We start from the raw sequence: 113,863 nt of genomic DNA, 5'->3' as shown, positions 1-113,863 counted from the left end.
AGGTCGTTGCGGCCGAGATAGGAGATCGCGAGCTCGCGGAAGACGTAGTCGAGGATCGAGGTCGCGTTCTTGATCGACTGGTTGCCGGCAACGAAGCCCGAGGGCTCGAAGCGGGTGAAGGTGAAGGCCTCGACATACTCCTCCAGCGGCACGCCATATTGCAGGCCGAGCGAGACCGCGATGGCGAAGTTGTTCATCATCGCCCGGAAGGCGGCGCCTTCCTTGTGCATGTCGATGAAGATCTCGCCCAGGCGCCCGTCCGAATACTCGCCGGTGTGGACATAGACCTTGTGGCCGCCGACCACCGCCTTCTGGATGTAGCCGGTACGGCGATCGGGCAGCTTCTCGCGCTCGCGCTTGCGCTCGATACGCTCGACGATGCGTTCGACGATCTTCTCCGAGATCTGCGTGGCACGTGCCGCCATCGGCGCCGCGACCAGCGTCTCGACGGCGTCATCGGCCTCGTCGTCCTCATCCGAGATCAGCGCGGAGTTCAGCGGCTGCGAGAGCTTGGAGCCGTCGCGGTAGAGGGCGTTCGCCTTCAGCGCCAGCTTCCAGGAGAGCATATAGGCGCTCTTGCAGTCCTCGACCGTCGCGTCGTTGGGCATGTTGATGGTCTTGGAGATCGCCCCCGAGATGAAGGGCTGCGCCGCCGCCATCATGCGGATATGGCTCTCGACCGAGAGATAGCGCTTGCCGATGCGGCCGCAGGGATTGGCGCAATCGAAGACGTTGTAGTGCTCGGTCTTGAGATGCGGGGCGCCTTCCAGCGTCATCGCGCCGCAGACATGGACGTTGGCGGCCTCGATCTCGGCCTTGGTGAAGCCGAGGAAGGGCAGGAGCTCGAACGACATGTCGTTCAGCTTCTCGGCCGGGACCTTGAGCGTGCCGGTGAGGAAATCCTCGCCCAGCGTCCACTTGTTGAAGACGAACTTGATGTCGAAGGCGCTCTTCAGCCCCTTCTCGACCGCCTCGATCTTCTCGTCGGTGAAGCCCTTGGCGCGCAGCGTCGAGGGGTTGATGCCCGGCGCCTGCTTCATCGAGCCGTGGCCGACGGCATAGGCCTCGATCTCGGCGATATCCGCCTCGCGGTAACCCAGCGCCCGCAGCGCGTCCGGTACGGCGCGGTTGATGATCTTGAAGTAGCCGCCGCCGGCGAGCTTCTTGAACTTCACCAGCGCGAAGTCGGGCTCGATGCCGGTGGTGTCGCAATCCATGACGAGACCGATCGTGCCGGTCGGCGCGATCACGGTCGCCTGGGCGTTGCGGTAGCCGTAGCGCTTGCCCTGCTCCAGGGCTTCGTCCCAGACGATGCGCGAGCGCTCCGCCATGGTCACGGCCGAGCCGCCGAGGCGGGCCAGCGTCGCATGGTCGAGCGGGACCGGGGTGACGCTCAGGCCCTCATAGCCGTCGGCGAGGCCATGGGCCGCCGTGCGGTGGTTGCGGATGACGCGCAGCATGTGGCTGGCGTTCTTCTTGTAGCCGGGGAAGGGGCCGAGCTCGCCCGCCATCTCCGCCGAGGTCGCATAGGCGACGCCTGTCATGATCGCGGTGAGGGCACCAGCTAAAGCGCGGCCCTCGTCCGAGTCGTAGCCGAGGCCCATGGTCATCAGCAGGCCGCCGATATTGGCGTAGCCGAGGCCGAGCGTGCGGTACTCGTAGGAAAGCTCGGCGATCTCGCGGCTCGGGAACTGCGCCATCGTCACCGAGATCTCGAGCACGACGGTCCAGAGCCGGCAGAGATGCTCATAGGCCGCGACGTCGAAGGACTTGGTCTGCGTATCGTAGAACTGCAGGAGGTTGGCCGAGGCCAGGTTGCAGGCGGTGTCGTCGAGGAACATGTACTCGGAGCACGGGTTGGACGCCCGGATCCGGCCGGAAGCCGGGCAGGTGTGCCAGTCGTTCATCGTCGAGTTGAAATGCAGGCCGGGATCGGCCGAGGCCCAGGCGGCGTAGCCGATCTTCTCCCAGAGGTCGCGGGCCTTCAGCGTCTTGAGGACCTTGCCGGTGGTGCGGCCGGTCAGGTTCCAGTCATTGTCGTTCTCGACAGCGCGCAAAAAGTCGTCGGTCAACGAGACCGAGTTGTTCGAGTTCTGGCCGGAGACGGTGAGATAGGCGTCGGAATCCCAGTCGGTGTCATAGGTGTCGAAGGAGATGTCCTTGTAGCCCTGCTTGGCGAACTGGATGACGCGCTTGATGTAGTTGTCCGGCACAAGGGACTTGCGGGCGAGCTTGATCTCGCGCTTCAGCGCCGGGTTCTGCTCGGGATCGAAGCAAGAGTCGCCGTCGCCTTCGCAGTTCACGCAGGCCTTGAGCACGGCCTTCATATGCTTCTTGACGATCTTGGAGCCGGTGACGAGAGCCGCGACCTTCTGCTCCTCCTTCACCTTCCAGTCGATATAGGCCTCGATATCCGGATGGTCGGCATCGACGACCACCATCTTGGCGGCGCGGCGGGTGGTGCCGCCCGACTTGATGGCGCCGGCGGCGCGGTCGCCGATCTTGAGGAAGGACATCAGGCCCGAGGACTTGCCGCCGCCGGCGAGTTTTTCGCCTTCGCCGCGCAGCATCGAGAAGTTCGAGCCGGTGCCGGAGCCATACTTGAACAGGCGGGCTTCGCGGACCCAGAGGTCCATGATGCCGCCCTCGTTGACGAGGTCGTCCTGGACGCCCTGGATGAAGCAGGCATGTGGCTGCGGATGCTCGTAGCTCGACTTCGACTTCACCAGTTTGCCGGTCTTGAAGTCGACGTAGAAATGGCCCTGGCTCGGGCCATCGATGCCATAGGCCCAGTGCAGGCCGGTGTTGAACCATTGCGGCGAGTTCGGCGCGACGCGCTGGGTCGCGAGCATGAAGCGCAGCTCGTCATGGAAGGCCGCGGCATCCTCCTCGGAGGAGAAATAGCCGCCCTTCCAGCCCCAATAGGTCCAGCAGCCGGCGAGGCGGTCGAAGACCTGCTTCGACGAGATCTCGGAGCCGTAGCGCTCGCCTTCCGGCAGCTCGGCGAGAGCGGCCTCGTCGGCAACGGAACGCCAGAGGAAGGAGGGGACGCCGTTTTCCTCGACCTTCTTCATGCGCGCGGGCACGCCGGCCTTGCGGAAATACTTCTGAGCGAGCACGTCGCTCGCGACCTGGGACCAATCCTCGGGAACCTCGATGCCTTCGAGCCGGAAGACGACGGAGCCGTCCGGGTTCTTGATCTCGCTGACGGCCGATCGGAACGGGATCGCGGCGTAGGGCGATTGTCCGGCGGAGGTATAGCGGCGCTCGATGCGCATGATCTTCGTCCTTGCATGCCGCGGGTGGATACCCCGCGCGGCCGGTTGATCGCCGGCTCCTGATGTCAGTCCAAACTCGGTTCGATGCCTCGTGGGTCCTTGGCGGTGTCGCCCCGCTTGCAGGCCCGGACGCGCCCAAAATGCCCGTGCAAATCCGTTCGCTTCCGCTGATGTCGGCGGATGCGGCGGCAGGCCCGTAAGCACTCTGGAAAACTAGGGTTCGCAGTCATCCAGAGGGGGTGCCGCCGGCCGTCATGCGATGGTCAAAATCTAGCGCCGTTCGCGACGCTCCGTCAAGGAATAGTGGAGCGCCATCCTTGTGGATACGACATGTGGTAGGGATGTGTGGGTTGTGGGGATAAGTTTCAAGGCCCTGGCTAAGCCTTGGAAATGGCGAAGAGAATCGCTGCCCCGCGGCAACATTGCCACAGCGCTGTGCGAAGCGCAGTTCCTAAAATCCCCACTATTCACGGTAAATGAAGTGTGACCCTCGGGTGACGAGCGCGGGTTTGCAGATAGCGGTTGCGGGGAGCGCTCCAAGTGCTTGAAGTCGGTGCGCTTCGGCGCTGAATCATGGCGGCGAGCGAGCCTAATCGCGGCGAAATTCCGGCGGAGCGTGGGCGGGAATCAGCAGCCGATCGCAGGAGGAATCAGGCCGCGCGCTGCGCGGTCTGGGCGACGACCGGCTGGACCATCGTTTTGCACGCTCTTGTGGATATTGTTGGAGACCATCCAGCGCCGCTGGCGCGGCGAAGCGACCCGGCGGCAGCGTTCCGGACTGGACAGAGCAGGGCCCTGCCGCCATAAGTCGGGCCAAGACGCGCCGGCCTCTCCGCACGGCGCTGCAAGCGCATGGACTGAAGGCAATGAAGGACTGGCTGCTGCAGATCTTCACCTGGTGGAACGGCCAAACCATCGGCACGCGCTTCCACACCTGGCGCTTCGGCGAGAAGGTGGGCGAGGACGAGTTCGGCAATGTCTATTACCGCACCGCAGGCGGGGTGAAGGACAAGGCGCTCGGCTTCCAGCGCCGCTGGGTGATCTACAAGGGCGAGGCCGAGGCCTCCAAGGTTCCGCCCGGCTGGAATGGTTGGCTGCACCACACCGTCGACGTCGCCCCCTCGGAGGAGAGCTACCAGCCGCGCGAGTGGCAGGAGCCGCACCAGCAGAACTGGACCGGCACGGCGCTGGCCTATCGCCCGCAGGGCTCGACGCTGGCGGAGGGCGAGCGCCCGGCCGCGACCGGCGACTACCAGGCCTGGACACCGGGCCGCTGAGGCAACGCCGCAAGGCAGGTTGCGAGATATCGGGGCCGCTCCTTTCGGGGCGGCCTTTTTGCTGGGTGGCAAGGCAGCGGCGGCCGCTGCTGAAATGGCCGTTTCGGGCGCGACGCCCTTTTTCCGCTGCCTTTGCCGTGTTACTGCGCCCCGTCGCGGTCTTTCCGCGCTGTGGAAGAGATTCGCGCCAGCATGCCGTCCTTGTTCCGCCTTTCGACCCTGGCAGGCCTCGCCACGAGCGGGGCCGCGTTGCTTGCTGCGATGGGGCCGGCGCAGGCCGACCGCATCCGCAATCCGACGGCGGTCTTTGCGGGGCTCGACAAGATCACCGGCCGCATCATCTCGTTTGAAGTGGCGGTGGACGAGACGGTGCAGTTCGGCGCGCTGCAACTGACGCCGCGCGTCTGCTGGAGCAGGCCACCGACGGAAGCACCGCAGACGGATGCCTTCGTCGAAGTCGACGAGGTGACGTTCAAGAACGAGTACCGGCGCATCTTCACCGGCTGGATGTATGCGGCGAGCCCCGGCCTGCACGGCGTCGAGCACGCGATCTACGATGTCTGGCTGACCGAGTGCAAGGGCGGCACCGAGCTCGTCGTCGATCCCAAGGAGCCCGAGCCACCGCCGGCGCCGGAGGATCCGCGCCGCCCGCGCACGCCGCCGCGCGATCCGAACCTGCTGCCGCCCTTGCAGCAGCCTGTGCCGCCGCCCGGCGGGCGCATCGATGTCGAGCCGCCGCGCGGCGTGCCGGTGCAGCCGCAGCGGCCGAGCCAGCGCTTCTTCCCGACCAATCCGGGACAGGGCCGCGACCCGACCGGCGGCGGCTGACCCGTGCCGCCCGACGGCGCTGACAAGGGAGCCGGGCGCGAAACGACGCGCATCAGGCGCCTGCGCCGTCACCTCGCCGATCTGCGCAAGCGGAGTCCCGCCGGGCGGCGCTTCCGCGACGGCCTCGAACATGCGCTGATGTCGAGCGCGGCGGCGTTCGCTGCCTATTTGCCGACGCAGGCGCTGGGGCTGCGCGAGGGCTTCTGGGCTGCCATCACCGCGATTGCCGTGGTTCAGGCCGAGTTCGGCGCGACGCGGACGACGGCGCGCGACCAGTTCGTCGGGGCTGCCATCGGCGGCGCGATCGGCGTCGCGGTCGTGCTCATCGCCGGCCAGACCATCGTGAGCTATCTGCTGGCGGCGGCGCTCTCCGTTCTGGCAGCCTGGATGCTGAACGTCGCCAGCGCCGCGCGCCTCGCCGGCATCACTGCGACGATCATCCTGCTGGTCCCCCATCCCGGAACGAGCGCGCAGCAGATGATGCTCTCGCGCGTCTTCGAGGTAGGCTGGGGCGTCAGCGTCGCGATCGCCGTCGTCTGGCTGGCCGAGCGCCTCGATCCACGCAGGCCGACCTCAGACTAGAGTTCGGCGAGCGCCTGCCTGCCGCTCACGGCTGGCTCCCTTGGCCAAGCTTCCCAATTGCCCTGGTGGCGCAGCGCATCGTCGAGCCTGAGCCGATAGGCATCGCGCGGGATCTCGACGGTGCCGAACTGTGCGAGATGGCCGGTCTGGAACTGGGTGTCGAGCAGGCGATACCCGCCGCGCCGCAACCGCGCGACGAGATGGACGAGCGCGACCTTGGAGGCGTCGGTCTCGCGGTGGAACATGCTTTCACCGAAGAATGCGCCGCCGAGCGACAATCCATAGAGCCCGCCGACGAGGCGGCCCTCGCGCCAACATTCCACGGTATGGACGTGGCCGAGCGCGAAAAGCTCGCCGAAGATCGCGCGGATGCGGGTGTTGATCCAGGTTTCCGGCCGGTCGGGCCGGGCCTCGCCGCAGGCTTCGATCACCGCTTCGAAATCGCTGTCGACACGGATCTCAAAGTGGTCCGAGCGGACCGTGCGCGCGAGGCGCGAGGAGAGATGGAAGCCGTCGAGCGGGATGATGCCGCGCAGCTCCGGCTCGACCCAGAACAGGCCGGGATCATCGGCGCTTTCCGCCATCGGAAAGATGCCGGCGGCATAGGCGCGCAGCATGATCTCCGGCGTGATCGCGGGCGAGCGGACGGGCACGGAACGAGCCTTCATGGACGCATGGGATCGCGGGGGGCGTTGCGAGTCAAACGAAGCCGCGCGTCATGCCCGGGCTCGACCCGAGCATGACGTGACGGAGAGGCGCTGCTTCCTGCCAGAGATTCTCGGGCCTACGCTTCGCGCCGCCGGGGAATGACGGGCATCGTCAGCGCCAAGCAGGCAGCGAGGCCAGAGCTCAGAGGTAAGCTGAGAAACTGGCCGTAAAAAGCTGATCAATCAGCCTTCCGCCTGCTCCTCGCCCGGAGCCTCGTCGCCGGCCTCCTCGCCATTCTCGCCGTCATCGTTGATGCACTCGACCGAGACGACCTTCTCGTCCTTGGCGGTGTTGAACACCGTCACGCCCTGGGTCGAGCGGCCGGCGATGCGGATACGGTTGTCCGGGCCGGCATCGACAGGAACGCGGATGACCTGGCCGCCATCGGTGACGAGCATCAGCTGGTCGGTATCGACAGCCGGGAAGGAGGCGACGAGTTTGCCGTTCCTGTCGTTGACCACCATGGCGACGATGCCCTTGCCGCCGCGCCCGGTGACCCGGTACTCGAAGGACGAGGTGCGCTTGCCGTAGCCCTTCTCCGAGATCGTCAGGATGAACTGCTCGGCCGCGCCCATGGCGGTGTACTTATCGAGCCCAAGCTCGATGTCGCCGGCGCTCTCCTCGGCATCGGCCTCGACTGCGGGAGCAGAGTCCGCACCCTCGTCGGCCTCGCCGGTCAGGGCGCGGCGCGCCGCGGCCGCCCGCTTGAGATAGGCGGCGCGCTCGTCCGGCGTGGCGTCGAGATGGTGCAGGATCGCGAGCGAGATGACCTCGTCGCCCTTCGCCAGGTTGATGCCGCGCACGCCGGTGGAGTCGCGGCCCTTGAAGACGCGCACCTCGGGCACCGCGAAGCGAATGCACTGGCCGTCAGCCGTGGTCAGCAGCACGTCGTCATTCTCGGTGCAGATCTGCACGTCGACGATGTGGTCGCCCTCGTCGAGCTTCATCGCGATCTTGCCGGCGCGGTTGACGTTGACGAAGTCGGAAAGCTTGTTGCGCCGCACCCCGCCCGAGGCGGTGGCGAACATCACGTCGAGCGTCTCCCAGCTCGCCTCGTCCTCAGGCAGCGGCATGATCGTGGTGATGCGCTCGCCCTGTTCGATCGGCAGCATGTTGACCAGCGCCTTGCCGCGCGCGTTCGGCGCCGCCAGCGGCAGGCGCCAGACCTTCTCCTTGTAGACCTGGCCTTCGGAGGAGAAGAACAGCACCGGGGTATGCGTGTTGGCCACGAACAGCCGCGCGACGAAATCCTCGTCCTTGGTCGCCATGCCGGAGCGGCCCTTGCCGCCGCGGCGCTGCGCCCGATAGGTCGAGAGCGGCACGCGCTTGATGTAGCCGCCATGGGACACGGTCACGACCATGTCCTCGCGGGCGATCAAATCCTCGTCGTCGAGGTCGGAACCCCAGTCCTGGATCTCGGTCCGGCGCGGCGTGGCGAAGGCGGCCTTCACCTCGGCGAGCTCGGTCTTGACGATCGACTGGATGCGGGCGCGCGAGCGCAGGATGTCGAGATAATCAGCGATTTCGGTGGCGAGCTTCTGCAACTCGTCGCCGATCTCGTCACGGCCGAGAGCCGTGAGGCGGGCGAGGCGCAGCTCGAGGATCGCCTTGGCCTGCGCATCCGACAGGCGGTAGGTGCCATCGGCGTTCATCGGATGGCGGGGATCGTCGACCAGCGCGATCAGCGGAGCGATGTCTTCGGCAGGCCAGTCGCGGGCCATCAGCGCTTCATGCGCCGCGGCCGGGGTCGGCGCAGTGCGGATCAGGCGGATGACCTCGTCGATATTCGCGACCGCCGTGGCGAGGCCGCAGAGCACATGGGCGCGCTCGCGGGCCTTGTTGAGCAGGTAGCGCGTGCGCCGGGAGACGACTTCCTCGCGGAACTCGACGAAGGCCGAGATGAAGTCCTTGAGGTTCAAGACCTCCGGGCGGCCGCCGGTCAGCGCCACCATGTTGGCGCCGAAGGAGGTCTGCAGCGGCGTGAAGCGGTAGAGCTGGTTCAGCACGACATCGGCGACGGCATCGCGCTTGACCTCGATGACGACGCGCACGCCCTCGCGGCTCGACTCGTCGCGCAGGTCCGAGATGCCCTCGATGCGCTTCTCGCGCACGAGATCGGCGATCTTCTCGACCATCGTCGCCTTGTTCACCTGATAGGGAACCTCGGTGACGATGATCGCCTCGCGCTCCTTGCGCAGCTCCTCGATATGCGTCTTCGAGCGCATCACGATCGAGCCGCGGCCGGTGTGATAGGCCGAATGGATGCCGCTGCGGCCCATGATCGAGGCACCGGTCGGGAAATCCGGGCCGGGCACGATCTCGATCAGCTCGTCGATCGTGATCTCGGGATTGTCGATATAGGCGACGCAGGCGTCGATGACCTCGCCGAGATTGTGCGGCGGGATATTGGTCGCCATGCCGACCGCGATGCCGCCGGCGCCGTTGACGAGCAGGTTCGGATAGCGCGCCGGCAGGACCGTCGGCTCGTGCTCCTTGCCGTCGTAGTTCGGCTGGAAGTCGACGGTGTCGAGGTCGAGGTCCTCGAGCAGCGGCATCGCCGCCTTGTCGAGGCGCGCCTCGGTGTAACGATCGGCGGCGGCGGAATCGCCGTCCATCGAGCCGAAATTGCCCTGGCCGTCGATCAGCGGCAGGCGCAGGGAGAAATCCTGCGCCATGCGCACCAACGCGTCATAGACCGCGAGATTGCCGTGCGGATGGTATTTACCCATCGTGTCGCCGACGATGCGGGCGCATTTGGTGTAGGGCCGCTCGGGCAGGTTCTTGTTCTCGTGCATCGAGAACAGGATGCGGCGGTGCACAGGCTTCAGGCCGTCGCGGACATCGGGCAGAGCGCGACTCACGATCACGCTCATGGCGTAATCGAGATAGCTCTTCTTCATCTCGTCGGTGATCGCGATCGGCTTGATGTCGCCGCCGAAATCCGGGGCGTCGTCACGCCTGTCGTCGGTATCGTCGCTCAAGGAGAAATGTCCCGATTCCTAGTATTTTTCAGGCTTCTGGCTACCCGATTCCGGCCTTTCGCGCCAGCAAAAGCGGGCGCTGTCCAAGCAAAAAATACCGAAGCGATATCAATATGTTGTCGACGATTTTTGCGGGCGTCCACAGCTGCTGCCACAATCCCGCCTTTCTTCGCGGGTGACGGCGACCGCAAGGCGTGGTGAAGTCGCCTCCGCATGTTCATCGAATTCGTCACATCCGCCCTCGTCACGATGCTGGTGACGCTCGACCCGCCGGGTCTGGCGCCGATCTTCCTGTCGCTGACGCGCGGAATGTCGGAAAGCGAGCGGAAACAGGTCGCGATCCGCGCCTCGATCATCGCCTTCTGCATCATGGCTTTCTTCGCCGTGGCGGGCGATGTCGTGCTGAAGGCGCTCGGCGTCTCGCTGCCGGCCTTCCGCATCGCCGGCGGGCTCCTGCTGTTCTGGATCGCCTTCGAGATGGTCTTCGAGCGCCGGACCGAGCGCAAGCAGCAGACGGCCGAGACCGCGATCACGCTGGATCATATCCGCAATGTCGCGGCCTTTCCGCTGGCGATCCCGCTGATGGCGGGGCCGGGGGCGCTGACCGCGATGATCCTGCTCGCTGGCCGCGCCGGCGGCGATCCGCTGCTGCTGGTCGCGCTGGCTGTGATCTGCGGGCTGGTGATCCTGAGCTGCCTTGCCGTGTTCCTGGCCGCGACGCCGATCGCGAAGCTCCTCGGCGTCACCGGCAATGTCGTTCTGACGCGGCTGCTCGGCGTGATCCTGGCGGCGCTCGCCGTGCAGTTCGTGATCGACGGGTTGAAGGCTGCTCTGGCGGGATAGGGCGGTCAAAGAGAAGCGTGTTTGCTGTTTGCCGTGGGCGTTCGACCCAAGGGGGACGTGGCAATGGAAATCGCGACGATCATCGCCGAGCGCAGCATTCTGGCCTTCGCCATCTGCCTCTTCCTGGCTCATCTCGTCTTCTATGAGCTGGGCTACCGCACCGGCCGGCGGCTGCACGACAGGACGGGCAATGCACCCGAGGCGGTCGGTGTCGTCGTCGGCGGCATGCTCGCGCTCCTGGCCTTCGTCCTGGCGCTGACGCTGAGCTTCGCGAGCGCTCGCTTTGCCGAGCGGCGCATGGGCGGCCTGTCCGAAGCCAACGCCATCGGGACGGCGTGGCTGCGGGCCAAGGCGATCGGGACGCCGCGCGGCGACGAGATCGCCACGCTCCTCGAACAATACACCGCCATCCGGGCCGATTTCGTCAGGGCGGGCCGCGATCCCGAAGCGGTCGAGAATCTCAACGGCCGGACGAGTGCGTTGCAGTCGCGGATCTGGGGCCATCTTTCGGCCATCGTCCGCGAGCGTCCGGACGCTATCTCCGGCGCGTTGATGGCTTCGCTCAACGAAGCCTTCGATGCCAGCACCAACGAACGCTTCGCCTTCGAGACGCGGCTGCCGATGCAGCTCTTCTGGCTGCTCGTCGGCATCACGCTCATCACGCTGGCATGCCTCGGCTACCAGTTCGGTCTCAGGGCCAAGCCTTTACGTATCCTCATCGCCTTGCTGACGCTGATGTGGACGTCGGTCATCGTCGACATCCTCGATCTCGCCTCCGGGCGCCTCGGCAAGTTTCGGACGGGAACGGCGGCCTATGAATGGGCCCTGAAAGGCTACGAGGGTGGGATAACCATACCGCCGCTGCCGGCGCCGCAGTGATCCGCCCGGGCAGGCGCTGTAACCGTTACAGCTTCGACGGAACTTGACAGGATCTGCCCTATGGGCAGCGGCGGGGCACCAGTTGCGATGCCCCGCCGGCCCATGCGGGTCAACGTGGCGCGAGACGCTCCAGCTCATTGAGGCGTTTCAGGGCCGCCTGCTGCTGCAGCAGCCCGTAGTTGATGCCGGCGGCGTTCAGCGAATTGCCCGTTTGGTAGGGGAACTGCTCGAAGTCGGAGAAGAACTCCTTCACCTTCCCCTGGATCGGGACAAGCAGCCATATCTGCCTGGCGTAGAAGTCCATCGCGTTTCCGCCTTCCTTGGCCCCGCGCTCATAAGGGTCCATTCGCAGGTTGGTGATGCCGGCCCATGACGTCACCTCGCGCGTGGCCGTCGCGATGTTGCCTTCGCTGGCAATGGCGAAGCTGACCTTCCAGTCGTTCCAGCGTATGGCGTTGAGATTGCCGCCCTGGTCGAAGTAGTAGATCGCGTCGCGCGGAGGGCTTTTGTCGTCGCCCTTCAGATAGGGCATGAAGTTGTAGCCATCGAGATGCACCTTGAAGGTCTTGGTGCCGCTCTGGAAGCCGGTTTTCATCTTCTCCTTGATATCGCCAAGGCCGGCCGCGGCGCAGAAGGTCGGGAACCAGTCGATCAGGGCGATCATGTCGTTCACCTGGGTTCCGGGCTTCACCACTCCCGGCCAGCGCACCATCATCGGGATGCGGAAGCCGCCTTCCCAGGTGGTGCCCTTCTCGCCGCGGAACGGCGTCATCGCGCCGTCCGGCCAGAGCGCGAGTTCGGCGCCGTTATCGGTGGTGTAGAGCACGATGGTGTTCTCGGTGATGCCGAGATCGTCGAGCTGTTTCAGTAGCTGTCCGATATGGCCGTCATGCTCGACCATGCCGTCGGCATGGATGCCCTTGCCGGTCTTGCCAAGCGATTCCGGCTTGAGATGCGTGAAGACGTGCATGCGGGTCGAGTTGAACCAGCAGAAGAACGGCTTCTGCGCCTTGACCTGCCGATCGATGAAGTCTTTGGCACCAGCCAGGAACTCCTCGTCGACGGTCGGCATGCGCTTGGTGTTGAGCGGTCCGGTATCCTCGATCTTGCCGTCCGCGCTGGACTTGATGACGCCGCGCGGGCCGAACTGGCGCCGGAAATTCGGATCCTTCGGATAGAAATAGCCCTCGGGCTCCTCCTCGGCATTGAGGTGGTAGAGATTGCCGAAGAACTCGTCGAAGCCGTGCCGCGTCGGCAGATGCTCGTCGCGGTCGCCGAGATGGTTCTTGCCGAACTGACCGGTGGCGTAGCCCGCCGTCTTCAGCGCGTCGGCGATCGTCGGCATCCAATCCTGGATGCCATGGGGGTCGCCGGGCATGCCGATCGTCAGCAGGCCGGTCCGGAACGGCTCCTGTCCGAGGATGAAGGAGGCGCGGCCGGCGGTGCAGCTCTGCTGGCCATAGGCGTCGGTGAAGATCGCGCCCTCGCTGGCGATGCGGTCGATATTGGGCGTGCGGTAGCCCATCATTCCCATCGTGTAGGCGCTGACCTGGGGGATGCCGATGTCGTCGCCGAAGATGACGAGGATATTGGGCTTCCTGCCGCCGGCCGGCGCGGGCGCGGGCTGCTGGGCCTGCGCGGTCTGGACGGGCGCACTCGCGAGATAGCTCCCCGTCGCCGCGAGAACGGTTCCGCCGAGAAGCATTGAGCGTCGATTGAGGGCAGCCTTCTGCGAAGAAACTTCATGCTTGGGTTCCACGACACGTCCTCCAGCATATCCTTCAGGGGCGGCGTCTATGCCTGCGCCTTGCGCCCGAGGAGCGTAGGATGCCGTCGTCTGCCGCGCAGCCTTGTTACGGTTACGGAAGCCGCACCGGGAGCCGGAGCTCAGTTCCGCAGCAGGATTGCCTCTCGCTCCGCGCGGGACGCGGCCATGCGGCGGCGGGCCTCGGTCACGATGGCCTGCCTCGCTTCCTCCGGCGTGCCGGATCGGAACGGCGGCGAGGGGGCGTATTCCAGCGAGAGCTGGATCGTCTCGGCTTCGGCCTGGCTGGTCAGCGCCGCCACGACCGTGAGGCCGAAATCGATGCCGGAGGTGACGCCCCCGGCCGTGATGAGGTTGCCGTCCTGCACGACGCGCTCTTTGACCGGGATTGCGCCGAGATGGCCGAGGAAGTCATGCGCGTTCCAATGCGTGGTGGCGCGCTTGCCGGATAGCAGGCCGGCGGCGCCGAGCACCAAAGAGCCAGTGCAGACCGAGGTGAGGTAGCGCACGAGCGGCGCCTGGCGGCGCAGGAAGTCGAGCACCGCTTCGTCTGTGAGGAGCGCGTTGACGCCGCCTCCGCCGGGAACGCAGAGCACATCGAGGGGCGGGCACTCCGCCAGCGTGATCGTCGGCGTGAAGGGAAGCCCGGTTGCAGACCGGACGGGCGCGAGCGTCTTCCAGATGAGATCGACACGGGCTCCCGGCAGCGAGGCGAAGACCTCATACGGCCCGGTGAGATCAAGCTGCTGAACGCCGGGGAAAACGAGAAGGCCGAAATGAAACGACATGGAGCGGCTCCTGATTGACAGGCCCACGATAGCGGACCAGCCTTTGGCTGTTCTGTCAAACACCCCTCGTTTCATGCCAAAGATGCCGCGTCGTATCGAGATCCTCACCTTTCCGAAGGGGCAGGTCCTGGACGTAACAGGACCGTTGCAGGTCTTCGCCACGGCCAACGATCTCGCCGCCATGGCGAGAACTGACGTGCCCTATGAGGTGCGGGTGGTGGCGGCCGAGCCGAATGTGATGACCTCGGCGGGACTTGCGCTGCTAACGGAGCCGCTTTCCGGGCCGGACCAACCCGTCGATACGCTGGTCGTCGCCGGCGGCTACGGCATCCAGGCCGCATGCGACAGCCCGGCCCTTGTCGCATGGCTACGCGAACGGGCCGGTGCGGCACGGCGCGTGGCCTCCGTCTGCAGTGGCGCATTCCTGCTGGCGACCGCCGGATTTCTGGACGGCAGGCGTGCCGTCACCCATTGGGGGCGTTGTGCCGAGTTCGCCGCGCGCTTTCCCGAGGTCCGGCTTGATCCGGACCCGATCTTCATCCGCGACGGCAAGGTCTGGACCTCGGCCGGGGTGACGGCGGGGATCGACCTCGCCCTCGCATTGGTCGAAGCCGATCTCGGCCGCGAGACGGCATTGGCGGTGGCGCGCCAGCTCGTCGTCTTCCTGAAACGGCCGGGCGGGCAGTCGCAGTTCAGCACCACGCTCGCGTTGCAGGGGCGGGATGAACGCTTCGACGGCCTGCACGCCTGGATCGTCGAGAACCTCCGCAGCGACTTGTCGCTCGAGCGGTTGGCGGCGCGGGCCAATATGAGCCTGCGCAGTTTTGCCCGCCATTACCAGAGGGCGACGGGCCGCACCCCGGCCCGCGCCGTTGAGGAGATCAGGATCGAGACGGCGCGCCACCTGCTGGATCAGGGGCATCCCGTCTCCCGCGTCGCCGGCCGCTGCGGCTTCGGTTCGGAGGAAACGCTGCGGCGCGCGTTCCTCAGGCGGCTCGGCACGACCCCGCAAGCCTATCGAGAGCGGTTCGCGGGATAAGCCGGAGCCGCGTACAGCCTGGACGAAACAGGTTCTATTTCGCCAGGAACGCCCGGATCGCGCCTTCCGCCTGCTTCATCGACATCACGCCGTCGAGATGGCCGCGGGCGCCGTCGATGGTGACATGGGTGATGTCGCGCCCGGCGTCCTTCGCCGCTTTCACCGTGCGCTCCACCGCATCAGGGGTGAAGACCAGATCCTTTGGCTGAGTCACCAGCAACATCGGCGCCCTGGTCTTCGCCATGCCCTCGGCCAGCGAGTTGCCGCCGGCCGCGAAGAGCTGGTTGGCCTTGACGAGATAGAGGAAGTGATTGGCGTCGGAGACTTTGGCGCGGGCTGCGCCGGCGTTGTCGAGCACGCTCTGGACCTGGAACTTGTTGGCGAGCGCCTTGGCCGGATCTTCGCCTTCCTTGGCGGGGCGGCGGCCGAAGGTGGCGTTCGCCCAATCCTGATGGTTTGCCTGCAGCGTCACCGCGGTCAGCGCCTTGGCGAGGCCGGCAAGCGGCGGCGTCCTGCCGTAATAGTCACCGTTGTTCCAGTTGGGGTCCACCAGGATCGGCGCGGCCCAGACGTCGAGCCAGCCGATCAGCATCGCGTCGGCCTCGGCCGCCCCGATCACCGGCATCGCCTTGGCCACCATCTCGGGATGGCTCGCAGCCCATTCGAAAGTCTGGAGCGAACCCATGGAGGGGCCGGCGACCAGTGCGAGCTTCTTGATTCCAAGGCTTTCGACGAGAGCCTTCTGCACCTCGACGAAGTCGCGGACGGTGACGATCGGGAAGTCCAGCGCATAGGGCTTGCCGGTATCGGGATTGATCGAGGCCGGGCCGGTGGTGGTGGTCTTCGGGTCGCCGGTGTTGAGGTTCACCAGCGTGTCCGACGAGATGACGAAATACTTGTCGGTGTCGATCGCCTTGCCCGGCCCGATGATCGCGTCCCAGTAGCCGGGCTGTGCGTCCTTGGCGTCATATTTGCCGGCGGCGTGCGAGTTACCCGAGAAGAAATGGCAGATCAGCACGGCATTGGATTTGTCGGCGTTGAGCGTGCCGTAGCTCTCCCAGCCGGTACGGACCTGCTTGAGCGTGCGTCCCGATTGGGTCGTGAAGCTCGGCAGCTCGAAGACCTTCTTTTCGGTCATCAGATCCTGTGCGTCCGCCATTCCCGCTGCAACCCATCCTGCAAGGGCGAGAACGCCCGTGATCCATTGCCTCATCACCACTTCCTCCCTCCAGCCGTCACGCGGCCTTCGCCGCATCAGAGCGGATTTCCACGCGCGGCGGAAGCGCCTTCGCTCAGCGCAGCGGACCGAAGAGGGGAATTCGCTTTTCGGACAGATCCGATGCCTTTGGCCAAGGGAGGATCGCCACCACCCGTCCGTCAGGACGCATGGCGATCAGCGCGTCAGGAGAGACGGGAAGGGCGTGCCGCCGGCCGGGCTCAGGAAGGCCTCGGTCTCGAGCTCGAAGAGCGGGGCGTCCACCGGCCCCTTGAGGCTGAAGGGCAGCCTCAGCGCGCTGGTCGTGGACGCCAGCGAGGCCGCCATATCGAGGATGCGGGTGCGCAGCGAGGCGTTGCCGCTCAGGTTGAAGCGAAAGGCCTGTCCGCTCATCTGGGCGTCGGTCAGCACCAGCAGCCCGCCGGCGATGCCGGCATTGGCCGTCAGGTTCTCGAACGGCGTCTTGCCCTGGTGCCAGTCTCGCCAGGCCTGGGAGGGATTCCGCTCCGCGCGGCGCAGCATGTCGACGAAGGCGACGCCGGCGAGCTCGCCCTGTTTGACGGAGAGATTGGCCCGTCCGGCCAGCGAGCCGAGGAGCTCGTCAAAGGTCCGGCCGACACCGTCGAGCGCAAGCTGGAAAGTGCCATTGCCCGAGAGGCGCGACAGCTGCGGCAGGTCGCTCGACGCTTGCCCGAAATTCACGCGCTCGAGGCCGGCCTGGAGCTTCACATCGACCCCCGCGGGAGCGCTGACCGCCAGGAGCCGCGTCTTGACGCTGCCGCCATAGGCGCTGGCCCGGACCAGCCCGGTCTCGAATCGTCCCTTCTTGATCAGCAGGTAGCTGGCGACGTCGTTGAGCCGGGCGCCGTTCAGCTTGGCGGCGTCGACCGAGATTCTGAGATCGACCTCGCGCCCTGTCCAGCCGTCGAGATCGAACGGGCCGGGATCGCCGGCATCGATGGCCGGGATCGGCAAGCGGTTGACGAGGCGGCCGATATCGAGCGTCGCCCCTGCCAGCGTCCCCGAGAGCGCGAAGCGTCCGGCCCCGGTTTCGGACAGCGTGAGGACGCCGTCGAGGCGCTCGCCGTCGAGGCTGGCGATCGCGTTATTGAAGGAGGCTTCATGCGGCTTGAGCTGCAGATCGGCCGACAGCGTCAGCGCGCCGAGGGCCGCCGCCAGGCGCGAATCCTCGCCGAACCAGCGCAAGAGCTGTGGCACGGACGGGGTGGACAGGGCGAGAAGGCCATTGAGGACCGGCTCGTCCGGTCCGGACCGCGTGCCGTCGAACCGGAGCTTCAAAAGCGGCGAATTGGCCGAGAGCGCGGCCTTGGCGTTGCGGCCATCCATTGGCCAGAGCAGGCTCACTTCGGTCGGGACGCCGCGCCAGGTCAGGGAGCCCGACAGTTCCAGCGGCTCGTTTTGGCTGCGTTCGTCGATGACCAGATGGACGTCGCGGACCACGCTCTGGATCGCGCCGTTCGCGCGCAGGAAGAGCGAACCGCCCTGGATGACGATCTTGCTCTGGTTGCGCAGCCGCTCGAGCTCGGCCATTGGCGTCGCAAGCCACTCCGCCACACCGTCGCTGCCGGGCGCGACCGCCACGTCGATCTGCGGCGCGACGAGATCGATCCTGTCGAAGCTGAGCGTGCCGATCAGCAAGGGCAGGAGGCGTAGATGCGCCCGCACGCGGACAGCTTGGCCCGAAAGCGCGCCATCGCGCTGGCTGAAGCTAACCTGGGACAGGCTGATGCGCGGCAGCGGCAGGAGCGCGATCTCGGCGCGCTCGACCGTCTCGACGACGAAGCCCGTCTTCTTGGCGATTGCGGCGACGACGCTCCGCTGCACCCGCCCGAGCGCAAGGTCCCACGGCTGCAATCCGAGCAGGCCGATCAGGACGACAAGGCTGAAAGCGAGGATCGCTGCGCGTCTGGTCATGGACTTCCGAATCGGCGCCGGCCGAAATCAGCCAGCCCCCTGGCGGCGGATGGTGTATGCCGATGTTGATGGCTTGTCGAGGCGGGGAAACCCGCTATCCCGCACGATTTGTGCCGGTTTTAGCCAGAAGCATGGCAGGATAGAGGCCGGCGAGGATGATCAGCAGGGCAGCGAGTGCCCCGTCCTCGAAGACGCCGCGCGAGGCGTGGCCATAGACCACGGTCGCCAGTGTTTCGAGATTGAGAGGGCGCAGCAGCAGCGTCGCGGGCAGCTCCTTCAGGCAGTCGACGAAGACGAGCAGCGCGGCGGCTGCCACCGCCGGGCGCATCAGCGGCCAGTGGATTCGGCGCAGGATCTCGGGCTGGCCGGCGCCGAGCGCACGCGCGGCATCGTCGATCCGCGGCGAAACACGGCTCAAGCCGCTCTCCACGCCGGCGATGCCGATGGTCAGGAAGCGCACGACATAGGCGATCACGAGCGCCGCGCCGGAGCCGATCAGCAGCAGGCCGGGCTTGATGCCGGACAGTGACGTGATCGCGTTGGCCAGCACATTGTCGAGCGCGGCGATCGGGATCAGCAGCCCAAGCGCGAGCACGGTGCCGGGCACGGCGTAGCCGAGCGAAGCGAGGCGGGCGAGGGTCTTCAGCCAGCTTTCGCGGCCGGCACGGCTCGCCGTGGCGATGCCTAGCCCCAGCAGCAGCACGATTGCGGCGGCAATGCCGGCGAGCAGGAGAGCATTGGCGAGCAGCCGCAACAGCGCAGCGTCGAGTTGCATGAGCAATCCGCGTCGCAGGATCTCTGCGGCGAGATAGCCGACCGGCAGGATGGCGCCGAACAGGACGGGGAGAGCGCAGGCGATCGCGGCCAGGAGGGCCGCGCGTGGCCGCAGGGCCCTGCGGCCGAGGGGGCGAGGCTGGCGCACCGGGAGGGCGAAGCGGCGCTGGCCGCGCAGGCGAGCCTCCGTCCAGATCAAGAGGAAGACGACGACCAGCATCACGCAGGCAATCTGCGCTGCCCCGGGCAGCGAGCCCCGGTTGATCCAGGTGGTGTAGATCGAGAGGGTGAGCGAACGGACGCCGAGATATTCGGTCGCGCCGATGTCGTTGAGCGTCTCGAGCAGGACGAGCGTCAACCCGGCCGCGAGCGCCGGCCGGGCGAGCGGCAGGCCGATACGCCAGAACAGCCGGCCCGGCGTCGCGCCGAGATTGCGGGCCGCCTCGACGATGGTCGCGCCCTGGATGCTGAAGAGGGCACGCGTGCTGAGATAGACGTAAGGGTAGAGCACGATCGCCATGATCGCGATCGCGCCGGGCAGGCTGCGCGGATCGGGAAACCAGTAATCGCGCAAGGAGCGCCACCCGGTCAGCGCTCTCAGTGCACTCTGCAATGGCCCCTGGAAGCCGAGAAACTCGACGTAGATATAGGCCATCAGATAGGTCGGCAGCGCCAGCGGCAGCACCAGAAGCCAGTCGAAATGGCGCCGGCCGGGAAATTCGAACTGCGTCACGAGCCAGGCCGTCCCCACACCGAGAACGGCACTGAGGAGGCCGACACCGGCCAGCAGGAGCCCGGTCTGGACCAGCGCGGTCGGCAGCACATTGGCGGCGAGATGCGGCCAGATCTCCGCGGCCTGCGAGGACGAAAGCGCCGTCGTGAGGAGCGCGAGCAACGGCGTCAGCACGAGCGCCGCTCCGATCAGCGAGGCCAGCGCAAAACGCGTCGACGGCCGCCACGTGAATGGCGGCCGTCGCGAGGCGGTGAGCGGAGCGCTCAGGCTCAATTGTCGAAACCGACCTTGTCGACGAGATCGGCGGCGGGCTTGCGCTGTTTGGCGACCTCGGAGAGCGGCAGCTTGTCCGGCGTGACCGCGCCGAGCAGCTTCACTGCGGCCGAGTCGGTGACGGCGGTGTTGACCGGGAACTCGAAATTGCCGTTGGCGTAGAGCGCCTGCGCCTTCTCGCCGAGCATGTATTCGATCAGCTTGACCGCGTTGTCCTTGTTCGGGGCGTTCTTGGCCAGCGCCGCGGCCGAGACGTTCACATGGGTGCCGCCATCGGCGAAGGTGGTCTTGAGCGGCTTGATCGCATCGTACCAGCCCTTCTGCTCGTTCTTCGCCTGGCTCATCAGGCCGATATAATAGGTGTTGATCACGGCGACGTCGCAGAGGCCGGACTGGATGTCGCGCGCAACGTCGCGATCGCCGCCGCCGGGCTTGCGGGCGGCGTTCGCGCGCAGGGCCTTCAGGAAGGTCTCGGTCTTATCCGGGCCGTTATGGGCGATATAGGCGGCGAAGAGCGCGTTGTTGTAAGGGTGCTGGCCGGCGCGGATGCAGAACTTGCCCTTCCACTTCGGATCAGCGAGCTCCTCATAGGTGATCGCATCCTGCGCAACGCGCTCCTTCGAGGCGACGACGATGCGGGCGCGCTTGGTCAGCGTGACCCAGCTGTTGTCGGGGCGCAGCTGCGCCGGGACGATCTTGTCCACGGTCGGCGAATGGATCGGCTGCGTGACGCCGGCAGCGACCGCGGCATTGATCTCCCCGACATCGACCACGAGCATGACGTCGGCCGGGCTGTTGGCCCCCTCGGCGCGGATGCGCTCCTGCAGGCCGTCCTTCAGGAAGACCGCATTGACCTTGATGCCGGTGTCCTTGCTGAAGGCTTCAAGCGCCGGGTTGAGCAATGTGGGCTCGCGCGTCGTGTAGAGATTGACCTCCTGGGCGAGGGCCGGCGCGGCGAGCAGGCAGGACGACAGCGTCAGGGCCTGGAGGTGCTTCTTCTTGATCATTGCTTCGCTCCGTCGGTTCAGGGCGCCAAAGCGCGACGGGCGACGGTTAAAGGGCGGCGGACACTGCTGTCAACGGAATCATCCTTTAGAATCAGCGTCTTGGACGATTTCCAGACTGGTTCTTATTTTGATGAATTCTAATATCTGAGCCATGATGTTGGAATGGCGGGACGATTCCGCACCATGCAAGTCGTACGACTTCAGTCTAGGTCATTCCGCGGCGTCAGCGTGACGCGGCCGTGATCGGGATCAGGCGCACGGCAACGCGCGTCTCGGGATCGATCGAGCCACGCAGCACGGCGTCGCTGGCCACGGTCTCATCTTGCAGATGCGCCTCCCGCACCAGCATCTGCCGCCGCAGGCTGCGCGCCTCCGCCTCCATGCGTGAAACGCCGACCCGTTCGTCGATCTGCTGGCGCTGGCCCGTGCTCAGCTCCGGCGCCGTGCGAAAATCACGGAAGTCGCGCCGGCTATAAGGCCAGCTCGATCCGCCGGTGAAGGTCGAAACCTTGCCGTCGAGGACGACGCTGTCGCCGGGGCGGAGCGTGATGTCCCGCAGGAGCGAGATGCGCCGCTCGCCGACCTGGACGATGGCCGGCCGGCAGGCCGGGTCGGCTGCCTTTTCGTGGCTATAGGCCATCGGCAGCGCCGCATAGCGCTGGCCGTCGGCTGCGACGGCGGCGTCGATGCTGGTCGAGCCGGCGGCAGCACGAAAGACCTTGACCGGAATGCCGGGGTTCATCGCCTTGCAGAGAGCCTCATGGGCGCTGAGATCGCTGGCCGACCGCAGATGGCCGATCGGGGCATGGAAGCCGTCGCAGAGCCGCACGCAGAAAGTCTGCGCATTATTGGCGGAGACCAAGGCGGCGCTGCCTTCGACCGGCCTGTGCGGGCGGGCCGCGACCTTTTTCGGGCTTCGCTTGAAGGGGTTGAGCTCGACCGCCGGGTGAGCGATGCGTCCGTTCGGCCGTATCTGCATCAGGGGCAGGCGCCAGCCATTCGTCGCCGGTGCATAGGCGGTCGGGCGCGTCGATGTATAGGCAGCGCTCTGCGCCGGAGCGCGTGCAGCCCTGCGCGCCGCCTCCTCGAGGAAGAACGAGCGGATGCCTGCATCGTCGTCGGCCTGGACCAGCGAAGCCGTCAGCACCATGCCGCCGCAGCCGACGGCAATGCCGAGGATGGTCGCCGCAGCCCAGCGACCGGCACGCGAGCGGGCCGGGGCCTTGCTGACAGAGCCGGCGTAACCGCTCTCGCCGCCGCGGGGCAATGCCCGCACGGGGATCTCACGGACACGCAACATCGCGTCACTCCAACCTGCGCTTGTTCACCGTCCGCCGCAGGTTGGGTGTAGTTTACGTTTCGTTAAGATTCAACGTTTTCGCTGCGGCATGCTCCGCAAACGTCTGAAATGCTTAACGACGGGTGAGGAGATGGCGGGCGAGGGGCTCAGACGACGGCGAGCAGGACGCCGATCCACATGCCGACCAGGGCGAGGGCGCCGATGCCGTAGACCGCTCCGCGCACGGGCAGCTTGTTGGGGCCGATATGGATGAGCGTGTGGATGACGCGGGTCGCGACGTAGAGCCACGCCAGCACCGCCATCGCATAGCTGGTGGCGCCCACTTCCATCGCGAGCATGATGAGCGCGAAATAGATGACCGGCGTCTCGAACTGGTTCGAGAAGTTCGCCGAGGCGAGCCGGGCGGAGACGGGGTAACGCTCGGCCGAAACCTGGACGTCTTCGTGCCGCACGGCGCCGGAGGTGAAGGCGTCCTTCCGGCGCAGCATCAGGATGACGCCGACGATGAAGATCCAGAGGATCAGGGCCAGCGTGGGATAGACGAGCTTCAGGGTCATGGTCGCGGTCGCCTCGTGTCAGCGCTGGCCAGGATGGTCCCGGCCAGTGCTGCACGAAGCCTGCGCCGACTCAAGACCGGGTCGGATAGTTCGGGCTCTCGCGCACGATCGTCACGTCATGGACATGGCTCTCGCGCAGGCCGGCGCTGGTGATCCGGATGAAGCGGGCCTTGTTGCGATAATCCTCGAGGTTGCGGCCGCCGACATAGCCCATGGCGGCGCGCAGGCCGCCGGCGAGCTGGTGGAGCACGGTGGAAACCGGGCCCTTATAGGCGACCTGACCCTCGATGCCCTCCGGCACGAGCTTCAGCGCGTCCTTGATGTCCTGCTGGAAGTAGCGGTCGGCCGAGCCGCGGGCCATGGCGCCGACCGAACCCATGCCGCGATAGGCCTTGTAGGAGCGGCCCTGGTAAAGGAAGGTTTCGCCCGGCGTCTCGTCGGTGCCGGCCAGCAGCGAGCCGACCATGGCGCAGGAGGCACCGGCGGCAAGTGCCTTGGCGAGGTCGCCCGAATACTTGATGCCGCCGTCGGCGATGACCGGCACGCCGGCCTTCGACGCCGCCGAGGCCGCGTCCATGATCGCGGTGAGCTGGGGCACGCCGACGCCCGCGACGATGCGGGTCGTGCAGATCGAGCCCGGGCCGATGCCGATCTTGACCGCGTCGGCGCCGGCATCGATCAGGGCCTGCGCCCCGCCGGCGGTGGCGACGTTGCCGGCGATGACCTGGACCGCGTTGGAGAGCTTCTTCACCCGGCTGACCGCGTCGAGCACCTTGGACGAGTGGCCATGCGCCGTATCGACGACGATGAGGTCGACGCCGGCGTCGATCAGCATCTCCGAACGCTCGAAGCCCTGGTCGCCGGTCGTGGTTGCTGCAGCGACGAGCAGGCGCCCTTGCGCGTCTTTCGCCGCGTTGGGGTGAGCTACCTGCTTTTCCATGTCCTTGACGGTGATCAGGCCGATGCAGCGATAGTGGTCATCGACGACGAGCAGCTTCTCGATGCGGAACTGGTGCAGCAGGCGCCGCGCCTCCTCCTGGCTAACGCCCTCGCGCACCGTGATCAGCCGCTCCTTGGTCATCAGCTCCGAGACGGGCTGGGCCGGGTTGGCGGCGAAGCGCACGTCGCGGTTGGTCACGATGCCGACCAGTTTGCCCTTGTGGCCTTGCGGTCCGCGCTCGACGACGGGAATGCCGGAGATGCCGTTGTTCTTCATCAGCGCCAGCGCATCGGCCAGCGTCTCGTCGGGATGGATCGTGATCGGGTTGGCGATCATCCCCGATTCGAACTTCTTGACGAGGCGCACCTGCGCCGCCTGCTGGTCGATATCCAGGTTGCGGTGGATGACGCCGAGGCCTCCGGCCTGCGCCATGGCGATCGCCATGCGCGCCTCCGTCACCGTGTCCATCGCCGAGGCGATGATCGGCAGGTTGAGCGAGATCGACTTGGTGAGCCTGGTGCGGATGTCGACATCCGCGGGCATGACCTCGGACGGGCCGGGCTCAAGCAGCACGTCGTCGAAGGTGAAACCGTCGCGAATCAGACCGTCGAGGGAAAGCGTCATCGTCAACTCCGACGCCGGGCGGAACCGGCTTTCCAGGGGAGGCAGGGCAAGAGGCCCGATGCCGAGTTGACGAGGCCCGTTAGCATGCGCCCGGCGGCTTCGCTAGTCCGGCGGGCGGGATTCTTTTGCAGTGCGACAACGGTCCCCGGCGCATGGCTGCTCCGGGGACGTCCGCAAAAAGCCGGTTCGCGTCAGTAGCGCGACCGCGCAGGGGCGGCCGAGGCATCCGGCATCACGCCGAAACAGCCCATGGCCATCGTCATATGCCCCATCTGGTTTGCCAGGCGCTCGCAGTCCCGCTGCCGCACGCAGTTGTTGTAGCGAATGCTTTCGCCATAACCCTGAGGCGCGGCCTTGTCCTGGCAGGCCATCTGCCAGTCGGTCATGGCGGCGGAAGCAGGCGTGGCGGCTGCGCCGTAGCTCAGCCCGGCCACCAGTGCCAGGCCTGCCAGCCGCAGGCCTACGGGAACACGGCGCGCAAGCGCCGAAATTGTTGAAACAGGGGTCATGTCAGCTCTCCGGAGGTTACGACGCGCGCCCCTCGCGCCGATCCGGACCCAGGCCGGATAGAAGAGAGATGGTGACTTCCCAATGCGTGTAGGAGTGCGGCGGGCGCATGGCGGATTTGTGTTTGATGATGGGGCAGAAGGTGCGTGCATGGCAGGAGCGCGTGGCGATCGCGTGAAATGGCCGGAAAAAGCAACTTCGCCTCTCGTCACGTCGTGGTGCTCGCATTAATAACCTAGCTTATGAATTCAACACGCGCTCACACAACAGCGTGAGCGCGGAAGGTTACCGCCTTGCAACGAGCCAGACTGCTTCCTCTCATCGTCGCTTGTGCTCTCTTCATGGAGAACACCGACTCGACCGTGATCGCGACCTCGTTGCCGGTCATCGCCAGGTCGCTGGGGGAGGACCCGATCGCGCTGAAGCTCGCTCTGACCTCCTATCTCGTCAGCCTCGCCGTCTTTATCCCGATCTCGGGCTGGATGGCCGACCGGTTCGGCGCCCGCACGATCTTCCGCTCTGCGCTGTGCGTCTTTATGCTCGGCTCGATCCTCTGTGCCGTATCGAACTCTCTGGGCGCCTTCGTCGGCGCGCGCTTCGTTCAGGGCATGGGCGGAGCGATGATGGTCCCGGTCGGGCGCCTCGTCATTCTGCGCAGCGTCAGCAAATCCGAGATCGTCGGCGCGCTGGCCTATCTGACGGTCCCGGCGCTGGTCGGACCCGTGGTCGGGCCGCCGCTCGGCGGCTTCATCACCACCTATTTCGACTGGCGCTGGATCTTCTTCATCAACATCCCCATCGGCTTCGTCGGCGTCGTGCTGTCGAGCCTGTTCTTCGAGGATATCCGCGAGGAGGATGTCGCACCTCTGGATGTGAAGGGCTTTCTGCTGTCCTCCTTCGGCTTCGCCAGCCTGATGCTCGGCCTGGCGACGGGCGGCCGGCACCTCGTCCCTGTCTACGTTTCCTATGGCTGCGTGCTGGCCGGGGCGGCGGCGCTTGCGGCCTATTGGTTCCACGCCCGGCGCGTGCCCTATCCGGTACTCAACCTGTCGCTGTTCCGGATACCGACCTTCCGGATCGGCGTCGTCGGCGGCTCGATCTTCCGCACCGGCATCGGCGCGATCCCCTTCCTGCTGCCGTTGATGCTCCAGCTCGGATTCGGGCTCGACGCCTTGCAGTCGGGCCTGATCACCTTCGTTTCGGCAGCCGGCGCGCTGATCATGAAGACGTTGGCGAGGACCATCCTGGCGCGCTTCGGCTTTCGCAGCGTGCTGGCGATCAATGCCGTGATCGGCGCCGCCTTTCTCGCCGCGTCGGGCCTGTTCACCCCGACCACGCCGCATGCGATCATGCTCTCCGTGCTGCTGATCGGCGGTTGCTTCCGCTCGCTGCAGTTCACCGGCATCAACGCGCTGAGCTATGCCGACGTCTCCAACCGCGACATGTCGAGCGCTACAAGCCTGTCGAGCGTCGCCCAGCAGCTCTCGCTCAGCATGGGCGTGACCATCGGCGCCTTCGCGCTGGAGGCCGCCAATACCTTCAACGGCGGCAAGGCTCTGGCAGCCGGCGATTTCTGGCCGGCCTTCGCGATCGTCGGGCTGATCTCGGCATCCTCGGCGCTCTGGATGGTGCAGCTGGCTCCCGATGCCGGCACGGAAGTCTCAGGCCACGTTCCGGTGAGCGCGCGCAAGGTCACAGCCGAGGCGCTCGCCGACCAGAAGCCGCTGGAGTGAGCGCTCCGGCGCCCTGATATCGCCGGCGTGCGCGCCCTTCAGGCGTCGGCGCTTTCGTCGGCCGTCTTCCGGCGATAGCCGGTCGCCAGCACATAGAGCTCGGAGGAATCGGCGCGGCTCGCTGCCGGCTTGACGTTCCGCACGGTGGTGAAGTCGCGCTTCAGCGCGGTGAGGAGCTCGGCGCTGTCGCCGCCCTGGAACAACTTGGCGAGGAAGAAGCCGCCCGGCGCCAGCACGCTGTGCGCGAACTCGACCGCGGCTTCGGCCAGCGCGATGATCTTGAGATGGTCGGTCTTCTTGTGGCCGGTGGTGTTGGCGGCCATGTCGGACATGACGCCGTCGGCTTGGCCGCCGAGGCGCTCGGTCAGCAGGGCCGGGGCCTCCTCGGCCATGAAGTCGAGTTGGATCAGTTCGACGCCGGGGATCGGATCGACCGGCAGCAGATCGATGCCGATGACGCATCCTTTGCCGCGCTCAAGCCCGATCCGCTTGGCTGCGACCTGGCACCAGCCGCCGGGGGCGCAGCCGAGGTCGACGAGGCGCTGACCGGGCTTCAGGAACTTGTAGCGGTCGTCCATCTCCTCGAGCTTGAAGGCGGCGCGGGAGCGATAACCCAGTTCCTTCGCCCGCTTCACATAGGGGTCGTTGAGCTGGCGCTCGAGCCAGAGCTGCGACGAATGCTTGAGCTTGCCGGCCTTCTTCACCTTGACGCGCATGTCGCGCGCGCCGGCGGACCCTTTGCCGCTGCCGGCCTTGCCGCCCGATTTTTCGGTGCTCATCGCCTCAACCTATTTCCGTCGCCACCAGGCACGGTCCTCGTGCATCATGCGCAGCAAGATGCCCTCGCGCAGCCCGCGATCGGCGATGCGGACGCGCTCGCTCGGGAAGGCGCGATGGATCGCCTCGAAGATCGCGCAGCCGGCCAACACCAGATCCGCGCGCTCGCGGCCGATGCAGGCATTGGCCGCCCGGGCGGCATAGTCCATATCGATCAAGCGGTCGATGACGGCGGCGACATCGTGCTGGTGCATCCACAGCCCGTCGACCTCGCGGCGGTCATAGCGAGGCAGGTCGAGATGGATGCCGGCGACGGTCGTGACCGTGCCGGACGTGCCGAGCAGGTGGAAGCCCTTGGAGCCGCAGGCGGCCGCAGCCTTTTTTGCAAAAGGTTCAAGCGCTTGCGTGCAATCATCAACCATTTGCTCGAAGAGCTCGCGGCCGACCTCGATGCCGCCATAGCGTTCAGCCACGGTAACGACGCCGATCGGCAGAGAGGCCCATTCGCGGATACGGGCAGCGGGGTCGCGCGCCTCGCTGCGCCCGCCGAGCCAGATGATCTCGGTCGAGCCGCCGCCGATGTCGAAGACGATGACGCTCTCGGCCGCCGGGTCCGTCAGCGCTGCACAGCCGGAGACGGCGAGCGCCGCCTCGGTGCGCTGGTCGATGATTTCGAGCGCGAGCTCGGCCTCTGCGGCGACTCGGCGGATGAAGTCCAGTCCGTTGGTCGCCGCACGGCAGGCTTCGGTGGTGACGAGGCGGGCGCGGGTGACGCCGCGATTCGCCATCTTGCCGCGGCAGATCTTCAGCGCCTCGACCGCCCGGTCCATCGCCGCATCGGCCAGGCGGCTGCTGGCAGCGAGCCCTTCGCCGAGGCGGACGATGCGGGAAAACGCATCGACCACCCGAAAGCCATGCTGCGCCGGGCGCGCGATCAGGAGGCGGCAGTTGTTGGTGCCGAGATCCAGCGCCGCATAGGTCGCGGTGGGCTGCTGATGGATCAATGCCGGGTTGCAGCTCTTGAAGGCATCGGAAACCAACGCGCCACCGGCCCGTTGCGGATCGGTGGTATGCCTATGCGGCGGCGCCACATGCGTGACGTCCCGTTGCTGCCGGTCCTCGACCGCCACCGTTTTCCAATCCCTCGACCTGTCAGCACAAGGCCGGACAGGGGCCGCAGCGTCGCGCGGCCGGTTGCTTCGTCGTCAAGGTAACTGCACGGCAAGCCCCGTGCCAAGCGGAACCTTGCAGGGATACCGGCCGGCCTTGCATCCGCGGCGGCTGATCGGCCAGTGTCCGCCGGCCGGCCTGCCGGCCAGGACGCATGAAGGGCAAGGGATTCGCCATGGCTGCCAGACACATCCTCGCCATCGACCAGGGCACGACATCCTCGCGGGCGATCTTGTTCGATGTCTCGCTCGCGGTCGTCGCGTCCGCCCAGCAGGAGTTTCCGCAGCATTTCCCCGCATCCGGCTGGGTCGAGCATGAGCCTGAGGATATCTGGGAAAGCGTGCTGGCGACGGCCCGTGAAGCGGTTGCCAAGGCCGGGCTGAATGCGGGCGACGTCGCGGGGATCGGAATCACCAACCAGCGCGAGACGACGCTGATCTGGGACCGGCGGACAGGCAAGGCGATTCACCGCGCCATCGTGTGGCAGGACCGGCGCACGGCGCAGGCCTGCGCCGATCTCGCGGCCGCCGGCCACGAAAACCTGGTGGCCCAGCGTACCGGGCTGCGTATCGACCCCTATTTCTCCGCGACCAAGATCGCCTGGCTGCTGGACAATGTGCCCGGCGCGCGGCGGCGGGCCGAAGCGGGCGAACTCGCCTTCGGCACCGTCGATTCCTTCCTGCTGTGGCGGCTGACGGGCGGGGCGGTACATGCCACCGATGCCACCAATGCGGCGCGCACCATGCTGTTCGACATCGGCCGTGGCATCTGGGACCCCGAACTGCTCGGCCTCTTCGACATTCCGGCGGCGATCCTCCCGGAGGTGCGCGACTGTGCCGCGCATTTCGGCGACACGGTGCCGGAGCTCTTCGGAAAGTCGATCCCGGTGCGCGGTATCGCGGGGGACCAGCAAGCGGCCACCATCGGCCAGGCCTGCTTCACGCCGGGCATGGTGAAGTCGACCTACGGCACCGGCTGCTTCGCGCTGCTCAACACCGGGGACACGCCGGTCCGCTCGAAGCATCGCCTGCTCAGCACGGTCGCCTACCAGCTCGGCGGCAAGCGGACCTACGCGCTCGAAGGCTCGATCTTCATCGCGGGTGCTGCGGTGCAATGGCTGCGCGACGGCCTCGGCATCATCGAGAAGGCCAGCGACACCGGCCCGCTGGCGGAGGCGGCCGATCCCGAGCAGGACGTCTATCTGGTGCCGGCCTTCGTCGGCCTCGGGGCACCGCACTGGGACGCCCACGCCCGTGGCGCGATGTTCGGGCTGACCCGCAACTCCGGCCCGCGCGAATTCGCCCGCGCCACCCTCGAAAGCGTCTGCTACCAGACGCTCGACCTGATCGAGGCGATGCATGCCGACTGGCCGGAAGCCGGGCAGGGCGGTCGCTCGGTGCTCAGGGTCGATGGCGGCATGGTGGCGTCGGACTGGACGATGCAGCGCCTCGCCGACATCCTCGATCTGCCGGTCGACCGGCCGACAGTGCTCGAGACGACGGCGCTGGGCGCAGCCTATCTCGCCGGGCTCGACGCCGGGCTCCTCCCGGAGCCCAGGCGGTTTGCCGACCAATGGCGGCTGGAGCGCCGCTTCTCGCCGGCCATGGCGGCCAGCCAGCGCGAGCGCAAGGTCAGGGGCTGGCAGGACGCGGTGCGGCGAACACTGAGCGGGGGATAGGCGCGTCTTGCGGCGCCTGTCGCCATCCGCAGGCGCAGCCGCTTGAATGGCGCTGTTGGTGGAGGGGCAACTGGCTATCGCCGCTCTTTCGCAGAATGTCTTCGGCGCGCATGTCCGAGTTTGTAACTCCATTGGCCGTGATGCTCCAAAATTTGATGGACACCTCAATTTTGTGAGGAATTCACCAGTCTGCTTGGCAAGAAAGCCTAATTAAATCAATGTATTGCGTGATGGCACGACGCTTGCCATTGGCAGCTCCGCGAAACGGGAGCTTCCGCGCAGATGCAATGGCAGGCCATCGTCGATTTCGACGGGACGATTTCAGAGAAGGACACGACGGACTGTGTCCTGGCCCGCTTCGCCGAGCCCGGTTGGGAAGCGATCGAGGATGACTGGGTCGCCGGACGCATCGGTTCGCGGGAGTGCATGGAGCGGCAGGTCGCGCTGCTGCGCGCCTCGCCCGATGCTTTCGACGGCTTCGTCGAAAGCTTTGCGATCGACTGGGGCTTTGCCTTCTTCGTCCGGGTCTGCCAGCGCCACGGCGTGCCCGTTACCGTGGTTTCGGATGGGCTCGACCGCACCATTCATACCGTGCTTCGTCGGGCCGGGCTCGCCGGGCTGCCGGTCATCGCCAATCACCTCGAACCGGTCGGAGTGGATCGCTGGCGCCTGACTTCGCCGCATGCGTCCCGCGATGGAAGCTGCAACAGCGGCACCTGCAAATGCAGCGTGGCTACCAGCCTGGGGCGGCCTGCCACCATCCTCGTCGGCGACGGCCGGTCCGATTTCTGCCTGGCCGAGCGCGCTGACATCGTCTTCGCCAAGAACGGCCTGATCGCCCATTGCGATCAGGCTGGGGTGGAACACCGCCCATTCTCCCGGCTCGCGGAAGCGGCGCGTGCCCTCGACGACATGCTGACTGGCGTCGTCCCGGCCGCAGCGAGCCATCACATCAAGGACTTGATCAATGGATGACGGATTTCCCCAGCACGGCCGTACTGCAGCCGCTCCTGCTGCGGTGAACTTGGCCTCGGTCACCGCCGAGGAGGCCCGCCTGCTCGCACTCGAGGCGGAGTTCTGCTCGCATGGCGATACCGTGCACTACACACAGTTCCCGAAGATCTTCTCGGGCTGCGAGGGCTCCTTCATGCTCGATGCGGCGGGCAACCGCTTCCTCGACCTGCAGATGTGGTACTCGGCCGTCAATTTCGGCTACGCCAATCCGCGCCTCAACAACGCGCTGAAACGCCAGATCGACAAGCTGCCGCAGGTCGCGAGCCAATATCTCCACCGCGAGAAGATCGAGCTCGCGGCGATGATCGCCAAGGATGCCCAGCGCAAGTTCGGCACCAAGGGGCGCGTCCATTTCAATGTCGGCGGCGCGCAGGCGGTCGAGGATTCGCTCAAGCTCGTGCGCAACGCCTCGAACGGCAAGAGCCTGATGTTCGCCTTCGAGGGTGGCTATCACGGCCGCACGCTCGGCGCCTCCGCCATCACCTCGTCCTATCGTTATCGCCGCCGCTTCGGCCATTTCGGCGAGCGCGCCCACTTCATCCCGTTCCCCTACCATTTCCGCGGGCCCAAGGGCATGAGCAAGGAAGAGTATGGCGAGCACTGCGTGCAGCAGTTCGCCCGGCTCTTCGAGAGCGAATATAACGGCGTCTGGGATCCCAAGGCCGGCCAGGCCGAATATGCGGCCTTCTATGTCGAGCCGCTGCAAGGCACGGGCGGCTACGTCATTCCGCCGCCCAACTTCTTCACCGGCTTGAAGAAGGTGCTCGACGACCACGGCATCCTGCTCGTCGTCGACGAGATCCAGATGGGCTTCTACCGGACGGGCAAGCTCTGGTCGATCGAGCATTTCGGCGTCCAGCCCGACGTTATCGTCTTCGGCAAGGCCGTCACCAATGGGCTGAACCCGCTCTCGGGCGTCTGGGCCAAGGAAGCGCTGATCAACCCGACCGTCTTCCCGCCGGGCTCCACGCATTCGACCTTCAACGCCAACCCGCTCGGCACGGCCGTCGCGCTCGAGGCGATGAAGATGATGCAGGAGGAGGATTACGAGACCATGGTCATGGCCAAGGGCGCGTATTTCCTCGATGGGCTGAAGGACCTTCAGAAGCGCCACAAGATCGTCGGCGAGGTCGACGGCCTCGGCATGGCCCTGCGCATCGAGATCTGCGAGCCGCATGACAGCTATACGCCGTCGAAGCGGTTGGCCGACCTGATGTGCGACGAGGGCATGAAGGCCGATCTGGAGCTCGAAGGCCGGCGCTACGGCCTCGTGCTCGATATCGGCGGCTACTACAAGAACGTCATCACGCTCGCGCCGGCCCTGACCATGAGCTACGAGGAGATCGATCTGGCGATCGCCCTCCTGGACCAGCTCTTCGCCCGCGTGGCTGGCGCCTGATCTGACCGGAGACGGCTGTTGCGCCTGCAGGTGATCGATCTCGATGGCAGCGTCGCGCGCCAGGAGCCGCTGCGCCGCCGCATCGACGCGGGAGAAGCTTCCCGCATCGATGCGGCGCATCTGGCCGCGCGCCTGCGCATCGTGGCGAGCCGCGGGGCGCGCGCGCGGCTGCTCGAGCAACTGGCGGCCGAGGACAGGGGCGGGAGCGGACCACCCGTCTACTTCTACGGTTCCGGGGATTTCCATCACCTCGCGGCGCTGCTGATCGCAGGAGTCTCCGAGCCGGTGACGGTTGTCCATTTCGACAACCATCCCGACTGGGTGCAGTTTCCGGCGACGGTCAATTGCGGCGCCTGGGTCAACCGGGCGCTGGAGCTGCCCCAGGTCCGCAAGGTCATCACCATCGGGCCCTGCAGTAGCGATCTCGTGCGTCCGGAATGGCAGTTCGCCAATCTCAGGGCGGTCGCAGAGGAGCGGATCGCGCTCTATCCCTGGCGGCACGCGCCTTCGCGCGTCTGGGGTCGATACGGAACGGTTGCGAGTTTCCGGCAGGAGGGAAACCACCTGCATTGGCGCAATCTGGCCGATGAGGACTGGGCTCATTTCCTCGACGACCTCGTCGCCACGATCCCGACCGGGGATATCTGGCTCAGCATCGACAAGGACGTCCTCGGGCGGGACGAGGCGCTGACCAACTGGGATCAGGGTGATCTGCCGCTGACTCATCTGCTGGGCGCGATCGAGCGCCTGGCGGGCGCGCGTCGCGTCGTCGGGGTGGATGTCTGCGGCGACTGGTCCGAACCGCGCTTCTCCGACCCGTTCCGCGCGGCGCTCGCCTATTTCGATCATCCGCGGCCGATGCGGCCTTCTTCGGAAGAGCTCGGCGTCAACGCCCGGGTGAATGCCGAACTCATCGACTGCTTTGCGCGGGTGCTGCCGTGACCGTGAACATCGTCCTCTGGTTCATCCTGTCGATCGTCTGCGACGTCGTCGGCCAGCTCTGCCTCAAGCTCGGTGCCGACAGGTTGCCGCAGGGTGCGGGGCTGCGCGAACTCACGGTCGCGCTCGGCCGCTCCGGCTGGGCGATGGCCGGCGTGCTGACCTATGTGGCGGAATTCTTCATCTGGCTGCGGATCCTCGCTGAGGTGCCGCTATCGATCGCCTTTCCTATTGCCAGCCTCAATTTCCTCGCCATCACCTTCGCCAGCGCGGTTCTGCTCGGCGAGCGTGTCGGTTCCCGGCAATGGTTCGGTGCTGTCCTCATCACCTGCGGCGTGGTCATCGTCGCTCGAACAGTCTGACGGAACGAGACGTGACGACGCGCGATTTCAGCCTTCGCTATGCCGGTGGCCGGACCGGCTTCCTTCTGATCCACGGTTTGGGCGGAACCCCGACCGAGATGCGCCTCGTAGCGCGCGCTCTCAACCAGGCCGGCCATACGGTGCACTGCCCGCAACTCGCCGGCCACTGCGCCGGAGAAAGCGAGCTTCTGGCGACGGGCTGGCGCGATTGGGCCCAGAGCGTCATCGACGAACTCGACCGGATGCACCAGATCTGCGATCGCGTCATCGTCGGCGGTCTTTCGATGGGTGCCGTCCTGGCGATGCATGTCGCTGCCGCGCGGCCCGAAGCCGTCGACGGGCTTGCGCTCTACGCGCCGACGCTCTGGTACGATGGCTGGTCGATCCCGCGCTATGCCTTCCTGTTGAAGTGGCTGATCAACACGCCCTTCGGCCGCCGCTACAGCTTCGTCGAGCGCGAGCCTTATGGCGTCAAGGATCTGCGCACGCGCGCGCTGATCACCGCCGCGATCACGCGCGGCGACAGTTCCGAGGCAGGTTTGCTCGGCACGCCGTCCGGCGCACTCCAGCAAATGTGGGCGCTGATCGACCAGACGCGGCGCGAGATGCCGACGATCACCTGTCCGGCGCTGCTCGTGCATGCCCGCGAGGACGATGTCGCCAGCCTGTCGAACGCGTTCTACATCCAGCGCCGGCTGGGCGGCCTCGTCGATGCCGTGATCCTCGACGACAGCTATCACCTCGTCACGATCGACCAGCAGCGGGGCATCGTCGTCGAGCGTTCGTTGGCGCTCGCGGCGCGGTTGGCGAAGCGGGAGGTTCGGGAGAAGGCGGCGGGACTGCGCGTCGTCGCAGCCGAATGAGCCGGCTTGCCGCCCGGATCGTCGCAAGCGTGGCCGCAATCGAGCCCGCGGCCTGGGATGCGTGCTTGCCCGGCGAGGCGGAGTGCCACGCCTACTACAACGCCTGCGAGGCGGCGGCGGCCGCTTCCGGGGTCGGGCTGCGCATGGCGGCGATCGTCTTCGAGGCGCAAGGCGAGGTGATCGGGGTCGCGCCGTTCTTCCGGCTGAAGTACCGACTCGATACACCGCTTCAGGGCCCGCTGCGTGGGCTTGGCGAGGCGCTGTTCCGCCATGTGCCCGGCCTTGTCACCCTCAAGGCCCTCTGTGTCGGCTCTCCCTATGGCGAGCGCTGCCATCTCGGCTTTTCGCCGCAGCTGGATTCGGCTGGCCGGGCCGCTGCCTTTCGGCAAATGGCTGAAACCCTCCAGCGGCAGGCCGTGGCCGAAGGCGCGCATCTGGTCGTCTGGAAGGATCTGGCGCCCGAGCAGGAACGGGAGGCCGGAGCCTTCCTGGGCGGGGCAGGCTTTGCACGCCTGGCCAGCTTGCCGGTCGCCGTGCTCGACCTGCCTTTCCCGGACGAGGCCGCCTATCTGGCGTCGCTGTCGGCGGCGACGCGCAAGGACGTCAGGCGCAAGCTCGCGAAGGCAGGCGATGTCCGGATCGAGTTCCGCACCGACATCTCCGGGTTCGAGCAGGAGATCGACGCCCTCTACGAATCCACGCGCGCGCAAAGCGGCCTGGACTATGGCGAGCTCGAGCTGCTGCCGCCCGGCTATTTCGCCGGAATTTCGCGGGCCTTGGGCGAGCAGGCCGTTTTCGTGCTGTACTGGATCGGAGGCGAGCTTGCGGCGTTCAACCTGCTGCTGGTCGAGGCCGATCGCGTCATCGATAAGTTCCTGGGCATGCGCTACCCGCTCGCGCGTGAGCACAATCTCTACGTGGTGAGCTGGATGGCGAATGTGCGCTTCTGTCTCGAACGCGGCATCCGCCTGTTCCAGAGCGGCCAGACCGCCTACGCGTCCAAGCTTCGCTTTGGCAGCCGGCTCGTTGCCTCCACCATCCATGTCCGCCATCGCCGTGCGCCCCTGCAATGGGCGCTGCGTCGCTTGAGCCCATGGCTCGGCTTCGACCGCTTCGATCCCGATCTCGCCGAACATGCCGGAAAGAAAGCTGCATGACTGCCTTCACACCCGCCGAAGCGCCGTCGCGCTGGCGCCAGCTTGCGATCTGGCTGGCTTTCATCGGGCTCGACACCGGCACGCAGCTCGCCTTCAAATGGGGCGCGGATGGGCTTGGCGACATGGATTTCGGCCTCGCGATGCTGACGCGATCCATGGAGCTTCCCGGCGTCTGGCTCGCTATCGTCGGCTATCTCGGAACTTTCGTGGTGTGGATGGCGATCTTGCGCGACATGCCGCTTAGCCGTGCCTTCCCGATGACGGGATTGGTCTATATCACCGTGCCCTTGTTCGCCTGGGCGGCTTTCGGCGAGCGGATCGATCTCCTGCGCGCCGTCGGCATCGCCCTGATCATCGCCGGAGTGATCCTGCTAGGTGGGGAGCATGAAAATGAGCACCCGTAGTTTGCGGATTGCGCTCGCCGTTGCCGCGCTCCTGGGGGCCCTGCCGGCCGGCGCCGGCCCTGCAACGGATGTCGTCGGGCGCTGGCGCGATTCCGACGGGGAGTCGGAAATCGCGATCGCCCGCTGCGGGGCAGCGCTGTGTGGCCGCATCGTCTGGCTGAAGGAGCCGCGTTTCGACCAGTTCAATCCCGATGCCAGACTGCGCGCGCGCTCGCTTCTCGGCATCCAGGTTCTGAGCGGGTTCACTCCGGGCGGGGACGGAAAGCTCGTGGGCGACGGCTACAATCCCGCCGATGGCAAGAGCTACCGCACGACGATGGAGCTCGCGGCGCCCGGCACATTGGTGGTGCGCGGCTGCGTCCTAGGGGGCCTGATCTGCGACGACGACACCTGGACGAAGCAGCCGTGAACGACGCGAGATCGCGTACCGCAGAACGGGGAGGCGGCCCGCCGCCGTTGCGGGGCTCGTCGTGACCACCCGCATGACCACGCTCAGGCTCAGGCTGGTGATCGGATTCCTGCTGGTGATCGTGCCGGCGATGCTGGCCTCGGCCTTTGTCGCTGCGAAGCTGATTTCCAATGCGTTCGAGGACAATGTCGGTCATTGGCTGGGCGAGACGTCGCGCTTCTTCGGGCTGGAGGTCTCGGAAGCCGCACAGGAGGCGCAGCGCGTCGCCGGGGTCATCGGCAGTCGGCTGGAGCGGAGCCCGAGCGACGTCAAGATGCAGCATACGGTCGAGCGCGAATTCGGCGTGCTGAGCTCGGTCGGCTACGATCTCATCGCGGTCTATCGCCCCGGCGGCGAAATCATCTTCTCCTCGCGCCGTTTCTCCGCCGTCGGGTCTCTGCCCGAGAAGACGGGGCAGGGATTGTTCAGGATCGTTGCGGACGGCCAGCGCTGGATCATGGCGGGAGCCGTCCAGTCCATCCAGATCAACGGGCAGTCCGCCAATCTTCTCGTGGGCTCATGGCTCGACGACAACTACCTGGGCGGGATCAAGGTCGTCACGTCGCTGGAAGTGCGGTTGTTCTCCGACTTCGACGGCGAGCTCGAACCGATCGTGCAGACGCATAGCGATCGGAAGGTCGTCGTGCCGAAGGCGATCCTGGCACGGCTTGATGCCGGCGAGGAGGAAATCTTCGATGCGGACGCCGAAGGGGGCGCCTACCGCGCCGTCTATACCGGCTTTCGCGGCATCGACGGCAAGCTGGTGACGATCAGCTTTATCGGCCTGCGCAGCGAAGCGGGGTTCTTCGAGCAGCTCGGCCGCGAGCGGCTGTTCCTCGGCATATTCCTCTTCGGAAGCTGCATCGCGATTATCGTCGGCATAATGATGTCGGAGGTGCTCGTGCGGCCGTTGCGCGCCCTGACCCGCGGCGTCCGGGCGATTGCAGCGGGTGATTTCGGTCAACGCGTCACCGCCGGCGGCGGGCGCGAGATCGCGCAGCTCGCCGCGGGATTCAATGGAATGGCCGAGCAGCTGGGCAAGCTGCACGATCTCGAAATGGAACTGCGCCGCCGCGACAGGCTTTCCGCGCTGGGGCAGGCGGCGATGGTGATTGCGCACGAGGTTCGCAATCCGCTCGGCATCATCAAGACGTCGACGGAGGTGGTGCGCAATCGCTCCAAGCTCGGCGCAACCGAGAGCAAGATGCTCGGCTATGTCATCGACGAAGTCCGCCGGATCGAGACCCTGATGCGCGACTTTCTCGACTTCGCCCAGCCGAGGCCGCTCGTGCACAGCCGATTCCCGTTGCGCAATGTCATCGAGCGGGTCGCAGCCATCGCGGCTCCCGAGCTTGCCCGGCGCGGCATCACCCTTCAGATCGACGACCGAAGCAAGGGCGCCCTGATCAGCGGGGACCCCGACCAGCTCCACCAAGCCTGCCTCAATCTGGTTCTCAATGCCATGGATGCCATGCCTTCGGGCGGCGCCATTCACGCCAGCCTGGCGGTGAATTCAGACACAGTGTCGCTGACGATCCGCGACGAAGGGCCTGGCGTTCCCGAAGCGATCCGAGGCGAGGTCTTCAATCCGTTCTTTACCACCAAGGCGAAAGGTACGGGGCTGGGGCTCGCTAAGGTGCAAAGCGTGGCGGCGGCGCATGGCGGAACGGTCGCTTGCGAATGCATGGCGGGCCAGGGCGCGGCCTTTACGCTCGCATTGCCGCGGGTCAAGACGGGAGAGGACGTGTGAGCCACACCATCCTGGTGGTCGATGACGAGGAGCGTCTGGCGGACGTGCTGGCCGCCGCGCTGGAGGATCTCGGTTATCGCACGACCGCGGTGACGAGCGTGCAGGCGGCCCTCGTGGCATTGGACCAGTCGCGCTTCGACCTCGTGCTCACCGATCTGCGGCTGCCGGTGATGGATGGGCGCGACCTGCTGCGCGAGGTGCGCAGCCGCTGGCCGGATATTCCCGTCATCATCCTGACGGCCTTCGCCGCCGTGCGCGATGCGGTCGAGCTCATCAAGGAAGGAGCGTTCGACTACATCGCCAAGCCCTTCGAGATGGAGGATGTCGCGGCGACGATCAGGCGCGCGCTGCGCCTGGCCGATGTTGTGCGGGACAATGAGCGCCTGCGCAGCGAGCTGGAAGGGCGCCACAGCTTCGATACGCTCATCGGCAACAGCGCGTCGTTCCGCCGCGTGATCGAGCAGGTCACCGAGGTCTGCGAGACCCGGGCGACCGTCATGCTGAACGGGGAGAGCGGCACAGGCAAGGAACTGGTCGCCCGCGCGATCCATTTCAACAGCCCGCGCCGGGGGCGGCCCTTCATCGCCGTCAATTGCGCCGCCATTCCGGAAACTCTGCTGGAGAGCGAGCTCTTTGGCCACGTCAAGGGCGCCTTCACCGGCGCGCTGGCCAATCGGGTCGGCCGTTTCGCCGCAGCCGAGGGCGGCACGCTCTTCCTCGACGAGATCGGTGACATGCCGCTTGCGATCCAGGCCAAGCTGTTGCGTGTCGTCCAGGAGCGCAGCTTCGAGCCGGTCGGCGCGAATCGCAGCCAGAGCGTCGATGTCCGTCTGATCGCGGCGACGCACAAGGACATGCGCGAAGCGGTCGCTGCGGGCAGCTTCCGGGAAGACCTGTTCTATCGCCTCAATGTCTTTCCGATCCAGCTGCCTGCATTGCGCGAGCGCCCTGAAGACATTCCGCTTCTGGCGACGCATTTTCTGGCGACGCTCTCGGAAACGATCGGCAAGCGGGTTGCCGGCTTCTCGCCCGCCGCGCTCGCGGCCATGGCGGGACATGACTGGCCGGGCAATATCCGCGAGCTGCACAATTGCGTCGAGCGGGCGCTCATCGTTGCCAAGACTTCACAGATCGATGTCCAGGATCTCCCGCGCGATCTGTTCGAGGGGCCGCGCCGGGCCGGCCGCGACGCGCTGCCGCGCGATCTCGACGCCGAACTGGAACGGATCGAACGGGATTTCATCGTCGAGGCGCTGCGCCGGAGCGAGGGCGTGCAGGTGAAAGCGGCAAGGATGCTGGGCATTGCCGAACGCAGCCTCTGGCATAGAATCAAGAAGCTCGATATTCGGGTTGGTCGGACGGTAATCGAATGATTGGCGGGCATGTAGCGGCGCTGTCGCGAAAGCGCGCCAGAATGATGTTTGGCGCGTTTGCCGCGCATGGAGGAACCGTGTCGCGTATCGGTTTTGGACAGATTGGCTGCCTCGTTCTGCTGTCGGCGACGTCCGCGGCGGCTGCCGAGCCGAGCCCGGCTTTGACGGACGCAACGCCAGCCAAGGGCTGGATCGTGACGCTCGGCGGCTCGTTCCAGATGGGTCCCAAATACGAGGGGGCGAATGCCGTGGGCCCGTCCTTCATGCCCTCGCTCAGCTGGCGCCGTGTCGGCGAGCCGGAAGGCTTCAGCGCGCCCGACGACAGTCTCGATTTCGCGCTCTATGAAACCAACCGCTTCAGCTTCGGCGTGGCGGGGAGCTGGAAAAGCGGGCGCTATTCGTCGTCGAGCCCGAAGCTTTTCGGCATGCGAGACGTTCCGTGGGCGATTGAGGCCGGCGTTTTCGCCGAGTTCTGGCCGATACTCGATCGCCTGCGCACGCGCATCGAGGTTCGCCAGGGCTTCAACGGGCACCACGGCATCGTTGCCGACCTCTCTGCCGACTGGGTCGAGCGCCTGGGGCGCTTCACGCTGTCGGCGGGCCCGCGGCTCTCGCTGGGCAATGCGTCCTACATGCGCACCAATTTCGGCGTGACGGTGCCGGAAGCGCTGATCAACGGCTATCTGACCCCATATCGGCCCTCGGGCGGCGCCAAGAGCCTGGGCGTCGCGACGGCACTCGAATACACCTGGTCCGAGCAATGGTCGACGACGCTGTTCGCGCGCTATGACCGGATGATCGACCAGGCCGAGGGCTCTCCACTTGTCCGGACGATCGGCCAGCGTGACCAGTTCACGGTCGGGCTCGGCGCCAGCTACTCGTTCAGAATGGACCTTTGATCCGACGACTCGATTCCGAGGTCGCCTGACGGCAGCCTCGGATTCCGGGCGTTATCAGGCATCGGACGTCGCTGGATCAAATCCTGTCTATCGGCGTGACCTGTTCGGATCCAGGATTGCCTGTTTGCGCGCTCGGCGCCAACGCTTGCCACTTAGAAAAGTGGCTGGGGGACTAGGATTCGAACCTAGACAACCAGAGTCAGAGTCTGGGGTCCTACCGTTAGACGATCCCCCAACGATGGGGCGCTTCGGGGCGCCGCGTTGGTGAGCCGGGGTCTAATCAATGCGGTCCGGCTTGGCAAGAGCTGAATTCACGCTGCATGCGAAACAGTTCACAGGAAGATGTCGTGCGCTCTGGCAGCGCGGGGATCGCCCGCGATCGCGGCGGGGCCGCCTTGCCTGCGCATAGCTATGCTGTTGGTCCGCAGCATGCCAAACATGCGCTGCCTCCCTCCGAAGGGCAGGCTGCCTGCTCCTCGATATCCTCCGCCTCGACCTGGTCCCGACAACATCATGGCTCGCACCCTTTCCGTCCTTGCCGACGATCTCGCCTCCGGCCGGACCACCTCGCTTGCCCTCGTGCGCGAGGCGCTCGCCCGGATCGACGCGCCGGAGGGAGAGGGAACGCTCGCCTTCATCAAGGTCCATCGCGAGGCGGCGCTCGCCGCGGCCGAGGCGATGGATAAACTGCGGACGGCCGGGCTCGCGCCGTCGCCCTTCGCAGGCATCCCGATCTCGGTGAAGGATCTGTTCGACCTCGCCGGCGAGCCGACCACGGCCGGCTCGACCGTACTGGCCGATGCGGTCCCGGCCGAGCGCGACGCGCCGGTGATCGCGCGGCTGCGGCGCGCCGGCTTCATCGTGATGGGGCGGACCAACATGACCGAGTTCGCCTTCTCGGGGCTCGGCCTCAACCCGCATTACGGCACGCCGGCCTCGCCCTATGACCGCACGACGCGCCGCATTCCCGGCGGCTCCTCCTCGGGGGCCGCCGTGTCGGTCGCGGACGGCATGGCCTATGCCGGAATCGGCTCGGACACCGGCGGCTCCTGCCGCATCCCCGCGGCGTTCTGCGGCATCGTCGGCTACAAGCCGACGGCCGCGAGCGTGCCGCGCGAGGGCGCCTTCCCGCTGTCGCAGACGCTCGATTCGATCGGCCCGCTCGCCAACAGCGTCGAATGCTGCCGTATCCTGCACGAGGTCATGAGCGGAGCGGAGCTGCCGAAGGACGTCCCGGCCGGCCTCGAGGGCCTGCGCATCGGCGTGCCGCAGACGATCGCGCTCGACGGGCTCGACGCGCATGTCGCGGCAAGCTTCGACCGGGCGCTGGAGCTGCTTGCGAAGGCCGGCGCCGCCGTGATCGATGCTCCCCTCGAACGCTTCGCCGAGGTTGCGCGGCTCAACGCCAAGGGTGGCTTTGCCGCCTCGGAGGCCTACGCCCATCACCGCGACCTGATCGAGGCGAAGGGCGATGGCTACGACCCGCGCGTGCGGACGCGGGTGCTGCGCGGCCGCAATCAGGATTGCGCCGACTATATCGAGCTCACCCACGCGCGGGCCGCCTTCGTCGCGGCGATGCGCGAGGATATTTCGGGCTTCGACGTGCTGGCGATGCCGACCGTGCCGACCGTCGCGCCGACCATCGCCGAACTCGTGGAGGACGACGAGGCCTTCACCCGCATCAACCTGCTGATGCTGCGCAACCCGACGCTGATCAACATGATGGATGGCTGCGCGATCTCGCTGCCGATGCATCGTGGGGGCGAGGCGCCGGCCGGGCTGATGCTGGCGCGGGCCGGCGGCGGCGATGCGGCGCTGTTTGCAATCGCAGCGGCGGCTGAAGCCGCCCTGGCGGGACGCTGAGCCGCGCCGGGTGCCAGCAGGAGATGGCCTTCCGGGCCACCGCATCTTTGGAGAGAATGACCCCATGAATCAGAACGATGCCGCCGCCGCGCTCTCCGTCTGGGTCGCGCTCGAGAGCCCAACGAGCCATCCCGCCGGGCTGAACGGCATGATGGACCTCGTCCAGAAGGATGTGGCAGGGCTGCCGATCGCGGTCGAGCGCATCCCGGGTCGTGACGGGCTCGGCGACATGGTCATGCTGCGCGCCGGCCTCGACAACGGCCAGCCGGCCGTCGCGGTGATGTCGCATCTCGACACGGTGCATCCGGTCGGCACGAGCGCCAAGGAGCTGCCGGTCAGGATCGAGGGCGACCGGCTCTATGGTCCCGGCGTCTACGACATGAAGGGCGGCGCCTGGCTTGCCTTGCAGGCCTTCAAGCAGGTCGCGTCCGCCGGCAGCGCCAAACGGCCGCTGGTCTTCCTGTTCACGCCTGACGAGGAGATCGGCTCGCCGACCAGCCGCGGGCTGATCGAGGAGATCGGCCGGAAATCGGCAGCGGTGCTCGTCACCGAGCCGGCGCGGCAAGGCGGCAGGATCGTCACGGCGCGCAAGGGCGTCGGCCGCTTCGATGTCAGGCTCGAAGGCCGGCCGGCCCATTCCGGCTCGCGCCATGCCGATGGGCGCAGCGCCATCCGCGAGGCGGCGCACCAGATCCTCGCCGTCGAGGGCATGACCGACTATGCCCGCGGCATTACGACGAGCGTCGCGTTGGTCGGCGGCGGCACGGCCGCGAACGTCATCCCGCAGCACGCCTGGTTCAGCGTTGATTGCCGCGTGACCACGCTCGCCGATGGCGTGATGATGGAGAACCGCATCCTCAGCCTCAAGCCGCACGATCCCGATGTGAAGCTGCGCATCACCGGCGGCATGAACAGGCCGCCCTATGAGAAATCGGCGATGGTGGCGGAGCTGTTCGGACAGGCGCAGAAGGTCGCGGCCGGCATCGGATTCGACCTGCAGGACTGCCCGATGACGGGCGGCGGCTCGGACGGCAACTTCACCGCAGCGCTCGGCGTGCCGACCCTCGACGGTCTCGGCATTGACGGCGACGGCGCGCATACGCTGCAGGAATACGCGCTGATCTCCTCGATCGCTCCGCGGCAGGCGCTGATGAAGGGCCTGCTGGAGACGATCTGAGCGCCGTTTGAGAATCGAGCCCTCATCTGAGGAGTTGCGGAACGCGGCGTCTCGAAGGATGATGTCTCGGGAGCCTCCCGGCACATCCTTCGAGACGCGCCTGTGGCGCTCCGCAGGATGAGGGCTCGGGGGACTTCCCGGGCTCAGGCCTTTGGTCCGCCCGGGAATGGCGTTGCGGTTCCGCTGAGGTGAGCGCGATCGTCAAGACAAAAAGCCCCTCGCTATGCGAGGGGCTTCGTCGTTTCAGGCCTACCCGCCGCTCAGCCTTCCGGTTCGCCCATGCCGCCGGCGGCGAGGAATTTCTCGAGCCAGTGAATGTTGTAGTCGCCGTTGAGGATGTCCGGGTTGCGGACCAGCGTGCGGAACAGCGGCAGCGTGGTGTCGACGCCGTCGACGACGAACTCGTCGAGCGAACGGCGCAGGCGCATCAGGCACTCGTCGCGGTTGCGGCCGTGCACGATCAGCTTGCCGACCAGCGAGTCGTAGTGCGGCGGGATGGCATAGCCCTGGTAGGCGGCGGAATCGACGCGCACACCGAGGCCGCCCGGCGTGTGGAACGAGGCGATCTTGCCGGGCGAGGGCCGGAAGGTCGCCGGATGCTCGGCATTGACCCGGCACTCGATGGCGTGGCCCTCAATGACGATGTCCGACTGCTTGAGCGAGAGCGGCGCGCCGGCGGCGATGCGGATCTGCTCGTTGACGAGGTCGATGCCGGTGATCATCTCGGTGACGGGATGCTCGACCTGGATGCGGGTGTTCATCTCGATGAAGTAGAACTTCCCGTCCTCGTAGAGGAACTCGATCGTCCCGGCGCCGAGATAGCCGAGCTCGGACATCGCCTTGGCGCAGACATCGCCGATCCGGTCGCGCTCGCCGGCATTGAGGGCAGGCGAGGGGCCTTCCTCCCAGACCTTCTGGTGGCGGCGCTGCAGCGAGCAGTCACGCTCGCCGAGATGGATGGCGTTGCCCCGGCCGTCGCCGAGCACCTGGATCTCGATATGGCGCGGCTTTTCCAGGTATTTCTCGATATAGACCGCGTCGTCGCCGAAGGCGGCCTTGGCCTCGGTGCGGGCGGTCTGGAGCGCGACGAGGATTTCCTCCTCGCTGCGCGCGACCTTCATGCCGCGCCCGCCGCCGCCGGCCGCGGCCTTGATGATGACCGGGAAGCCGATCTCCTTGGCGATGCGCAGGGCGTCGCCATCATCGCTGACGCCGCCTTCCGAGCCGGGAACGCAGGGGATCCCGAGGCGCTTCGCGGTGCGCTTGGCCTCGATCTTGTCGCCCATCACGCGGATATGCTCGGCCTTGGGGCCGATGAAGGTGATGTTGTGCTGGTCCAGGATCTCGGCGAAGCGGGCGTTCTCGGACAGGAAGCCGTAGCCGGGATGGACCGCGTCGGCGCCGGTGATCTCGCAGGCGGCGATCAGGGCGGGGACGTTGAGGTAGCTCTCGCGCGCGGGCGGCGGGCCGATACAGACACTCTCGTCGGCCAGGCGCACATGCATGGCGTTGGCGTCGGCCGTGGAGTGAACCGCGACGGTGGCGATTCCGAGCTCCTTGGCGGCGCGCAGGACGCGCAGCGCGATCTCTCCACGGTTGGCGATCAGAATCTTGTCGAACATCTTGAAACCCAAATCCGACCGGGCGGCGAGCGGCGCCACGCTCACTCGATCACCAGCAGCGGCTCGCCGTATTCCACGGGCTGGCCGTCCTCGACGAAGATGGCCGTGACCTTGCCGGCGCGCGGCGCGACGATGTCGTTGAAGGTCTTCATCGCCTCGACCAGCAGGATGCGCTCGCCCTGCTTCACGATGCTGCCGATCTCGACGAACGGCTTCGCCTCGGGCGAGGGGCGGCGATAGGCGGTTCCGACCATCGGCGAGTTGACCGCACCCGGATGGGCGGTGGTCGGCTTGCTTTCGACGGCGGCAGCCGCGACGGGGGCGGCTGCGACGGCCAGTGGCGCCGCGGCCGGGACCTGCACGGTCGTGGTGATGCTGCGGGCGACGCGAACGCGCAGATCGCCCTTCTCGACCTCGATCTCGGTGAGATCGGTCTGGTTCAGGAGCTCGGCGAGCTCGCGGACAAGTTCGGGATCGATCGGGCTCTTGGTCGCCATGGCGGGTGTCACCGTCTTCTTTAGATTCTCGGATGGGCCGCGGCCTGCGCCGCGAGCCCGTTCATTCGGATTCAGATGGCCTTCGCCGCCCACCCGTCCGGCAGCAGAGCTAAGGCGTCGAACACGGGTTCAGCGTGCCCGCCGCCGCAGCTAGCCGTCCCGCGTGGTGCAGGCGGATTGGGGTGGGGTCCGTTCAGGACGCGGACGGAGACCATGGAAGGGCGTTGATTCCGGCGCCGCGCGCAGGCGGCAGGAGCCGCCCTCATAAACGTTGCGGGCCGGCAGGGGAAGCCTGAACGGCGCCTGCCAGCCCGGCATGTCTCGTTGCAGGGAGACGGTGACCGGCCTCAGCCGGCGCATTCGGTCTTGCCGCAGCGGCGCACGGAGTCGATCTTCTGCTTGAGAGCGGCCTGGCCGACGGCGCCGAAGACGATCTCGTCGCCGACGATGAAGGCCGGCGTTCCGGTCAGGCCGAGCCTATCGCCGAGCGCGACGGTGTCTTCGATCGCGGCCTTGGTGGCGGGCGCCTCCATATCCTTCTTCAGTTGCGCGACATCGGCGCCGATCTCCTTGGCAATGTCGAGCGCCTTGGCACCGTTGACCTTGCCCTTCACGGCCATCAGCTTGTTGTGGAAATCGAAGTACTTCTGGCCCTGGAGCTGGTTCTTGGCGGCGACGGCGACGCGGCTCGCCTCGACCGAATCCGGTCCGAGGATCGGGAAGTCCTTCAGCACGACGCGCAGCTTCGGATCGCTCTTGGCGAGAGCCGTCACATCCTCCATCGCCCTTTTGCAGAAGCCGCAGTTGTAGTCCATGAACTCGACGAGGGTGATGTCGCCCTCGGGGTTGCCGATGATGACGGAGGTCGCCGGATCGCTGATCCGCGCCTTCTCGGCGGCGACGGCACCGCGCTGCGCCTCGGCCTGGGCAACGGTGTTGCGGCGCTCGAGCTCGATCAGAGCATCCTGGATGATCTCGGGATTCTTCAGCAGCGTCTCGCGGATCAGGTCCGTCACCGCCTTGCGCTGCTCGGGCGAGAGAGGCTGGCCCTGCGCCATGGCGGGCGCGGCGGAGGCCGCGAGCCAGAGGCCAAGCGCGAGGCCGGCAGGCCGCAGGCAGGCGCGCGCCAGGCTGGTGAGGGTCCGGAAAGCCATCTGGTTGTCCTTTCAAAGCCGCTGGGCGCAGAACGATCCAGCGGAACAAAGCACTCGTATGCGCGAGCTTGTGTGTGTTCGCCGCCCGAAGGTCAAATCACAGCTCTGCCAGCAGGGTGGCGGTTGCGGGCCGGCGCTGCCTCGGCTACGCGGGCTCGGCCCCTCGATGAACCGGACAAGTCGATGCAGAAGCCCCCGTTTTCGCCCGCTGCGCTGCCTGCTCTCGCCGAGCGCGCCGAGCGCGTGGCCCCCTTCATCGTCATGGACGTGATGAACCAGGCGGCCGCGATCGAGCGTCGCGGCGGCTCGGTGGTGCATATGGAGGTCGGCCAGCCCTCGGCGCCGACTCCGGCCTCGATCCGCGCCGCCGCGGCGCGGGCGCTCGAGGATGGGCGGATCGGATACACGCAGGCGCTCGGCACGGATTCGCTGAGGGATCGCATCGCACGCCATTATCGCGAAGCTTATGGCGTCGACGTGGCGGCCGAACGTGTCGTGGTGACGACGGGCTCCTCCGGCGGCTTCATTCTCGCCTTCCTCGCCTGCTTCCAGCCGGGCTCGCGGATCGCGATCACGGCGCCAGGCTACCCGGCCTATCGCAATATCCTGATCGCGCTCGGGCTTGAGCCGGTCGCGATCGAGGTTGGGCCCGAGACGCGCTTTGCGCTGACGCCCGAGCTGATCGAGCGAGCCCATCGCGAGAAGCCGCTCGCCGGCGTGCTGACGATGAGCCCGGCCAACCCAACCGGCGTGGTGATGGCGCCGGATGCGATCGCCGAGGTCGCGGCCTGCTGCCGCAAGCTCGGGCTCTGGTACATCTCGGATGAGATCTATCACGGGCTGACTTATGACGCGCCCGCCACGACGGCGCTCGCGGCCGATCAGGACGCGATCATCGTCAACTCGTTCTCGAAATACTATTGCATGACCGGCTGGCGCGTCGGCTGGCTCATCGTGCCCGAGCGGCTTGTGCGCACCATCGAGCGGCTCCAGCAGAATTTGTCGATCTCGGTGCCCTATCTCAGCCAGGTGGCGGGAGAGGCGGCCTTCGATGCGACGCAGGAATGCGAGGCGATCAAGGCGGGCTATGCACAAAACCGCGCCTTCCTGCTCAAGGCCCTGCCCGAGATCGGGCTCGGCGACTTCCTGCCGGTCGACGGCGCCTTCTACATCTATCTCGATATCGGCCGATATTCGAACGATTCCATGGCCTTCTGCCGCAGTGTCCTCGAAGAGGCCGGCGTCGCGATCACGCCGGGGCTCGACTTCGACGAAGGGCGCGGCGCCCGCACGGTGCGGCTCTCCTTCGCGGGCTCATTGGCGGAATGCGAAGAGGCGGTCTCCCGCATCGGTGGCTGGCTCAAGAAACGCTGAGGCATAGTGCCTCGTCCCCCTTGCCAGAATCCGCAGAAGCTCCGCATTCTCCGCTTCGGAGAAGGGGGAGATTGGCCATGGACGTCGCTGCAGCCGGCAGGGCTTCTGCGAGGCGCCTTTCAGCGCTCTCCTCAGCGATCCTGATCTGTGCGCTCGTTTCGCTCGCTCTTCTGCTCGGCTTCGGCTTGGCGGGGATGGCGCGCGCCGAGACCGAGGCCCCGGTCGTCCTCAATCTTCGCGGCGACGAGACGCCCGAAACGATCCGCAGGATGGTCGATGCGCTGTCGGGCCGGCCCGTGGAGATCCGGGTCGGCGGCGTGCCGGCCGCGGCGCCGCCGCCCGCGCCCGCGCCGACCGCTAAAACCAAGCCAGCTGCGGCAGCTCCCGCACCGGCCATCTCGATGGCGGATGAGGAGGGCTTCCAGGCCGAGGCCAGTGCGCTCGTCGACCGTTTCGTCGACGGCGTCGAATATAGTGGCGCCTCCATTCCCTCGGTCACCGAGCTGCCTGCCGACTGGGAACGCTCCTGGCAGCGCAATCTCAACGGCCGCGACGGGCCCACCGCCGGTTGGCGGATCGTCGGGATCGTCTGCCTCGCGCTCGCCATCGCCTTCGCGTTCCGGATCGCGACCGCCCGTTGGTTCGCGCGCAAGCGTCGGCCTTTGGGGCCGGAGTTCACTCCGCGCCTCATCGCCTCCTCATGGGGGCTACTCCAGGATGTCGCGACGATCCTGCTGGCACTCGCCGTGGCGAGAACGGCCCGCAACGCCTGGCTGCCAGCGGACGACCTCGCCATGCAGGCCCTGACGACGGCCGCAAACGGCGCCGCGATCGGCGCGCTCTATATTGCCGTCGGCCGGTTCCTGATTTCGCCCGATGCTCCCGAACGCCGTATCATGCCACTGCCGCGTGCCGAGCGGCATTTCCGCCGGCTGGTTGTCTATTCCGTTCTGACGCCGTTGATCGTGACGGGCATTCTGCTGGCCAACCAGGTCAGCTCCGGGCCGCGGCCCGTGACGGGGCTCATCGCGCTGACAGGGCTCGCCATCACGCTCTTCAAGATCTGGTGGTTCTATGACGGCCGGCATGATCTCGCGGTGCTGGTCCTGTCCGGCTCCTCCGAGCCCGGCCCGATCCGGCGGCTGATCGCGGCCGGGACAGCGTGGTTCTATATCGCGACGACGGTCCTGTTGTGGATGGTCAGCAGCGCCGCGGCGATGATGTCGAATGGCGGGCGCTGGGCGGAGGCCTCGGCGCTGACCCAGGTGGCGATCGTGATAATCCCCATCGTTGCCGTCGGGCTTGCCAGCTGGCTTCGGTGCCGTGCGGCCCGGCGCGAGGCAAAGCACGGTGTCACACCGATCCTGAGCGCCGGCAGTGCCGCTGTCCGGGCCGCCGCTCTGGGGGTGATCTGGGCGGCCGGCTTCTACATTATCGCACGGCTTTGGGCAGGACTTCTTCTTGGCGTCAGCTCTGCGCAGTTCGCTGCCGTCATGCGGCAAACGGTCGGCGTCGCCGTGTTCGCCTTCGCCGGCTGGGTTGCGCTCGTCTTCCTGCACGCCTTCTTCGATGCCTACACGCCGCAGCGCCGTGTCGTCGGCCCCGCCGACGAGGACGTAGCCCATGATGAGGGGGTGCCGAGCCGGCTTGCGACGGTGCTGCCGGTGCTGCGCGGCGTGGTCCTGGGCGCAGTGCTCGGCCTCACCATCCTGGTGGTGCTGTCGCGTCTCGGCGTCGATATCGGCCCACTGCTGGCGGGTTTCGGAATTCTCGGCCTTGCGATTTCCTTCGGCTCGCAGGCCCTGGTGCGCGACATCGTATCCGGCGTGTTCTTCATGCTCGAGGATGCTTTCCGCGTCGGCGAGTATGTCGATACCGGCCGGCTCAAGGGAACTGTCGAGAAGATTTCGCTGCGCTCAATGCAACTGCGTCATCAGAGCGGCCAGATCCACACCGTGCCCTTCGGCCAGGTGCAGTCGCTGACCAATGCCAGCCGCGACTGGGCAACGGTGAAGTTCAACGTCCGCCTCGATCACTCCGCCGATATCGAGCAGGCCCGCAAGGCCATCAAGAAGGTCGGCCTCGCGCTACTGGAAGACCCGGAATACGGGCCGCACTTCATCGCGCCGCTCAAGATGCAAGGCGTGGCTGATATCACCGACCAGGCGATCGTGGTCCGGCTGAAGTTCACCGGGAAGCCCAATCAGGCGTCGATGCTGCAGCGCGAGGCCTTGAAGCGCGTCTACCGTTCGCTGAACGAGGCCCACATTCCCTTCGCTTCCAACGCGGTCACGGTGCGGGGCGGCGAGGGCGGGGCGCAGTCCAGCGCGGCAGCGGCGATCGCGACGGTGCCGCCACCGACTCCGCTCGCACCAGCGGCGAGCTGAGCGGGTCTCGCTTCTAAAGCAGGAAGAACAGGCCGAAACCGATAACCGTCAACCCGCCGCCGAACAGGCTGGCGAGGCGCGCGGCATGGGCGAGGGCGCCACGTTCGGCACTGCGATGCGCGCGCTCGGCGTGGTGCAAGCCCGCCTCGGAGCGATACTGTCCGGCATGGAGATCGGGCGTCATTTGCGGGCCGATCGGCCGATTGCCTTCGAGCTCGATCCTGACGGCGAGGAAGGCGACGAAGAGCCCGACGAGCCCGACTCCGAACCAGCCTACCGCGCGCCAGGCGAGATAGGCCAGACCGATCAGCCCCACCGCGCACAGGAGGAGCAGAACGTCACGTTCCCTGTTTCGAGGCGGCGGCATCTGCTTCCTCCCGTCCCGGCGATCAGCCATCGACCACAATGCCGGGTCGGGACGCGGCCGCCAAGCGCCCCCGAAAAACAAAGCCCGCCGCTGGTGGCGGCGGGCTTTGCATCGATCGTTTCGGAAGCGAGCGCTCAGGAGCGGCCGGCGAGCCTGTTCCACCAGCCGCCGCGCTTCGGGCGGTTCGGGTCCGGCTCCGTCAGCACGACCGCAACGGGCTCTTCCGCGGGGGCCCGAGCGGGAGCCGGCTCAGGCGCCGGAGTGGGCTCGGCCGGGGCTGCAACGGGCTCGGGCACTGCGGCCGGGGCCTCAGGCTGCGCCTCGGCAGCGGCCGGAGCGGTCTCGGCAGCGGCTTCCCCGCCTTCGGTGATCGGCACGACCTTCTTGCGCGAGCGGCTGCGCTTGGGCTTCTCCGCCGGCGCGGCTTCGGCCGTGGCCGTCTCCGTCTTGGCTTCAACCTCCTTGGCCTCGGCCTTCGGCTTGCGGGCGCGGCTGCGCTTCGGCTTTGCCGGCTCCGCAGGCGCCGCCTCTTCGGCTGCCGGTTCCGGCGCGGCCTCAGTGGCAGGAGCCTCGATCACGGCCTCGGCAACGACCTCGACATCCGTGCCTTCGGCCGCGTCGTCTCCGTCCTCGCCCTCATCGCCCTCGGCGTCCTCGCCGTGACCCGCTTCGAGCTGCTGGCCCTGGTCGTCGCGCTCTCCGCCACGCCGCCGACGACGGCGGCGGCGGCGGCGGCGATTCTCGCGGTCGCCTTCGCCGCGTTCGTCCTGGGCTTCGCTGGCAGTCGTCTCGTTGTCGCCGGTCTCGGCATCGAGCGCGGCAGCCTCGGCCGCAGCGTCCAGCGCCTCGTCATCGACATCGGAGGCGATGGCTTCGGCCTTGAAGCTGGTCGGGATCACCCGGCCTTCATTGCCGACGAACTCGCCGCGCTCGACCTCGAAGTAGCGGGTGCCGAGCAGGTTCGGATCGGTCGAGACCGTGATCGCGATAGCGAACCGGTTCTCGAGATCGGCCAGATGCGCGCGCTTCTGGTTGAGGACGTAGAGCGCGACCTCCGGCCGGGTGCGGACGGTGAGGTTGTGCGAGGCGCTCTTGATCAGCGTCTCCTCCAGCGCACGCAGGATCTGCAGCGAAACGGACGACGTCGAACGGATCATGCCGGCGCCGGCGCAATGCGGGCACGGGACGGAGGAGCTTTCGAGCACGCCGGTGCGGATGCGCTGGCGCGACATCTCCAGCAGGCCGAAGGCCGAGATGCGGCCGACCTGGATGCGGGCGCGGTCGTCCTTGAGGCACTCCTTCAGCTTCTTCTCGACCGCCCGATTGTTCCGGTTCTCCTCCATGTCGATGAAATCGATCACGATGAGACCGGCGAGGTCGCGCAGGCGGAGTTGGCGAGAGATTTCCTCTGCAGCTTCGAGATTGGTCTTGAGGGCGGTGTCCTCGATATTGTGCTCGCGGGTCGAGCGACCCGAGTTGATGTCGATCGCGACCAGCGCTTCCGTCTGGTTGATCACGAGATAGCCGCCGGACCTGAGCGTGACGGTGTTCGAGAACATCGCGTCGAGCTGGCTCTCGACGCCGAAGCTGGCGAAGAGCGGGGTCTGCTCGCGATAGGGCTTCACGCTCTTGGCATGGCTCGGCATGAGCATGCGCATGAAATCCTTGGCCTCGCGATAAGCCTCCTCGCCGGCGACGTGAACCTCGTCGATATCCTTGTTGTAGAGGTCGCGGATCGAGCGCTTGACGAGGTTGCCCTCCTCATAGACCAGCGCCGGGGCGACAGAGGCCAGCGTCAGCTCGCGCACGCTCTCCCACATCCGCATCAGATACTCGTAGTCGCGCCGGATCTCGACCTTGGTGCGCGAGGCGCCGGCCGTGCGCAGGATGAGGCCCATCCCCTCGGGAACCTCGAGCTCCTGGGCGATCTCCTTGAGGCGCTTGCGGTCCTCGGCGTTGGTGATCTTGCGCGAGATGCCGCCGCCCTTGCCGGTGTTCGGCATCAGCACCGAGTAGCGGCCAGCGAGCGAGAGATAGGTGGTGAGCGCCGCGCCCTTGTTGCCGCGCTCTTCCTTCACGACCTGGACCAGGATGATCTGGCGGCGCTTGATCACCTCCTGGATCTTGTACTGGCGGCGCGACTGCCGGTGCGGGCGCTCCGGCATGTCGTCGAGGGCGTCGCCGCCGCCGAGCTGCTCGGGAGCCTCTTCGGCCTCCTCGCCGTTCTCCTCGTCGTCGCCATCCTCGGAGCCTTCGTCCTCGGAAGGCTTGCGGGCCTCGACTTCCGAAGCCTCGGCGTCTTCCGCGGAAGCCGAGCCCTCATTGGCCGAGGCGGTCGCCTCGACCGTCTCGAAAGTCAGCGGCGCGGCATTCTCGGCGGCGTCCTCGGTCGTCGATTCGGCAACCGCCGGGGCGAAGTACTCGCCGAAGGCCGGCGCGCCCTCGTTGACCATGGCGGCTTCCTTGCCGTCGGTCTCGACGCGGTCCTCGCCATTCGCCTCGACCTCGGCCGAGACGGTCTCGTCGGCCGCGGCCTTCTTGGCGCGGTGGTCACGGTCGCCACGGCGCCCGCGATCGCGGCGGCCGCGCTTCTCGCGGCGCTCCTCGTCGCGCTCCTCGTCGCGTTCGGCACGCGCCTCGTCCTCGATCAGCGCCTGCCGGTCGGCGACGGGGATCTGATAGTAGTCCGGGTGGATTTCGGAGAAGGCGAGGAATCCGTGCCGGTTGCCGCCATATTCGACGAAGGCAGCCTGAAGTGACGGCTCAACGCGCGTCACCTTGGCGAGATAGATATTCCCCCGCAGCGGCTTGCGGCTGGCTGATTCGAAATCAAACTCTTCGACGCGGGATCCGCGGACCACCACGACCCGGGTCTCTTCCGGGTGGGTGGCATCGATAAGCATCTTGTTGGCCATATGAAACTTCCATTGGCGCGGTCGCCTGTGCAGGCGCGGCTACGGATGAGAATCCGCCGCCGCGGCCAGGGGCGCCGCGCTGAGGCCGGAACGAGCCGGCATGTTGCAGGAGGTGGGAAAGACTAGCCTGGACAGGAATACGGCTCGGGAGCGCTGCTCGGGCTTGAAGCCCGGCGCGGTCCCGCAGGTTCGGACGGTTCACCTCAGGTGCTAGCGTCGTCTTTTGCCCCGTCATCTGTCCTGACCTGCGATGCGTCTGCCTGGCGGCCGGCCCATCGCGTTTGCACGCTCGCGAGACAAGGTGGGGCGCAGAACACTCGCAATCCCCATACCAATCGTCTGCGGACGATCCGTTGTGGCTACCTGCCGCCGCTCCCGAGGGAGAAGGTGGCACAGCCTGACCGGACGCCGACGGATCGCTCGATCCGGGTGTGTCCCATGGGCAGGCTGACGGGCAGCCAATTCCATTACAGACAGGTGATGGTGATTTGCAAGTCACATGACAGCCGCATTTCGCCGACCCGGTCCCCGAGCGGTTCACGCCCTCCTTGAGAGGTGGTAACCGCCTCTTAAGATTTCACCCCCGTTATGGTTAAGCCTTGGTAATATCGAACGGGATTTTCCAGCTGTTTCCGCGCATGCGCCACGCTGTTCAGGGTCCGGAAGGTCGATCGTCCCGCAATATCCTGCGGGGTGCCGCCTTCATCGCCTTGGCCTGCGGGCTCATATTCGCCTCCGTGCCGGCGCGCAGCGAGAGCAAGCCGCAGAACGAGTATCCGGTCGCGACCGATGCGCGCCTCGAGCAGAGCGGCGACAGCGTGCGCCTGACCATGACGATGTCTTCGATGGTCGAGATCGAGGCTTGGGTGCAAGCCTCGCCGGACCGCGTCATCGTCGAGATGCCGTCGACCAACTTCCAGATCCAGGGCAGCGCGAAAAAGGCTGCCGGCTTCGTCAGTGCCTATCGCTACGGCCTCTTCACCGCCGACAGGGCCCGAATCATCATCGATCTTTCGCAGCCGGCCACGATCGCCAGGACCGAGGTGAAGCCCGTGCGCGGCGGCTTCGGCGAGCTCACGATCGAGCTGAAGAAGGCTGCGCGTGCCGATTTCCTGGCCGAGGCGGCCAAGGCAAAGAAAGTGCAGGAAGCCCCTGTGCCGGCGCTTCCCGCCGCCAAGCCCCGCGGCGAGACGCGCCGCGTGGTCGTCATCGATCCCGGCCATGGCGGTATCGACCCCGGCACCATGGTTGCTTCCATCTCCGAGAAATCGGTCGTGCTCGCCTTCGGCAAGGCGCTCAAGGAGCAACTGGAAGCCTCCGGCCGCTATCGCGTCGTGATGACCCGCGACGATGACCGATTCGTCTCGCTTTCGGACCGGGTGCAGACGGGCCGCGACGAGCAGGCTGACCTGTTCATCTCGATCCATGCCGATTCGCTGATGCAGGCGCAGGATGTGCGCGGCGCCACCGTCTATACCCGCTCGGAGCGGGCGACCGACGCCGAGGCGGCCAAGCTCGCCGCCAAGGAAAACGAGGCGGATGCGGCAGCAGGGCTGGAGACGCGCGAGGAAGTTCAGGATGTTGCGGGCATCCTGATGGATCTGGCACGCCGCGAGACGCGGACCTTCACCGGCGTGTTCGCCCGCAACCTCGTCGACAAGCTCGGTGGCTCGATCAAGATGCACAAGATTCCGCTGCGCTCGGCTCGCTTCTGGGTGCTGAGCGCGCCGGACGTTCCCTCGGTGCTGATCGAGCTCGGCTACATGTCGAGCCCAAAGGACGCCGAACTGCTGAATTCGCCCGAATGGCGCGGCAAGGCGGTGACGGCGGTCTCGGCTGCGGTGGAAGACTATTTCGCCAGGGAGCGCGCCTCCGTCGGGAAGGCAGCGGAGAATCGCAACTAGAGCATCTTCGAGTGAGGCGAATACTGGTCACGCGAAGAAAATGCGACCAAACAGGGAGATGGAGCGTCGCGGCGATTCGGAGAAGCCGCGCTGGATGCTCCGGTATCGCGGTGGTGCCGCTGCGTTCCGACCCAGTGTCGGATCATGCCGAATGTGGTCGCAAGGCCACGGTTCCGCCATCTACGTCATGTTATAGCTCTGATTTGCGACGCGCCCCGATTTGGCGCCCGTCGGGTGGCAGAGATGGGGTCCAAGGCCTGAGATGCGGTTCATTCTGCGAATCTTCGGATGGTTGTTCGCCGCCGGCGCGATCGCCTTCGTGATCGTTGCTGCCTTGGCCGGCGGCCTGATCTGGCATTATTCGCAGGACCTGCCCGACTACGCCCAACTTCGGAATTACGAGCCGCCGGTGATGACGCGCGTCCATGCGGGTGACGGCAGCCTGATCGCCGAATATGCCCGCGAGCGGCGTCTGTACCTGCCGATCCAGGCTGTGCCGAAGCTCGTCGTTGACGCCTATATCTCGGCCGAGGACAAGAATTTCTACAAGCATATGGGCGTCGACCCCGAAGGTCTCGTCCGCGCCGCGATCTCCAACTATCGCAACCGCAGCGCCAATCGCCGGCCGCAGGGCGCCTCGACCATCACCCAGCAGGTCGCGAAAAACTTCTTCCTGAGCCCCGAGCAGTCGATTGAGCGCAAGATCCGCGAGGCGCTCGTCGCGCTGAAGCTCGAATCGACCTATTCGAAGGACAAGATTCTCGAGCTCTATCTGAACGAGATCTATCTCGGCGCGCCGGCCCCGGGGCAGGGCAGCTATGGCATAGCCGCCGCCGCGCTGAACTATTTCGGCAAATCGGTCCACGAGCTCAACCTTCAGGAAGCGGCCTATCTCGCCGCCCTGCCGAAGGCGCCCTCCGATCTGCATCCCTTCCGCAACCGCGACCGTGCGATCGAGCGCCGCAACTACGTCATCGACCGCATGGTCGAGAACGGCTACGTCAAGCGTGAGGTCGGCGAGGAGGCGAAGAAGCAGCCGCTCGGCGTCAATCCGCGCGCGGTTTCGCCGAACCAGATCGCGGCCGGCTATTTCGCCGAGGAGATCCGGCGCGAGCTTCAGGACCGCTACGGCGAGAAGAAGCTGCTTGAGGGCGGCCTGTCTGTCCGCGCCACCGTCGATCCCAAGACCCAGCTGATGGCGCGCAAGGCGCTTGTCGATGGCCTCGTGCGCTTCGACGAGGCGCGCGGCTGGCGCGGCGCGATCCAGAAGCTCGACACCGGCAAGGACTGGGGCGGCGCCATCGGCGAACTGCCTGTCCTCGGCGACGTCGCGCCCTGGCGGCTTGCGGTCGTGCTCGAGTCCAATGGCGACAGCGCCAAGCTCGGCCTGCATCCTCTGCGCGACAATGCTGGCCACCTCAACAAGGAGCGCCAGACCGTCACGCTTGCCGCCGATGGCATCAAGTGGACGCGCCGTGCGCGCGTCTCGCAGGCGGTTTCCGTCGGCGATGTCGTCTATGTCGAGCCGATGGAAAGCCGGCCCGGCTTTGCGCGCCTGCGCCAGCTGCCCGAGGTCAATGGCGCCATCGTTGTGATGGACCCGTTCTCGGGCCGCGTGCTCGCCATGGTCGGCGGCTTCTCGCACGACCAGTCGGAGTTCAATCGCGCGACCCAGGCGCTGCGCCAGCCGGGCTCCTCCTTCAAGCCATTCGTCTATGCGACGGCGCTCGACAACGGCTACACCCCGTCGAGCATCGTGCTCGACGCCCCGATCGAGATCGATCAGGGCCCGGGTCTCGGCATGTGGCGCCCGGAGAACTACGACGGCAAGTTCACCGGCCCGCGCACGCTGCGCTACGGCATTCAGTTCTCGAAGAACCTGATGACGGTGCGCCTCGCCAAGGATGTCGGCATGCCGCTGATCGCGGAATATGCCCGCCGCTTCGGCGTCTATGACGATCTGCAGCCCGTGCTGTCGATGGCCCTCGGCGCTGGCGAGACCACGGTCATGCGCATGACGGCGGGATATTCGATGCTCGTCAATGGCGGCCGCCGCATCCGCCCGACGCTGATCGACCGCATCCAGGACCGCACGGGCACGACCATCTATCGCCATGACCAGCGCGTCTGCGAAGGCTGCAACGCCGACAAATGGGCAAACCAGTCGGAGCCGCGCCTGATCGACAACCGCGAGCAGGTGCTCGATCCGCTGACCGCCTACCAGATGGTCTCGATCCTCGAAGGCGTGGTCAACGCCGGCACGGCGACGGTGGTCAAGTCGGTCGGCAAGCCGCTCGCCGGCAAGACCGGCACGACCAACGACGCCAAGGACGTCTGGTTCGTCGGCTTCTCGCCGGACCTTGCGGTGGGCGTCTATATGGGCTTCGACAAGCCCAAGTCGCTCGGCACCTCCGCCACCGCCGGCCAGTATGCCGCGCCGATCTTCCGCGACTTCATGACGGTCGCGCTGAAGGACAAGCCGGCTACGCCGTTCCGCGTGCCGGCCGGCATCAAGCTGATCCGCGTCGATCCGAAGACCGGCATGCGGGCTGGCGGCGAGGGCGGCATTCTCGAAGCCTTCAAGCCCGGTACCGCGCCGCCGGACAGCTATTCCGTGATCGGTGCGGCGGGGGACGGCAGCGCGCCGCTCTCCGTCGGCCCCGGCGCCGGCGGCCGCGCCATCGGTTCGGGAACCGGCGGCCTCTACTGAGCGAACGACCGTTTTGCGGTGCCCGGAGCTCTGCTCCGGGCATTTTGCTATTCGAGATTGCGTTGGCCCTCGCAGGTTCAGGCCAAGGCGGGCGTTTACAGCCGCGGCTTTCACCCCTATCTCAACGCTCGAACACAGAGCTCACAAGGACGTTTCGACGGAATCATGCGCCCCGAAATCCAGACGCAACTCGATAACGCCAAGCAGTCGATCGGACTGCTGAGGAGGCATCTTTGACTGGGATCAAGCCCAGCGCCGCCTAGCGGAACTCAACGCCCTCTCGGAGGGACCCGATTTCTGGAACGATGCCGAAGCCGCGCAGAAGCTGATGCGCGAGCGAACCTCGCTGGAAACCCAGATCGAGGGCATCACCAAGCTCGAACGCGAGCTCGACGACGCGCTCACGCTGATCGAGCTTGGCGAGATGGAGGAGGACGAGGCCACCGTCACCGAGGGCGAGCAGGCGATCAAGGCCATTCAGGACGAAGCGGCGCGCCTTCAGGTCGAGACGCTGCTCTCCGGCGAAGCGGATATGCTCGACACTTATATCGAGATCCATCCCGGCGCGGGCGGTACCGAGAGCCAGGACTGGGCCGAGATGCTGCTGCGCATGTATCGGCGCTGGGGCGAGCGGCGGAAGTTCAAGGTCGAGACGCTCGAATATCAGGACGGCGACACCGCCGGCATCAAGTCGGCGACGCTCCAGTTCAAGGGGCATAACGCCTATGGCTGGCTGAAGACCGAATCCGGCGTGCATCGGCTGGTGCGCATCTCGCCCTTTGATTCGAACGCGCGGCGTCAGACTTCCTTTGCCTCGGTCTGGGTCTATCCGGTTGTCGACGACCGTATCGTCATCGACGTGAAGGAGTCTGACTGCCGGATCGACACCTATCGCGCGCAGGGTGCGGGCGGGCAGCACATCAACACGACCGATTCGGCTGTGCGTATCACGCATCTTCCGACGGGGATCGCGGTCTCCTGCCAGCAGGAGCGCTCGCAGCACAAGAACCGGGCCAAGGCCTGGGACATGCTGCGCGCACGGCTTTACGAGGTCGAGCTGAAGAAGCGCGAAGAGAAGGCCAATGCCGAGCAGGCCTCGAAGACCGATATCGGCTGGGGCCATCAGATTCGATCCTATGTGCTGCAGCCCTATCAGCTCGTGAAGGATCTGCGCACCGGAGTGGCCTCGACAGACCCTTCCGCGGTGCTCGACGGCGATCTCGACCCGTTCATGGAGGCATCGCTGGCCCAGCGCGTCTACGGGACCGAGGTCGAGGTCGAGGACATCGACTGAGCGATCCACCGCTTCCAAACAGAAAAGCCGCGCGACCTGCGCGGCTTTTTCTGTTTTGGCCGAGGCTCAGAGCGCGTTGGCGAGGAGCTTGCCGCCGGCGCGCAGGAAGCGCGTGGGATCGACCGGCTCGTCGTTGATGCGGGTCTCGTAGTGCAGATGCGGGCCGGTCGAGCGGCCGGTCGAACCGACGCGGCCGAGGACCGAGCCGGTCTTCACGATTTGCCCGACAGAGACCGAGATCGCCGACATATGGGCGTAGCGCGTGCTCAGACCATTGGCGTGCTCGACTTCGACCATGTTGCCATAGCCGCCATTGTACTCGGCGGCGACAACCTTGCCGGGCGCGGTGGCGAGGATCGAGGCTCCCGTCTCGGCCCGGAAATCGACTCCGGTATGCAGGGCGAGCCCGCGGGTGAAGGGGTCGGTCCGGTATCCGAAGTTCGACGTGAAATCGTGGTCGCCGGCCATCGGCCGGGCGAGGGGGAGCTGATCGATCACGCCGCGCAGGCGCATAACCGAGGCCATGCGCGGCTGCAATGCGGTCAGCGTCGCCTCGAACGGGCCGGCGGCAGGGTCGAGCTTGACCGGGACGAAGGGGCCGCCGACACCACCTGCATTGCCCGGGGGCGAAAGGCGCTCGGCGTCGAGGCCGGTCTCCGCCAACGCGGTGCGGAGCCGCTTCTGGGTCGCGGCCAGTGTTTCGTCCATGTCCTTCAGCGCGGCGATCTGGGCTTCGGTCGTGCTCGCCATGGCCTTGTCGAGCCGGGTCAGCGTGGCTTCGACGCGCTTGGCGGGCGGCTCGGCCGGCGCCTCGCCCGATTGCCAGCCCTCGGCGGCATTGGCCTCGGCGCCGCGCAGCGGCGGCGCTTCCGGGGCCGGCATCGGCTTGGTCGGCATGATCGGCGCGAAACTCGTGACGCCGGAAGCGCGGATCGGCTCGGCCGGCTTGATGACGTTCGCGCGCAGCGGCAGCTTCGCGGCCGGCGCGAGGCCGTTCGATTGCAGCGAATCGGCGAGGGCGGTGACGAGAGACTGGCGCGATTCGAGTTCGGCCTGCCGGGTCGCGAGCTCGTCGACTCGTGATTCGACGCCGTCCTGGTCGAGCAGGGCACGGCTGGCATAACGGTCGATATCGGCGCGCAATGCCGCGATCCGGTCTTCATAGGCGTATTGGCGGGTGGTTTCGCGGGCTATCAGCCGGGCGGCGAGGTCGTCCCGGCTGAGGATGTACCAGGCGGCGCCGCCAGAGCAGGCCGTGGTGAGGGCGAGCCAGGCGAGCCCGGCGAGCATCGTCGAGCGGCGGATCGTGTAGGTCTTGTGGGTGACCAGGCCGACGGCCGAGAGAGCGGGGCCCGTTTGTGACTGATGATGCATACGCGGAACCGGAAAGAACGCTGCCGATGCCGCAATTAGAGATCGTTAGGGTTAATCTTTCGCAAATTCTGACGCAGCCGGCTTACAAGTCCCGCGCTGCAGCCAGCACGTCCTCGGCATGGCCGGCGACCTTGACCTTGCGCCAGATCCGGGCAAGGCGGCCCTCGGCGTCGATCAGGAAGGTCGACCGTTCGATCCCCATGAATTTGAGGCCATATAGGCTCTTCTCGACCCAGATGCCGTAGGCGGAAGCGAGCTTCTGCTCCTCGTCGGCCAGCAGAGCGAAGTCCAGCTCATATTTGCGCTTGAAATTGCCGTGACGCTTCACGGAATCCGGCGACACGCCGATAATCTCTGTCCCGCAATCCGCGAAGGCCTGCCGCAGGCGGTTGAAGGCGATCGCCTCCTGCGTGCAGGCCGGGGTGTTGTCTTTCGGATAGGCGTAGAGCACGACCTTCCGGCCGCGCAGCTCCGACAGGCTGATCTCGCCGCCACCGTCCCGCGGCAGCCTGAAATCGGGGGCCGGATTACCTTCCTGCAATGTCATGGCCGTCGCCTTCCTTTTGTCGCCTTCTCGCTGCATGGACCGCCGAACACGATAAGGCAGGCCGGCGATACTATCGGCCAGCGAAGCAAGTGGCATGTCCTTTCCGGATTGCCGAATCGCTTCGTCTGGCCTCATCGACATGCATGCCGTCTGGCGGGATTGCGGCAAGAGGCGAACAGACGCACTCTGCGGCAGGCCGATGCCCGGCGCCGAAAAGGACCACGCGCATCTTGGCGGATGAGGAAGTAGGGGCCACGGCTTCGCGGCGTGCTGAAACGCAGGCCGAACGCGAAGCCTGTGAGGTCGAGATCGTGAAGCGCGGCGCGAAAGCCGGGCTGGCGACGATCTGCGTCGCGATCACGGTGGCCATTCTGGTTCTGGCGGGCGCAGCGGTCACGCTTCTGGCGACCGGGATCATCCCGCTGTCGGGGCTGGAGGGGCGCATCTCCGCGGCGATCGAGGAGCGGCTGGGGCCGGGCTGGACGGTCGAGGCTGCATCGGCGGAGCTCAGCCGGACGGATGGCCATTCCCAGCTCAAGGTTCGCCAGGTCCTGTTCCGGCATGCCAGTGGCGCGATCATCCGCGCGCCTGAAGCCGTTCTCGGCTATGAGCCCCTCGCGCTGCTCAAGGGCGATATCCGGCTGGTTTCCGTCGATCTGCGCGGCGTCAATGTCCGCCTCGGCGTCAACAAGGAAGGCGTTCTCGTCGTCAACGCCGACGCGGCGCCCGCCGAGACGCCGCCGACGCCGGCGCTGCCGGATGCCGCGCAATGGAACGCCTTCACCGGTATCATGGGGGCGATCTCGATGCTGGCGCGCGGCGACGGGCTGCTGGGCTCGCTGGAGACCGCCGGCATGAATGGTGCCCGGCTGGCGCTCGTCGATCCCGACGGTCGTCAGAAGGCGGGCCTCGAGGATGTCGAGATCAGGCTCACCCGCACCGGCGAGCGCGGAACCCGCCTGACCATGAAGGGACGCACCGGCCAGCGCTGGAAGGACATCGCCGTCGATCTGTCGACCGAGGCCGACGGCACGCAGCGAGCCGACATCGACATCCTGCGCTTCGAGCCGGCCGAGATCGTGGCGCTGGCCCTGGGCACCGGGGTGAGCCTGGAAGGCCTGCCGCTCCAGGGCAAGGCGACGCTCCGCCAGACGCCGGATGGCCGCAAGTCGATTACCGCGCAGATCGATATCAGCGCCGGCCAGGTGCGTTTCCCGGATGGCCCGATGCCGCCGATGGCGGTCGATTCCGTCCATCTCGAACTGGCGAGCGGCGCCGACCTCACGCAGCTCGACATCCGCAAGGCCGAGTTCAGGGCCGGTGCGACGCAGTTGATCGGGACCGGCTCGCTCCGCGCCGACAACGGGGCCTGGGTCGCTGCTATCGATGCCGGGGGCCAGCTCGCTGGCCTCGATGCCACGGACCCTGCCGTTCGCATCGACAGCCTGAAGGCAGCGCTGAAAATCGACCCGGCGAACGCCACGGTGACGATCGAGCAGGCGGCGATCCGCGGACCTGCCGCGACCGTCGACATGACCGCCTTTGTCCAGAAGCAGGGCGAATCCCCGCAGCAGCGCTTCACGATCAAGGCGCGTGATTCCGACGTGCGGGCGCTCCTCGCGATCTGGCCTGAATTCACCTCGACCCATGTGCATCAGACCTTGCACCATCAGCTCGCAGCCGGCCGGATGAAGTCGCTGTCGGTCGATCTCGACCTGCCGGCGGCCGATCATGCCCGCCTGATCCGCGGCCATGGTCTGCCGGACGGCGCCCTTTCGGTCCTGATCGATGCCGACCAGGTGCGCTATCTGCCCGATCCCGGCTTGCCGCCGCTGGCGGACGCGACCGTCACCGGAAAGGTGACGGGCCGGACCGTGCAGCTGGCGATCGGCAATGCCACCGCCGAGCTTGGCAACGGACGGCAGCTGCTGCTCAGCGAAGGCAGCTTCGCCATGCCCGACTACGCGATGCACCGGGCCCCGGCCCGGATCGGCTTCCGGTCGCAGGGCTCGATGGATGCGCTGGCCGCGCTGTTCGCCTTTCCGTCGCTGAAGGATTTCAATCTGGGCCAGATCGACCCTGGCGCCATCAAGGGCACCAGCGACCTCAAGGTCACCATCGGCCTGCCGCTCGCAAATGATCTGAAGCCGGACGAGGTTACGGTGGCCGCGACAGGGACGCTGACGAATGTCAGCTCGGATACGCTCCTGGGCAGCGAGAGGCTCGAAGGCGGCAATCTTTCCGTCAATGTCGATCGCAACGGTCTGGCCCTGAAGGGCGATGCGCGCATCGGCGGCGACAAGGCCACCATCGAGCTGAAGCAGAGCGGCAAGGGGCAGGGCGAAGCCACCCTCCAGCTCAACCTCGACGCAGCAGCCCGGCAGAGGCGTGGCTTCGGCGCGGATTCCGGCATTTCGGGAACGCTCCCCGTGAAGGTCACGAAGGTTCTCGGCAAGGGCGGCGATGGACCGCCGCGCGTCGAGATCGATCTGACCAAGGTGGCGCTCGATGGCGTCGTTCCCGGCCTGAGCAAGCCGGCCGGCCGCGCGGGCAAGCTGAGCTTCCTCTATGTCAACGACGCTGACGGGCCGGATCTGGAGGATTTTACGCTCGATGCGGCGCCCGCCCTGATCAAGGGGCGCGTCGAGCTGAACAGACAGAACGGCCTCGACGCCGCCAGCCTGTCGCAGTTCCGTCTCTCTCCCGGCGACAATCTGAAGCTCGACCTGAGGCGGGACGGCAACGTCACCAAACTCTCGGTGCGCGGCGCCGTCGCGGATCTGCGCCCCTTCATCAAGGATATCCAGGGCGCGGTCCCATCGCCCAAAGGCGGGGACAAGGCGGGAGCCAGGGATGGCGACTACGATGTCGACCTCGACGTGCCGATCCTGACCGGCTTCAACAACGAGGCCATCACCAACGGCACGCTCAAGCTTTCCAGGCGGGGCGGCGAGATCCGGACGGCAAACTTCCAGGGCCGGATCGGCAAGGCCGATGTGACGGCGCGCCAGGGCCGGCAGGGTGAGCGCCTTGTCGTGCAATCCGAGAATGGCGGCTCGCTGCTGCGCTTCCTCGATCTCTACAACAGGGCCCATGGCGGTGATCTCGTCCTGACCATGGGGGCGGGACCAAGCCAGAGCGGCGATCTGATGTTCCGGAACTTCATCGTGCGCGACGAGCCGGCCCTGCGCCGCGTGGTCGGTGCCCAATCCGCAAGCGCTTTCTCGGGGGACCGCGCCGAGGAGCAGCGTATCGACACCTCCGAGGTCGCCTTCACCAAGCTCAAGGCCGAATTCACCCGCTCGACCAGCCGGCTCGACGTTTCCGAGATGGTGATCTGGGGCCAGCAGGTCGGCTTCACCTTGCAGGGCCATGTCGACTACGGGCGTGACCGCGTCGATATCGGCGGCACCTTCGTGCCGGGTTATGCCTTCAACAACGCCTTCGCCCAGGTGCCGGTGGTCGGCGCCTTGCTCGGCGGCGGCAGCCAGTATGGCGGCCTCTTCGCGGTGAACTTCCGGATTTCGGGCCCGGCCAGCGCGCCGACCATGACGATCAATCCGCTCTCGGCGATCGCACCGGGCATCCTGCGTCGCTTCGTCGATCCGCTCGGCGGCGCGCCGGCTCAGCGCCCGGTCCAGCCGGGCCAGGCGCCGCCGCGCTGAGCGGAGTGCTGCCGAGGCTTATTCGGGCCGCAGCAGGATGTGCTTCTTCTTGCCGAAGGAGAGCTTGATCGCGCCATCCGTGGACAGATCGCCGAGGCCGAGCGTCGCACGCTCGTCGGACACCACCGCATCATTGACGCGCAGGCCGCCGGCCTTCACCTGGCGGCGGGCCTCGCCGGTCGAAGGCACGAGCCCAGCCTTGACGAAGGCCGTCAGCACGCCCAGTCCCGGCTCGATCTCGCCGCGCGGGATCGCCACGCTCGGCAAGTCGGCGGCCGTTTCGCCTTCCTCGAAGGTCCTGCGCGCCGTCTCGGCAGCGGCTTCAGCGGCCTCGCGACCGTGAACGATGGCGGTGATCTCGGTGGCGAGGATCTTCTTCGCTTCGTTGAGCTCGGCGCCGCCGAGCGCGGCCAGCTTGGCGATCTCGTCCATCGGCAGACGAGTGAACACCTTGAGGAAGCGGCCGACATCGGCGTCCTCGGTGTTGCGGAAATACTGCCAGAAATCATAGGGGCTGAAGACATCGGCATTGAGCCAGACCGCGCCATTCGCGGTCTTGCCCATCTTGGCGCCGGAAGAGGTCGTCAGCAGCGGCGTCGTCAGGCAATAGAGCTGCGGGCCGCCCATCCGGTGCGAGAGATCGACGCCGTTGATGATGTTGCCCCACTGGTCGGAGCCGCCCATCTGCAGGCGGCAGCCATAGCGGCGGTTGAGCTCGACGAAGTCGTAGCCCTGCATGATCATGTAGTTGAATTCGAGGAAGGACAGCGACTGCTCGCGGTCGAGCCTGAGCTTCACCGAGTCGAATGAGAGCATGCGGTTGACCGAGAAATGCCGGCCGACATCGCGCAGGAACTCGACATAGTTCAGCTTCAGCAGCCAGTCGGCATTGTTGGCCATCATCGCGTCGGTCGGCCCGTCGCCATAACGCAGGATGCGGCCGAAGACGCGCTTGATGCTGTCGATATTGGTCGCGATCTCCTCGACCGTCAGCAGCTTGCGCTGGTCGTCGCGGAAAGAGGGGTCGCCGACCATCGAGGTGCCGCCGCCCATCAGCGTGATCGGGCGGTGGCCGGTCTCCTGGAACCAGTAGAGCATCGTCAGCGAGATCAGGTTGCCGATATGAATGCTGGTCGCGGTCGCGTCATAGCCGACATAGGCCGTCTGCGTTCCCTGCCGGCACAGAGCATCGAGGCCCTCCGCATTGGAGACCTGATGGATGAGGCCGCGCTCGTCGAGCACGCGCAGGAAATCGGACTTGTAGGTGGTCATGGCGGCTTGCGATCTGATGGAGGTCGTTCCGCCGTCGTCTAGAGCATCGGGCCGAAAAGTGGAAATCGCTTTTGCTGGGAATGCGCTCCCGACCTTATCCCGGAATGCGATTGAGCCACGGATCGATGGCGTCTCGTGGATGGGGCGGGTCCACGACATCACGCGGAAGGCCGAGTTCGCGGAGCGCGCGATCGTCAAGTGCGGCCAGGCGGTGCTGCGCGCGGATGCCGGCCGCGTGGCGCTGCCAGAGCGTGAACAGGCCGTGCAGAAGGGACGAGCCGCCGGATGTCTCCAGCGGCGCCGCAGGGGAGGCGCAGGTCATGATGTGATCCTCTCGGAGGCGAGCGCTGCCACCCGCTTTGTGCGGATGAAACTGGGCCAGACAGAACGCGGCGACAAAGCGGAAGATTGTCACCTGCCATAAAGAGGGCTTATGCTTCGATATGCCCGTGCAACCGCCACCGCCGAAGCTTCCGCCCCTTGCAGCAGTCCGCGTCTTCGAGGCTGCGGCGCGTCATCAGAACTTCACCCGCGCGGCCGAGGAACTCGGGATGACGCAGGCTGCGGTGAGCTATCAGATCCGTTTGCTGGAGGACCGCGTCGGGGCGCCGCTCTTCGTGCGTCAGCCGCGCCAGGTCGTGCTGACCGCGATCGGCCAGCGGCTCGCCGGGCCAGTAGGCAAGGCGCTCGCCGATATCGGAACGGTGTTCCGCGACATCTGCGAGCAGAACCAGACCGTCCTGACGATTTCCTCGCTGCAGACCATGGCGATCACCTGGCTGTCGCCGCGCCTGGCCCAGTTCCAGGTCGAGAATCCGCAATTTGAGGTGCGGGTGGGAACGACAGAGCACCTCGTGAATTTTGCGACGGAATCGGTTGATGTCGCGCTGCGCTACGGGCTGGGGGATTGGCCCGGCCTCGTGGCGGAAAGGCTGTTTGCCTGTCATTACGCGCCGCTATGCACGCCGGAGCTGCGCGAGCAGCTGCAGCTGCGCGAGCCTCGGGACCTGCTGCGGGCGCCGATGCTGAGTCCGATGGATATCTGCTGGAAGAGCTGGTTCGCCGACGTCGGCGTCGATGTGCCCAAGCTCGGTGGGCGCGCGACGATGGCGCTGCAGATGCAGGCGATGAGCATTCAGGCGGCGCTGCGCGGGCATGGTGTCGCGATGGCGATACCGGAACTCTTCGCCTACGATATCGCAGCCGGGCGGCTGGTCTTCGCCATCGACCATGCCGTTCGCGACGAGCGTTCCTATTGGGTCGTCTACCCGCAGGAGCGCCAGCGCGAGCGCAAGATCAGGCTGTTCCGCGACTGGGTTCTCGGGGAAGCCCGGGCAGCCTGCATGAAGCTGCCCGTTCTCGCCGGAAGCCGGGGCGTTGCCGTCCCGGCGGTCTGAGCGTCCGGGTCAGGCCTGTTCCTGCTCGGATTTGAGGATCTCGGGGCCGACCTTGCGGTCGAGATAGACGCCGACCTGCTCCATCAGCTGCTCGACGCGGCCGTCGAAGAAGTGGTTGGCGCCGTCGACCACGGCATGCTCGATCTGGATGCCCTTCTGGGTCTTCACCTTCTCGATCACCGCCATGACTTCCTTGACCGGGGCGACGCGATCCTCCGAGCCATGGACGAACAGGCCCGAGGACGGGCAGGGCGCGAGGAACGAGAAGTCGTAGCGGTTCGCCATCGCCGCGATCGAGAGGAAGCCCTCGATCTCCGGGCGGCGCATCAGCAGCTGCATGCCGATCCAGGCGCCGAAGGAGACGCCGGCGATCCAGCAGCTCTTGGCCTCCGGGTTGAGCGCCTGCATCCAGTCGAGCGCGGCGGCGGCGTCCGAAAGCTCGCCGGCACCGTGGTCGAACTGGCCCTGGCTGCGGCCGACGCCGCGGAAGTTGAAGCGCAGCGCCGAGAAGCCGCGGTTCACGAAGGTGTAGAACAGGTTGTAGACGATCTGGTTGTTCATCGTCCCGCCGAATTGCGGGTGCGGGTGCAGGATGATCGCCAGCGGCGCGCCGCGCTTCTTGGCGGGCTGGTAGCGGCCCTCGATCCGACCTGCCGGCCCGTTGAAAATCACCTCTGGCATCGTCTCACCGCTTCCTGTCGGGGACGCCGGCGCAGGCGGGCAGAAAGCGGGCGCATGCCCGCTCGAAACCCGGCCACCCTTGACGGCGCCACCATGCGCGCCCTAGATGAAGAGCGCTTAGAATAGTTCTAACAGCCGTGAACAAGTCGAGAACAAAACGGTGGATCGCTCATGCGAACCGCGTTTCGACCGTTCCGGCCAGTTCGGATGGGCGGCTATAGCACGGCGCACAGGTGCAATTTCAAGCATTTCGTATCGGCGAGCCGAGCATTGACGAAGATGGAGCAAGCAGGATCGTGACGGCGGGACGCGCCTATCTCGACCACAACGCCACAACCCCGGTCCGGCCGGAGGTGGTGGAGGCGGTTGCGCATGCGCTTTCCCTGCCCGGCAATCCGTCTTCCGTCCATGGCGAAGGCCGCGCCGCGCGCGGCGCGCTGGAGCATGCGCGCGAGCAGGTCGCTGCGCTCGTCGGTGCCAAGGCCTCGAACATCGTGTTCACCAGCGGCGGCACCGAGGCCAATGTCACGGTGCTTTCGCCTGGCCTGATGGATTGCGACGGCGGGCGCGATTGCATTCGCACGCCCGCCTCCCTGCTGCTCTACAGCGCCACCGAGCACGCCTGCGTGCGCGAGGGGCACCGTTTCGCCACTGGGGCAGTCGAGGCGATCCCGGTCGACGGGAACGGTCTGGTCGATCTCGCCTGGCTCGACGAACGGCTCGCCCGCTTCGTGGCGGATCATCCCGGCGCGCGCGCGCTCGTCTCGATCCATCTCGCCAACAACGAAACCGGCGTCATCCAGCCGATCGCTCAGGCGGCCGAGATCGTGCATCGTCATGGCGGCCTGCTGCACAGCGACGCCGTGCAAGCGGCGGGCAAGATCGCCATAGACATCGCGACGCTTGGCGCCGATGTGCTGACGCTCTCGGCACACAAGATCGGCGGGCCCAAGGGTGTCGGCGCGATCGTCTTCCGCACCGGCGCGCTCGAACTTGCCGACAAGCCGATGCGCGGTGGCGGGCAAGAGCGAGGCTGGCGCGCGGGAACTGAAAACCTGCCGGGAATCATTGGCTTCGGCGCAGCGGCTGATGTCGCGCGCGAGCTTCTGACCGAGGAGGCGGAGCGGCTTGCGCAACTGCGGGACCGGCTGGAAGCGGGGCTTGCGACTCTCTCGCCGGAGACGGCGATCTTCGGCCAGGCGGCACCACGCCTGCCCAATACCAGCGCCTTCGCGACGCCGGGCCTCAAGGCAGAGACGCTGCTGATCAAGCTCGATCTTGCGGGGGCAGCGCTATCCTCCGGTTCGGCCTGCTCCTCGGGCAAGGTCAAGCGCTCGCATGTGCTCGACGCGATGAAAGTTGCCCCCGCCATGAGCGCCGGGGCCTTGCGGGCCTCGCTCGGATGGACCACCTGCGAGGCGGATATCGATCTTTTCCTCGCGGCCTACGGCAAGCTCGTGGCCGCGGACACAAATCGGAGCGCCCGGGCTGCCGCCTGAGCGTTCCGCAACACGAAGACTGAACCGGCGGGCCCTTGAACCCGCACTGGAGACTGAACATGGCAGCGGTCCAGGAGACCATCGATCAGGTCAAGTCAATTGACGTGACCGAGTACAAATACGGCTTCGTCACGGAGCTCGAGGTCGAAAAGCCGGCCAAGGGCCTCACCGAGGACACCGTCCGCTACATCTCGGCGCGCAAGAACGAGCCGGAATGGATGCTCGAATGGCGGCTGGACGCCTTCCGCCGCTGGAAGACCATGACCGAGCCGGTCTGGTCGCGTGTGCAGTACCCGCCGATCAATTATCAGGATCTCTATTACTACGCCGCCCCGAAGAAGGGCGCTTCGCCGAAGTCGCTCGACGAGGTCGATCCGGCGATTCTGGATGCCTATAAGAAGCTCGGCATTCCGCTCCGGGAGCAGGAGATCTTGGCCGGCGTGGCGCCGGAGAACCGCGTCGCGGTCGATGCTGTCTTCGATTCCGTTTCGGTGGTGACGACCTTCAAGGCGGAGCTCGCCAAGGCCGGCGTGATCTTCTGCTCGATCTCGGAGGCGATCCAGGAGCATCCCGAGCTGGTGAGGAAGTACCTCGCGACCGTTGTGCCGGTCACGGACAATTACTTCGCCACGCTCAACAGCGCAGTCTTCACCGACGGCTCCTTCGTCTACATCCCCAAGGGCGTGCGCTGCCCGATGGAGCTGTCGACCTATTTCCGCATCAACGAGCAGAACACCGGCCAGTTCGAGCGCACGCTGATCATCGCCGACGAAGGCGCCTATGTCAGCTATCTCGAAGGCTGCACGGCGCCGAAGCGCGACGAGAACCAGCTCCACGCTGCCGTTGTCGAGTTGATCGCGCTTGATGATGCCGAGATCAAGTACTCAACCGTGCAGAACTGGTATCCGGGCGATGCCGAGGGCAAGGGCGGCATCTACAACTTCGTGACCAAGCGCGGCGACTGCCGCGGCAAGAACTCGAAGATCTCATGGACGCAGGTCGAGACGGGATCGGCGATCACCTGGAAATATCCGTCCTGCATCCTGCGCGGCGACGGCTCGCGCGGCGAGTTCTACTCGATCGCCGTATCGAACGGGGCACAGCAGGTCGATAGCGGCACCAAGATGCTGCATCTCGGCAAGAACACGACCTCCAAGATCATCGCCAAGGGCATCGCGGCCGGCAAGTCGGACTCGACCTATCGCGGCATGGTCTCGGCCCACCGCAAGGCGACCGGCGCGCGCAATTTCACCAATTGCGACTCGCTGCTGATCGGCGACCAGTGCGGCGCGCACACCATCCCCTATATCGAGGCCAAGACCGCGACCGCGATCTTCGAGCATGAGGCGACCACCTCGAAGATCGGCGAGGACCAGATGTTCTACTGCCAGCAGCGCGGTCTCTCCGAGGAGGAGGCGGTGGCGCTCATCGTCAACGGCTTCGTCAAGGAGGTGCTGCAGCAGCTCCCGATGGAATTCGCCGTCGAGGCGCAGAAGCTGATCACCATTTCCCTTGAAGGCTCCGTGGGCTGACGCCCGGTCGTTTCCGAGATGCCCCGGTCAAGCCCGGGCATGACGCCAGGATGAAGCGCGTCATGGCCGGGCTTGACCCCACCATCTCCTGCAGAATGGAACTCTGAACATGCTCGAAATCCGCAATCTGGTCGTCAAGATCGCCGACGAGGACAAGCAGATCCTCAATGGCCTCAACCTCACCGTGAATGACGGCGAGGTCGCCGCCATCATGGGGCCGAACGGCTCCGGCAAGTCGACCCTGTCCTATGTCATCGCCGGCAAGGAGGATTATGAGGTTCTCGACGGCGAGATCCTGCTCAACGGCCAGAACGTGCTGGAGATGGAGGCCGATGCCCGCGCCGCTGCCGGCATCTTCCTCGCCTTCCAGTACCCGCTGGAGATCCCCGGCGTCGCCACCATGACCTTCCTGAAGGCGGCGATGAACGCCCAGCGCAAGGCGCGCGGGCAGGACGAGCTGCTGACGCCGGACTTCATCAAGCAGGTGAACGCCGCCGCCGACAAGCTCGGCATCGCCAAGGACATGCTGCGCCGGCCGCTCAATGTCGGCTTCTCCGGTGGTGAGAAGAAGCGCATGGAAATCCTTCAGATGGCTCTGCTTTCGCCGTCGATGTGCATCCTCGACGAGACCGATTCCGGCCTGGACATCGACGCGCTGCGGATCGTCGCCGAGGGCGTCAACGCGCTCCGCGACAAGAGCCGCGGTTTCCTCGTCATCACCCATTATCAGCGCCTGCTCGACCATATCGTGCCGGACACCGTCCACGTCATGTCGCAGGGCAAGATCGTGAGGACCGGCGGCAAGGAGCTGGCGCTGGAGCTCGAGAAGAGCGGCTATGCCTCCTATGGGGAGGCGGCGTAATGGCCATCGTCACCCCGCTGAAGACGGCGGCCGAGCAGACGCTGATCCAGCAATATGCGGACAGCAAGGCTGAGTTGCCGGGCGGCCCGGCCGTGCGCAAGCTGCGCGAGGATGCCTTCGCCGGCTTCGAGGCCAAGGGCCTGCCGCATCGCCGGCTCGAATCCTGGCGCTATACCGACCTCCGCACGCTGCTGCGCGAGGCGCGTCCGCTCGCTGACGGCGCGGTCGCTACCGAGGCGGTCAAGGCGCGGCTGGCCGCGCTGAAGCTCGGCGGCCTGCGCCTCGTGCTGGTCGACGGTGCCTTTGCGCCGGAGCTGTCCACGCTCGACGCGATCCCCGAAGGCGTCTCGGTGCAGTCGCTTGCCGATGCGCTAGTTTCGCCGCGTGAGGACCTGACCGGCATTCTGGCTGGCCCCTCGGTCGGCAATGACGACACCGGCCTGATGCTCAACACGGCGCTGATGCGCGATGGCGTCTTCGTCGAGCTGGCCGATGGCGTCGAGCTCGAGCGGCCCGTCGTGATCGTCTCGCTCGCCTCGGGCGAGGAGGAGCGGGCGGTGTTCCACCGTTCGGTCGTGCTCGCCGGCAAGGGCGCCAAGGGCACCATCGTCGAAGTCAGCGAAGCCGCGGGCTCCGCCGCACAGCAGATCAACGGCGCCATCGTCTTCGAGACCGGCGACAAGAGCGAGATCCAGCATGTCCGCGTGGTGACGCGGCAGTCGGCGGCAAGCGTGCAGGTGCAGAGCCTGCTCGCGACCGTCGGCGCTCATGCCAAGTTCGATTCCTTCGCGTTCGTCGCCAAGGCGGGCACGCTGCGCCAGCAGCATTTCGTCCGCTATGCCGGCGAGCACAGCGAGATCGGCCTGCGCGGCGTCAACCTGCTCCGCGGTTCCGAGCATGCCGATGTCACGCTGATCGTCGACCACGAAGTGCCTCACGGCACCAGCCGCGAATTGTTCAAGACGATCGCGAGCGGCGAGTCGACCGGCGTCTTCCAGGGCAAGGTCATCGTGCGCCAGCATGCGCAGAAGACCGATGGCAGCATGAAGAGCAACGCGCTTCTGCTGAATGACGGCGCATCGATGTTCAACAAGCCGGAGCTCGAGATCTTCGCCGACGACGTGGTCTGCGGCCATGGCGCGACGGTCGCGCAGATCGACGGCGAGCAGCTCTTCTACCTGATGGCGCGCGGCCTGCCGCGGCCGCAGGCCGAGGCGCTGGTGCTGCAGGCCTTCGCCGGCGAGGCGGCCGAATTCATCGCCGACGAGAACGTGCGCGATCTGGTGATGGTCGAGGTCGAATCCTGGCTCAAGGCCCGCGAGGCCGCTTCCGAGGTGAGCACCGTCTGATGCCCTACATCAATCTCCAGATCACCAAGGGCGCGACGCGCGAGCAGAAGGCGCAGATCGTCAAGGAGTTCACCGAGACGCTCGTGAAGGTTCTCGGCAAGAACCCGCAGAACACCCATATTGTGATCCAGGAGATTGAGCGGGAGGATTGGGGGCATGCCGGCGCGCTCGTCGCCGACCGGCAGCCCGGTTCCGGAAAGGCGTGAGGATGAACGCGGTTACCGGCCAGCCCATGCTGAAGCCCTATGACGTCGAGACCATCAGGCGGGATTTCCCGATCCTGTCGCGCGAGGTCTATGGCAAGCCGCTCGTCTATCTCGACAATGCCGCCTCGGCGCAGAAGCCCGAGGTGGTGATCGAGGCGATGACAAAGCTGATGCGCGAGGACTATTCCAATGTTCATCGCGGGCTGCACTATCTCGCGAACGCTTCGACCGAAGCCTATGAGGCAGCTCGCGAAAGTGCCCGTCGCTTCCTCAATGCCAGGCATCTCGAAGAGATCATCTTCACGCGCTCCTCGACCGGGGCACTCAACACGGTCGCATCCTCGCTCGGGCGCCATCTGGACCTCGGCGAAGGCGACGAGATCATCGTCTCGATCCTCGAGCACCATTCCAACATCGTGCCCTGGCATTACTGGCGCGAGCGCCACGGCGCCGTGTTGAAATGGGCACCGATCGACGAGGACGGCAATTTCCTCATCGAGGAATTCGAGAAGCTGATCTCGCCGCGCACGAAGGTGGTGGCGCTGACGCATATGTCGAACGCGACCGGGACCATCGTGCCGATCGCCGAGGTCGCGAAGATCTGCCGGGCGCATGGCATTCCGCTCGTCGTCGACGGCAGCCAGGGCGCGGTTCATCTGCCGGTCGACGTGCAGGCCCTGGGCTGCGACTTCTACGCCTTTACCGGCCACAAGACCTATGGGCCGACTGGTTCCGGCATCCTCTGGGGCCGCAAGGAATGGCTCGACAAGCTGCCGCCCTATGAAGGCGGCGGCGAGATGATCGTCACCGTCACTGAGGATGCGGTGACCTATAACGACCCGCCGCATCGCTTCGAGGCCGGCACGCCGGCGATCGTCGAGGCGGTGGGGCTGGGCGCTGCGCTCGACTACATGATGGCGCTCGGCCGCGAGAACATCGCGGCACATGAGGCCAGGCTCGGCGCCTATGCGATGGAACGTCTCGGTGAGATGAATTCCATCCGCATCTTCGGCAAAGCGAAGGAGAAGGGCGCGATCGTCGCCTTCGAGATGAAGGGCGCCCATGCCCATGACGTCGCGACGGTGATCGACCGCGCTGGTGTCGCAGTTCGCGCCGGCACCCATTGCGCCATGCCGCTTTTGGCACGATATGGGGTGACATCGACCTGCCGCGCCTCCTTCGGCCTCTACAACACGCTGGAAGAGGTCGACAAGCTGGTGGAAGCCCTGCGGAAGGCGGAGAGCCTTTTTGCCTGATAATCGAGGATTTTGAGCCTTGGCCACCTCCGAGCCCATCGCGTTGAAGGAAGACGGCCTGAAGCCGAACGAGCCGCAGGTCGGCTCCGGCACGTCGCTTCCGCCCGAGGAGATCGACCGCCTGACCGACGACATCGTCGCGGCGCTGAAGACGGTCTACGATCCCGAGATCCCGGCTGACATCTACGAGCTCGGCCTGATCTATCGCGTCGACATCGCCGATGACCGCCAGGTCACCATCGACATGACGCTGACCGCGCCGGGCTGCCCCGTCGCCGGCGAGATGCCGGGCTGGGTCGAGAACGCTGTCAGTACCGTGCAGGGCATCGCGGGCGTGACGGTCAACATGACCTTCGACCCGCCCTGGGATCAGTCGCGTATGTCCGACGAGGCGCGCGTCGCCCTCGACATGTGGTGAAAAACGCCGGCTTCATGCCGGCGTGATGGATCGCATTCCATCGCTTCATTGGCATTCCGCGCGCTGCACTGGCAGGAAGGGCTGAAGCATCGGACCGAAGAGTGGAATCCACTTTTCGGAGGACATCGGATGCTTAACAAGGGGCTGGATCGCCACTTCGCGTCCGATAGGATGCCCGGCGATCTGGAGCCTGAGCCGCCTTCCGGAGCCCGCCATGCCCAGCTTTCCCTTTGAGACCGTCGACGTCTTCACCGACCGCCCCTTCGGTGGCAACCAGCTCGCCGTCTTCACCGATGCGCGCGGTCTCTCGGACGCCCAGATGCAGGCGCTGGCGGCGGAGATGAACTACAGCGAGACGACCTTCGTCCTGCCGCCGGACGATCCAGCCAATGACGCCAGGGTCCGGATTTTCACGCGTACGCATGAGATGCCTTTTGCCGGACATCCGAATGTCGGAACGGCTTTCGTGCTCGCGCGCCACGGGCGAGACCGCGGCGGTGTGCTGCGCTTCGAGGAAGTTGCCGGGCTGGTCGAGGTCAAGGTCGCACGCGATTCTTCCGGTGCCGTCACCGGCGCGACGATCGCCGCGCCGCAGCCCCTGACGAAAAGCATCGAGCTTCCGGCCGACGCGATCGCGGCCTGCGCAGGTCTCGCGCCGTCGGATATCGTGGTGACGAACCACCAGCCGCTTCGTGCGTCGGTCGGCGTCTTCTTCGTCCTCGCCGAAGTGACCGTGGAAGCGCTTTCCCGCGCCACGCCGGACCTGAGCCGGTTCCGGGCGGTTCGCGACAGCACGCCCGGGCTGGAGGGGCGCTTCTCGCTGTTCCTCTATGCCCGGGACGGCGTCGCCGATATCCGCGCCCGGATGTTCGCGCCGATCAGCGGCACATGGGAGGATCCCGCTACCGGCAGCGCCAGCGCCACGGTCGCGGCCCTGTTGCTCTCTCTCAATAGCCAGGACGATGCGAGCTTCACGCTGACGCAGGGCGTCGAGATGGGCCGCCCGAGCCTGCTGCACCTGAGCGCGCGCCGCGGCGAGGACGGTATCCGCGCCACCGTCGGCGGCTCCTGCGCACAGATGTTCCGGGGCGAAGCGCTCCTATAGGCCCAGCTCGGCGCGCACCCGCTTCGTCAGCCCGGCGGCGGCGAGGCGGTGGCTCTCGCGCAGATAGTCCTGCAAGGCGTGGTCCGGCATGCTTTCACCGGTGAGCCACTGGATCCACTTCATGCCGCGCGAGGCGAGATAGGGCGCGGGCCTGAGGCCCGGCTGCTCCTTGAGGATGTCGAAGGCCATCGGCGAGCATTTGAAGCTCACGGCCATCTCGCCGTCTTCCTGTTGGCGGGCGATGGCGAAGACCTTCTCGCCGACCTTCCAGACATCGGCGCCGCCCCACTGCACGACATGGCTCGTCGCCGGCAGCGCGGCGCAGAAGGCGTTGTAGGCGTCGGGCGACATCGTGGCCTCAGTAACTCTCGGCGTCGATGCCGTGGCGTGCCGCGGCGGCCTTGATCTGAGACCAGGTCTCGTCGTCGAGCGGGATGCCCGCGGCGCCGCGCTCAGCCCGGACCTTGCGCTCCTTGTCGCCCGGCGCCAGGACCGGATTGGCAGGGTCCTGCGGCTTCGCCGCGCGCACGAAGGCGAGGTAGCTTTCGGTGCGGCTCCTGCGCAGCTCGGCGTCCGGCTCCAGCCGGGCCGGGTCGATGATCACGCCGAAGAGCGAGTTGATGATCCAGGTCTTCTGCGGCTTCTGGTCGATGCGCGCCGCGCCCATCAGCCCGGCCGAGAGCAATTCGGCGATGAGCGAGAGGCCGGCGCCCTTGTGGTCGCCGAAGGGCAGCAGCGCGCCGAGCGGGTGGTCCGGGCTGATGAAGACATGGGCCGGGTCGGTCGTCGGCCGTCCCTCGCCATCGATGATGTAGCCGGGCGGCACCTGCTCGCCCTTGTTGAGGGCGACGCGGGCCTTGCCATGGGCCATGCGGCTCGTCGCGAAATCGAGGATGAGCGGCTCGCCTCCGGGGACGGGAATGCCGATCGCATGCGGATTCGTGCCGAAACGCGCCTCCTTGGCGGCATAGGGCGCGACGATCGGCGGCCGGCCGGCGACATTGACCCAGAAGAACGAGATCAGACCGGCGGCGGCGGCGACCTCGGCATAGTGGCCGATGCGGCCGATATGATGCGAATCGAGCAGATTGACGATGGCGACGCCACCGGCCCTGGCCATCTCGACGGCGCGATCGACGGCCCTGCGCGCATTCGGCTGGCCGAGCGCGACCGCTCCGTCGATGATCAGGAAGGGCGCGGCGTCGACACGGGCCTGTGGTTGCGAATTCGGATCGAGATTGCCGTCCGCCAGCGACTGGAAATAGAGCGGGATCATGCCGACGCCATGGCTGTCATGCCCGCTCAGATTGGCGAGCACGAGATGCTCGGCGGTTTCCTGCGCCTCCGCTTCCGTCCAGCCGGCCTTCACCACCATGTCGTGGACGAGGGCGCGCAGCGATTCGGGGCGATGCAGGCGATGAGGCATGGTTCTTCCGGGAGTTTGGCGGACAGATCGGATGAGGAAGCCAGAGTGCATGCCCCGGCCCGATGCGCAATGCATCTGGCGATGGGCGCGAGGCCGGAGATTGCATGGCTGGCATAGGACCGAAAAGCGGGCCCCACTTTTCGGAGAATCCTGTGCTCGGACAAAGGCCGAGATCGCCACCTTGCGTCCGAAAGGACGCACGGCGATCTCGGCGCGTCCATCTCGACGCGAGCCGCCGCGATCCCTATGTTAGGGCAGCAATCTTGCTTCACCGGGCCTTGAACCCGGTCGAGGAGGGACGAGGAATGTTTTCGATACCGGGCCTCAAGGTCATCTCGCTGACCGACGCCGCGGCTGCCCGCATCCGTGAGATCATGGCGCAGTCCGCCGATGGCGATGCGCCGGCGCTCGGCTTGCGCGTCGGCGTCAAGAAGGGTGGCTGCGCCGGGATGGAGTACACCTTCGAGATCGCGCGGGCGGTCAACAAGGGCGATGACGTCGTGGCTGAGAAGGGCGCGACCGTGGTTGTCGACGCCAAGGCGGTGCTGTTCCTGCTGGGCACCGAGCTCGACTTCAAGACCGACCGCTTCTCCTCAACCTTCGTCTTCAAGAATCCCAATCAGGTTTCGGCCTGTGGCTGCGGCGAGTCGGTCGAGATCAAGCCGCGCAGCGAGAGCGCACTCACGGCTCCCTGAGCGGTGGAAGAGGCCGCGGTCAGGCGGTTCTTTGCGCGCAAACGCAGCATCCTCGGCGGCGTCGGCATCTATGCCGATGACGGGCCGATCGTCGCCTTGCTGCTCGACGGAACGGTCCATCTGAAGACGGCCGCATCGAGATCCCGCTTTTCGAGGGCGCTGGAAGCGAGCCCTTCAGCGATGAGGCCAAGGGCATGCCGCGCCGGACGAGCTATTGGTCGCCGCCGGACGACGCGCGCGAGAGCGGCGAAGCCCTCCCGCGCTGGACCGGGTTCGCTCTGGAGGCGGCCCGTGAGGCCGCCGCCTGAAAGCTCAGGCCACCCGGCTCGTCGTCTCCAGCACGTCCTCGGTGACGGTACGGTTGCGGCCGTCGCGCTTGGCCTGCATCAGCGCCTGATCAGCCCGGTCGACCAGCGAACCTGCGGTGTCGCCGCGTCGATAGGTCGATACGCCGAGCGAGATGGTGATGCGGCCGAGATTTTCGTTGGTCGAGCGCTTGATCAGCTCGCGGGTCAGCAAGGCCTGCCGCACCGTTTCGGCGCCAAATTTGCCGGCGATCAGGTCTGCCTCCGGCAGGATGATCGCGAATTCCTCGCCGCCGAACCGGCTGATGACCGCCTTTTCCTTGAACTTGTCTTTCATGGTGCGGGCGACCAGCCGCAGGACCTGATCGCCGGTGAGATGGCCATGGGCATCGTTGAAGCGCTTGAAGAAGTCGATATCGGCCATCACCAGAGCGAAAGGCTCGCGCCGCAGCGTCGCCTGATCGATCGACTTCTGCAGCATCTCCTCGAAATGGCGGCGATTGGCGAGCCCGGTCAGCGGGTCGGTCAAGGCTTCCGCACGGGTCGATTCCAGCGCCTCGCGGAGGTTGCGGATCTCGTTGGAGCTGTTGCGCAACTCGGCTTCGAGCTGGGCCTTGCGCGTCACCTCTTCGCGGGTCGAGAGCACGAGCGCCTCGACCCATTCGCGCAGCTTCTGCCGGTCGGTCATCGGCGGCACGTCTTCCGACATCGCCGTCAGGCGGCCGTGAAAAAGTTCGCTCGACCCCAGGGCCTTGTCAACCAGCTCCATCATGGCGTCGATCTCGCCGAGGACCTGGAGGCTGGTGCGCTCTGCCTGACGGGAAAAGCGTTCCGTGCTGATGAAGCGCTCGTACAGGCTGTCGATGTCGGCAGCGGTGACATTGCCCTCATTGCCGGCGATGATGGCGTTCATCGCCATGCTGACGGCGGGCATCTCGCCGCTCAGATGCGCGTACCAGACCTCGAAAGCGCGAGGATAGCTGGGCGAGCCGTGGTGCCGCATTGCGGCGACGACGCGCTCGGCGAGATCGTTGGTGCGGGCGGAAACCGAAGCTTCGTCGTCCATGCCTTCGCCATTCCGGTATGAAGCCGGGTCGTGGCTTTCGGCCACGTCAGCTTCGATTGATCCAATCGAAGCGGGACATCCTGTCCGTCTATACGGCGGCATGCGCCCGTCCGCCGCTGCGGTGTTCCCGCAGCAGCGACGACCAACTTAGTCAGACGACGTTAAAATCGGGTTGATGACGCAAGGTTATCCGACGCGGGCCGGGCGGAGCAGAAAGGCCGGCACATGATCGCCCAACCCCTTGACCTGAGGCCCTTCATCGTCGTCGCGCGAGCGGGAATTCCGGCCGCGGCGCGCGCTGTCCTGCTCGCGATGAGCGACCGGCGCAGCCGCAACCTCGGCATCCGGCCTGACGGGCTGGCGGCGGCCGGCATTGCGCGGGCTGTCCTCGGCCTTCTCGGCCGCTTGAGGGCGGGGGGCCGGTTCGGTGGCAGCGCGTGGCCCGCGTTCCGGCCGCCCGCGTCCGCGCGCTGGGCGCTTGTCGTCGCGGCGACCGCGCCGTTCCTCGCGCGGCTCGCCGGGAGGCAGGTCGGCGACGCTGCCGCCTTCGAAGGCGATCGTCTGGCCGGTCAGCTTCTCGATCGCCGCGACGAGCTTGTCGTCATGGCGCGTGACGATGGTGAAGGAGGCGCCTTCGCGCCCGGCGCGGCCGGTACGGCCGATGCGATGGACATAGTCCTCGGCATGGGTCGGCACGTCGAAATTGAAGACGTGGCTAACGGCCGGGATGTCGAGGCCGCGCGCGGCGACGTCGCTGGCGACGAGGATCGGATTCTCGCCGGTGCGGAAGGATTCCAGTGCCGCCATGCGGGCGTACTGGTCCATATCGCCATGCAGGGCGACCGCCGGGAAGCCGTGGCGCAACAGCGATTTGTGCAGCGTGGCGACGTCGCGCTTGCGGTTGCAGAAGACGATCGCATTCTGCAGGTCGGTCGCGCCCTTGATGAGACGGCGCAGCGTCTCGCGCTTCTCGAAGTCCTGCGAATTGGAGGCGATCAGGCGCTGGGTGATCGTCGTTGCCGCCGTTGCCGGGCGCGAAACCTCGACACGGACCGGATTATGCAGGAACTGCTCGGAGATGCGGGTGATCTCGGGCGGCATCGTCGCGGTGAAGAACAAGGTCTGCCGCGTGAAGGGAACAAGTTTGCAGATCCGCTCGATGTCCGGGATAAAGCCCATGTCGAGCATGCGGTCGGCTTCGTCGATGACGAGAAGCTCGACGCCGGTCAGCAGGAGCTTGCCGCGCTCGACATGGTCGAGCAGGCGGCCGGGCGTCGCGATCAGTACATCGACGCCGCGGGTGATCTTGGCATCCTGATCGCCGAAGGAGACGCCGCCGATCAGCAGCGCCACCGAAAGCTTCTGGTTGACGCCGTAGCGGACGAAGTTCTCCTCGACCTGCGCGGCGAGTTCGCGCGTCGGTTCGAGGATCAGCGTGCGCGGCATCCGGGCGCGGGCGCGCCCGTTCTCCAGGATGGTGAGCATCGGCAGCGTGAAGGCTGCGGTCTTGCCCGTACCCGTTTGGGCGATGCCCAGAACGTCCTTGCGGGCAAGAACATGCGGAATGGCCTGGGCCTGGATGGGGGTCGGCGTGCTATAGCCTGCGGCCGTGACAGCCGTCAGGACCTTTTCGCTCAAGCCGAGTTCGGCAAATGACATCGCGTATGGCGCTTCTTCAGGGTCGGTGAAACGCGGTGGGACGACCTGCTCGACCACCGCGTTGGCGCGACAACACTTCCTGCGCGCCTTCGGACCCGTGTGGAATGCAAAGAAAACGCGGCAAAGTCAATCATCTAACCTTGAAGGGACTGCTTTGGCCTCATGAAGGAACCGCTTGTCCTCGTTCCCGGGCTGAGCGCCAACGCCGCGCTCTATGCTCAGCAATGGCCCGCGCTTGCCGATGGTCGCCCGATCCTGGTCGCCGAGCACAGTCTGGACGACGCGCTTTCAGGCATCGCGCAGCGCCTACTGGCGGCAGCGCCGCCCCGCTTCGCGCTCTGCGGGCTGTCGATGGGCGGCTATGTCGCTTTCGAGGTCTTGCGACAGGCCCCGGAGCGCGTGTCGCGCCTTGCCTTGCTCGGCACCACCGCCAAGCCGGCAACGCCTGAAACCAACGTTCCGCGCGAACAGATGATCTCATTGGCGGAGAAGGGCGCCTTCGACAACGTTACGACCCTGCTCTGGCAGAAGCTCGTGGCGCCGGCGCGGCTCGCCGACGAGCCGCTGCGGCTCCTCGTGCGGCAGATGGCGGAGGATGTCGGGGCGGGCGGTTTCATTCGCCAGCAGCGGGCGATCATGCTGCGGCCGGACTCGCGGCCGACGCTGGCCGGCTCGACCTGCCCGGTGCTGGTTCTCGTTGGCGAGGAGGATGAGATCACGCCGCTCTCCGAGGCCCGTGAAATGGCCGCATTGGTCGGCGGGCGCGGGCGACTGGCCGTGATCCCGGGCAGTGGCCACCTCTCGACGCTGGAGGCGCCCGATAGGGTCACCGCGGAGCTGCTGCGCTGGCTCGATTGAGCTCAGCGGGGCAGGGCGCAGGGATCGAGCCGGGTGTCGCCGGCCGCCTTCGTGATCGAGCCCGTGGTCAGCGGATCGACCGGCTGGCGCTTGGAGGCGGCGAGACTGACGGCCGCCATGCGCTCCCTGTCCAGCGGCTCGATGCGGCTCGACATGAAGTTGGCGGCGATCACCGACAGGAAGGCGATGGCCGCGCCGGCCTTGGCGACATCGGCGACCACCGTGCCGCGGTCGTTCTTCCAGAACAGTTCGATCAGGCGCATGGCGCACTCTCCGCGTCTCGTGACCTCACGAGAACCGCAGACGACCTTACGGAAGAGCCGTAAAAGCTTGGTTAGCCGGTTCTTGCCGGGAACCGCTCGATTTGCGTGCTTCTCACCGGCTTGATCGCATCGCCCGCCAGGAGCGATCGCTGCTCGCGGAAGAGCTTGCGCAGCGCGCCGAGGACGGCGACGACGCCGGGCCGGCTGCGCGAGATCTCATGCGAGACCAGATAGATGTCGTCGCCGGTCCGCTCCGGCGGCGGCTCCAGCCGGCGCAGTGTCGAATCCGCATCGCCCATGAAGCAGGGCGCCATCGACAGGGCGCCGGCGGAACGGATGCTTTCGTAGCGCGCCGCCGAGTCGCCGACGCGCGCTGCGATCGGCCGGCCCGCGGCATAGGTCATGATGTAGTCGTCTATCCGGGACGAAGTCTCGCGGTTGACCGAGATGATCGGGGCCGTGGCGGGATCGATGTCCTGCCGGATATAGAGTGCCTGCATCAATCGGCCGAGCTTCTGGGCGTAGTGGCCCGGCTCGGTCGGCGGCTTGCTCATGCGCAGCGCGATATCGGCCTCGCCGCGGGCAAGGTCGAGCCTGCCGCGCGTGCTGATGATGACGATCTCGACGCCGCCGGCCGCGGCCGAGATCGCGGTCGCATGCATGGTCAGGAGGAGGCTGATCGACGTCGTCGCGGTCACGCGCACCGGAGCATTGGCGAGCGGTTTCGCAGCCTCTGCGCGGATCGCGAAGCGGCGGGCGGCAGCCTCGATCTCGCCGGCCTCAGCAGCAAGCCCCTGTCCGATCGCCGTCGGGGCGAGGTGATTGGCCTCGCGCGTGAAAAGCTGAAGGCCGAGGTCGCGTTCGAGCGCCTTGAGCCGGCGCGCGACGGTGGCTTCGCTCAGCCCGAGCTGCGCCGCCGCCACGGCCATCGACCCGCCGACGGCGATGGCGTGAAAGATCCGGATATCGTCCCAGGAGGCGCTCCCGGCGGCTGCCGCCAGATCGCCGTCGCGTCGAGATGGAGGTGGAGAAGGCTCGGCCATAGGGTCAGCGGCCAGTCGCCCGGCGCGGTCCGGTGCTTGCGGTCATGGCATTCGGTAGGGTGAGGCGGGTTCGGCATGCGCGAACCCTGCCTGCAACGGCCGCGTGGGGCAGCCCGGCGGCCGTGAAGCCCAGCCCCCCAGAGTTGCTGGGCTCGCTCCTCACAGGTCGATCAGCTCCCCGGCGAAGGCAGCGCGTTCCTGGATGAAGGTGAAGCGAGCTTCCGGCTTGTTGCCCATCAGCCGCTCGACTGTATCGGATGTTTCTTCCTTCGCCTCGTGGTCCACCATGACCTTGAGCAGGATGCGCTTGCTCGGATCCATGGTGGTTTCCTTGAGCTGGGCCGGCATCATCTCGCCGAGGCCCTTGAATCGCGAGATCTCCGGCTTCTTGCCCTTGAACGCCGTCTCAAGCAGCTCGTCCTTATGAGCATCGTTGCGGGCATAGATGCTCTTGCCGCCATGCTGGAGCCGGTAGAGCGGCGGGACGGCGAGGTAGAGATGGCCCTTCTCGATCAGGCGCGGCATCTGGCGCCAGAAGAAGGTGACGAGCAGCGAGGCGATATGGGCGCCGTCGACATCCGCATCCGTCATCACGATGACCTTCTCGTAGCGAAGATCGTCCTCGCGGAATTGCGCGCCGATACCGCATCCCAGCGCCAGGATCAGGTCGGCGAGTTGCTGGTTTGCGTGAAGCTTCTCGCGCGTCGCATTGGCAACGTTGAGGATTTTGCCGCGCAGCGGCAGGATCGCCTGGTTGGAACGGTTGCGCGCCTGCTTGGCGGAGCCGCCGGCCGAGTCGCCCTCGACGATGAAGAGTTCGGAACCAGCCGCGCCGGCATTGGAGCAGTCGGCGAGCTTGCCGGGCAGGCGCAGCTTGCGCGTAGCGGTCTTGCGCGAGACCTCTTTTTCGAGGCGCCGGCGCAGCCGCTCCTCGGCGCGGTCCACCGACCAGTCCAGCAGGCGCAGCGCCTGCTGCGGCGCGGCCGCAAGCCAGTGGTCGAAAGCGTCGCGAACGGCGCCCTCTACGATGCGGGAGGCTTCGAGTGTCGCCAGCTTGTCCTTGGTCTGGCCCTGGAATTCCGGCTCGCGGATGAAGACCGAAAGCATGGCCGCGCAGGTTGCCATCACGTCGTCGGAGGTGACCTGCGCCATGCGCTTGGACTGGCCGATGCGCTCGGCATGGTCCCGCAGTCCGCGCAGCAGGGCGATGCGCAGGCCCTGCTCATGAGTGCCGCCTTCGGGCGTCGGGATCGTGTTGCAATAGGAGGAGGAGAAGCCGTCCTCGCCGGTCGCGAGCCAGGCCACCGCCCATTCAAGCGAGCCGTGGCCGCCTTCCTTGGTGATCTTGCCGGAGAAAATCGGCTCGGCGACGAGGTCCTTGCCCTCGATCTCGCGGCCGAGATAGTCGCGCAGGCCCCCGGGGAAACGGAACACGGCCTCCGCCGCGACATCGCCTTCCGGCTTCAGCAGCGACGGCGCGCAGGTCCAGCGGATCTCGACGCCACCGAAGAGATAGGCTTTGGAACGCGCCATGCGGAACAGGCGAGCCGGCGAGAAATGCGCGCCCTCGCCGAAGATCTGAGGATCGGGATGGAAGCGCACCTTGGTGCCGCGCCGGTTGGCGACGGCGCCGACCGTCTCCAGCGGCCCCTGCGGCAGGCCACGCGAGAAGATCTGGCGGTAGAGCGTCTTGCCGCGCGCGACCTCGACCTCGAGCCGGTCGGACAGGGCATTGACGACGGAGACGCCGACGCCGTGCAGGCCGCCCGACGTCTCATAGGCCTTGGAATCGAATTTTCCGCCGGCATGCAGTATCGTCATGATGACTTCGAGCGCGGACTTGCCCGGGAATTTCGGATGGGGATCGACCGGAATGCCGCGGCCATTGTCCGTCACCGCGATGGAGCCGTCCTCGAACAGCTCGACATCGATGAAGGTGGCGTGTCCCGCCACCGCCTCGTCCATGGCGTTGTCGATCACCTCGGCGAAGAGGTGGTGCAGGGCGCGCTCATCGGTGCCGCCGATATACATGCCGGGCCGGCGCCGGACGGGCTCCAGCCCCTCGAGCACTTCGATTGCGGAAGCGTCATAGCCGGTCTCGGAAAGAGTGCCGTTGCGCGCGCCGTTTCCTGCGGGCGCGGGCGCCTTCGGAGCCGCGGCCGGCGAGCGCGCTTCCGGCTTGGGATCAGCCGCGCGAGGCCGCTCCGGCTCCCCGCCGAAAAGATCGCCGTTCTCGTCCATCACTGCCTAACGTTTCCTGATTCGTTCCGTCCAATTCTAGTGCATGAAGGACGGATTTTGCGATGTGCTTGTTTCATCCGGAGTCCGATCCGGCTCGGTAGCGGCGTCGGGCGTCGCGCCTCGTCGCTCCGCTTATAGACAGGTCCCCGAGACATCGGAACTCTCTCGTTGGAACGGTGCACCGGTCGTCATCGGCATGTGACGTTGCCCTGGCACAAGGGGCATCGGAACCGGCGCGTTCAGTCTGCGTTAACCATCGCCGTCGAGGATCGGAAACAGATCGGGCCTATGCGGACAGCCGCAATGAGCTATGATCGGGGCAGGGGGAAGAAATGGCCGTGGTGTCGCGTCGCTCAGTGCCGGTTACGGGAATCGCAGGGCTGCAGCGTGCCGCGCGGCTTGCGGGTGAGAGCTTCGGGCATGAGGACGTCATCGGCGCGCCGCTGACCCAGGCCGAAAGCCATGCGGGCCGCTGGTTGTGGTGGCTCGCGGCGATTGCTGCATCGGCCGGCCTGACGGCCCTTCATTTCTACTGATCCTTCAGGCAGACAGCGCGGAAGTATCAACCTTTTTGCCCTAAGGCCTTTGGCCGGAGGGTAGAATTTCCATGGCTTCCGGTATCGGTTTCGGCGGGACTCAAGATGGCTCCGCCGCGCGCATCGCAGGCGGAGTGGCCGCCTGATGGCCAAGATCACCGCATTGGGCGCGTATTTCTATCAATCGCTCCTGGCTTTCGGCCTCCTCATCGTCGTCTCCAATCTGCTGCCGGCGTCGGACTACGCTGCCTACTCGCTCTTCGCCTCCATCGTGCAGTTTGCCGATATCGCGTTTTTCCACTGGATCCGCGCCGCCTCCAGCCGCTTCTATCCGGGCCCGGACAAGACCAGCGAACAGGCCGAGCGCGGAGTCATCATGGTCGAGCTCGCTGGAAGCGCGGGCCTCTGCCTGCTCGCAGCCTTCCTTGCCCCGCTCCTCGGCGCTCCGGTCTGGCTGGGATTGCTTGGCGCGATGGCGGCGATCCTGCAGGGTGCAGGCGAACTGCACCTGACCATGCTGCGTTTCCGGCAGGAGTTCAGGCTGTTCTCCTGGCTCCAGGGTGCACGCGCGACGATCCTGGCCGCGGCAACGATCGCCGGCGCTTCGATCAGCCCCGATTTCGCCCATGTGCTGGCCGGGGTGCTGGCCGGCAACATCATCTACTGCGTCATCGCCTGGGCCCGGTCGCGCCGGGTGATGCCTCTTGCCATGCATTGGCAGGCCGATATCGCAACGAGGCATCTGGTCTATGGCGGGATCACGGCCGGCGCCGGCGTCGCGACCCTGCTCATGCCGCTCGCTCTCAAGACCGTCTTGCTCGGCTCGCTCGGCCAGGCCGCTGCGGGGCCGATGCTGGCGCTCGATCTGTTGCAGCGGCCCTTCATCATGATCACCTCGTCGCTTCAGGCGATCCGCTTTCCCGAACTGGTCGCCCAGTTCGATCGCAAGGGCGATCCCAAGGCGATTCAGGCCGAACTGGGCCGCTACTACGCGCTGCTGGTGGGCCTCTCGCTGATCGGAGCCGCTGGAATCATCGCCGTGCTCGGCCTCGCCACCCAGCTCGTCATTCCCGTGGGGCTGCGCGAGGCCTTCCTGCGGACCGCGCCTTTCGTCATGCTGATGGCGATGCTGCGGGCACTCGCCCAGACCGTGCTGCCGGCGCCCGTGCATCTGCAACGCCGCTTGACCGCCATCCTGGGGCTCGCAGCTCTCGACTGCGTTTTGACCTGTGCGGGCGCGCTCGTCGCGATGTGGTTCCTTGCCGGCACCGACACGGCGATCGTTGCCGGCGCTGCCGCCGGCGCCGCCGCGGCGCTGGCGCTCGGATGGTTCATGCTGCGCCGGGAGTCCTTCGCCATGCCTTGGCCGCCGATCGCCCTGTCGGGCACCGCGCTCGCACTGTCCTGGCTCTGCACGATCTGGTTCGCGGGCAACCTCATGCTCGCGACCTGTGCCGCGCTCGCCATCGCGCTCGTCATGAGCGCCTACCCCTTGCTCATCCTTGTCCGCTGGATCGCTCGTTGAGACCGCCTGGCCGGACAAGCCTGCTCGCGCCACGTCGAGGCTCCCGCCATCCCTGCCGCTGGAATGATCTCTGGAGTTCTTCATGCGCGTGGTCATCGTCAGCGATTTCGGCTCGATCAACGGCGGCGCCGCCAAGGTGGCGATCGAGAGCGCCCGCGGCTTGGCCGAGGCCGGCGTCGAAGTCGTCTTCGCCTACGCGATCGGTCCGGTTTCAGACCGTCTCGATCATCGGCTGATCGATGTCGCGCATTTCGCCGGTGAGGAGGTCTGGCAGGTCGGCAGCAAGGTCGCAGCCGCGCGCCAGGGCATCTGGAACGCCCGGGCGCATGCCTTCCTGAGCGAACTGCTTGCGAAGCAGCCCCGCCGCGAGACCCTCGTCCATCTCCACCAATGGACCAAGGCCTTCAGCCCGGCTGCCATCGCCGCTGCGGGCGAGAGCGGGATGCCGGTCGCGATCACGATGCATGATTACTTCTCGTTTTGTCCGGTCGGCGGCTATTTCGACTTCAAGGCCGGAGCGCCCTGTCGGAAGAGGCCGATGTCGATCGGTTGCGTCAGCGCCAATTGCGATCGCGCCTCCTATATCCACAAGCTGGTCCGCGTTGCCCGGCAATGGCGTTCGGACAAGGCGCTGCGGGGTTTGCAAAGGCCGCTCTTCATTCATGTCAGCGCGTTTGCTCGCGACGTCGCCGAGCCGTTCCTGCCACGCACGGCACGGCATGTTGTGATCGAAAACATGATGAACGCGACGCCGCACGCGCCTGCGGACGTGGCCAAAAGCCGTCATGCCACCTTCGTCGGCCGGCTTACCCAGGAGAAGGGCATTCTGGTCCTGGCGCAGGCGGCTCGCGAAGCCGGCGTTGCCTTACGGTTCGTGGGTGATGGGGACGATGAGATCAAGGCTGCGGTCGCTGGCCTCAACCCGGATGCCGAGATCACCGGTTGGCTCGATTCCTATGCGGTCCTCGCCGAACTCCGCGCCGCCCGCTGCCTGGTGGTGCCATCGCTCTGGTATGAGACAGGGCCGCTGACCGTGGGCGAGGCGATGGCGCAGGGTGTCCCGCCCATCGTGCCGCGCACGATCGGCGCCGCCGGTCGTGTGCGTGATGGAATCGACGGCCTTGTTCTCCCCGCCGTCGAAGCCGGAGCGTTGACCGAAGCTCTCATTGCCTTGCGCGACGACGCTTTCGCGTCACGTCTCGGGCGAGCGGCTCATCAGGCCTTCTGGGCAGAGCCGCCGACGCTCGGTCGTCATGTCGAGGCGCTGCGCGCCAGCTATCGGGCTGCCTTTGCTGCGACGGCGTAGGCTTGTTTCAGGTCAATGGCCGTGCGGCCGCAAGCAGATTGGCGGAAAAGGCAGGAGGGGCGTCGATAGGTTCGATCCGGCACTCGTGCCCCTGGAATAGCCGCACGAACTCTCGCGTGAGCGGCGAGGCCGTGTGAGCGGTATGTCTGAGCATGTAGAGGCGGTCGTACCCAAGGCTGCGCAGGACGTTCCAGCTCGACGCGCCGAGCTCTGCTGAATTGCTTTCGAAGGCGATCACGGGCCGATGCCGCGCCAGGGTTTCGGACAGGCCCTGGAAAACGGAGTGCTCGAAGCCCTCGACATCGCATTTCACGAAGGTGATCGCGCGCCCATCCAGGCCAAGCTCCGTGACAAGGCGGTCTCCGTGGCGCACAGGCAAGCTCCTGTCGCCGTTCCCCTTTGCGAAGGTGCCGGTCCCGTCATTGCCTTCCTCGTGGAAGGAGAAAGGGAGTTCGGCGTCTTCCGGCCCCAGCCCAACCTCGGCCACCTGGACATTGGTGCAATGGTTGAGGGCCAGGTTCGCGCGCAGGACAGCGCTCATCTGCGGGTTGGGTTCGAAGCAGACGACGCTGTCGAAGAGACCTGACCAGACCACTGCATGATTGCCGATATTGGCGCCGATATCGAGGCAGATGCCTTCGCCCAGAGCAAGGTTCCGGATCAGTTCCGTCAGGCAGGCGAGCTCCTCGCGCTCGTACAGGCCGTTGGTGAGGACGGCAAGCCCGACATGTTCATGCGGGATGACCGCAAGCCGGGGAGAATGACGGCGCAGCTCCCCCCATTGCCGCCGCACTAGGGCCTTGATCGCCAGATCCCGGATTCGAAACAGCGCACCCATGACTTATCCCCGTCGCCTCCGGCGCCAATATACCGACGGTCCCTGAAACATTCCGATAACAAGGGACACCACATGCCTGGATATCGCGTCTTCGATGATGTCGTCATCGCCGACCCCGCCACGCCGCCGCCGGCCGGGTTCACCAGCGGGCCGATCGGCAATGCTATCGACGCCGCACGGGTTGCCGGCAAGCCGCTTCAAGTTCGGCCCGGCAGCTATAGCCTTTCCAATATTGACATTCTGACAACGAACGGAGCCGGGCGCGGCATCGAAGTCTACTGCCCGGCGGGTTCGGCGATCCTGACCTTGACGGGCGGCAGCTATGGCTTGCGCATTGCCGGCCAATCGGGGATGAGCTTCCGCAACCTGACTTTCGACGGACAGAACATCGCGCTGCCCGCCTATGGCGCGCCCAATGTCATCACTGCGGCTGCCGGGCTGGTCATCCTCGACAATGCCAAGAACACGGCGTTTCGGAACTGCTCCTTCCGCAACACGGTAAAGACGGCCGGTGAGCCAACGACCGGCGCCTACAAGGCAGGCCTGCTCTGTGTCAACGACTCGCTGCCGGTCATCACAGCGTCCACATTCGACAATGTCGACATCGCAATCTGGGCCTTCAGCTCCGAGATCCTTGTCGATGATTGCACGGTCACCGGCGCCAAGAACAACGGCATTGCGGTGTGGGGCACCGTCGGCAGCGGCGGCAACCTCTCAACCATTCGCAACAACAGGATCAACTTCGTCGCGAGCGACTACGGAACTGGAGCCAACGGCAACGGTGTCGCCGTCTATCTGGCCAATGACGTAACGATTACCGGCAACGTCATCATGAACTGCGATTTCTCGGCGGTGCGCATCAATGGTGGCTCGCGCTGCCTGATCGCCGACAACACCTGCTGGAACATTCGCGAGGGCTGCCTCTACTACGAGGCTCCCGCCTCGGGGCAGGACAGCACTGGCGTCACGATCGTCAACAACAGGGTCGATACGGCCGGGGACGGTGTCTACGTCACCAATTCCGGCTTTTTCGGCGACGGAACCGCCCGCAGGGCCGTCATTCAGGGCAACCAGATCAGCAACCTGTCCTCGAACGCCATTCCGGCTTCCGGCGGCATCGGGCCCTATTCGACGATGGCAATCGGCGTCACCGTCGAGCAGGATTGCATCGTCTCGGGCAACATCGTCGAAAACGCCCTGGGTGGCATCAAGCTCGGTGTTGCGCAGGGCGCCCGCGACCTCGTCTGTGATGGCAACCTTCTGCGGCAATGCGGCGTCGGCATCGCCTTCTCGGCCAATGCGGCAGCCGGCAAGATGGTGATCGCGAACAACGTGATATCCGGATCCGGCAGCAACGCGCTCGTCTCGGCGACGACGATCGGGCTGACGCCGCCGCTCGTCAGCTACAACGCCAATCTGCTGTCACAGACGGCCGGAGCCGGCGCCCAGATCCTGATCGCGCATAATCGCGCGTCCTGACGGCTCTCCATTCGCCAATAAGAAAAACCGGGGCGTTTCCGCCCCGGTTCACAAAGGTTGGCCGCAAAGCGCGGCCGGGAGGAAGCGCGCGGCCGGTTCCCTGCGAAGCCGGCCGAAATCCTCAATACGAGTAGTACATCGCGAACTCGACCGGGTGCGGCGTCATCTCGAAGCGCGCCACATCCTGCATCTTGAGCTCGATATAGCTCTCGATGAAATCGTCGTTGAAGACGCCGCCGGCCTTGAGATAGGCGTTGTCCTTCTTGAGGGACTCCAGCGCCTCGCGCAGCGAACCGCAGACGGTCGGGATCTTCTTCAGCTCGCGCGGCGGCAGGTCGTAGAGGTCCTTGTCCATCGCCGGGCCGGGATCGATCTTGTTCACGATGCCGTCCAGACCGGCCATCAGCATGGCCGCGAAGGCGAGATAGGGGTTCGCCATCGGATCGGGGAAGCGGACCTCGACGCGCTTGGCCTTCGGCGAGGTCGTCCACGGAATACGGCAGGAAGCTGAGCGGTTGCGCGCCGAATAGGCGAGCAGCACCGGAGCCTCATAGCCCGGGACGAGGCGCTTGTAGGAGTTGGTCGAGGGGTTCGTGAAAGCGTTCAGCGACTTGGCATGCTTGATGATGCCGCCGATGTACCACAGGCACTCCTGCGACAGGTCGGCATATTTGTTGCCGGCGAAGACCGGCTTGCCGTTCTTCCAGATCGACTGGTGGACATGCATGCCCGAGCCGTTGTCGCCATAGATCGGCTTCGGCATGAAGGTCGCGGTCTTGCCGTAGCTCTGGGCCACGTTGTGGATCGCGTACTTGTAGATCTGCATGAGATCGGCGGTGTGCGTCAGCGTGTCGAACTTCATGCCGAGCTCGTGCTGGGCCGAAGCGACCTCGTGGTGGTGCTTCTCGACGACCACGCCCATCGACTGCATGGCGGCCAGCATCTCGCCGCGCATGTCCTGAGCGGAATCCTGCGGCGGGACCGGGAAGTAGCCGCCCTTGGTGGCGATGCGGTGGCCGAGATTGCCGCCCTCGTAATCGGCATAGCCGTTGGTCGGCAGCTCGACGTTATCGAGCTTGAAGCCGGTATGGTACGGGTCGGCGGCGATCTTGACGTCGTCGAAGACGAAGAACTCGGCCTCGGGGCCGACATAGACGGTGTCGCCGATGCCGGTCGACTTCAGATAGGCCTCGGCCTTCTTGGCGATGCCGCGCGGGTCGCGGCCATAGGGCTCGCCGGTGCCGGGCTCGAGCACGTCGCAGTTGATGACCATCGTGGCGGCCGAGAAGAACGGATCCATCGTCGCGGTCGTCGGGTCCGGCATCAGCAGCATGTCGGACTCGTTGATGGCCTTCCAGCCGGCGATCGAGGAGCCGTCGAACATCGTGCCCTCGGCGAAGATGTCCTCGTCGATCATGCCGACGTCGAACGTCACGTGCTGCCACTTGCCGCGCGGGTCGGTGAAGCGGAAGTCGACGTATTTGACGTCATTGTCCTTGATCGCCTTGAGGACATCCTTGGCGCTTTTCATTTCAGCATTCCTCTTGCCAGCAGTTTTCAAACTCGTGGGCCGTCGCTGGCTCCAATCCAGCCGCGGCCTTTGATTCCGTGATGCGGGGGAAAGATCTCAGATCGCGTCCGCGCCGGTCTCGCCGGTCCGGATGCGGATCGCCCCCTCGACCGTTGATACAAAAATCTTGCCATCGCCGATGCGGCCGGTCTGGGCGGCCTTGACGATGGCCTCGATGGCGCGGTCGACCATGTCGTCGCTCAGGACGATCTCGATCTTCACCTTCGGCAGGAAGTCGACGACGTATTCGGCGCCGCGATAGAGTTCGGTATGGCCCTTCTGGCGTCCGAAGCCCTTGGCTTCGAGCACCGTGATCCCCTGCAGACCGACCTCCTGAAGCGCCTCCTTCACCTCGTCCAGCTTGAAGGGCTTGATGATCGCTTCGATCTTCTTCATGCGCCGATCGACCTCCACTGCGCTTCAGGCTCCGGCGCGTGCCGGAAAAGAACTGCAAAAATCCGTCGGCGCGGGCTGGGAGCCCCTCGGCTTTCGGATGATTGCGACCGTACGTCTGCTCATAGCATTGGCGCAAACGCCCCGCCATGCGGCAGGCCCCATTCCTTCGCCTGTGTAGGAGGCAAAAAACAGCACAAAAATAGTTCATATGATTAATTCAGCGGCAATCGGCCTGATCCGCATCGTCTTGCGATATTGGGCCAGACGGTCCCATCATGCGGCATGACGATCTCTCAAGCCGAAGCGACGCAGCCATCGGATCTCGCCCTGCTTTCGACCGACGAGATGCGGCGAGCGGACGGCGTTGCGATTGGCGCCGGTATGGCGGGCATCACTCTGATGGAGCGCGCGGGAAGCGCCGTTGCCGAGGCGGCGCTGCGGCGCGTCGAGAAGGGCGCCACGGTCGCGATCGCCTGCGGTCCTGGCAACAATGGCGGTGATGGATTCGTTGCAGCCCGGCTTCTGCAGGCGCGCGGGCTCACTGTGAAAGTCGCGCTGCTGGGCTCGCCGGACGCCGTCCAGGGCGACGCCGCGCTCGCCTTCGCGCAATGGAGCGGGCAGGTTCTGCCGCTGGCATCGCTCGCCAACGGGGCCGTAGATCTCTATATCGACGCGCTGTTCGGCGCGGGCCTCGCACGGCCGCTCGCCGGCGAAGCCGCCGAAGCCGTCGCACTCATGAATCGCGCAGGCCGCCCGGTGATCGCCGTCGATGTCCCCAGCGGCGTGTCCGGGGATACCGGCCTGGCCGAAGGCCCCGCTGTTCGCGCGACTGAAACCGTGACGTTCTTCCGGCTCAAACCGGGTCACCTCTTGCTGCCGGGGCGTTCCCTTTGCGGAAGGATCGTCGTGGCCGATATTGGAATCCCGGCCGCGACGGCATTGTCAGAGATCGCACCCAGAGCTTTCCACAATGAGCCGGCGCTCTGGCTCGCTGCCTTGCCGCATCACGGCCTCGACACGCACAAGTTCCGGCGCGGAGCGGTCGCCGTCGCCGCAGGCGGTGTCGCGGGCGTCGGCGCGCCGCGTTTGAGCGCGCGGGCAGCGTTGCGGATCGGCGCCGGCCTTGCGACGATCCTGTGCGCTCCCGGGGCTCTGGCAGCCYATGCGTCGCGCGGCCCGGATGCGCTGATGCAGCGCCCGGTCGCGGATGGCGAGGCGTTCTCGGAATTCCTCCTGGACCGGCGAATCTCTGCGATTGCGGCAGGGCCGGCCCTTGGGCTTGACGAGCGCGCGGTCGCGTTGGTCCGCTCGGCCCTCGCGAGCGAGAGGCCGGTCGTGCTCGATGCCGACGCCCTGACCCTGCTTGCGACCTCGCTGCGGGAGGACGTCTCGACCCGGAACGCCGCCTGTCCGCGCGTGTTCACGCCGCATGAAGGGGAGTTCCAGCGCCTGTTCGGCGGTGAGCCTGCGATCGCGACGGAAGCCTCGAAGCTGGAGCGGGCGCGCAAGGCCGCCGCTCGCTCGGGCGCGATCCTTGTTTACAAGGGAGCGGATACGGTGATCGCCGCGCCTGACGGGCGGGCGGCGATCAATTCCACAGGCTCGGCCGCACTGGCGACCGCCGGCTCAGGCGATGTGCTGGCCGGGCTCATCACCGGCCTGCTGGCGCAGGGGATGAGCGCCTTCGAGGCGGCTTGTGCTGCCGTCTGGCTGCATGGCCGCGCTGGAGAAACGCTCGGCATGGGTTTGATCGCGGACGATCTGCCGGAGGCGATCCCGCCATTGCTCCGCGCCCTGTCCAGGGGCTGAAGCGTTGAACCGAAAAGAAGAAGCCCGCCCTTGCGGGGCGAGCTTCGTTCGGTTTCCCGAGCATGGGGCGGGCGCTCAGGTGCCCGAATACGTGACGGCAGGCGCCGCGTGGAGCTGATCCTTCGTCATCGTGATCTTGCCGTGGTCCGGGTACATCGCGGGCGCCTTGGGCGCCGCTGCGGCAGGAGGGGTTGCCGGCATCGCTCCACCGGTTCCGGCCGCGCCGCCACCCGAAGCAGGCGCGGGCGCGGGGGAAGCCATGGGCTGGTCACTCCAGCTCACCTGATCGAAGGGGATCGCGACATCCTTCGTGCCGATGCCGAGGAACCCACCGACGCCGACGGTCACCATCTCGACCTTGCCGGTCTTGTCCATGATCACTTCCGTGACGTCGCCGACCTTCTTGTCGTCGGGCCCGTAGATATCCACGCCGATCAGCTTGGTGGTGCGCCATTTGCCCTGGCCGGCGAGATTGGTTGGCGCCGGGGTGCTCTTCGCTGCCGAGGTCGAGGCTGACGGTGCCGAGGACGGCGGCGAGGGAGCGTTGGTCTGCGCAAGCGCACTGGCCGCGAGCAGGCTCGCTGCGACAGAAGCGAATACAACATGTCTGATCATGTTTTCCTCCTTAATATTTCCGCGATGATGCGGGTCGCTCCAATAACAACCGCGAGGAAGATTTGTTTCAAATTACGTGTTATCGAGTATTAATCGAACAGTTTCGACAGCAACATCCGCGCGAAGACAGTTGTCTTCGATTCGGTTCTGAAATAATTTGCTCGCAAAACGAGGCCGTGCTCGTATGCTGCGGAGGAAGAACGCCGCGAGCGCGGCCCTGTTCCATCCGAGGAGGAAACTGTGATGTCGCCGGCTATGGTTACGGTTTCGCTGAGCCGGGAGGTTCTGGCAGCGCTCGATCACCACATCACGATGCAGAATCCGCCCCGCACGCATGCCGAGCTGATCGCCGAGATCGTCTCGCAATGGGCCGCGGCCCAAGGCGCGCAGGCCGGTCCGCCCGATGAGGGGCTGCGCCCCGAAGAGCTCAACGCCAGCAACGACTCCTAGGGCATTTCCGCGCTGCCAAGCGGCGCCATCCGCTTCGTGAGATCATGTTTGGGGGCGCCGCGCGAAACGATTTCCGTCGAGCGTCGGCTTCAATCGTCGGCGTCGTCGCGGCGAAGCTCGAAGGAGAGCATGGCTTCGGCGATGGCGTGCAGCTCCTTCTCCTTGTCGGGAGTGTCCGGCATCGCGTTCAATTCCTTCACCCGCTGCTGGGCGCGATCGTAGTCCTCGTCGCTATGGATGACGATGGGCAGTTTCACGTTGCGATCTCCTTTGCTCGTCCGGCTCGCCGTACCGCCTCGCGGCGTACGCGGCGATCCTGCGCTCGTCGGCGCGCTTCGGTTCGAAGGCCCCGCTTAAGCGTTCGGCAAGGGCAGTCGGTCATCATAGGGTTCTGAGACTGGACGGGAAGAGGCGATGAACAGGTTGTTCCTCCTGGCGCTGCTGGCCGGCGGCACTTTGCCGGCTGCGTCGCTGTCGGCCGCGGCCTTCTGGCAGCGCTCGCAGGTCTCCCGCTGCAACGACGCCACCACCGAGGCGGAGCGCCAGAGGCTGCGCTGCTGGGAGCTCAACGCCTATGCCGATCCGGGCTGGCCTGCCCTTGGGGCCGGCCTTGGCCTGGGCGGCGCCTATTATCTGGGCCCGCCGCCGCCGCCGGTGATCAAGGGTGGCGTCACGCGCCGGCTTGGCTAAGGCATACGGACGGCCATTTCCTCGCGCATAGGGGCTCGCGGAGCGGCCGGCATTCGTGCGAGAATTGCGTCGCGCGCTGATAAGGCCGGACGCCCGTTGCCAAGGACGCGCTCTTATGACGTGACCTGGCGACAGCCGCTCGGTGATGCGGCCGAGCTTGCGAGCCGTCTCCATGACGAAAGAAGAGCTGGAGGAAGCCATGACCCTGCGGATCAACGATACGGCTCCGGATTTTGCGGCCGATACGACGGAGGGACCGATCCAGTTCCATGACTGGATCGGCGACAGCTGGGCGGTGCTGTTTTCCCATCCGAAGAACTTCACCCCGATCTGTACCACCGAGCTCGGCATGATGGCCGGCATCAAGGGCGAGTTCGACAAGCGAAACGTCAAGATCATCGGCATCTCCGTGGATCCGGTGGAGAGCCACCATAAATGGAAGGCCGACATCCAGACCGCGACCGGTCACAACGTCACCTATCCGATGATCGGCGACAGCGAGCTCAAGGTCGCCAAGCTCTACGATATGCTGCCGGCCTCGGCCGGCGACACCTCCGAAGGCCGCACGCCGGCCGACAACCAGACCGTGCGTTCGGTCTTCCTCATCGGCCCGGACAAGAAGGTCAAGCTGACGCTCACCTATCCGATGACGACGGGCCGGAACTTCCAGGAGATCCTGCGCGCGATCGACTCGATCCAGCTGACGGCGAAGTTCCCTGTGGCGACCCCCGCGGACTGGAAGCCGGGCGAGGATGTCGTCATCGCCGGCTCGGTCTCCGACGAGGACGCGACCAAGCGCTTCGGCCTGTTCGAGCGCGTCCTGCCCTATCTCCGCAAGACGAAGCAACCTACGGCCTGAGAAGGCTCCGGCACCCGCGCGGATGTGGCGGGTGYCGACCGGCTCCGCGGCAGTTGCCGTTGCCGCGGTCGCATCCGGCGTTGGCGCAGGCAGGGGAGCGTCGAAGTGGACATCACGCAGCTCAGGCCGTCGGTGCGGGGCTTCTATGACCCGCCGACCGGCTCGATCCAGTACGTCGTCGCCGATCCGGCCACGCGGCAGTGCGCGATCATCGATCCGGTTCTCGATTTCGACGAGAAATCCGGGGCTGTCGGCACCGAAAACGCGGATGCCCTGCTCGCCTATCTCGATGCCGAGGGCCTCGCCCTCCAGTGGATCCTCGACACCCACCCGCATGCCGACCATTTCTCGGCCGCGCATTATCTGAAGAGCCGGACCGGCGCGCCGACCGCGATCGGCGCGCGCATCGTCGACGTCCAGAAGCTCTGGAAGACCATCTACAATTGGCCGGGCTTTCCGGCTGATGGCTCGCAATGGGACCGCGTCTTCGCCGATGGCGAGGAGTTCCGGATCGGCGAGCTGCCCGTCCGGGTCCTGTTCACGCCCGGCCACACGCTCGCTTCGATCGCCTATCTCATCGGCGACGCCGCCTTCATCCACGACACGCTGTTCATGCCCGACAGCGGGACGGCGCGGGCCGATTTTCCCGGCGGGGATGCCGGCCGGCTCTGGCGCTCGATCCAGGCCATCCTCGCCCTGCCGGACCGGACGCGGCTGTTCACCGGCCATGACTACAGGCCGGAAGGCCGGCCGGCCCGCTGGGAGAGCACGGTCGCCGAGCAGAAGGCCGCCAATACCCACATCGTCCAATGCCGGAGCGAGGCCGCGTTCGTAGCCCTCCGCGAGGCCCGCGACCGGACGCTGCCGATGCCGCGCCTGATCCTCCATGCCCTGCAGGTCAACATCAACGGCGGCCGCCTGCCGGAGCCTGAAGCCAACGGGCGGCGCTACCTGAAATTCCCGATCGATGCGCTGAAGGCCGGCGGAGCCTGAACGACCGAGGACAGCGCCCGCGCTTGCCGGCGGAGGACGCGCAGGCGAGGAACGGCGATCCGTCGCAATTGACGATTCCGCCGGCGGTGCCGCATGACACGGGCGATCGACCCAAGGAGGCCCGCCCCATGAAAGCCGTCGTCTACGAAGCCTTCGGGCAGGCCCCCGAACTGCGCATCGTGCCGGACCCGGTGCCGGAGCCGCACAGCGTCATCATCAAGGTCGAGGCGACCGGCCTGTGCCGCAGCGACTGGCATGGCTGGGTCGGGCACGATCCCGATATCCGCCTGCCGCATGTGCCGGGCCATGAGCTTGCCGGCGTCATCGCCGCGGTCGGCCGCAGCGTCGTGCGCTTCCGCGAGGGCGACCGCGTCACCGTGCCCTTCGTCGCGGGCTGCGGCTCCTGCCCGCAATGCCATTCCGGCAACCAGCAGGTCTGCGACGACCAGTTCCAGCCCGGCTTCACCCATTGGGGCTCGTTCGCCGAGTATGTCCGCATCGACCGGGCCGATTTCAACCTCGTGCGCCTGCCGGAGGAGATCGACTTCGCCACGGCCGCCAGCCTCGGCTGCCGCTTCGTGACTTCGTTCCGCGCCGTGGTCGACCAGGGCAAGGTCTCGGCCGGGCAATGGGTCGCGGTGCATGGCTGCGGCGGCGTCGGCCTCTCCGCGATCATGATCGCCAATGCGCTCGGCGCCCAGGTCGTCGCCGTCGACATCTCCGACGACAAGCTCAAGCTCGCCCGCGAGGTCGGCGCCGCGGTGACGATCAACGCCAAGACCCAACCCGATGTCGTCGCCGCCGTGCGCGACGCGACCGGCGGCGGCGCCCATGTCTCGCTCGATGCGCTCGGCCACCCCCAGACCTGCTTCAACTCGGTGGCGAATTTGCGCAAGCGCGGCAAGCATATCCAGGTCGGGCTGCTGCTGGCGGAGCAGGCGACGCCGCCGATCCCGATGGCGCAGGTCATCGCCCACGAGCTCGAAATCCTCGGCAGCCACGGCATGCAGGCGCATCGCTATGGCGCGATGCTCGACATGATCAGCGCCGGCAAGCTCACCCCGCAGCAGCTCGTCGGCCGCCGCATCGACCTCGCCGAATCGATCCCCGCCTTGATGGCGATGGACCGCTTCGAGGGCACGGGCGTGACGATCATCGACCGGTTCTGAGGGGGAGGCGAGGGGCGTAAGCCAGCTTCGCGACTGCGCCGATGCGCGTCATGCTCGGGCTTGACCCGAGCATCTCATGACGAGGAGGCTCCGACGCCTCATTCGGCCAGAGATTCTCGGGTCTGCGCTGCGCTCCGCCCGAGAATGACGCCCTGTTACTCGCCCTGCCGCGCACTCTCCTCCGCGACGCGCGCCTGTGCCCGCGCGATCGCCTCGTCGGCGTCGAGCCCCTTGCTGCGGTTCTCCAGCGCGTAGCGAAACTCCCGGCGCTCCTCGTCCGGCACCGCCTGCATGAAGGCGGTAAGGCAGGCCCCGTCGCTGCGCCGGCAGCTCCGCGCCCGGATGCAGCTCTTGTTCTCGCAGCCTTCCCAGACACCGAGGGTATCGCCGAGACGCTGCAGGATCAGCGGCCGTGCCCTCTGGCAGCTCTCGAAATCGGTGATCGGCGGGATATCGGCAAAGAGGCTTTGGTTCTTCGGCATGGCGGGGCTCCGGTCGGGCGAGACACGCGGGATCATCCGCCCGCGCTGATGCGCGGCGGGGTCGCAAGGGTGACGAGACAGGGCTGGCGGAGCGCCGCGAGGCGCGAGGGATATCCGCAACCGTTGAGCCAGGCTGCGGCGCGGCGGGATTGAGCCACCCGTCGCACGCCCCGTGGCGCTCCGCCTCCGGCGATTTTGGGCTCCGGGCCGCGCTTATCGGGCAGGGCGGTTCAGGATGGGCCGGCCCGGACGCCAGTTCCCCTCAGCGGGTCGTCGCGTCCTGCCTTGCCCGTCCGTCACCGGCCGAGCCTTCCAGCGAGCTCCTCGCACAGGGACCGTAGTGTCCCCAGGGCGGTGCCCCGAAGCCTCCCGAGTCTGGCTTGTGAGACCAGCCGCAGGCGCCGACCCTCACCCAGCCACTGGCACACCTCCGGATGGCCGCCCCGTTTGGGTGATGGGCGAGGGCAGGATAGGGCGGGTGATGAGGGGCGGGGATAAGTTTGCTGCCGGAAGCTCTCCCGTCATGGTCGCCCTCCATCGTCATGGTCGCCCTTGTGGCGACCATCCACGTCTTCACGCGGGAACGACTCGCCGCGCACCTCATGGTTGGCCGGCCCCCGCCATCGGCGCCGCAAGACGTGGATGGTCGGGACAAGCCCGACCATGACGGCGGAGCCCTTGCCGCCGCCCCCGCGCAATCGCATCCTGAAGCCATGAAGCAGAAGGGCGGCTGGGTTTACATCGTGACGAACCGACCCAACGGCACGCTCTATATCGGCGTGACGAGCGATCTCGGCCGACGCATTCACGAACATCGCGAGGGGCTGATCGCCGGCTTCACGCGGCAATACGGATTGAAGCGCCTTGTCTGGTACGAATGGCACGACGAGATCGAGGCCGCGATCCAGCGCGAGACCTCGATGAAGCGCTGGTACCGCGCCTATAAGACCCGCACGATCATGGCCGGAAACCCCGAGTGGAACGACCTTTACGAGGAACTGGCCTGATCGAGGCGGTGGCTCTCGGCGTCGCGATCGCCCTCCGCCATCATGGTCGCCCTTGTGGCGACCATCCACGTCTTCGCGCAGGAGCGACCGGGGCACGCCTTCATCGCTGGCCATCGCCCGCCATCAGCGTCTCAAGACGCGGATGCTCGGGACAAGCCCGAGCATGACGGCGAGGCGAGGCTGCTTTGTCACTCCCTGAAAGTAGTCATCCCGGTCGGAGCCGTCGAAACGGCCGCTCGGCATGCAGCATTTCTTGAAATCTGCGCCCGGAGCCGCAGACGCAGAGATCGTTGCGGCCGAGCATTTCATGCAGTTCGACATCGCCATGGACGATGCGGACGCCGCGCTTCACGCGGGTTTCGGACGGGTAGGACTTCCGACGCTTGCTCGTGACCTCAAAAGGACGGCTGGTCGGTGAAGTCGTGCTTGGTCATAGTTATGGCACCCTCCATCGGTTTTGTGGGGGCGGTCTCCTAACCTGCAAAGGGCGCTTCCGCCAAGACGGAAAGCGCGGGAACCGCGACACCTTGAATCTAAAATTTTAGGCGATCACGAACGGCTGCCACTATTGGTTTCAGCGAAGCTTCATTCTGCTCGACATATATGGAGATCAGGCCACGGCGAACGATCAATTCAGAAATGAACCCCAAGCTGTCGCCCAGTTTAGAAAAATAGAGGTGATGGTCCGTGGTGTCGATCGCGACCGTCTCTATAGCTCTGACCAAATCGCTTTGCGATATTGCAGGGCATTGGCAACGTTGCTTGATAAGAGCGCTATTTGCTTCGGCTGTTTGCCGAATATAGCCAAAAACAACTACTTCAGGTGCGCCTTTCGGCAGTTCAAACACAGCTTCATTGGGCTTGTCCAATGGAGGATTATCGCCATCGATGATCGCAGTTGCCGGATGAGAAGTGGTCGGGTTCTTAATGTGGTAATCTAGAACGTTCACGACATAGGGGTATCCACCTGCCTTGTGCACTTGCACGCGCTCAAAAATATCGAGGGCGTATTGTCGGAACATTTCTTCGACCAGGTCCTTGGCGAAGTCATCCTCGACGAAAATTGCAGCATCCTTGGCCACCTTGCCGGTAAGGGCGCGCAAGCTCTCGATGGTTAACTTACCTTGATAAGCAACCCCTTCGATGCAGGCCCAAATCGCTTTGGGGGGTAAAACTGTAAGCGCGTATTCCGAATGTGTCGTGAATACTATCTGAGCGCTCTTTCGTTTTGCTACATCGATCAGGTATTCGACCATCTTTTCCGTCGCTAGCGGGTGCAAGCCGTTTTCTATTTCTTCGATAAGAATCAGAGAGTTGTCGTCTGCGCCCTCGATTCTCGATACCATCTCAATAATAGATGCTTCACCCGCTCCGAAATGAAACTGGGAATAATCGTTGGCACCGCGCATCCCGACGAGGATACTTTTCGATTTATCGTTCTTAAGAACAACGCGTTCGTAGCTTTTCGCATCTTTACCTAAAATGCGACTAACATATGCAACGACGGATTCTTCTATTGGCTCCTTCAATACTTCAGAATTAGCAGCTATGCCAATAAAATGCTTAAATTTCGCTTGTTCGTTGGCGGGCACAGTACGCTGAATTGGTATGACAACAACGTCGCGATCGGCAACCTTGTCACGACGCCATTTCGCTTTAGTAAAGCGTGCGTTTCGAGGGAAGGCGGATGTATTATTGACATCTCGGTCAAGTACATCGTATTCGACTCGCCAGTTCGCCATACTGTTATCGCCGATATTCGATTTTGGAAAGAAATCGCCCGGCTTCACATCTTTGTAGGCGAGGGCTGTTGCCCCTAAAATAGTGCTCTTGCCGCCACCATTTGTTCCAATCACCGCAGTAACAGGAAAGTCAAAGGTAATCGTTTGGCTATCGAAGCTACGAACACTTAACAGCTTCATCTTCGGAAGGAATCGTGCGTAAGAAAGCTTTTTTACTTTCTCTTCGAGATTGACAATGTCAGAATGCCGAACGTCCATACAGCTCCCCCAAACGGCTGCAAGTACAACACAGCAAATATCGGCTGATCTCTACCGAATCGCTGAATGAGAGCATAGATGCCAAGAGTCGAAAGCCAATACCACAAGGCAGGCTTCAACTCGTGCGCCGAATGCCGATGCCTCACTCCGCCGCCTGCCGCTGCACCTTGCCCTTCTTGATCGGCCGGCGGTCGAGCACTTCCTTCAGGAAGCGCGCGGTGTGGCCCTTGCCGATGCGGACGATGTCCTCCGGCGTGCCCTCGGCCACCACCTGGCCACCGCCGTCGCCGCCTTCGGGGCCCATGTCGATCACCCAGTCGGCGGTCTTCACCACCTCGAGATTGTGCTCGATCACCACCACCGAATTGCCCTGGTCGACCAGCTCGTGCAGGACTTCCATGAGCTTGGCGACGTCGTGGAAATGCAGGCCGGTCGTCGGCTCGTCGAGAATGTAGAGCGTGCGGCCGGTGGCGCGCTTCGACAGTTCCTTGGAGAGCTTGACGCGCTGCGCCTCGCCGCCCGAGAGCGTCGTCGCCTGCTGGCCGACCTTGACATAGTCGAGCCCGACGCGGTGCAGCGTCTCCATCTTGTCACGGATCGAGGGGACCGCCTTGAACAGGATCTTGGCCTCCTCGACCGACATGTCGAGCACATCCGCGATCGATTTTTCGCGATACTTCACCTCGAGGGTTTCGCGGTCGTAGCGCTTGCCCTTGCAGACGTCGCAGGTGACGTAGACATCCGGCAGGAAGTGCATCTCGATCTTGATGACGCCGTCGCCCTGGCAGGCCTCGCAGCGTCCGCCCTTGACGTTGAACGAGAAGCGCCCGGCCTGATAACCGCGCGCCTTCGCCTCCGGCAGGCCGGCGAACCATTCGCGGATCGGCGTGAAGGCGCCGGTATAGGTCGCCGGGTTCGAGCGCGGCGTGCGGCCGATCGGCGACTGGTCGATGTCGATGACCTTGTCGAGATGCTCGATGCCCTCGATGCGGTCATGCGGGGCTGGGTGCTCGATCGACCCGTTCAGCTTGCGCGCCACCGCCTTGTAGAGCGTGTCGATCACCAGCGTCGACTTGCCGCCGCCGGAGACGCCGGTGATGCAGGTGAACAGGCCGAGCGGGATCTCGACATCGACATTGCGGAGGTTGTTGCCGCGCGCGCCCACGATCTTGAGCGAGCGCCCCTTCTGCGGCTTGCGGCGCTTGTCGGGGATCGCGACGCTCAGCTCGCCGGTGAGGTATTTGCCGGTGAGCGAATTGGGATCGTCGAGAATGTCCTGCGGCGTGCCCTTGGCGACGATCTCGCCGCCATGGATGCCGGCGCCGGGGCCGACATCGACGACATAGTCGGCCGTCAGGATCGCGTCCTCGTCATGCTCGACCACGATCACCGTGTTGCCGAGGTCCCTTAGCCGGCGCAGCGTGCCGAGCAGGCGCTCATTGTCGCGCTGGTGCAGGCCGATCGAGGGCTCGTCCAGCACATAGAGCACGCCGGTCAGGCCCGAGCCGATCTGCGAGGCCAGCCGGATGCGCTGGCTCTCGCCGCCCGAGAGCGTGCGCGAGCCGCGCGCCAGCGTCAGATATTCCAGCCCGACATCGAGCAGGAAGGTCAGGCGGTCGCGGATTTCCTTGAGGATGCGCGGGGCGATCTCGTTCTGCTTCTTCGACAGCCGCGAGGGCAGGGCGGTGACCCACTCAAGCGCGTCCTTGACCGAGAGCTGCGAGATCTCGCCGATATGGCGCATGTCGATCTTCACCGCCAGCGCCTCGGGCTTCAGGCGGAAGCCGTTGCAGGCGGCGCAGGGCGTCTCGGACATGAAGCGGCCGATCTCCTCGCGCGCCCAGTCCGACTCCGTCTCCTTCCAGCGCCGCTCCATATTGGTGATGACGCCCTCGAAGGGCTTCTTCACCTCGTAGCTGCGCAGGCCGTCATTATAGGCCATGCGCACGGCTTCTGTGCCCGTGCCGAACAGGATCGCCTTGCGGGCGCTCTCCGGCAGCTCGGACCAGGGCTTGGTCATGGAGAAGCCGAAATGCTTCGCGAGCGATTCCAGCGTCTGGCCGTAATAGGGCGAGGTCGACTTGGCCCAGGGCGCGATCGCGCCCTTCTTCAGCGTCAGCGCATGATCGGGGACGATCATGTCCGGGTCTATCCGCATCTCGTGGCCGAGGCCGTCGCAGACCGGGCAGGCGCCGAACGGGTTGTTGAACGAGAACAGCCGGGGCTCGATCTCGGGGATGGTGAAGCCGGAGACCGGGCAGGCGAACTTTGAGGAGAAGGTGACGCGCCGGGCATCGCCGTTCTCCTCCTTCTCATCGGCATATTCGAAGACGGCGATGCCGTCGGTCAGCTCCAGCGCCTGCTCCAGCGAGTCGGCCAGCCGCGCGCCGAGATCGGGCCGAATCACGATGCGGTCCACGACCACGTCGATGTCGTGCTTGAACTTCTTGTCCAGCGGCGGCGCGTCCGGGATCTCGTAGAACTCGCCATTGACCTTGACGCGCTGGAAGCCGCGCTTCAGCCAGTCGGCCATCTCCTTCTTGAACTCGCCCTTGCGGCCACGCACCACCGGCGCGAGCAGGTAGCCGCGCGTTTTCTCCGGCAGCTCGACCAGGCGGTCGACCATCTGCTGCACGGTCTGGCTCTCGATCGGCAGGCCGGTCGCGGGTGAATAGGGGATGCCGGCGCGCGCCCAGAGCAGGCGCATATAGTCGTGGATCTCGGTGACGGTGCCGACGGTCGAGCGCGGGTTCTTCGAGGTCGTCTTCTGCTCGATCGAGATCGCCGGCGAGAGCCCGTCGATCTGGTCGACATCGGGCTTCTGCATCATCTCGAGGAACTGGCGGGCATAGGCCGAGAGCGACTCGACATAGCGGCGCTGGCCCTCGGCATAGATCGTGTCGAAGGCGAGCGAGGACTTGCCCGAGCCGGAGAGGCCGGTGAACACCACGAGCTTGTCTCTGGGAATCGCGAGATCGACATTCTTGAGATTGTGCTCGCGCGCGCCGCGCACGGTGATGGCGCGGCTGTTCGGATCGGCCGCGCGGTTGCGGTCGAACATGTCTTCCAGCGCAGCAGCCTGGGCGGCGGCGGTATCGGTCTTGCGGGCCATCGGGGCGTCCGTTGCGGTGAAGCGCTACAGATAGGGCAAAAGCCGGGCCTTTCCAGCCTCGCGGCGATCTGCCCGGCATGAATAGCACGCAGCCGTCCCGGCTGCTGCCGTCGTCCTGACAGAAAGCGTCAGCAGCGGCGAGGGTCTGATATGGGGACCACTGGGCCGATCGCAATCGACTCCGGCGCGCCGTTGAATTATCTATAAATCATGACGAAGCCTGCCGACACCATCGCCGTCCGCATCGCCAGGGCTTTGGCGGAGCGGATCATCGCCGGAACGATCGAGCCGGGAGCGCGGCTGCGGCAGGACCATATCGCCGAGGAGTTCGAAACGAGCCATGTCCCGGTGCGCGAGGCGTTCCGGCGGCTCGAGGCGCAGGGGCTGGCGATCAGCGAGCCGCGGCGCGGCGTCCGCGTCGCCTCCTTCGACCTGTCGGAGGTGAAGGAGGTCGCGGCGATGCGCGCGGCACTGGAGGTTCTGGCGCTGCGCCATGCCGCGCCGCACCTCACCGCCGCCATTCTCGACCAGGCCGAGCAGGCCCGCCGCGACTGCGACGCCGCGACCGACGTCCGGGCCTGGGAGGAGGCGAATCGTCGCTTTCACCGCACGCTGGTCGCGCCCTGCGGCATGAAGCGCCTGCTCGCGACGATCGACGATCTGCATGCGGCGAGCGCCCGCTTCCTGTTCTCGGCCTGGCGCTCGGAATGGGAAGCCCGCACCGATCACGACCATCGCACCATCCTCAACGCGCTCCGCGGCAGCGATCTGGAAACCGCCACAGCGACGCTGGCGCGGCATGCCCAGTGGATCGGCGAGCGGCCTGTCCGCACCGCCTCGGGCGCGACGCGCGGGGCCTTCGCGATCGTTGGTTAGAGGGTACGCCAAAGCTGCGAATTCGGCCTTCGTAAGCTTCTTCCGGCAAGAGATTCTCGGGTCTCCGCTCTGCTCCGCCCAAGAATGACGCTTCGTCCGGACGCAGGATTTCCTGGCTTGCAGAGGCATCGCAAAGGGCGCGCTTGCCTTTTCCGATGAGATATGGGTTCTCTCATAGATCAAAGATCAGAATTATAGATAATTTTGATCACGACGAAGGAGTGACCATGACCGATCTTGCCCTCAGCCGTCCCTTCAGCCCGCTGCGGTTGGAAAGCCGCTCGCTCGCCTGGCGGGCGGGGGCCGTGATCGTCGGCAGCCTGCTGCTGGCGCTGTCCTCGCAGATCAAGGTGCCGATGTATCCGGTGCCGATGACGATGCAGACCTTCGCGGTGCCTCTGATCGGCGCGCTCTATGGTTGGCGCCTCGGCGCGGTCACCGTGATTGCGTGGCTGCTGCAGGGCTTCATTGGCTTGCCGGTCCTCGCCGGTGCCGCTGGCGGCGCGGCTTATTTCGCCGGCCCGACGGCGGGCTACCTGCTGGCCTTCCCCTTCGCCGCGGCTCTCGCGGGCTGGCTCGCCGAGCGCGGCTGGAACGGCAGCCGCGTCGGGCTCGCCTTCGCTGCGATGCTGGCCGGCAATGCGCTCTGCCTGGTGATTGGCGTGGCCTGGCTCGGCGTCCTCATCGGCCTGCCGAAGGCGATCGCCGTGGGCGCGACGCCCTTCATCCTCGGCGCCGTCCTGAAGTCGGCCCTCGCAGCGGCGACGCTGAAGGCCTTCGCGCCACGCGGCTGAGCCGGCGGGCCAGGGCTCCCCAATTATCATCCCGGCGGGCCTCAGCCTGCCGGGGGTTTCATCCAGCTCGATCAAGGCGCCGTCCGCGGGAATATCTCAGTCGGGGAGGGGTGCGCGATGCGAAATCGCGACGTCCCCAAGCTTGAGCTCCGACGCCGGCTGCGAACATGGCGCGCTGTCGCAATCTCCGCCTGAGTGCAGCAACCGCGCTTCCACCCGCGGCGTCGCGACCTTGCGGGTCAGTTCTTCATGCTGCCGAGAAGCCTGTCGGCCCCCCGCGCCAACAGCACGGCGTCGGACCCGCAGGCGACGAACGCAAAACCTTCAGCCAGCAGACTCTTCGCGAAGGCGGGATCGAAAACGAGCGTCCCGACCGGAATACCGGCGTCGATGAGCCGGCGCGCCGCCGGGCGGATGACCTCCCAGACGGCCGGATCATTCGGGCGGCCCAGCAGGCCGAGATCCGCCGCGATGTCGGCGGGACCGAAAAAGACGCCGTCCACGCCGTCGACCTGGCCGATTTGGAGGGCTTGCTCGATGGCGGCCCGCGTCTCGACCTGAACGATGACGGCGGTTTCCTCCTCGATCCGGCTGAAATAATCCGTCATGCGGGCGAAGCCATTGGCACGCGTGCAGCCGCTGACGCCCCGGATGCCACGCGGCGGGTAGCGCGTCGCCGCGACGGCCTGCCCGGCCTCTTCGGCCGTCTGGACCATCGGAAAGAGCAGGCCGGGCGCCCCGATATCGAGGAGACGCTTGATGAGGACGGCGTCATTCCAGTCGGGGCGCACGATCGGCGTCACGGGATGCGCGGCCAGAATCTGCAATTGCGTCATGACCGAAGCCAGGTCGTTGGGCGAGTGCTCGGTGTCTACCAGGAGCCAGTCGAAGCCGGCGCCAGCGACGGCCTCGGTGGCGTAGCCGCTGGCCAGGCTCAGCCAGAGGCCGATCTGCGGCTGCCCGCTGCGAATTGCGGCGAGGAACTTGTTGGAAGGCATTTTCATCGTTCAGCATTCCGAAAATGGGAGGCAGCTCCCGGGCTACCCCCGAGCCGGTCTCTAGCGGGGCAACTCGCCGCGCCGCGATATCGCGAGGACATCTGCCGCGCGGTTCTCGGCCAGGCCGTAATCGGCCTGCGCGACGTCGGCGGAGATGTATCCGAGGGCCAGGTCGCGCTCGACATTGCGCTGGTCCCGCTCTTCCGGCGCGCCATAGCCGGCGCCGCCGGGGAAGGCCATGACGACCCTGCGGCCATGCGGCACGAATTGCTTGCCCTTGCCCTTCATCGCCATGCCGTCGTCGAGCGCGATCGTCGTCGGCGCGCCGGCGCCGCCGCCGCGGCGACCGCGGGCAGGGTGACGGACCCGGTCGAACATCGCCTGGATGTCGAATTCGTAGCCTTCCCAGGCGCCGACCTCCATATGCTGGCCCAGGCCGCCGCGATGGCGGCCGCTGCCGCCGGAATCGGGCCGGAGTTCCTTGCGCCAGACGATCACCGGGCCGACCTGCTCGGTCGCCTCGACCGGCATAGTCATCACGCCGGAGGGGAAGGCGGTGGCGTTCATGCCGTCCAGCGCCGGCCGCGCGCCGGAGCCGCCGGAGTTGAAGGTCAGAACCTCCGCGCGCACGGGCTCGGCCGGCGGGGGCCCGTCGCTGCGCGGCCTCAGCGAGACCTGGAAGTTGCAGAGGCTGCCGGCCCCCTCGGCCGGGACGAGGCCGGGCAGGAGCTTGTCGAGCGCGTCGTAGATCGTGTCCGGCACCATGTGGCCGATGATATGGCGCAGCGCCACCGGCGCCGGCCAGACCGCGTTCACGATGGTATTCTCCGGGGCGGTGATGCGGAAAGGCTCCAGCGAGGCCGCGTTGTTCGGGATCTCCGGCGCGATCGCGCATTTCAGCGCGTAGCAGGTATAGGCCTTCGTATAGACCAGCGGCACATTGATGCCGTTCTTGTCGACGCCGGAGGTGCCTGCCCAATCGCAGAGCACGCCATCGGCCTCGATGGAAATCTTGACGCAGAGGTCGATCGGACGGCTGTAGCCGTCGATCCGCATATGGCCCTCGGCCTGGCCGCGCGGCAGCGCCGCGATCTTGTCGAGCGTCGCCTGGCGCGAATTGCTCAGGATGAAGTCGGAGATGCCGGCGAGGTCGGCCAGCCTGAACTCGACGATCATGTCGATCAGGCGGCGATGGCCGATCTCGTTGCACGTCGCCAGCGCGTAGACGTCGCCGACGAGCTGATCGGGTTCGCGGACATTGCCGCGGATGATAGTGACCAGCGTCTCGTTGACCGTGCCGCGGTCGACGAACTTCATGATCGGGATATGCAGGCCTTCCTCATAGACCGAGTTGGCGTCGGCGCCGAAGCCGCGCCCCCCGATATCGACGATATGGGCGGTGCAGGCGAAAAAGCCGACGAGGTGGCCGCGGTGGAAGGACGGGCTGACGACGGTGATGTCGTGCAGGTGGCCGGTGCCCTCCCAGGGGTTGTTGGTGATGTAGACATCGCCTTCGGCGATGTTCTCGCGCCCGATCCGGCGGATGAAATGCGCGACCGCATCGGCCATGGCGTTGACGTGGCCGGGCGTGCCGGTCACCGCCTGAGCCAGCATCTCGCCCTTCTCGTTGTAGACGCCGGCCGAGAGGTCACCGGCTTCGCGCACCGAGGTCGAGAAGGAGGTGCGGATCAGCGCCTGGGCCTGTTCCTCGACGACCGAGATCAGGCGGTTCCACATGACCTGATAGGCGACCTTGGAGATATCAGACATGGGCGGGCTCCTTCCGCGCGGCGACGGAGGCGGTAGGCAAGGCTTCGGCGAGGCGGATGTCGATGCAGCCGTCGTTCAGCGTGACGCCCATGCGGCTCGACGGCAGGACGATGGTGGTCTCGTCTTCCGTGATGATGCCGGGGCCGCTGACCGTGCTGCCGGCGGGCAGGGCGGTGCGGCTATGGGCATCGGCCGTGACGCGGCGGCCGAGCCCCGCATCGAACACGGAACGGCTGCCGTCCGCCGGCGCATCGCGCATTTCCGCCAGGGGCGCGACCGGGGCGATCGCGGCTTGCGGCGTATGGGCATTGACCGACCAGACGGTGATCTCGGCGGCGAGGCCCTTCACCGTGCGGCCGAAGAGATTGGCGTATTCGTGCTCGAAGCGCTGCAGGATGACGGCGGGATCGGCGGCGCGGGCTTCCTCCGGCGTCAGCGTCACCGGGATTTCCCAGCCCTGGCCGGCATAGCGCATATAGACCTTGTATTCGGCCTGGATCGCGCCGGCCCAGCCGCAGGACCGCACGACCCGCATCGCTTCCTCCTCCATCTCGTCGAAGAGCCTGGCCACGCGCGCCGTGTCGAACTGGGCAAGACGCATGAACAGCGTGCGGTTGGCCTCGAAGCTGAACGGCGCCCGCAGGAAGCCGATGGCCGAGCCGACGCCGGCTCCCGGCGGTACGAGGCAGCTGCTGATGCCGAGCTTCTCGCAGAGCCGGCCCGCATGCAGCGGGGCGGCGCCGCCGAAGGCGATCATCGTGTATTCCGACAGGTCCTCGCCGTTCTCGACGGCATGGACGCGGGCGGCGTTGGCCATGTTCTCGTCGACGACCTCGGCGACGCCCCAGGCGCTTTCCTCGGCGTCCATGCCGAGCCTGCCGCCGATCTCGCCCTTCAGCGCGCTGGCCGATTCATCCGCGAAGAGCGGGATCGTGCCGCCCGCGAAGTTCTGGGGGTCGATCTTGCCGAGGATGACGTCGGCATCGGTCACGGCGGGGCGCGTGCCGCCGCGGCCGTAGCAGGCGGGGCCGGGCTCCGAGCCCGCACTTTCCGGGCCGACCCGGATCTGGTTCATCGAATCGACATGGGCGAGGCTGCCGCCGCCGGCTCCGATCTCGACCATATCGATCACCGGGATCGAGATCGGCATGCCCGAGCCCTTCTTGAAGCGATAGGTGCGGGCCACCTCGAAGACGCGGGCGGTCTTCGGCGTGTAGTTCTTGATCAGGCAGATCTTCGCGGTGGTGCCGCCCATATCGAAGGACAGCACCTTCTTCAGGCCATGCCGGGCGGCGATGTCGGCGGCGAAGACCGCGCCGCCGGCCGGGCCGGATTCGACGAGGCGTACCGGGAATTCCGAGGCGCTCTCCAGCGAGATGATGCCGCCGCCGGAATGCATCAGGAAGATCGGGCAGACGGCGCCTTCCGCCGCGAGGCGCCCCTTCAGCCGGACGAGATAGCTCTTCATCAGCGGCTTGATGTAGGCGTTGGCGATCGTCGTGTTGAAGCGCTCGTATTCGCGCATCTGCGGCGAGACTTCCGACGAGAGCGAGACCATCGCGCCGGGCAGCCGCTCGGCCAGCACGTCATAGATCAGCCGCTCATGGGCATCGTTGACGTAGGAATGGAGCAGCCCGACCGCGACGCTCTCATAGCCGGCCTCGCGAAGCTCGTCGGCCAGTGCCTCGACCGCGGCGCGATCGAGCGGGATCAGGACCTTGCCGCGTGCATCCATGCGCTCCCTGACGGTGTAGCGGCGGTTGCGTGGCAGCAGCGGCTCCGGCAGCGTCAGATTGAGGTCGTACT

Annotated in this window: 95 protein-coding genes and 1 tRNA gene (2 of these 96 cut by a window edge); 51 read left to right on the top strand and 45 right to left on the bottom strand. The window is 66.2% G+C overall.

The features are described 5' to 3' along the window. Positions 1 to 3,278, bottom strand: partial view of a vitamin B12-dependent ribonucleotide reductase gene (locus AC1DE3_RS21060; protein WP_476778164.1) — the 5' portion only. The gene continues 448 nt to the left of window position 1, outside the view; 3,278 of the gene's 3,726 nt are visible here — the first part of the coding sequence; the start codon lies at positions 3,276 to 3,278; the stop codon falls past the left edge of the window. Between the two features lie 866 nt (positions 3,279 to 4,144). Here AC1DE3_RS21060 and AC1DE3_RS21055 point away from each other — a divergent pair. The 3 genes from AC1DE3_RS21055 to AC1DE3_RS21045 all read left to right on the top strand — a co-directional run bounded on the left by AC1DE3_RS21055 (position 4,145) and on the right by AC1DE3_RS21045 (position 5,965). Continuing rightward, positions 4,145 to 4,555, top strand: a complete 411-nt coding sequence (locus AC1DE3_RS21055; protein ID WP_265054815.1) for an NADH:ubiquinone oxidoreductase subunit NDUFA12 — start codon at positions 4,145 to 4,147, stop codon at positions 4,553 to 4,555. Between the two features lie 192 nt (positions 4,556 to 4,747). Then, the gene (locus AC1DE3_RS21050; RefSeq protein ID WP_476778165.1) at positions 4,748 to 5,383 is read left to right on the top strand and encodes a DUF2155 domain-containing protein; all 636 of its coding nucleotides are present in this window, start codon (positions 4,748 to 4,750) and stop codon (positions 5,381 to 5,383) included. A gap of 3 nt (positions 5,384 to 5,386) precedes the next feature. After that, on the top strand, positions 5,387 to 5,965 hold the full coding sequence (locus tag AC1DE3_RS21045; RefSeq protein ID WP_476778166.1) for an FUSC family protein: 579 nt from the start codon (positions 5,387 to 5,389) through the stop codon (positions 5,963 to 5,965). Here AC1DE3_RS21045 and aat read toward each other — a convergent pair. Beyond that, positions 5,962 to 6,633, bottom strand: coding sequence for a leucyl/phenylalanyl-tRNA--protein transferase (gene aat / locus AC1DE3_RS21040; RefSeq protein ID WP_476778167.1), 672 nt, complete (start codon positions 6,631 to 6,633; stop codon positions 5,962 to 5,964). The genes AC1DE3_RS21045 and aat overlap by 4 nt on opposite strands. Before the next feature lie 222 nt (positions 6,634 to 6,855). Beyond that, positions 6,856 to 9,573: a DNA gyrase subunit A gene (gene gyrA, locus AC1DE3_RS21035; protein ID WP_476778755.1), complete on the bottom strand. Its 2,718-nt coding sequence runs from the start codon at positions 9,571 to 9,573 to the stop codon at positions 6,856 to 6,858. Positions 9,574 to 9,867: 294 nt separating this feature from the next. Here gyrA and AC1DE3_RS21030 point away from each other — a divergent pair, with 294 nt between their 5' ends. Together AC1DE3_RS21030 and AC1DE3_RS21025 are read left to right on the top strand one after the other, a co-directional pair. After that, entirely contained in the window at positions 9,868 to 10,497 is a 630-nt protein-coding gene (locus tag AC1DE3_RS21030) for a MarC family protein (RefSeq protein ID WP_441513487.1), read from the top strand. 63 nt (positions 10,498 to 10,560) lie between these two features. Then, on the top strand, positions 10,561 to 11,376 hold the full coding sequence (locus AC1DE3_RS21025; RefSeq protein WP_476778168.1) for a bestrophin-like domain: 816 nt from the start codon (positions 10,561 to 10,563) through the stop codon (positions 11,374 to 11,376). 109 nt (positions 11,377 to 11,485) lie between these two features. Here the strand turns inward: AC1DE3_RS21025 and AC1DE3_RS21020 are convergent, their stop codons facing one another. Both AC1DE3_RS21020 and AC1DE3_RS21015 read right to left on the bottom strand, forming a co-directional pair. Further along, positions 11,486 to 13,081 (bottom strand): arylsulfatase, encoded by a 1,596-nt coding sequence (locus tag AC1DE3_RS21020; RefSeq protein ID WP_476778169.1) that lies wholly within the window; start codon positions 13,079 to 13,081, stop codon positions 11,486 to 11,488. A gap of 182 nt (positions 13,082 to 13,263) precedes the next feature. Further along, complete coding sequence (locus AC1DE3_RS21015; RefSeq protein ID WP_476778170.1) at positions 13,264 to 13,929, bottom strand: DJ-1/PfpI family protein; 666 nt, start codon at positions 13,927 to 13,929, stop codon at positions 13,264 to 13,266. Positions 13,930 to 14,002: 73 nt separating this feature from the next. Here AC1DE3_RS21015 and AC1DE3_RS21010 point away from each other — a divergent pair, with 73 nt between their 5' ends. After that, positions 14,003 to 14,968, top strand: coding sequence for a GlxA family transcriptional regulator (locus AC1DE3_RS21010; protein WP_476852774.1), 966 nt, complete (start codon positions 14,003 to 14,005; stop codon positions 14,966 to 14,968). A 34-nt stretch (positions 14,969 to 15,002) separates the two neighbouring features. On the opposite strand, the gene AC1DE3_RS21005 is transcribed toward AC1DE3_RS21010, so the two are convergent. From AC1DE3_RS21005 to AC1DE3_RS20970, 8 genes are all read right to left on the bottom strand, one after another. Continuing rightward, positions 15,003 to 16,181, bottom strand: coding sequence for an E22 family MetX-like putative esterase (locus tag AC1DE3_RS21005; protein WP_476778171.1), 1,179 nt, complete (start codon positions 16,179 to 16,181; stop codon positions 15,003 to 15,005). A gap of 180 nt (positions 16,182 to 16,361) precedes the next feature. After that, positions 16,362 to 18,119 carry an AsmA family protein gene (locus AC1DE3_RS21000; protein WP_476778172.1) on the bottom strand — a complete coding sequence of 586 codons (1,758 nt, stop codon included), beginning with the start codon at positions 18,117 to 18,119 and terminating at the stop codon, positions 16,362 to 16,364. Between the two features lie 94 nt (positions 18,120 to 18,213). Next, positions 18,214 to 19,800, bottom strand: a complete 1,587-nt coding sequence (locus AC1DE3_RS20995) for an ABC transporter permease (protein WP_476778173.1) — start codon at positions 19,798 to 19,800, stop codon at positions 18,214 to 18,216. Between the two features lie 95 nt (positions 19,801 to 19,895). After that, on the bottom strand, positions 19,896 to 20,906 hold the full coding sequence (locus tag AC1DE3_RS20990; RefSeq protein WP_476778174.1) for an extracellular solute-binding protein: 1,011 nt from the start codon (positions 20,904 to 20,906) through the stop codon (positions 19,896 to 19,898). Positions 20,907 to 21,129: 223 nt separating this feature from the next. Next, positions 21,130 to 22,206, bottom strand: a complete 1,077-nt coding sequence (locus tag AC1DE3_RS20985; protein ID WP_476778175.1) for a DUF2865 domain-containing protein — start codon at positions 22,204 to 22,206, stop codon at positions 21,130 to 21,132. 146 nt (positions 22,207 to 22,352) lie between these two features. Next, positions 22,353 to 22,763, bottom strand: a complete 411-nt coding sequence (locus AC1DE3_RS20980) for an MAPEG family protein (protein ID WP_476778176.1) — start codon at positions 22,761 to 22,763, stop codon at positions 22,353 to 22,355. A gap of 70 nt (positions 22,764 to 22,833) precedes the next feature. Further along, entirely contained in the window at positions 22,834 to 24,327 is a 1,494-nt protein-coding gene (guaB, locus tag AC1DE3_RS20975; protein WP_476778177.1) for an IMP dehydrogenase, read from the bottom strand. Positions 24,328 to 24,518: 191 nt separating this feature from the next. Next, positions 24,519 to 24,836 carry a hypothetical protein gene (locus tag AC1DE3_RS20970; protein ID WP_476778178.1) on the bottom strand — a complete coding sequence of 106 codons (318 nt, stop codon included), beginning with the start codon at positions 24,834 to 24,836 and terminating at the stop codon, positions 24,519 to 24,521. Between the two features lie 291 nt (positions 24,837 to 25,127). On the opposite strand from AC1DE3_RS20970, the gene AC1DE3_RS20965 reads away from it, so the two are divergent. Then, a complete protein-coding gene (locus tag AC1DE3_RS20965) occupies positions 25,128 to 26,567 on the top strand; it encodes an MFS transporter (RefSeq protein WP_476852723.1) in 1,440 nt (479 codons plus the stop codon). A gap of 38 nt (positions 26,568 to 26,605) precedes the next feature. Here AC1DE3_RS20965 and AC1DE3_RS20960 read toward each other — a convergent pair whose 3' ends face one another. Together AC1DE3_RS20960 and AC1DE3_RS20955 are read right to left on the bottom strand one after the other, a co-directional pair. After that, positions 26,606 to 27,346: an RlmE family RNA methyltransferase gene (locus AC1DE3_RS20960; RefSeq protein ID WP_476778180.1), complete on the bottom strand. Its 741-nt coding sequence runs from the start codon at positions 27,344 to 27,346 to the stop codon at positions 26,606 to 26,608. Between the two features lie 9 nt (positions 27,347 to 27,355). Beyond that, complete coding sequence (locus AC1DE3_RS20955) at positions 27,356 to 28,474, bottom strand: Ppx/GppA phosphatase family protein (RefSeq protein WP_476778181.1); 1,119 nt, start codon at positions 28,472 to 28,474, stop codon at positions 27,356 to 27,358. A gap of 215 nt (positions 28,475 to 28,689) precedes the next feature. Between AC1DE3_RS20955 and glpK the strand changes: the two genes are divergently transcribed. The 12 genes from glpK (at position 28,690) to AC1DE3_RS20895 (ending at position 40,800) form a co-directional block, all read left to right on the top strand. Further along, positions 28,690 to 30,192, top strand: a complete 1,503-nt coding sequence (glpK, locus tag AC1DE3_RS20950; RefSeq protein WP_476778182.1) for a glycerol kinase GlpK — start codon at positions 28,690 to 28,692, stop codon at positions 30,190 to 30,192. 282 nt (positions 30,193 to 30,474) lie between these two features. Beyond that, entirely contained in the window at positions 30,475 to 31,167 is a 693-nt protein-coding gene (locus AC1DE3_RS20945; protein WP_476778183.1) for an MtnX-like HAD-IB family phosphatase, read from the top strand. Next, positions 31,160 to 32,605 (top strand): aspartate aminotransferase family protein, encoded by a 1,446-nt coding sequence (locus tag AC1DE3_RS20940; RefSeq protein ID WP_476852722.1) that lies wholly within the window; start codon positions 31,160 to 31,162, stop codon positions 32,603 to 32,605. The genes AC1DE3_RS20945 and AC1DE3_RS20940 overlap by 8 nt, the downstream gene beginning before the upstream one ends. An 18-nt stretch (positions 32,606 to 32,623) precedes the next feature. Further along, on the top strand, positions 32,624 to 33,547 hold the full coding sequence (locus AC1DE3_RS20935) for an arginase family protein (RefSeq protein WP_476778185.1): 924 nt from the start codon (positions 32,624 to 32,626) through the stop codon (positions 33,545 to 33,547). Beyond that, positions 33,544 to 33,906, top strand: coding sequence for an EamA family transporter (locus tag AC1DE3_RS20930; protein ID WP_441513468.1), 363 nt, complete (start codon positions 33,544 to 33,546; stop codon positions 33,904 to 33,906). Before AC1DE3_RS20935 ends, AC1DE3_RS20930 begins: the two co-directional genes overlap by 4 nt. Before the next feature lie 11 nt (positions 33,907 to 33,917). After that, complete coding sequence (locus tag AC1DE3_RS20925) at positions 33,918 to 34,769, top strand: alpha/beta hydrolase (protein ID WP_476778186.1); 852 nt, start codon at positions 33,918 to 33,920, stop codon at positions 34,767 to 34,769. Positions 34,770 to 34,798: 29 nt separating this feature from the next. Next, positions 34,799 to 35,926: a GNAT family N-acetyltransferase gene (locus tag AC1DE3_RS20920; protein WP_476778187.1), complete on the top strand. Its 1,128-nt coding sequence runs from the start codon at positions 34,799 to 34,801 to the stop codon at positions 35,924 to 35,926. Then, positions 35,923 to 36,330 (top strand): EamA family transporter, encoded by a 408-nt coding sequence (locus AC1DE3_RS20915; RefSeq protein WP_441513465.1) that lies wholly within the window; start codon positions 35,923 to 35,925, stop codon positions 36,328 to 36,330. The genes AC1DE3_RS20920 and AC1DE3_RS20915 overlap by 4 nt, the downstream gene beginning before the upstream one ends. Further along, complete coding sequence (locus AC1DE3_RS20910) at positions 36,317 to 36,739, top strand: DUF2147 domain-containing protein (RefSeq protein ID WP_441513464.1); 423 nt, start codon at positions 36,317 to 36,319, stop codon at positions 36,737 to 36,739. The genes AC1DE3_RS20915 and AC1DE3_RS20910 overlap by 14 nt, the downstream gene beginning before the upstream one ends. A gap of 61 nt (positions 36,740 to 36,800) precedes the next feature. After that, the gene (locus AC1DE3_RS20905) at positions 36,801 to 38,528 is read left to right on the top strand and encodes a sensor histidine kinase (protein ID WP_476852721.1); all 1,728 of its coding nucleotides are present in this window, start codon (positions 36,801 to 36,803) and stop codon (positions 38,526 to 38,528) included. Next, complete coding sequence (locus AC1DE3_RS20900; RefSeq protein ID WP_441513462.1) at positions 38,525 to 39,901, top strand: sigma-54-dependent transcriptional regulator; 1,377 nt, start codon at positions 38,525 to 38,527, stop codon at positions 39,899 to 39,901. Before AC1DE3_RS20905 ends, AC1DE3_RS20900 begins: the two co-directional genes overlap by 4 nt. Positions 39,902 to 39,978: 77 nt before the next feature. Next, positions 39,979 to 40,800 carry a MipA/OmpV family protein gene (locus AC1DE3_RS20895; RefSeq protein ID WP_476852720.1) on the top strand — a complete coding sequence of 274 codons (822 nt, stop codon included), beginning with the start codon at positions 39,979 to 39,981 and terminating at the stop codon, positions 40,798 to 40,800. Between the two features lie 161 nt (positions 40,801 to 40,961). On the opposite strand, the gene AC1DE3_RS20890 is transcribed toward AC1DE3_RS20895, so the two are convergent. Beyond that, positions 40,962 to 41,035, bottom strand: a tRNA-Gln gene (locus tag AC1DE3_RS20890). Positions 41,036 to 41,313: 278 nt separating this feature from the next. Between AC1DE3_RS20890 and AC1DE3_RS20885 the strand changes: the two genes are divergently transcribed. Then, positions 41,314 to 42,663, top strand: a complete 1,350-nt coding sequence (locus AC1DE3_RS20885; protein WP_476778189.1) for an amidase — start codon at positions 41,314 to 41,316, stop codon at positions 42,661 to 42,663. Between the two features lie 64 nt (positions 42,664 to 42,727). Further along, entirely contained in the window at positions 42,728 to 43,840 is a 1,113-nt protein-coding gene (locus AC1DE3_RS20880) for a M20 family metallopeptidase (protein ID WP_476778190.1), read from the top strand. 260 nt (positions 43,841 to 44,100) lie between these two features. Here AC1DE3_RS20880 and accC read toward each other — a convergent pair whose 3' ends face one another. From accC to AC1DE3_RS20865, 3 genes are all read right to left on the bottom strand, one after another. Next, positions 44,101 to 45,462 (bottom strand): acetyl-CoA carboxylase biotin carboxylase subunit, encoded by a 1,362-nt coding sequence (accC, locus tag AC1DE3_RS20875; protein ID WP_476778191.1) that lies wholly within the window; start codon positions 45,460 to 45,462, stop codon positions 44,101 to 44,103. Between the two features lie 41 nt (positions 45,463 to 45,503). Then, positions 45,504 to 45,959 carry an acetyl-CoA carboxylase biotin carboxyl carrier protein gene (accB, locus tag AC1DE3_RS20870; protein WP_476778192.1) on the bottom strand — a complete coding sequence of 152 codons (456 nt, stop codon included), beginning with the start codon at positions 45,957 to 45,959 and terminating at the stop codon, positions 45,504 to 45,506. A gap of 347 nt (positions 45,960 to 46,306) precedes the next feature. After that, on the bottom strand, positions 46,307 to 47,113 hold the full coding sequence (locus tag AC1DE3_RS20865) for a DsbA family protein (RefSeq protein ID WP_441513456.1): 807 nt from the start codon (positions 47,111 to 47,113) through the stop codon (positions 46,307 to 46,309). Between the two features lie 183 nt (positions 47,114 to 47,296). On the opposite strand from AC1DE3_RS20865, the gene AC1DE3_RS20860 reads away from it, so the two are divergent. Together AC1DE3_RS20860 and AC1DE3_RS20855 are read left to right on the top strand one after the other, a co-directional pair. Beyond that, on the top strand, positions 47,297 to 48,487 hold the full coding sequence (locus AC1DE3_RS20860) for a pyridoxal phosphate-dependent aminotransferase (RefSeq protein ID WP_476778193.1): 1,191 nt from the start codon (positions 47,297 to 47,299) through the stop codon (positions 48,485 to 48,487). A gap of 77 nt (positions 48,488 to 48,564) precedes the next feature. Next, the gene (locus AC1DE3_RS20855; protein ID WP_476778194.1) at positions 48,565 to 50,874 is read left to right on the top strand and encodes a mechanosensitive ion channel family protein; all 2,310 of its coding nucleotides are present in this window, start codon (positions 48,565 to 48,567) and stop codon (positions 50,872 to 50,874) included. Positions 50,875 to 50,887: 13 nt separating this feature from the next. Here the strand turns inward: AC1DE3_RS20855 and AC1DE3_RS20850 are convergent, their stop codons facing one another. Then, a complete protein-coding gene (locus AC1DE3_RS20850) occupies positions 50,888 to 51,241 on the bottom strand; it encodes a hypothetical protein (RefSeq protein WP_476778195.1) in 354 nt (117 codons plus the stop codon). 134 nt (positions 51,242 to 51,375) lie between these two features. Continuing rightward, positions 51,376 to 54,156: an Rne/Rng family ribonuclease gene (locus AC1DE3_RS20845; RefSeq protein WP_476778196.1), complete on the bottom strand. Its 2,781-nt coding sequence runs from the start codon at positions 54,154 to 54,156 to the stop codon at positions 51,376 to 51,378. Positions 54,157 to 54,794: 638 nt separating this feature from the next. Here AC1DE3_RS20845 and AC1DE3_RS20840 point away from each other — a divergent pair. The 3 genes from AC1DE3_RS20840 (at position 54,795) to prfB (ending at position 60,064) form a co-directional block, all read left to right on the top strand. Next, on the top strand, positions 54,795 to 56,060 hold the full coding sequence (locus tag AC1DE3_RS20840; RefSeq protein ID WP_476778197.1) for an N-acetylmuramoyl-L-alanine amidase: 1,266 nt from the start codon (positions 54,795 to 54,797) through the stop codon (positions 56,058 to 56,060). Between the two features lie 262 nt (positions 56,061 to 56,322). After that, positions 56,323 to 58,770, top strand: coding sequence for a penicillin-binding protein 1A (locus AC1DE3_RS20835; RefSeq protein ID WP_441513450.1), 2,448 nt, complete (start codon positions 56,323 to 56,325; stop codon positions 58,768 to 58,770). 165 nt (positions 58,771 to 58,935) lie between these two features. Further along, a protein-coding gene (gene prfB, locus AC1DE3_RS20830) for a peptide chain release factor 2 (RefSeq protein WP_441513449.1) occupies positions 58,936 to 60,064 on the top strand; the annotation gives its coding sequence in 2 pieces (ribosomal slippage) (positions 58,936 to 59,004 and positions 59,006 to 60,064; 1,128 coding nt in all). Between the two features lie 66 nt (positions 60,065 to 60,130). Here prfB and AC1DE3_RS20825 read toward each other — a convergent pair. Both AC1DE3_RS20825 and AC1DE3_RS20820 read right to left on the bottom strand, forming a co-directional pair. After that, complete coding sequence (locus AC1DE3_RS20825) at positions 60,131 to 61,438, bottom strand: M23 family metallopeptidase (RefSeq protein WP_441513448.1); 1,308 nt, start codon at positions 61,436 to 61,438, stop codon at positions 60,131 to 60,133. Between the two features lie 82 nt (positions 61,439 to 61,520). Then, positions 61,521 to 61,985: a peroxiredoxin gene (locus AC1DE3_RS20820; RefSeq protein WP_476778198.1), complete on the bottom strand. Its 465-nt coding sequence runs from the start codon at positions 61,983 to 61,985 to the stop codon at positions 61,521 to 61,523. Positions 61,986 to 62,215: 230 nt separating this feature from the next. On the opposite strand from AC1DE3_RS20820, the gene AC1DE3_RS20815 reads away from it, so the two are divergent. Continuing rightward, complete coding sequence (locus AC1DE3_RS20815; protein WP_476778199.1) at positions 62,216 to 65,650, top strand: hypothetical protein; 3,435 nt, start codon at positions 62,216 to 62,218, stop codon at positions 65,648 to 65,650. A gap of 18 nt (positions 65,651 to 65,668) precedes the next feature. Here AC1DE3_RS20815 and tyrS read toward each other — a convergent pair whose 3' ends face one another. Together tyrS and AC1DE3_RS20805 are read right to left on the bottom strand one after the other, a co-directional pair. Beyond that, positions 65,669 to 66,922, bottom strand: a complete 1,254-nt coding sequence (gene tyrS / locus AC1DE3_RS20810; protein ID WP_476778200.1) for a tyrosine--tRNA ligase — start codon at positions 66,920 to 66,922, stop codon at positions 65,669 to 65,671. A gap of 94 nt (positions 66,923 to 67,016) precedes the next feature. Next, positions 67,017 to 67,244 (bottom strand): hypothetical protein, encoded by a 228-nt coding sequence (locus tag AC1DE3_RS20805; RefSeq protein WP_476778201.1) that lies wholly within the window; start codon positions 67,242 to 67,244, stop codon positions 67,017 to 67,019. 127 nt (positions 67,245 to 67,371) lie between these two features. Between AC1DE3_RS20805 and gcvA the strand changes: the two genes are divergently transcribed. Beyond that, a complete protein-coding gene (gcvA, locus tag AC1DE3_RS20800) occupies positions 67,372 to 68,319 on the top strand; it encodes a transcriptional regulator GcvA (protein ID WP_476778202.1) in 948 nt (315 codons plus the stop codon). A gap of 9 nt (positions 68,320 to 68,328) precedes the next feature. Here the strand turns inward: gcvA and AC1DE3_RS20795 are convergent, their stop codons facing one another. After that, positions 68,329 to 69,000 carry an alpha/beta hydrolase gene (locus AC1DE3_RS20795; protein WP_149129147.1) on the bottom strand — a complete coding sequence of 224 codons (672 nt, stop codon included), beginning with the start codon at positions 68,998 to 69,000 and terminating at the stop codon, positions 68,329 to 68,331. A 293-nt stretch (positions 69,001 to 69,293) separates the two neighbouring features. Here AC1DE3_RS20795 and AC1DE3_RS20790 point away from each other — a divergent pair, with 293 nt between their 5' ends. From AC1DE3_RS20790 to AC1DE3_RS20755, 8 genes are all read left to right on the top strand, one after another. Next, entirely contained in the window at positions 69,294 to 70,499 is a 1,206-nt protein-coding gene (locus tag AC1DE3_RS20790; protein ID WP_476778756.1) for a cysteine desulfurase family protein, read from the top strand. Positions 70,500 to 70,558: 59 nt separating this feature from the next. Further along, positions 70,559 to 72,031, top strand: a complete 1,473-nt coding sequence (gene sufB, locus AC1DE3_RS20785) for a Fe-S cluster assembly protein SufB (RefSeq protein WP_476778203.1) — start codon at positions 70,559 to 70,561, stop codon at positions 72,029 to 72,031. A 109-nt stretch (positions 72,032 to 72,140) separates the two neighbouring features. After that, complete coding sequence (gene sufC / locus AC1DE3_RS20780; protein WP_441513441.1) at positions 72,141 to 72,893, top strand: Fe-S cluster assembly ATPase SufC; 753 nt, start codon at positions 72,141 to 72,143, stop codon at positions 72,891 to 72,893. Further along, the gene (sufD, locus tag AC1DE3_RS20775) at positions 72,893 to 74,242 is read left to right on the top strand and encodes a Fe-S cluster assembly protein SufD (RefSeq protein ID WP_476778204.1); all 1,350 of its coding nucleotides are present in this window, start codon (positions 72,893 to 72,895) and stop codon (positions 74,240 to 74,242) included. Before sufC ends, sufD begins: the two co-directional genes overlap by 1 nt. Beyond that, on the top strand, positions 74,242 to 74,448 hold the full coding sequence (locus AC1DE3_RS20770) for a tautomerase family protein (protein ID WP_400506761.1): 207 nt from the start codon (positions 74,242 to 74,244) through the stop codon (positions 74,446 to 74,448). Before sufD ends, AC1DE3_RS20770 begins: the two co-directional genes overlap by 1 nt. Before the next feature lie 2 nt (positions 74,449 to 74,450). Then, positions 74,451 to 75,704, top strand: coding sequence for an aminotransferase class V-fold PLP-dependent enzyme (locus AC1DE3_RS20765; RefSeq protein ID WP_476778205.1), 1,254 nt, complete (start codon positions 74,451 to 74,453; stop codon positions 75,702 to 75,704). A gap of 58 nt (positions 75,705 to 75,762) precedes the next feature. Continuing rightward, positions 75,763 to 76,122 (top strand): SUF system Fe-S cluster assembly protein, encoded by a 360-nt coding sequence (locus AC1DE3_RS20760; protein WP_441471087.1) that lies wholly within the window; start codon positions 75,763 to 75,765, stop codon positions 76,120 to 76,122. Between the two features lie 214 nt (positions 76,123 to 76,336). Beyond that, on the top strand, positions 76,337 to 77,227 hold the full coding sequence (locus AC1DE3_RS20755) for a PhzF family phenazine biosynthesis protein (protein ID WP_476778206.1): 891 nt from the start codon (positions 76,337 to 76,339) through the stop codon (positions 77,225 to 77,227). Here AC1DE3_RS20755 and AC1DE3_RS20750 read toward each other — a convergent pair. After that, the gene (locus AC1DE3_RS20750; RefSeq protein ID WP_476778207.1) at positions 77,222 to 77,578 is read right to left on the bottom strand and encodes an MmcQ/YjbR family DNA-binding protein; all 357 of its coding nucleotides are present in this window, start codon (positions 77,576 to 77,578) and stop codon (positions 77,222 to 77,224) included. The two genes, AC1DE3_RS20755 and AC1DE3_RS20750, sit on opposite strands and share 6 nt — an antisense overlap. A 7-nt stretch (positions 77,579 to 77,585) precedes the next feature. Beyond that, positions 77,586 to 78,653: a malate/lactate/ureidoglycolate dehydrogenase gene (locus AC1DE3_RS20745; RefSeq protein WP_476778208.1), complete on the bottom strand. Its 1,068-nt coding sequence runs from the start codon at positions 78,651 to 78,653 to the stop codon at positions 77,586 to 77,588. Positions 78,654 to 78,958: 305 nt separating this feature from the next. On the opposite strand from AC1DE3_RS20745, the gene AC1DE3_RS20740 reads away from it, so the two are divergent. Beyond that, a complete protein-coding gene (locus AC1DE3_RS20740; RefSeq protein WP_476778209.1) occupies positions 78,959 to 79,348 on the top strand; it encodes a HesB/IscA family protein in 390 nt (129 codons plus the stop codon). A 312-nt stretch (positions 79,349 to 79,660) separates the two neighbouring features. Here the strand turns inward: AC1DE3_RS20740 and AC1DE3_RS20735 are convergent, their stop codons facing one another. After that, on the bottom strand, positions 79,661 to 80,719 hold the full coding sequence (locus AC1DE3_RS20735; RefSeq protein WP_441513434.1) for a GGDEF domain-containing protein: 1,059 nt from the start codon (positions 80,717 to 80,719) through the stop codon (positions 79,661 to 79,663). Between the two features lie 186 nt (positions 80,720 to 80,905). Further along, positions 80,906 to 82,378: a DEAD/DEAH box helicase gene (locus AC1DE3_RS20730; RefSeq protein WP_476778210.1), complete on the bottom strand. Its 1,473-nt coding sequence runs from the start codon at positions 82,376 to 82,378 to the stop codon at positions 80,906 to 80,908. Positions 82,379 to 82,540: 162 nt separating this feature from the next. Between AC1DE3_RS20730 and AC1DE3_RS20725 the strand changes: the two genes are divergently transcribed. Beyond that, positions 82,541 to 83,236, top strand: coding sequence for an alpha/beta fold hydrolase (locus AC1DE3_RS20725; RefSeq protein ID WP_476778211.1), 696 nt, complete (start codon positions 82,541 to 82,543; stop codon positions 83,234 to 83,236). 2 nt (positions 83,237 to 83,238) lie between these two features. Here AC1DE3_RS20725 and AC1DE3_RS20720 read toward each other — a convergent pair whose 3' ends face one another. The 3 genes from AC1DE3_RS20720 to parE all read right to left on the bottom strand — a co-directional run bounded on the left by AC1DE3_RS20720 (position 83,239) and on the right by parE (position 86,783). Beyond that, the gene (locus AC1DE3_RS20720) at positions 83,239 to 83,499 is read right to left on the bottom strand and encodes a hypothetical protein (protein WP_441513431.1); all 261 of its coding nucleotides are present in this window, start codon (positions 83,497 to 83,499) and stop codon (positions 83,239 to 83,241) included. 71 nt (positions 83,500 to 83,570) lie between these two features. After that, positions 83,571 to 84,542 carry a LysR family transcriptional regulator gene (locus AC1DE3_RS20715; protein ID WP_476778212.1) on the bottom strand — a complete coding sequence of 324 codons (972 nt, stop codon included), beginning with the start codon at positions 84,540 to 84,542 and terminating at the stop codon, positions 83,571 to 83,573. A gap of 159 nt (positions 84,543 to 84,701) precedes the next feature. After that, positions 84,702 to 86,783, bottom strand: coding sequence for a DNA topoisomerase IV subunit B (gene parE / locus AC1DE3_RS20710; RefSeq protein WP_476778757.1), 2,082 nt, complete (start codon positions 86,781 to 86,783; stop codon positions 84,702 to 84,704). Between the two features lie 332 nt (positions 86,784 to 87,115). On the opposite strand from parE, the gene AC1DE3_RS20705 reads away from it, so the two are divergent. From AC1DE3_RS20705 to AC1DE3_RS20695, 3 genes are all read left to right on the top strand, one after another. Next, positions 87,116 to 87,319, top strand: a complete 204-nt coding sequence (locus AC1DE3_RS20705; protein ID WP_441513429.1) for a hypothetical protein — start codon at positions 87,116 to 87,118, stop codon at positions 87,317 to 87,319. A gap of 145 nt (positions 87,320 to 87,464) precedes the next feature. Then, the gene (locus AC1DE3_RS20700) at positions 87,465 to 88,844 is read left to right on the top strand and encodes a hypothetical protein (protein WP_476852719.1); all 1,380 of its coding nucleotides are present in this window, start codon (positions 87,465 to 87,467) and stop codon (positions 88,842 to 88,844) included. A gap of 82 nt (positions 88,845 to 88,926) precedes the next feature. Further along, positions 88,927 to 90,150, top strand: a complete 1,224-nt coding sequence (locus AC1DE3_RS20695; protein WP_476778214.1) for a glycosyltransferase family 4 protein — start codon at positions 88,927 to 88,929, stop codon at positions 90,148 to 90,150. A 7-nt stretch (positions 90,151 to 90,157) separates the two neighbouring features. Here AC1DE3_RS20695 and AC1DE3_RS20690 read toward each other — a convergent pair whose 3' ends face one another. Continuing rightward, complete coding sequence (locus tag AC1DE3_RS20690; protein WP_441513426.1) at positions 90,158 to 90,988, bottom strand: FkbM family methyltransferase; 831 nt, start codon at positions 90,986 to 90,988, stop codon at positions 90,158 to 90,160. Between the two features lie 72 nt (positions 90,989 to 91,060). Here AC1DE3_RS20690 and AC1DE3_RS20685 point away from each other — a divergent pair, with 72 nt between their 5' ends. Further along, positions 91,061 to 92,467: a TIGR03808 family TAT-translocated repetitive protein gene (locus AC1DE3_RS20685; RefSeq protein ID WP_476778215.1), complete on the top strand. Its 1,407-nt coding sequence runs from the start codon at positions 91,061 to 91,063 to the stop codon at positions 92,465 to 92,467. 121 nt (positions 92,468 to 92,588) lie between these two features. Here the strand turns inward: AC1DE3_RS20685 and glnA are convergent, their stop codons facing one another. Both glnA and AC1DE3_RS20675 read right to left on the bottom strand, forming a co-directional pair. Then, entirely contained in the window at positions 92,589 to 93,998 is a 1,410-nt protein-coding gene (glnA, locus tag AC1DE3_RS20680) for a type I glutamate--ammonia ligase (RefSeq protein ID WP_441513425.1), read from the bottom strand. A 96-nt stretch (positions 93,999 to 94,094) separates the two neighbouring features. Next, complete coding sequence (locus AC1DE3_RS20675; RefSeq protein ID WP_441513424.1) at positions 94,095 to 94,433, bottom strand: P-II family nitrogen regulator; 339 nt, start codon at positions 94,431 to 94,433, stop codon at positions 94,095 to 94,097. A 282-nt stretch (positions 94,434 to 94,715) separates the two neighbouring features. Here AC1DE3_RS20675 and AC1DE3_RS20670 point away from each other — a divergent pair, with 282 nt between their 5' ends. Then, positions 94,716 to 96,242: an NAD(P)H-hydrate dehydratase gene (locus AC1DE3_RS20670; RefSeq protein ID WP_476852718.1), complete on the top strand. Its 1,527-nt coding sequence runs from the start codon at positions 94,716 to 94,718 to the stop codon at positions 96,240 to 96,242. A gap of 75 nt (positions 96,243 to 96,317) precedes the next feature. Here the strand turns inward: AC1DE3_RS20670 and AC1DE3_RS20665 are convergent, their stop codons facing one another. After that, a complete protein-coding gene (locus AC1DE3_RS20665; RefSeq protein WP_476778217.1) occupies positions 96,318 to 96,857 on the bottom strand; it encodes a PRC-barrel domain-containing protein in 540 nt (179 codons plus the stop codon). A 243-nt stretch (positions 96,858 to 97,100) separates the two neighbouring features. Here AC1DE3_RS20665 and AC1DE3_RS20660 point away from each other — a divergent pair, with 243 nt between their 5' ends. Further along, the gene (locus tag AC1DE3_RS20660; protein ID WP_441513421.1) at positions 97,101 to 97,307 is read left to right on the top strand and encodes a hypothetical protein; all 207 of its coding nucleotides are present in this window, start codon (positions 97,101 to 97,103) and stop codon (positions 97,305 to 97,307) included. 89 nt (positions 97,308 to 97,396) lie between these two features. On the opposite strand, the gene AC1DE3_RS20655 is transcribed toward AC1DE3_RS20660, so the two are convergent. Next, entirely contained in the window at positions 97,397 to 97,564 is a 168-nt protein-coding gene (locus AC1DE3_RS20655; protein WP_441513420.1) for a hypothetical protein, read from the bottom strand. Between the two features lie 157 nt (positions 97,565 to 97,721). Here AC1DE3_RS20655 and AC1DE3_RS20650 point away from each other — a divergent pair, with 157 nt between their 5' ends. From AC1DE3_RS20650 to AC1DE3_RS20635, 4 genes are all read left to right on the top strand, one after another. Further along, the gene (locus tag AC1DE3_RS20650) at positions 97,722 to 97,997 is read left to right on the top strand and encodes a hypothetical protein (protein ID WP_476778218.1); all 276 of its coding nucleotides are present in this window, start codon (positions 97,722 to 97,724) and stop codon (positions 97,995 to 97,997) included. A gap of 199 nt (positions 97,998 to 98,196) precedes the next feature. After that, entirely contained in the window at positions 98,197 to 98,856 is a 660-nt protein-coding gene (locus AC1DE3_RS20645) for a peroxiredoxin (protein WP_476778758.1), read from the top strand. Between the two features lie 105 nt (positions 98,857 to 98,961). Then, on the top strand, positions 98,962 to 99,849 hold the full coding sequence (locus AC1DE3_RS20640; RefSeq protein WP_476778219.1) for an MBL fold metallo-hydrolase: 888 nt from the start codon (positions 98,962 to 98,964) through the stop codon (positions 99,847 to 99,849). A 128-nt stretch (positions 99,850 to 99,977) separates the two neighbouring features. Then, positions 99,978 to 101,018, top strand: a complete 1,041-nt coding sequence (locus AC1DE3_RS20635; RefSeq protein ID WP_476778220.1) for a zinc-dependent alcohol dehydrogenase family protein — start codon at positions 99,978 to 99,980, stop codon at positions 101,016 to 101,018. 155 nt (positions 101,019 to 101,173) lie between these two features. Here the strand turns inward: AC1DE3_RS20635 and AC1DE3_RS20630 are convergent, their stop codons facing one another. Further along, positions 101,174 to 101,500, bottom strand: coding sequence for a hypothetical protein (locus tag AC1DE3_RS20630; RefSeq protein WP_476778221.1), 327 nt, complete (start codon positions 101,498 to 101,500; stop codon positions 101,174 to 101,176). Between the two features lie 713 nt (positions 101,501 to 102,213). On the opposite strand from AC1DE3_RS20630, the gene AC1DE3_RS20625 reads away from it, so the two are divergent. Continuing rightward, the gene (locus AC1DE3_RS20625) at positions 102,214 to 102,507 is read left to right on the top strand and encodes a GIY-YIG nuclease family protein (protein ID WP_441513521.1); all 294 of its coding nucleotides are present in this window, start codon (positions 102,214 to 102,216) and stop codon (positions 102,505 to 102,507) included. 205 nt (positions 102,508 to 102,712) lie between these two features. On the opposite strand, the gene AC1DE3_RS20620 is transcribed toward AC1DE3_RS20625, so the two are convergent. From AC1DE3_RS20620 to uvrA, 3 genes are all read right to left on the bottom strand, one after another. Beyond that, positions 102,713 to 102,811, bottom strand: coding sequence for an SEC-C metal-binding domain-containing protein (locus tag AC1DE3_RS20620; protein ID WP_476852773.1), 99 nt, complete (start codon positions 102,809 to 102,811; stop codon positions 102,713 to 102,715). A 229-nt stretch (positions 102,812 to 103,040) separates the two neighbouring features. Further along, on the bottom strand, positions 103,041 to 104,507 hold the full coding sequence (locus tag AC1DE3_RS20615) for an ATP-dependent nuclease (protein WP_476852717.1): 1,467 nt from the start codon (positions 104,505 to 104,507) through the stop codon (positions 103,041 to 103,043). Positions 104,508 to 104,649: 142 nt separating this feature from the next. Next, positions 104,650 to 107,568: an excinuclease ABC subunit UvrA gene (uvrA, locus tag AC1DE3_RS20610; protein ID WP_476778760.1), complete on the bottom strand. Its 2,919-nt coding sequence runs from the start codon at positions 107,566 to 107,568 to the stop codon at positions 104,650 to 104,652. Positions 107,569 to 107,829: 261 nt separating this feature from the next. Between uvrA and AC1DE3_RS20605 the strand changes: the two genes are divergently transcribed. Further along, the gene (locus AC1DE3_RS20605; RefSeq protein ID WP_476778223.1) at positions 107,830 to 108,495 is read left to right on the top strand and encodes a GntR family transcriptional regulator; all 666 of its coding nucleotides are present in this window, start codon (positions 107,830 to 107,832) and stop codon (positions 108,493 to 108,495) included. Between the two features lie 227 nt (positions 108,496 to 108,722). Continuing rightward, positions 108,723 to 109,289 carry a biotin transporter BioY gene (locus AC1DE3_RS20600; protein WP_476778224.1) on the top strand — a complete coding sequence of 189 codons (567 nt, stop codon included), beginning with the start codon at positions 108,723 to 108,725 and terminating at the stop codon, positions 109,287 to 109,289. A gap of 239 nt (positions 109,290 to 109,528) precedes the next feature. On the opposite strand, the gene AC1DE3_RS20595 is transcribed toward AC1DE3_RS20600, so the two are convergent. The 3 genes in view from AC1DE3_RS20595 to AC1DE3_RS20585 are tightly spaced (at most 54 nt apart) and all read right to left on the bottom strand, a layout consistent with a single transcriptional unit that may run on beyond the window. Further along, entirely contained in the window at positions 109,529 to 110,293 is a 765-nt protein-coding gene (locus AC1DE3_RS20595; protein ID WP_476778225.1) for an HpcH/HpaI aldolase family protein, read from the bottom strand. 54 nt (positions 110,294 to 110,347) lie between these two features. Beyond that, complete coding sequence (locus AC1DE3_RS20590) at positions 110,348 to 112,057, bottom strand: hydantoinase B/oxoprolinase family protein (protein ID WP_476852716.1); 1,710 nt, start codon at positions 112,055 to 112,057, stop codon at positions 110,348 to 110,350. Further along, positions 112,050 to 113,863, bottom strand: partial view of a hydantoinase/oxoprolinase family protein gene (locus tag AC1DE3_RS20585; protein WP_476778227.1) — the 3' portion only. 313 nt of this gene lie beyond the right edge of the window; only the last 1,814 of its 2,127 coding nucleotides appear in the window; its start codon lies beyond the right edge, outside the window — the gene reads right to left on this strand; its stop codon occupies positions 112,050 to 112,052. Before AC1DE3_RS20585 ends, AC1DE3_RS20590 begins: the two co-directional genes overlap by 8 nt.

The sequence above is a fragment of the Allobosea sp. 10L417 genome (genome assembly GCF_056395485.1).
The sequence above is the reverse complement of the archived record's forward strand: the minus strand, read 5'-3'. Positions and strand labels throughout refer to the sequence as shown.

Bases quoted from the DNA above. Each gene is read 5' to 3' on its own strand.
- AC1DE3_RS21055 (WP_265054815.1), top strand. From the start codon at position 4,145: ATGAAGGACTGGCTGCTGCAGATCTTCACCTGGTGGAACGGCCAAACC.
- AC1DE3_RS21050 (WP_476778165.1), top strand. From the start codon at position 4,748: ATGCCGTCCTTGTTCCGCCTTTCGACCCTGGCAGGCCTCGCCACGAGC.
- aat (WP_476778167.1), bottom strand. From the start codon at position 6,633: ATGAAGGCTCGTTCCGTGCCCGTCCGCTCGCCCGCGATCACGCCGGAG.
- gyrA (WP_476778755.1), bottom strand. From the start codon at position 9,573: ATGAAGAAGAGCTATCTCGATTACGCCATGAGCGTGATCGTGAGTCGC.
- AC1DE3_RS21030 (WP_441513487.1), top strand. From the start codon at position 9,868: ATGTTCATCGAATTCGTCACATCCGCCCTCGTCACGATGCTGGTGACG.
- AC1DE3_RS21025 (WP_476778168.1), top strand. From the start codon at position 10,561: ATGGAAATCGCGACGATCATCGCCGAGCGCAGCATTCTGGCCTTCGCC.
- AC1DE3_RS21020 (WP_476778169.1), bottom strand. From the start codon at position 13,081: ATGCTTCTCGGCGGAACCGTTCTCGCGGCGACGGGGAGCTATCTCGCG.
- AC1DE3_RS21015 (WP_476778170.1), bottom strand. From the start codon at position 13,929: ATGTCGTTTCATTTCGGCCTTCTCGTTTTCCCCGGCGTTCAGCAGCTT.
- AC1DE3_RS21010 (WP_476852774.1), top strand. From the start codon at position 14,003: ATGCCAAAGATGCCGCGTCGTATCGAGATCCTCACCTTTCCGAAGGGG.
- AC1DE3_RS21005 (WP_476778171.1), bottom strand. From the start codon at position 16,181: ATGAGGCAATGGATCACGGGCGTTCTCGCCCTTGCAGGATGGGTTGCA.
- AC1DE3_RS21000 (WP_476778172.1), bottom strand. From the start codon at position 18,119: ATGACCAGACGCGCAGCGATCCTCGCTTTCAGCCTTGTCGTCCTGATC.
- AC1DE3_RS20990 (WP_476778174.1), bottom strand. From the start codon at position 20,906: ATGATCAAGAAGAAGCACCTCCAGGCCCTGACGCTGTCGTCCTGCCTG.
- AC1DE3_RS20985 (WP_476778175.1), bottom strand. From the start codon at position 22,206: ATGTTGCGTGTCCGTGAGATCCCCGTGCGGGCATTGCCCCGCGGCGGC.
- AC1DE3_RS20980 (WP_476778176.1), bottom strand. From the start codon at position 22,763: ATGACCCTGAAGCTCGTCTATCCCACGCTGGCCCTGATCCTCTGGATC.
- guaB (WP_476778177.1), bottom strand. From the start codon at position 24,327: ATGACGCTTTCCCTCGACGGTCTGATTCGCGACGGTTTCACCTTCGAC.
- AC1DE3_RS20970 (WP_476778178.1), bottom strand. From the start codon at position 24,836: ATGACCCCTGTTTCAACAATTTCGGCGCTTGCGCGCCGTGTTCCCGTA.
- AC1DE3_RS20960 (WP_476778180.1), bottom strand. From the start codon at position 27,346: ATGAGCACCGAAAAATCGGGCGGCAAGGCCGGCAGCGGCAAAGGGTCC.
- glpK (WP_476778182.1), top strand. From the start codon at position 28,690: ATGGCTGCCAGACACATCCTCGCCATCGACCAGGGCACGACATCCTCG.
- AC1DE3_RS20945 (WP_476778183.1), top strand. From the start codon at position 30,475: ATGCAATGGCAGGCCATCGTCGATTTCGACGGGACGATTTCAGAGAAG.
- AC1DE3_RS20940 (WP_476852722.1), top strand. From the start codon at position 31,160: ATGGATGACGGATTTCCCCAGCACGGCCGTACTGCAGCCGCTCCTGCT.
- AC1DE3_RS20915 (WP_441513465.1), top strand. From the start codon at position 35,923: ATGACTGCCTTCACACCCGCCGAAGCGCCGTCGCGCTGGCGCCAGCTT.
- AC1DE3_RS20910 (WP_441513464.1), top strand. From the start codon at position 36,317: ATGAGCACCCGTAGTTTGCGGATTGCGCTCGCCGTTGCCGCGCTCCTG.
- AC1DE3_RS20885 (WP_476778189.1), top strand. From the start codon at position 41,314: ATGGCTCGCACCCTTTCCGTCCTTGCCGACGATCTCGCCTCCGGCCGG.
- AC1DE3_RS20880 (WP_476778190.1), top strand. From the start codon at position 42,728: ATGAATCAGAACGATGCCGCCGCCGCGCTCTCCGTCTGGGTCGCGCTC.
- accC (WP_476778191.1), bottom strand. From the start codon at position 45,462: ATGTTCGACAAGATTCTGATCGCCAACCGTGGAGAGATCGCGCTGCGC.
- accB (WP_476778192.1), bottom strand. From the start codon at position 45,959: ATGGCGACCAAGAGCCCGATCGATCCCGAACTTGTCCGCGAGCTCGCC.
- AC1DE3_RS20865 (WP_441513456.1), bottom strand. From the start codon at position 47,113: ATGGCTTTCCGGACCCTCACCAGCCTGGCGCGCGCCTGCCTGCGGCCT.
- AC1DE3_RS20860 (WP_476778193.1), top strand. From the start codon at position 47,297: ATGCAGAAGCCCCCGTTTTCGCCCGCTGCGCTGCCTGCTCTCGCCGAG.
- AC1DE3_RS20855 (WP_476778194.1), top strand. From the start codon at position 48,565: ATGGACGTCGCTGCAGCCGGCAGGGCTTCTGCGAGGCGCCTTTCAGCG.
- AC1DE3_RS20850 (WP_476778195.1), bottom strand. From the start codon at position 51,241: ATGCCGCCGCCTCGAAACAGGGAACGTGACGTTCTGCTCCTCCTGTGC.
- AC1DE3_RS20845 (WP_476778196.1), bottom strand. From the start codon at position 54,156: ATGGCCAACAAGATGCTTATCGATGCCACCCACCCGGAAGAGACCCGG.
- AC1DE3_RS20840 (WP_476778197.1), top strand. From the start codon at position 54,795: ATGCGCCACGCTGTTCAGGGTCCGGAAGGTCGATCGTCCCGCAATATC.
- AC1DE3_RS20835 (WP_441513450.1), top strand. From the start codon at position 56,323: ATGCGGTTCATTCTGCGAATCTTCGGATGGTTGTTCGCCGCCGGCGCG.
- AC1DE3_RS20825 (WP_441513448.1), bottom strand. From the start codon at position 61,438: ATGCATCATCAGTCACAAACGGGCCCCGCTCTCTCGGCCGTCGGCCTG.
- AC1DE3_RS20820 (WP_476778198.1), bottom strand. From the start codon at position 61,985: ATGACATTGCAGGAAGGTAATCCGGCCCCCGATTTCAGGCTGCCGCGG.
- tyrS (WP_476778200.1), bottom strand. From the start codon at position 66,922: ATGACCACCTACAAGTCCGATTTCCTGCGCGTGCTCGACGAGCGCGGC.
- AC1DE3_RS20805 (WP_476778201.1), bottom strand. From the start codon at position 67,244: ATGACCTGCGCCTCCCCTGCGGCGCCGCTGGAGACATCCGGCGGCTCG.
- AC1DE3_RS20795 (WP_149129147.1), bottom strand. From the start codon at position 69,000: ATGCCAGAGGTGATTTTCAACGGGCCGGCAGGTCGGATCGAGGGCCGC.
- sufB (WP_476778203.1), top strand. From the start codon at position 70,559: ATGGCAGCGGTCCAGGAGACCATCGATCAGGTCAAGTCAATTGACGTG.
- sufC (WP_441513441.1), top strand. From the start codon at position 72,141: ATGCTCGAAATCCGCAATCTGGTCGTCAAGATCGCCGACGAGGACAAG.
- sufD (WP_476778204.1), top strand. From the start codon at position 72,893: ATGGCCATCGTCACCCCGCTGAAGACGGCGGCCGAGCAGACGCTGATC.
- AC1DE3_RS20770 (WP_400506761.1), top strand. From the start codon at position 74,242: ATGCCCTACATCAATCTCCAGATCACCAAGGGCGCGACGCGCGAGCAG.
- AC1DE3_RS20765 (WP_476778205.1), top strand. From the start codon at position 74,451: ATGAACGCGGTTACCGGCCAGCCCATGCTGAAGCCCTATGACGTCGAG.
- AC1DE3_RS20755 (WP_476778206.1), top strand. From the start codon at position 76,337: ATGCCCAGCTTTCCCTTTGAGACCGTCGACGTCTTCACCGACCGCCCC.
- AC1DE3_RS20750 (WP_476778207.1), bottom strand. From the start codon at position 77,578: ATGTCGCCCGACGCCTACAACGCCTTCTGCGCCGCGCTGCCGGCGACG.
- AC1DE3_RS20745 (WP_476778208.1), bottom strand. From the start codon at position 78,653: ATGCCTCATCGCCTGCATCGCCCCGAATCGCTGCGCGCCCTCGTCCAC.
- AC1DE3_RS20740 (WP_476778209.1), top strand. From the start codon at position 78,959: ATGTTTTCGATACCGGGCCTCAAGGTCATCTCGCTGACCGACGCCGCG.
- AC1DE3_RS20735 (WP_441513434.1), bottom strand. From the start codon at position 80,719: ATGGACGACGAAGCTTCGGTTTCCGCCCGCACCAACGATCTCGCCGAG.
- AC1DE3_RS20730 (WP_476778210.1), bottom strand. From the start codon at position 82,378: ATGTCATTTGCCGAACTCGGCTTGAGCGAAAAGGTCCTGACGGCTGTC.
- AC1DE3_RS20725 (WP_476778211.1), top strand. From the start codon at position 82,541: ATGAAGGAACCGCTTGTCCTCGTTCCCGGGCTGAGCGCCAACGCCGCG.
- AC1DE3_RS20720 (WP_441513431.1), bottom strand. From the start codon at position 83,499: ATGCGCCTGATCGAACTGTTCTGGAAGAACGACCGCGGCACGGTGGTC.
- AC1DE3_RS20715 (WP_476778212.1), bottom strand. From the start codon at position 84,542: ATGGCCGAGCCTTCTCCACCTCCATCTCGACGCGACGGCGATCTGGCG.
- parE (WP_476778757.1), bottom strand. From the start codon at position 86,783: ATGGACGAGAACGGCGATCTTTTCGGCGGGGAGCCGGAGCGGCCTCGC.
- AC1DE3_RS20705 (WP_441513429.1), top strand. From the start codon at position 87,116: ATGGCCGTGGTGTCGCGTCGCTCAGTGCCGGTTACGGGAATCGCAGGG.
- AC1DE3_RS20700 (WP_476852719.1), top strand. From the start codon at position 87,465: ATGGCCAAGATCACCGCATTGGGCGCGTATTTCTATCAATCGCTCCTG.
- AC1DE3_RS20695 (WP_476778214.1), top strand. From the start codon at position 88,927: ATGCGCGTGGTCATCGTCAGCGATTTCGGCTCGATCAACGGCGGCGCC.
- AC1DE3_RS20690 (WP_441513426.1), bottom strand. From the start codon at position 90,988: ATGGGTGCGCTGTTTCGAATCCGGGATCTGGCGATCAAGGCCCTAGTG.
- AC1DE3_RS20685 (WP_476778215.1), top strand. From the start codon at position 91,061: ATGCCTGGATATCGCGTCTTCGATGATGTCGTCATCGCCGACCCCGCC.
- glnA (WP_441513425.1), bottom strand. From the start codon at position 93,998: ATGAAAAGCGCCAAGGATGTCCTCAAGGCGATCAAGGACAATGACGTC.
- AC1DE3_RS20675 (WP_441513424.1), bottom strand. From the start codon at position 94,433: ATGAAGAAGATCGAAGCGATCATCAAGCCCTTCAAGCTGGACGAGGTG.
- AC1DE3_RS20665 (WP_476778217.1), bottom strand. From the start codon at position 96,857: ATGATCAGACATGTTGTATTCGCTTCTGTCGCAGCGAGCCTGCTCGCG.
- AC1DE3_RS20660 (WP_441513421.1), top strand. From the start codon at position 97,101: ATGTCGCCGGCTATGGTTACGGTTTCGCTGAGCCGGGAGGTTCTGGCA.
- AC1DE3_RS20650 (WP_476778218.1), top strand. From the start codon at position 97,722: ATGAACAGGTTGTTCCTCCTGGCGCTGCTGGCCGGCGGCACTTTGCCG.
- AC1DE3_RS20645 (WP_476778758.1), top strand. From the start codon at position 98,197: ATGACCCTGCGGATCAACGATACGGCTCCGGATTTTGCGGCCGATACG.
- AC1DE3_RS20635 (WP_476778220.1), top strand. From the start codon at position 99,978: ATGAAAGCCGTCGTCTACGAAGCCTTCGGGCAGGCCCCCGAACTGCGC.
- AC1DE3_RS20630 (WP_476778221.1), bottom strand. From the start codon at position 101,500: ATGCCGAAGAACCAAAGCCTCTTTGCCGATATCCCGCCGATCACCGAT.
- AC1DE3_RS20625 (WP_441513521.1), top strand. From the start codon at position 102,214: ATGAAGCAGAAGGGCGGCTGGGTTTACATCGTGACGAACCGACCCAAC.
- AC1DE3_RS20620 (WP_476852773.1), bottom strand. From the start codon at position 102,811: ATGCTCGGCCGCAACGATCTCTGCGTCTGCGGCTCCGGGCGCAGATTT.
- AC1DE3_RS20615 (WP_476852717.1), bottom strand. From the start codon at position 104,507: ATGGACGTTCGGCATTCTGACATTGTCAATCTCGAAGAGAAAGTAAAA.
- uvrA (WP_476778760.1), bottom strand. From the start codon at position 107,568: ATGTTCGACCGCAACCGCGCGGCCGATCCGAACAGCCGCGCCATCACC.
- AC1DE3_RS20605 (WP_476778223.1), top strand. From the start codon at position 107,830: ATGACGAAGCCTGCCGACACCATCGCCGTCCGCATCGCCAGGGCTTTG.
- AC1DE3_RS20600 (WP_476778224.1), top strand. From the start codon at position 108,723: ATGACCGATCTTGCCCTCAGCCGTCCCTTCAGCCCGCTGCGGTTGGAA.
- AC1DE3_RS20595 (WP_476778225.1), bottom strand. From the start codon at position 110,293: ATGAAAATGCCTTCCAACAAGTTCCTCGCCGCAATTCGCAGCGGGCAG.
- AC1DE3_RS20590 (WP_476852716.1), bottom strand. From the start codon at position 112,057: ATGTCTGATATCTCCAAGGTCGCCTATCAGGTCATGTGGAACCGCCTG.